The organism is Paraburkholderia sp. CNPSo 3076 (genome assembly GCF_026343935.1).
GTDB classification, from domain to species: Bacteria; Pseudomonadota; Gammaproteobacteria; order Burkholderiales; family Burkholderiaceae; genus Paraburkholderia; species Paraburkholderia nodosa.
Map to the genome: position 1 here is coordinate 56,155 of NZ_JAPMAL010000012.1, position 113,041 is coordinate 169,195.

Sequence of the window (113,041 nt, forward strand, 5' to 3'; positions counted from 1 at the left end):
ACCAGCAGCACGACGGCATCGACCGGATTGCCTCGTATGGATTCCTCAACATCCATCGAAGCGAGGTTGCGTGTGAACATGGCCGTGGGCCGCAGGTTCGACTCGCCGTTCGAAAACACGGGAAACTCGACAGGAAATCCGCCGGCTTCGTAGATGCCTCGCTTGACGTGCTCGGCGAGCTTGCGAAAATGCGCATTACAGGGCGTGAGTTCCGACCACGTATTGCAGATGCCGATAATCGGCTTGCCGGCGAATTCGTGATCCGGTATTCCTTGATTCTTCATCCAGCTCCGGTACATGAAGCCGTTTTTGTCCGTGGTGCCGAACCACGCGGCCGAGCGAAGCTTGGGCTTACGGGTGTTCATGGCTTTGCCCACTTAGTGAGAAAGTCCTATAAATAGCATGACTATATGGACCGCGATTATCGGGAAAACGCTAATCGAAACCGTTCCGGCCGTTGCATATAGTTTGTCTATTGTGGTCAGCAGGGGCGGCCAACGGTATACCGAGAGGATATAACCGGAGGCCAGGGATGGCGCGATACTTCTCGTGATACTGTCCGGCCGTGATGGACGCGGGTGTAGCGCCATGAATTAAAGAAATACAACGCGCAGAGCTACATCGGAGACACGCATGAAACTGGCAACACGCATGGTAAGCGGGTTGGTCGCTGCGGCGGCCGCTTTCTCGTTGGCGGCGGGCGTCGCGCACGCCGAAGACAAGCAGATTACGCTAGGTTTTGCGCAGGTCGGTGCGGAAAGCGCCTGGCGCACGGCGAACACGGTGTCGGTCAAACAGGCCGCGAAAGACGCCGGCATCAACCTCAAGTTCTCGGACGCCCAGCAGAAGCAGGAAAACCAGATCAAGGCGATCCGCTCGTATATCGCCCAGAAGGTGGACGTGATCGCGTTCTCCCCCGTGGTGGAATCGGGGTGGGAGCCGGTGCTGCAGGAAGCGAAGCGCGCCAAGATTCCCGTGATCCTCACGGACCGCAACATCGACGTGAAGGACCAGTCGCTCTACGTGACGATGATCGGTTCGGACTTCATGGAAGAAGGCCGCCGCGCGGGCAAGTGGCTTGAAGATCACTACAAGGACAACCCCGGCCCGATCAATATCGTCGAGCTGCAGGGCACCGTGGGTTCCGCGCCGGCCAACGACCGTCACTCGGGCCTCATGGAAGTGATCAAGAACGATCCGAAGTTCAAGATCATCGCGTCGCAAAGCGGCGACTTCACGCTGGCCGGCGGCAAGCAGGTCATGGAAGCGTTCGCGAAGACGTATGGAAACAAGATCAACGTGGTCTACGCGCATAACGACGACATGGCGCTCGGCGCGATCCAGGCGATGGAAGAAGCCGGCATGAAGCCGGGCAAGGACATCAGCGTCGTCTCGTTCGACGCCACCAAGGGCGGCTTCCAGGCGATGATCGCCGGCAAGATGAATGTCGACGTGGAGTGCAGCCCGCTGCTCGGGCCGCAGCTCATGAGCGCCGTGAAGGACGTCGTGGCGGGCAAGCAGTTGCCCAAGCGCATCGTGACGAACGAAACGGTGTTCCCGGAGGACGTGGCGGCGCAGGTGCTCCCGTCGCGCAAGTACTAAACTTCGCTGCAAGCGGCGCGGTGTACTTCGTATCCCTTAGCAATCTTTAAGGACTTACGGAGCACGTCGCGCGCTCTGGCCTCTTTCACGGTTGCCCATGAGCGTTTCCCCGATACTCGAAACCGTCGGTCTTACCCGAACCTTCCCCGGCGTGCGTGCGCTCGACCGGGTCGATTTTCGTCTGTACCCCGGCGAAATCCATACGCTGATGGGGCAGAACGGCGCCGGCAAGTCCACGCTCATCAACGTGCTGACCGGCGTGCACCAGCCCGAGGCGGGCGAGATACGCCTCGCGGGCGAGGCGGTGCACTTCCCGACGCCGCAGATGGCGGAGGCCGCCGGCATCCAGACGCTCTACCAGGAAGTCAATCTCTGCCCGAACCTCTCGGTTGCGGAGAACATTTTCGCGGGCCGCCAGCCGCGCAAGCGCCGCCTCGGCCTGATCGACTGGAAAACGATTCATCGCCGCGCGGAAGCAGCGCTCGCGGAACTGAATCTTTCGCTCGACGTCACACAGTCGCTCGACACCTACCCCATCGCCATGCAGCAGATGGTGGCGATTGCGCGCGCGGTGTCCGTGGATGCGCGCATTCTCATTCTCGACGAACCGACTTCCAGCCTCGACGAAGGCGAAGTCGCGCGCCTGTTCGAGGTGCTGCGCAAGCTGAAAGCGTCGGGCATCGCGATCCTGTTCGTCACGCATTTTCTCGAGCAGACCTATGCGATCTCCGATCGCATCACGGTGATGCGCAACGGTGAGCGTGAAGGCGAATATCTCGCCGCCGATCTGCCGGTGCAAACGCTGATCGCGAAGATGGTAGGCCTGCAGAACGCCGGCGAGCGGCTCACGCAGGCCGAAGCCGCGCACGGCGAAACGGCGGCAACGAACGCCGAACCCTATCTTGCAGCGCAAGGCGTGGCGCGCCGCGGCGTGCTCAATCCGCTCGATCTGGAAGTGCAGCCGGGCCAGATCCTGGGCCTGGCTGGCCTGCTCGGCTCGGGCCGCACGGAAACCGCACGGCTGCTCTTCGGCGCAGACAAAGCCGATGCGGGCACAGTGCACATCAACGGCAAAGCGGTAAAGCTTTCCTCGCCGCGCGACGCCGTGCGTCACGGCATGGCCTATTGTCCCGAAGACCGCAAGAAAGAAGGCATTGTCGCCGATCTGTCGATACGCGAAAACATCGTGCTCGCGCTGCAGGCGCAACTGGGCTGGTGGCGCATGATCCGGCGCTCGCGCCAGCGCGAACTGGCCAACGAATATATCGACCAGCTCGGCATCAAGGCGCGCGACGCCGAGCAGCCTATTGGGCTGCTTTCGGGCGGCAATCAGCAGAAGGTGCTGCTCGCGCGCTGGCTCGCGACGAATCCGCGTTTGCTGATACTCGACGAACCCACGCGCGGCATCGACGTGGCCGCCAAGTTCGAAATCATGGACCGCGTGCGCGCGCTCTGCGCAAAGGGCCTCGGCATTCTCTTCATTTCGTCGGAGATCAGCGAGGTGGTGCGTGTGAGCGACCGCATCGCCGTGCTGCGCGACCGGCGCAAGGTGGCCGAGCTTTCGGGCGCGGCGCGCTCGGAGCACGAAGTCTACGACCTCATTGCCGGAGACCGTCGATGACGCGCCCCGCCCTCCCCGCCTGGCTTTCGCTCGTCATCCGGCATCCGCTGGTGTGGCCCGCGGTGACGCTCATCGCGCTGTTCGTCGTCGACGTCGTGCATCGCGGCAATTTCCTCTCGATCACGATGCTGGGGGGCCACCTGTTCGGCGCGCCCATCGACATCCTCATGCGCGCCGCGCCGCTCGTCGTGGTGTCGCTCGGCATGACGCTCGTGATCGCCACGCGCGGCATCGACATTTCCGTGGGCGCCGTCGTGGCAATCGCTGGCGCGGCGGCCGCCACGGTGCTCGCCGCCGATCCTTCGCGCGTGGGCCTGGCGTTCGGCGCGGCGCTCGCGGTGGGCCTGCTCGCCGGCATCTGGAACGGGCTGCTCGTCGCGTTCGTCGGCATGCAGCCGATCATCGCCACGCTTATCCTGATGGTGGCGGGCCGCGGCGTGGCGCAGTTGCTCACTGGCGGCCAGATCATCCCCATCGGCGCGCCCGGTTATCTCTTCGCGGGCGGCGGCTATTTCGCGCTCATCCCGTGCGCCGTGTGGGTCGCGATTGCCGTGACCGTGCTCACCACCCTCATCGTCAACCGCACGGCGCTCGGGCTCTTCATTCGCTCGATCGGCGTGAATCCGGTGGCCGCGCGGCTTGCGGGCCTGTCGTCGCGGGCCGTGGTGTTCGGCGCGTACGCGTTCTGCGGCGTGACCGCCGCGATTGCCGGCATTCTCATCAGCTCGAACGTGCGCAGCGCGGACGGCAACAACGCGGGCCTGCTGCTCGAACTCGACGCCATTCTCGCCGTGACGCTCGGCGGCACGTCGCTGCTGGGCGGGCGCTTCAGTCTCGCGGGCACGGTGCTCGGCGCGCTCATCATCCAGACGCTCACCTACACCACCTATTCGATCGGCGTGCCGCCCGAGGCCACGCTCGTCGTGAAGGCGGTAGTCGTGCTGCTCGTGTGCCTGATCCAGTCGCCCGCGGCGCGCACCTTCGCTTTTCAACAACTCAAACGCATCGCTCTCGCGCGCCGCGCGCGCGCCTGAGTCGCCATGCACCCATTCGGGGGAAGCCGAGCATGAACCGCCCTGCCCTGTCCTTTTCGAACTCGCTCGCAGCGTGCCGGCGCGGCGCCACCCGCTTCGTCGATCCGCGCGTGCTGCCCATTGTCGTGACCGTCGTGCTGTTTGCCGTGCTGTTCGGCTTCGGCTCGGTCATGTATACCGGGTTCTTCTCGCTTCAGGTGGCCTTCGGGCTGTTGGTCGATAACGCGTTCCTGCTGATCGTCGCCATCGGCATGACGTTCGTGATCATCTCGGGCGGCATCGATCTTTCGGTGGGCGCCGTGGTCGCGCTCACCACGATTCTCTGCGCTGTGGGCACCGAAAAGCTGCACTGGCCCGTGCTCGTGGTCGTCCCGCTCGTGTTGCTCTGCGGCGCGCTCTATGGCGCGGCAATGGGCGCGCTGATCCACTTCTTCCGGCTGCAGCCCTTCATCATCACGCTTGCGGGCATGTTCCTCGCGCGCGGCACCTGCTTTCTCATCACCACCGAATCCATCCAGATCAACGACCCCGGTTTTCACGCGCTCTCCGAATTCAACATTCCGGTGGGCAGCGGCTCGCTCACCACGGGTTCGCTCACGGCCATCGCCATGCTCGCCGCGGGCATCGTCATCGCGCACTTCACGCGCTTTGGGCGCAACGTCTACGCGATCGGAGGCAACGAGCGCTCCGCGCTGCTCATGGGCCTGCCGGTGGCGCGCACCAAGATCGGCGTGTACGCGCTCTCGGGCTTTTGCTCGGCGCTCGGCGGCGTGGTGTTTACGCTCTACGTGCTCTCGGGCTACGGGCTGCAGGCGCAAGGCATGGAACTCGACGCCATCGCCGCGACCGTGATCGGCGGCACGCTGCTCACGGGCGGCGTGGGCTATGTGATCGGCTCGGTGTTCGGCGTCGGCATTCTGGGCACGATCCAGACGCTCATTACCTTCGACGGCACGCTGAGTTCATGGTGGACGCGCATCGTGATCGGCGCGCTGCTCTGCGCGTTCTGCCTCATGCAGCGCGCGACCGAGCGCCACGCCGCGCGCCGCAAGTCCACCGGCACGGGACGCGGCGCCCCGCGCACCAGGCGGCCGCAAGCCGCCGTGCCGATGGATCAGGCCAAGCTCGCCAGCCCGCCGCCGCACATGCAGGAGGCGAAAGGCGGTGCGTAAACCGCTTGTTATGGACGATCGTCGCCATGGCAGGGCCTATGGAGTAGTTACGGGTATACATGGATTAGGAGGCCTCATCACGCTGCACTAAGATTTTTGCGGTACCGTCGGCGCCTGGCGAACCCACGTTCGCTGCGGATGTCTCGCGCGTTCCCCCGGTACTGGCCAGTATCTGCACGCTTTTCGACGAAAAGTCGACTACATCGACCACGATGACAAGACCGGAGGAAAACATGGCGCAAGATCGGGATGACGCAAAAGACGGTAAGAGCTTGATCGACACGGGCCGGCGCGGCCTGATGCAGGGTGCGGGCTTAAGTGCGGCGCTTTCGCTGCTCGGTGCGGTGGGCGGCGGCGGATTCATTTCCACGGCACAGGCCGCCGAATCGGGATTCCCTTCGCACAAGAAGTGGAAGATCGTGTTCGTGAATCACGTCACCACGAATCCGTTCTTCGTGCCGACGCAATACGGCATTCAGGACGCATGTTCGCTGCTCAACATGGACTACCAGTGGACCGGTTCGGCCACGTCCGACGCGGGCGAAATGGTGCGCGCCGTGAATTCGGCCATCGCCGCGAAGGCCGACGCGATCGCGGTGCCGATCGTCGACCCCACCGCCTTCGACAAGCCCATTCAAGCGGCGCTCGACGCGGGCATTCCGGTATTCGCCTATAACGCCGATGCGCCGCGCGGCAAGAAGAACCCGCGCCTCGCCTATATCGGCCAGGACCTGTATCTCTCGGGCTATCAGATGGGCGAGCGTATCGTGAGCCTGATCGACAGCGGCATGGTCGCGCTCTTCATCGCCACGCCGGGCCAGCTCAATATCCAGCCGCGTCTGGACGGCGCGAGCGACGCCATCAAGAAGTCGGGCAAGAAAATCGACATCCAGACCGTGGCAACGGGCGCGACCGTCAACGAAGAGCTTTCGAAGATCAAGTCGTTCTATCTGGGCCACCAGGACGTGAAGGGCATGTTCGCGGTGGACGCGGGCAGCACCCAGGGCGTGGCGCAGGTGATGAAAGAGTCGAACCTGCCTTCGAAGGGTGTGCACGGCGGCGGCTTCGACCTGTTGCCCACCACGGTCCAGCTCATTCACGAAGGCTTCCTCGACTTCACGATCGACCAGCAGCCGTACGTGCAGGGCTTCTATACGGTGATGCAGGCGTTCGTGACCCTCGCCTCGGGCGGACTGGTCGGCCCGGCCGATACCAACACGGGCCTGAAGTTCGTGACGAAGGACACCGTCGAGCCGTACCTGAACACCTCGACGCGTTACGAAGGCAAGACCACCAAGCCGCAAATCGTTCCGATGAACGGCGCAATCAAGTCGTGATGAACTACGAGTGATGAACTCTGTGAACGAAACTGGCAAGGCTGAAGTCACCGCGCGGGCTGCTGCCCGCCCGCGCGGGCAATGGCTCTCCGCGTGGGCGCCCGAGTTGCGCATTCTGCTCGTGGCGGTGATCCTCGCGGCGTACTTCGAATTTTCCAACCGGGATTTCCTGCTCACCAACGCGAGTCTCGTCAACCTCTCGCAGTTCATCGCGCCGGTGGCGATCATTGCGTTCGGCGAAATCATGCTGATGATCGGCGGCGACATCGATCTTTCGGCAGGCATGGTGTTCGCCTTCGCGCCGTTCATGATGGTGTTCGCCAACGACGCGGGCGCGCCCATGTGGCTCGCCGTAATCGCGGGGCTCCTGGCCGCGGGCATCGTCGGCTTCGTGAACGGGGCCGTGACCGTGTGGCTGCGCCTGCCCTCGTTCGTCACGACGCTCGGCACGCTCTTCCTCATCAACGGCATCACGCTCACGATCTCGCGCGGCACGCCGGTGCAGGCGCCGGGCTCGCCCGAATTCGCGGCCTTCATGGGCGCGTGGGGCTATAGCGAGATCCTCTGGACTATCGTGATCGCGTTCGCGATGCACGTGCTGTTGCGGCATACGCGCTGGGGCCTGCATACGCAGGCGGCGGGTGCGAATCCGCTCGGTGCGAGCGAGGCCGGTATTCATGTCAACCGGCTGCGCCTCGGCAACTTCATCATTGCCGCCGTGCTCGCGGGCTTCACCGGCATTCTGGAAGGCTTTCGCATCACCTCGATCGACCCGCAGGCGGGCGGCAACCAGATCATGTTCCTCGCCGTGGCTTCGGCCGTGATCGGCGGCACGCCGCTCACGGGCGGCTCGGGCACGATCGTGGGCGGCCTGATCGGCGCGGCGGTGCTCGGCATTCTCAACGACGGCTTCACGCTCATCGGTATCAACGCGTTCACCTTCAACATCATCCTCGGCGCCGCAATTCTCGCCGCCATGGTCTTCAACATCCACGTTGGGCGCCTGCGCCGCAAAGGGAGCCGATGATGGACGAATCGCAAGCTTCCCCCGGCGGCGCGAGCACCACGGCCAACGCCCCGCTCGCGGTGCGGGGCGACAACATCGTCAAGCGCTTCGGTGCGGTCACGGCGCTCGACGGCGTTTCGCTCACGCTCGGCCGCGGCGAAATCCTCGGCATTCTCGGCGACAACGGCGCGGGCAAGTCCACGCTCGTCAAAATCCTCACGGGTTTTCACCAGCAAACGAGCGGCACGCTGCAGATCGACGGCAGCGAAACGCTGCTGCGCTCGGTGGACCATGCACGCTCGCTCGGCATCGAATGCGTTTATCAGGACCTCGCGCTTGCCAATTCGCTGAGCATTTACCACAATATGTTCCTGAACCGCGAGATTGTGCGGCGCGGGCCCTTCAGACTGCTCGATCACAAGCAGATGCGCCAGCGCGCGGCGCAACTGCTCGACGACATCGGCGTGCACGTGCCCTCGGTGGACCTGCCCGTGGAGCGGCTTTCGGGCGGTCAGCGCCAGGCGATCGCGGTGGCGCGCGCCGTGCATTCGAACGCAAAGATCCTGCTGCTCGACGAGCCGCTCGCCGCGATGGGCGCGCGCGAAGCGGGTCTGATCATCGATCTCATCATGCGTTTGAAGGAAAAAGGCGGGCTATCGATTATCATGATCATGCACAACTATGCGCAGACGCTCGATATTGCGGATCGCATCATGTTGATGCAGCGAGGCCGCGTGACATACGAGCAGCACAGCGCCAATACATCGGTGGCTGAACTGATGGATATCGTGCGGCGGGAATACCGGGCCATGCGCGCCACCAGCGCGTAGTGACCCAATAACAAAGGGGGACGCTCCGATCGGGTAGCCCCCGGCCGGACAATCATGGATTACCGCAATCTAGAGAAACGCAAGAGCATGCACGCGCGCATCGTGCAGGAGCTCGGCATGCAGATCGTGGGCGGCACGCTCCCCCCCGGGCAGCGCCTGCCCGCCGAACCCACACTGTGCGAGACCTACGGCGTGAGCCGCCCCGTGTTGCGCGAGGCCACGCGCGTGCTGGTCGCCAAGGGCCTGGTGGTTTCGAAGCCGCGCGTGGGCAGTGTCGTGCGGCCGCGCGAAGAATGGCACATGCTCGACCCCGACGTGCTGTACTGGACCGTCAACAGCATTCCCGAAGGCGAGTTCTTCCGCTCGCTCATGACCGTGCGGCAGATCATCGAACCCGCCGCCGCGGCGCTCGCCGCGATTTCAGCAAACGACGAAGACCGCGCCCGCATTACCGCAGCCTACGCCCGCATGGAGCAGGCGCAAACCGCTGCCGACCTGCTCGAGCCCGACCTGGAATTCCACCGCGCGATCATGGCGGCCACGCATAACAACATGCTGGCGTACATTGGCAACATGCTCTCGCTCGCGCTTTCCGAGTCGATCAAGCTCACGAGCCGCCATCCCAACACGCATGCGCTTTCGCTGCCGCGCCACAAGGCGATTCTCACGGCGATCGAGCACGGCGACGCGCTCGCGGCGCGGCAAGCGAGCGTCGTGCAGCTCGACAATGCGCGCGCCGACGCCAAGTCGATTCTGGGCGGGGCGGGGCTGGAAACTTGAGGCCCGCCGACTACTGAAGCGCCGCCGCGCCAGCGACGCATTGCGGCGCAGCGACGCGCCCTTCCCTCACACTGCGCGCTTGCTGCGGCGGTACTGGTCGAACAGCACCGCGAGCAGCAGAATGCCGCCGCGAATCAGGTACTGATAGAACGTCGGTACGTTCATGAGGCTCATGGCGTCTTGCACCGAGCCCATGATGAGCACGCCCACGAGCACGCCCGAGATCGTCGCCACGCCGCCCGTGAGCGACACGCCGCCCAGCACGCAAGCCGAGATCACGCCGAGTTCGAGACCCACCGAAGTCTTCGGGTCGCCGAGACTCATGCGCGAGGCCAGCATCACGCCCGCAAAGCCCGTAATGAGCCCTTGCAGCACGAACACCGTGATCTTGATGCGTGTGACCGGGAGGCCTGCCAGGCGCGCCGCTTCGCTATTGCCGCCCACCGCGAGCACGTTCTTGCCGAACACGGTTTTCTTGAGCAGGAAGCCAAACACCACGAAGCCGATGATGTTGCTCCAGATCGGGAACGAAATGCCGAGGAACGAGCCGCCGCCCAGATCGAAGAAGCGCTCTTCGGAGATCATCACGGCGTCGCCATTCGACGTGAGGAACGCGAGGCCGCGCACCGCTTCCATCATCGCGAGCGTGGCGATCAGCGAATTGATCTTGAAGCGCGCAATCAGCACGCCATTGACGAGCCCCACCGCGCCGCCCGCGAGCACGCCCGCCGCAATGCCCAGCAGCACGCTATGCGACTGCGTGATGACCGTGGAGGCCACGACGCCCGCGAACGCCACGATCGAGGCGACCGAAAGATCGACCTCGCCGAGCGCGAGCACGAACATCATCGTGACGGCGATCGAGCCGATCAGCGTGACGGAGAGCAGCAGGCCCTGAATGTTGCGGGTCGTGAGAAAGTCGGGCACCGTTGCGGATAGCACCGCGAACAGCACCACGAACACCACCGCGATGCCCGATTTGTTGATCATGTCCCAGGCCCGCGCGCGCTGGGGGGTAATCGGCGCGGCGGCTTCGTTGACGGTAGGCGTGCCCTGTGGCTGCATGGCTTCACTCATTTCTGGTTCATCGTTTCGGATCGGTCGCGAGCGTCGCTTGAAGACGTTTCAGACGCGACCGGCAAGGCAAAAAAACAGGTTTTAGCGCGGCAGCGCCATCTTGATCAGTTCGTCCGGCGAGGCTTCGGCCTTCGGCAGGCTGCCCGCAAGCCGGCCTTCGCGCATGACGATGATGCGGTCCGATACGCCGATCACTTCGGCCAGATCGCTCGACACCATGATCACGGTCTTGCCCGCTTCCGCGAGCTCGTACAGCAGGTTGTAGATCTCGGCGCGCGCGCCCACGTCGATGCCGCGCGTGGGCTCGTCCATCAGGAACACCTCGATGCGTTCGGCGAGCCAGCGCGACAGAATCACCTTCTGCTGGTTGCCGCCCGACAGCGTGCCGATTGCCGTGTCGCCGTTGCGCGTCTTGATCGCGAGTTTCTTGATGTAGTCCTGCGCGAGGTCGCGCTCGCGCCGCGCGTCGAGCAGGAAACGCGCGGGGCTGAAGTGGCGGCGCGCGCTGATGTTGAGGTTGTCGGCCACCGAGGCGATCGCGACGATGCCTTCCTGCTTGCGGTCCTCGGGGCATAGCGCGAGGCCCGCGCGCACGGCGTCGCGGGGGCTTGCGAAATTGACGCGCTTGCCGTCGAGTTCGACGTGGCCCGCGCTGGCGCGCGTCGCGCCGTAAATCAGCTTCATGAGTTCCGAACGCCCCGCGCCCACGAGCCCGAAGAAGCCGACGATCTCGCCGCGCCGCGCCGCGAACGACACCGGCTCGGCCAGCCCAGGACCTAGCAGGCCCTTCGCTTCGAGCAGCACGTCTCCCGCTTCGCGCGCGCGATAGCCGTACACGTCCTCGATCGAGCGGCCCACCATCGCCGCAATCAGGCGATTGCGGTCGAGATCGGCCACCGAATCGAACGTTTCGATGCGCTTGCCGTCGCGGAACACCGTCACCCGGTCGCAAAGCTCATAGACTTCGTCCATGCGGTGCGTGACGTAGATGATCGCGCGGCCATCCGCGCGCAGCGCGTTGATGATGCGAAAGAGGTTCTCCGTCTCGCGCGCCGAGAGCGAGCTGGTCGGTTCGTCGAAGGCGATCACGCGCGCGTCGCGCATAAGTGCCTTGCCGATTTCGATCATCTGGCGCTGGCCGATGGAGAGATTCTTCACCGGCGTGCGCGGATCGATGCGCTCGCCAAGGCGCTTCAATTCATCCATCGCGCGCTTGACGAGCGTGCCTTCGTCGAGCACGCCGAGGCGGTTGGGCAACTGCCCGAGCATCAGGTTTTCCGCCACCGTCAGCTCGGGCACGAGATGCAGTTCCTGATAGATGATCGCGATACCCGCTTCGAGCGCCGCCTTCGTGGTCGTGAAGCGGTGCTCCACGCCACCCAGCTTGAGCGTGCCTTCCTGCGGCTGGTTCACACCCGAGAGCACCTTGAGCAGCGTGGATTTACCCGCGCCGTTCTCGCCCATCAAGCCGTGCACTTCGCCGGCACGCACTTCCAGCGCCACGCGATCGAGCGCGCGCACGCCCGGGAAGCTCACGGTAATGCCGTCGAGCTCCAGATACGCGCGATTCCCCTGTTGAGCGCTCTTCACCGCGTTCGCTTGCGCGTTCGCGTCAGTCATGGTTTCAGTCATTGCATCCCTGCCCTTTACTTCGCCTCAGTCGTCTACGCGGTCCTTAGATACCCAGCTCGCTGCGCACGGCCGTCCAGTTGTCGCGCGTCATCAGCTTGCCGGTGGTCTGCGTGTCGGCGGCCGGTTGCTTGCCGTCTCGGATCCACTCGACGAGGTTCTCGGCGCTTTCCTTGCCGTGGTTCGTCGAGCTCACGGCGATCGTGCCGTAGAAGCCCGTAGGCTGCTTCTTCTGGAACTCGGCGAACGCTTCGCCTGCGCCGTTGATGCCCACGCCGATCACGTCAGCCGAAGGGATGTGCAGCTGTTCGGTCGCGCGCACGGCGCCCAGCACGCTTTCTTCGTTGAGCGCGAACACCACCCACTTCTTGATGTTCGGATGCTGGGCGAGCACGGGCGATGCCGCATTGAAGCCGCCTTCGTCGTCGGTGGTCTTTTGCGGGGCGTCGAAGATGTTTTCCTTCTTGAAGCCGCCAGCCAGCAGCGATTGCGTCGCGCCGTCCGTGCGCAGCTTCGCCGTGGGCAGTTCATAGTCGGTGATACGCAGTGCGCCCACTTCTTCCGGCTTCCAGCCGCGGCGCTTCATTTCGTCGGTGATCGCCTGACCGACCTGATTGCCGATCTTGAGCGCCGACATGCCAAGATGCGGCACGCTGGCGATCGGCTTGCCCGACGAGTCGACGAGCTGGTCGTCCACCGTCACGAACTTCATGTTGTAGCGCTTGGCGCGCGCCTGGATCGCCGGTCCGAGACGCACGTCGGGCGCGCAGATCACGAAGCCCTGTGCGCCTTGCGCGCCGAGGTTGTCGATGGCGGCGAGCACCTTCTCGCCGTCCGGCGTGCCGATGTTCACCACCGAGAAGTTCTCCTTCTGGCCGAGCGCCGTGGCGGCCTTCTGCTCGTTGATGAACCATGCCTGTTCCGGCATCTTCACGAGGAAGCCGATCTTCACGGGCGAGTCGGCGTGCGCCGCCACGTTCATGCCGAGCGGGGCAATGCACATCGCCGCGAATGCGGCACGAAGGGTCAAACGGCGGATCTTGCTGGTCATGCTCCTGTCTCCTCAGGTGGTTTGCTGCGTGTGTAATGCTTGAAAGAAGCGTCTTTAGTGGCCGAAGGCCTCGACTTCGACGTGCCTGCCGAGCAGGAAAGCGTCCGCCACGAGGCGCAGCGGGCGCACGTCCACGTCGTCGGTACCGTGGGCGATCAACCAGTGAAAACGCTCATAGAGCGCCGAATATTCCCGTTCCGCGTCGAGCGCGACCGGCTCGCCCGCAATCGCGAGGCGCTTGCCGCCTTCCGCGATCGAGAGCAGGCCGTCCGTGGTTTCCACATCGATTTCCCATTGCTCGACCGGACCGTGGCGCCAGTCGAACTCGGCGCGCACGGGCACGCCATCGGTGTCGATGCAGTCGAGTTCCGCCGCGATCGGCGTTGCGCAGTCGCCTGGCACATGCAGCGTCGCGCCCTGCAGCAGCACTTCGCGCGGCAGGATGCGCGTGACGATGGAAAGCGCGTTGATGCCCGGATCGAACACGCCGAGGCCGCCCGGCTCCCAGATCCACTGCTGACCCGGATGCCAGCGGCGCACGTCTTCCTTCCAGCGCACGTGCACGGCGCGAATGGTGCGCTCGGCGAGCCACGCGCGCGCGGGCTCGACGGCGCTCGCGCAGCGCGAATGCCACGTGGTGAACAGCGTGCGCCCGCGCTTTTGCGCAAGTTCACGCAGCGCCTCGACTTCGCTCACGCTAGCGCCAGGCGGCTTTTCGAGCATGACGTGCTTGCCCGCTTCGAGCGCGGCGCGCGCCTGCGCGTAGCGCACCTGCGGCGGCGCGCACAGCGAGACGGCGTCGAGATCGGACTCGGCGGCCAGCAGCGCACCGATGTCCTTGTAGTTGCGCACGCTCTCCACTTGTGCGTTGCGGCTCGCGCTCGCGACGAGTTCGAAGCCCGGATTGCCCGCGATCGCGGGCAGATGCTGGTCGCGCGCAATCTTGCCGACGCCGACGATACCCAACGTATAGGACGCTTTCATGACGTATCTCCGCCCCTTCTTTTCAGGGAGATTTTTTATTCTGGACGACGAATGATTTATTTACCCCAGCGCAGCACGAGCGGATCGAGGCGGCGCGCAATGTCGATCAGCTCGGCGCGCGTCGCTGGATTCATCGCGGGCAGCGGGTGGCGCGGCAGCTCGCACTCGATCACACCGCCTTCCTTCATCAGCGACTTGCAGGCGAGCAGACCCGCCTGGCGATTTTCGTGATTGATGAGCGGCAGCCACTTCTGGTAAAGCGCGAATGCGTCGTCGGCGCGGCCTTCGCGGTGGGCTTCGATAATCGGACGAATACCGTCCGGGAAGCCGCCGCCCGTCATCGAGCCGGTCGCGCCGGCGTTCAGGTCCGCGAGCAAGGTGATCGCTTCTTCGCCGTCCCACGGGCCTTCGACTGCCTCGCCTGCCAGCTTGATCAGCTCGCGCAGCTTGTTCGCCGCGCCCGGCGTTTCGATCTTGAAGTACGAGACCTGCTCGATCTCGCGGGCCATGCGCGCGAGGAATGCGGCGGAGAGCGCCGTTCCGCTCGCGGGCGCGTCCTGAATCATGACCGGAATGTCGATCGCGTCGGACACGCGCGCGTAGAAGTCGTAAATCTGCTGCTCGGGCACGCGGAAGGTCGCACCGTGATACGGCGGCATGAGCATCACCATCGCCGCGCCCTGCTCCTGCGCCCGCTTGCTGCGCGCGGCGGCAACCGGCGTGCCGTAGTGCGTGGTCGTCACGATCACGGGTACGCGGCCCGCCACGTGCTCGAGCACGGTGCGCGTGATGAGTTCGCGCTCGTCGTCGGAGAGCGAGAACTGCTCCGAGAAGTTCGCGAGAATGCACAGGCCGTCCGAGCCCGCGTCGATCATGAAATCGACGGCGCGCTTCTGGCTTGCCAGATCCAGTTCGCCCGTTTCGGTGAACGTGGTCGGCACGACGGGGAAAATGCCCCGATAGCGGGGCGTACGGCTCGTAGTCATGTCTTCAGTCCTGCTTGAGAAAAGGTGTCAGGCCGCGCCTTCACGATTCGCTCGCCAGCTCTCCCGTGCCGCGCCCAGGCGTGCGCAGCACCGCGCGCACGGCGAACGTCACGAGCACCGCGAACACCAGCGTGGCCGCGAGAAAGTAAAGCCCGGCCGCCAGGCTGCCCGTCGCGTCCTTGATGAGCCCGATGCCATAGGGGCCGAGATAGCCGCCGAGATTCGCGAGCGAGTTGATCGTCGCGATCCCCACGGCCGCGCTCGCGCCGGTGAGGAACTCGCCGGGCAGCGCCCAGACCACGGCCTGAATCGAGTAGATCGAAAAAGCGGTCAGGCAGATGAACAGCAGTTGCAGCGCCGGCGCGTGAAACCACGCGCTCGCGGCCATCGTCAGCGCCGCGACGGCCGAGACCACGACGATGTGACCATAGCGTTCGCGATGCTTGTCCGAATGGCGCGGCACGAGCAGCAAGCCCACTACCGCGAACAGATACGGCACCGCGGAAAGCAGGCCCGCCGTGGAATCGCTCACGCCGAACGCCTTGATAATGGTAGGCAACCAGAGCGACAAACCATAGATGCACAGCGGAAACGGCAGGAACAGCAGCGCAAGCAGCAGCACGCGGCGATCCTTGAGCGCGCTAAACGGGTTGCGATGCGTGTCGAGCTGGTAGGCGCGCTGGTCGGCGGCGAGTTCGCGCGCGATCCAGCGGCGCTCGGTGTCGTCGAGCCAGCGCGCGTGCGCGGGCGATTCGGGCAACAGACGCAGCGTGGGAATGCACAGCAGCACGGCGGGCAGGCCGCTCACGACGAAGAGCGTCTGCCAGTTCGACATGCCGAAAAAGCCGTGCGTTTCGAGCAGCGCGCCCGCGATCGGGCCCGTGACAATGCCAGCGATGGGTTGCGCGAGCACGAGCAGGCCGATCACGCGCGCGCGGTGGCGCATGGGAAACCACTGCGTGAGGAAATACAGAATGCCCGGATAGAGGCCGGCTTCCGCCGCGCCCAGCAGGAAGCGCAGCGCGTAGAAGCTCTTTGGGCCGCTTACGAGCGCCATCAGCATCGTGATCACGCCCCACGTGAAGAGGATGCGCGCGAACCACACGCGCGCGCCGAAGCGCGCGAGCGCGAGATTGCTCGGCACTTCGCAGAGGAAATAACCGATGAAGAAGAGGCCGGCGCCCAGGCCGTAGGCGGCGTCGGAAAGGCCTACGGCCGCGTTCATGTGCAGCTTCGCGAAACCGACCACGGTGCGATCGACGTAAGCCACCACATAGATCAGCGCGAGAAGAGGCAGCAGCCGGCGCGCGATATGGCCGACGATGTGCTGTTCCTCGCTGCTGGCGCTTGCCAATGCAGCGGGGCTTTCGTGTTGCAGCACCTGCGGGTTCGTCATCGTGTCTCCAGGCTAATTTCTTCTCTTAAGCGGTGCGGCCTTCGTGTTTGCCGCGCTCAGGGCGCCGGCGCGCCCTGACTCATTGCAGCCAACGCTCAGTGCGAATGCCGCGGCACCGCCGCCCCGCGCCTGCCCACCAGGAAGTCGAGGTCACAACCCTCGTCGGCCTGCAGCACGTGATCGACATAAAGGCGCGCATAACCGCCCTTGCCCAGCTGCTCCGCCACGCCGGGCGCGGCCGCCGGATCGACATCGCTCAAACGCCGCGCGAGTTCCTCGTCGCTGATGTCCAGATGCAGGCGACCCGATTCGCAGTCCAGCTCGATCCAGTCGCCGTTGCGCACCGCCGCCAGCGGCCCGCCCGCCGCCGCTTCGGGCGCCACGTGCAGGACCACCGTGCCGTAGGCCGTGCCGCTCATGCGCGCATCGGAAATGCGCACCATGTCCTTCACGCCCTGGCGCAGCAGCTTGGGCGGCAGGCCCATGTTGCCGACCTCGGCCATGCCGGGGTAGCCGCGCGGGCCGCAGTTCTTCATCACGAGGATGGAGTCCTTGTCGACGTCGAGCGACTCGTCGCCGATCGTCGCCTTGTAGTGGTCGAAGTTTTCGAACACCACGGCGCGGCCACGATGCTTGAGCAGCTCGGGCGTCGCCGCCGAAGGCTTGAGCACGGCGCCGCGCGGCGCGAGATTGCCGCGCAGGATACAGATACCGCCGTCTGCGATCAATGGATTGTCGAGCGGGCGGATCACTTCATCGTTGTAGTTGGGCGCTTCGCGCACGTTGTCCCAGATGGACTTGCCGTTGACCGTGAGCGCGCCCGGATGCGGCAGGAGGTTCGCTTCGCCGAGCCGGCGCAGCACCGCCGGCAGACCGCCCGCGTAATAGAACTCTTCCATCAGGAAGCGGCCCGAAGGCTGCAGATCGACGATGGTCGGCGTGTTGCGACCAATGCGCTGCCAGTCTTCCAGTTCGAGATCCACGCCAATGCGGCCGGCAATCGCCTTCAGGTGAATCACGGCGTTGGTCGAGCCGCCGATGGCTGCGTTGGTGCGAATGGCGTTCTCGAACGCTTCACGCGTGAGGACCTTCGAGAGCTTCAGGTCTTCTAGCGCCATCTGCACGATGCGGATGCCCGACATGTGCGCGAGCACGTAGCGGCGCGAATCGACGGCGGGAATCGCGGCGTTGTGCGGCAGCGAAACGCCGAGCGATTCGGCCATGCAGGCCATCGTCGAGGCGGTGCCCATGGTGTTGCAGGTGCCCGCCGAGCGCGACATGCCCGCTTCGGCCGAAAGGAACTGGTGCAGATTGATCTCGCCTGCCTTCAGCTCCTCGTGCAGCCTCCAGACCACGGTGCCCGAGCCGATGTCACGGCCTTCGTGCTTGCCATTGAGCATCGGACCGCCGGTCACGACGATGGCGGGCACGTCCACGCTCGCCGCGCCCATCAGCAGCGCGGGCGTGGTCTTGTCGCAGCCGCACAGCAGCACGACAGCGTCGATGGGGTTGCCGCGAATCGCCTCTTCCACGTCCATGGACGCGAGATTGCGCGTGAGCATGGCCGAGGGGCGCAGGTTCGATTCGCCGTTCGAGAACACCGGGAATTCGACCGGGAAGCCGCCCGCTTCATAAATGCCGCGCTTCACGTGCTCCGCGAGCTTGCGGAAATGCGCATTGCAGGGCGTGAGTTCCGACCAGGTGTTGCAGATGCCGATGATCGGGCGACCATCGAATTCGTGATCGGGAATGCCTTGATTCTTCATCCAGCTTCGGTACATGAAGCCGTTCTTGTCCGTGGTGCCGAACCACTGTTGGGAGCGCAGTTTGGGTTTGGTATCCGACATCGTGTTCGTCTTGTGGAGCGGGTAGTTCGCCGAGTGCTTCGAGCGATGGATTCGGCACAGTCTAGGGAGAAGTCTGATAACCTTCTAATGAAATAATGGACGCTTCCGATATCGAAATCGGCATTAGTATAAACACCTAAAACTATTTGGGAAATCAGGCGGAGACATGCTGGATACAAGCCCCTGGTACGTGCGCACGCGGCTGAAAACGCGGCAACTGCTCCTCGTCGTGGCGCTGGCGGAGGAAGGTAATATTCACCGCGCGGCGGCGGCGCTGAACATGACGCAGCCCGCCGCCTCGAAGCTCCTGCGGGAGCTCGAAGACATGCTCGGCGCGGTGCTGTTCGAGCGCATGCCGCGTGGTATGCGGCCCACGCTGTACGGCGACGCGCTGATCCGCCACGCGCGCGCCGTGCTCGGCAGCCTCGACCAGGCGCAGGAGGAACTGAACGCGCTCAAGGCCGGGCGCCTCGGCCACGTGGCGGTGGGCGCGATCACCTCGCCGGGCGTGCGCGTACTGCCGGCGGCCGTTGCGGCGGTCAAGCGCACGCACGCGAACCTGCGCGTCTCCGTGGAGATCGACGCCAGCAACGTGCTGCTCGAGCACCTGGCGCAAGACAAGCTCGACGTGGTGCTGGGCCGCCTTTCCGCCGAGCACGACAAGCTCCAGTTGCGTTACGAACCGCTCGCGGGCGAGCCCGTGTGCGCCGTGGTCCGGCCGGGGCATCCCATGCTTGGGGCACTGCAGGACAAGGCCCAGGCGATCGCGCTCGCCGACATCGCGCGCGCCACCTGGGTCGTGCCGCCGGTCGGCAGCGTGCTGCGCCACCGCTTCGAGCTGATGTTCCAGCGCGCGAGCCTCGCGCCCCCTTCGAACGTGGTCGAGACACCCGCGCTGCTGTTCATCACGCGCGTGCTGGAGCAAAGCGACATGATCGCCGTGCTCACCGAGGACGTGGCGCGCTACTACGCGGCGCACGGCATGGTCGCGATCCTGCCTGTGCCGATGGATTGCCAGATGGACGACTTCGGCATCATCACCCGCGCGGACGGCCTCCTCACACCTGCGGCGAGCGTGATGATCGAGGCGTTGCGGCAGGTGAGCGCCGACATTTACGGAACGCACGGCCGCGAGCAAGGCGCGCGATAATCGTGCGACGAAACCCGCGCGAGAGGACCGAACCATGCCCGCCAGCCATCCCGCCGCTCCCGACAGCACGGCCATTCGCGTCGCGCTGTGGCGCGCGCTGCACGTCCAGGTCGACGATGCGCCCCACGTGCTCGAAGACGAAACCGGCATGCAGATCGCCGCGCCGGAGTCGAACTGGCGGGAGCGGCCCGATATGCACCCTGCAGGCACGCGCGGCTATCGTGCGTCGATCGTCGGGCGCGCGCGCTTTGTCGAGGACCTCGTGGCCGAGCAGACCGCGAAAGGGCTCGCGCGGCAGTACGCGATTCTCGGCGCGGGACTCGACACGTTCGCCCAGCGCCACCCCGAAATCGCCTCGCGCCTGCACGTGTACGAGGTGGACAAGCCGGGCACGCAGGCCTGGAAGCGTCAGCGGCTCATGGAGCTGGGCTATCGCGAGCAGGCGTGGCTGCGCTTCGTGCCGGTGGATTTCGAAGCCGGGGAGACGTGGTGGGAACGGCTCGCCGCGGCTGGGTTCGACGGCGCGAGTCCCGCGGTAATCGCCTCGACGGGCGTCTCCATGTATCTCACGCGCGAAGCGAACCTTGCGACGCTGCGGCAGATCGCGCAGCTCGCACCGGGCTCGATGCTCGTCATGACCTTCCTCTTGCCGCTCGAACTCATCGACGAGCCCGAGCGCTCGCAGCATGCCGCCGTGTATGAACGCGCGAAGGCGGCGGGCACGCCGTTCGTGAGCTTTTTTGCGCCGGACGAGATGCTTGCGCTCGCAAGCGAAGCAGGGTTGCGCGAGGCGCGCCATGTTTCGACCGCCGATCTCACTGCGCGTTACTTCGCAGGACGAAGCGATGGGCTAAGGCCGGCTAGCGGGGAGTCGATTCTTGTGGCGACAGTTTGAGGCGGGGTTGTCGTGGTCTGTTTGCGGAAAGCTGTTTTCTTGCGCACTCGGCCGCGAGCGCGCGGCCGGTGAATCGGTCAGCGAGCTGGGCGCGCGGTGCGATGACTTGCGGGTCGTCGTTTGGTGAAAGCTGAACGCCCGGTGCGGTGTCGACACGTCGCCCCATTGGATTCGACGGAGCATGATTCGACGCCCCCTCAGCCGGCGTGCCTGCCGTATAGCTGAACCTGTTCAACTGCTCATCAGTCTGGCCGAACTTACCTCGCCGTCACCTTCAATGTCCGCCCCGGCCGGAGCGTCAGGTCGCGGCTCCAGAGCGTCGCGGCCTTGAGCGCATCGCCGCCTGCTAGTAACTGCGCGTAGGTCGCCGTCGTAAAGGGCTTGTCGTCCTTGAGCTGGTAGATGCGCAGCACGACCGGCAGCGAAGCGCCTCGCACGTCCTGGTTCAGCGCGCCGCGCGCCGTGATGACAAGATTCATCTGCTCGACTTTCGTCTCGAATGCCGCGCGCGCAGCATGCACGGTCCCGTCCCTGACCGACTGCCACATGCCGCACGCAGAAACCGTCAGCGCGAGACCCACGCCGAGCGCACCGCACATGATTCCAGTATGGATTCCAGCACGCATCAGAATGGTGCCCCCTTAAAGTCGGTGCGTGGATACACCGTCTGCTTGCCGTCGATGGTCAGTACCACTTGCATGGAACATTGCGCGCTCGCGTAACGTCCCAGGAAGTGATTCAGCACGTCGCCGAACAGGACCGCGTCGCCCAGCCCGTCGAAGCCGCCCGCGTCAAGGTCAACGTGGATGCGCACGATCCGCAGTACGTAACCATGCTGCAGGATTTCCTGGTCCTCCGAGAAATGCACGGTCCGGATCGCGTCGATGCGCCGCGGTACCGCATCGTCCGGCGTCCAGTCGTAGAGTTCGAGGATCTCGCGCAGTACCGGCGCGCCTTCCATCAGCATACGGTTGAATTCATTCGCGCCGTTTGCCGCGTAATGACCCAGCACACGCCAGTCGTAGCCCGGGAAGTAGCGCGGCGGATACTGCGGCAGGCTCGGTGCGGCCACATTGCGCACCGACGCGATGCCGGTAAAACCCGTGACGGTCTCCGTGATCGTTGCCTCCGCAAGCGCCATGCGCGGCAGGCGTCCGTTGTTCGCGAGCGCACGCACCGTGACATGGCGGTCGGGCCGTGGACGCGCGTCATCGTCCGGTGCGTGGCGGTACGTCCCGGCCCAGAGCTGCCCTGAGAGGGTCACCCACAGCTCCTGCCCCACCACGCCGTAGCGCGTTGAGGTACGGAAGTACCGTTCCGGCTTCTCGTAGTGCAGCATCCAGCCGCGATGCCTGAAGCTCCTGAACGGCCTGTAAGCGTACCGTGCGCTGCCCTCCGGGTCGGAGGCGGTCACCTCAACCAGGTCGTAGGGCTCGACATACCTCTCCACGGCGGGCTGCACACGTATACGGTGTTCCTTGTCGTGCCAGTCGGCGGGTTGCAGCGGCAGGGCGTCGACCTCGAACAGGTTGATGACGGGCGTACAGAAAAGCCGGAAGCTCTCGCGCCCCACCGCCTGATCGCCCGGCATACGTCCGTCGAGTTCGATCTCGAAGGTCATGCGCGTTTCGCCCGTCGGTACCATCGTGCTATCGAAGCCGCACAGATCGACGAAGTGGAATTTCTGCGGGAATACGAAATACTCCAGCAGTGTCTGTTCGCGGTCCAGCGCCTCGTTACGTGCGACGTCCTGGACCGGCCATACCCGCGTTAACGGGCCGAAACCCGCAGGCGTGAAATTTACGCCGTCGAGCGGTACCAGCGCGCCGTCGCGCACCGAGGGCAGGCGCAGGCCAATGGCGGCGATCTGGCGCGTCAGCGCCGCGTACAGCGCGGCGGCGGCGGGCCGGTCGCCGTGCAGGTACAGGCGGATGCGCGACAGGTCAGTATGCTCGCGCTGGTCGCCCAACCATAGGCCGAACGTCAGGCGGATGACCGTCCGCCCGTCTGGGCGTACCGCGACGACCGAATCCTCGACCGAGCGCGGCAGCAGATCGACGGCCTGCGTCGTACGGAACGGGCACTGCACCCCGTCGGGGCCGACAGGCGCCGAGCGCACCACGGCCCCGGCGGGAATCTGCGCCACCTTCGCGCCCCGGTTCAGGGGCGCGCACTCGATAATCGACAGCGACGGAATCGCCCGCGCCATATGCTCGAAAATATTGTCGAGCAACGGATCGGTCAACTCCTGCATGCCGTCGTCGAGCTTCATGCGCAGCAGCGCGATCATGAACGCAAAGCCCTCGTTGACCGCGCGGACCTGGTCGTTCTCCTGGCCATACTGCATGCCCAGGCGCCGTGCGGCCTCGGGCTGGGCGCGTGCAAACTCGCGACCGGTTTCGCGCAGGTAGCGCATCTCGGCATCGAAATATCTCAGGAACGGGTTTGCGCCTTCCTGTTGTGTGGATTTCCACGGTGCCGTCATGGCTGCGACTCCGGGGGTAAGGGCGGCAATGAGGGCAATCCGGAGATCGCACCGGCGCGGCCCGTCACGAAGATGCGCCCCGGCATGCGCAAGCCTCGCAGTTTCAGCAGATCGAGCGGTCCGGCTCCCGCCTGCGCGCGCAGTACATAGCGCAGCGGCGCCAACTTGCCGTCCGTACCGTCGCCGGACGTCGCGGAAGCAGCCTTCGCGGCATCGCCACCCGTTCCGGCATTCCAGGCGAGTTCGTAGCGGGTATCGTCGAGCGGCTTGACCTGCGCCTTTTCGAGCATTCGCAGAAAGGCCCAGTCGCCTGTCCCGTCGAAGGCGATCCGCATGCCTGCGTTGAGCGTTTGCCAGATCAGGGACGCATGGCCGCTCAGGCCGTTACCCGGCCATGCGAGCGGCGTCCATGTCTCGCGCTGGTTGAAGTAGACGATCTGCTGACCGTCAACCGTCAACTCCGTACGCGTAACGTCCGGCGTCGGCTGCGGCATGATCTCGAAGTGATAACCCGCCTCGCCCCGTGCATAGAGACGCGCACCGAGCGGCCCCATCAGCCGGAGCATGGCGAGGAACTTCGGATCGAACTGTAGCGACTGCGGTGCAAGCTCGTTCGGTACCCACTGGTCGCCCTGGCGCTTTAGCACGCCGGACAGCTCGACCTCGATAAAGCGGTTGATCAGCCCGGTATCGGGCCGCACGTAACGGCCAAACTCGGCAAAGGACGCGTCGGCGCTCGTCGGCGCGAACGGATAGCGTGAAGCAAACGACGCATCGAAGGGGGCCGTTACGGCTGCGCGCCATGCGTCGTTCAGGCTCGCGGCGGCGGGCTGGAGTACCGCCTGCCATGCCGCGTCGAGCGGCTGCACGAACATCGTCTGGCCGAAGCCCGCCCACTGTGCGCCCAGGCTCGCGGCGGTCAGCGCCGCGTCGTCGCGCGCCTGCGACAGATCCGACAGCTTGCCCTGGAAGACTGCCTGCGCGAGCGAGCGCGCCATGGCCTGCGCATCGGGACTCGCCTGGATCTGCTGGAGCTTGAGCCGCACGGTCGTATCGGCGGTCAGCACCCGGGAGAGGCTGACGCCGTTGAACGCGGCGGCATTGGCGCCCGGAGCGTTCCCCGCATTGCCGCTGGCCGCAGCCGGACTCGTGTCCCCCATCAGCGCAAGCAGCGGGCCAAACGAACGGTCAAGCGGATTCAGAACGGGAGCCTGGGTCTGGTCGCTATCGCTCCCACTGAGCAACCCCTGCGCCTTACGTACGAGCGTATCGGTCAGTGCCTGCGAAGGGCGGCCCGCCTCACCCTGGTACTGTACCGATTTCATGACCGCGAGCAGCGGCGAGGTCTGCGCATCGGTCAGACGCGTGAGCTGGTCGATCACCCCCGAGAAGCTGGTCGCCGCGAGCCACTGGAAGCTGTTGAGCATGGTCGCCCAGGCTGCCGTGTAGTCTGCGAAATACCGGTCGCGCAGGCGCTTTCTCAGCGCGTCGGCGCTCGTCCTTGCTTCGACTGCGGCCTGCGCCGCATTCACCGCCCCCTCGACGGCGGTCGCGCTGATCCGGGCGGTGGGCTGGTCGCCGGTCAATACCCAGTCCCCCTCGACGTGCTGGTCCTTCGCGGCGTCGTCGATGGTTTTCTCGATAACGCCCTCCCAGGCCGCACGCGTATAGATACCCGGTACGGTCTGCGTCGTCGTGAACAGACCGTGCGAATCCGTACCCGCGAGGAGCGTCGCGAGCGAAATATCCGCGTACTTGCCGCGCGCCTCGTCAATAACGCGCTGATAGAGTACGTCGTCGCTCGCGGCGAGGCCGATCTGGTTAACCAGCGTCGAGCGCATCTGCGTGACGAGCGGTATCGACGGATTGATCCGCCAGCCGGGATGCGCCTTCAGCTGATTGGACCAGAAGCCTGCGAGCTGCTGCGAGACGTCGAGCCACTCGCCCGCGCGCACGTCGGTGGGCGCGGGCCACACGTCGAGCAGTTGTTTCTTGAGGAACGAGGCGTCGGTACGCGCCGGAGTCGCGAGCATCAGGTACGCCTTCAGACGGTTGTAGGCGAGTTGCTGCGCATCGTGACTCTGCTGTTCGTCGGCGCGGACCTGCGAGAATGCACCGAGCTGCGCTTCGAGCGCCTGCGCGACCGGCCGGCGCAGGTTGCGGATAGCCACGGCCTCATAGGGCCGCCAGAGCGCGTCGAGCATCTCCCCGTTGTGCGAGAGACCCGCGCGCAGATACCACGGTACGCCATGGTCGCGGCGGTATTCGAGCGTTTCAATCTGCTGCTGGAGCGCGAGCTGCGCTCGCATCGCCTGCGGCGAACCTGGCGCGGCCTCCAGGGCAGCCGACGCAGTCGTTTCGGCATCCTTGACGATAGCGTGGTTACCGAGGCCCGAGACGACCAGCGCGACCGTCCACAGGACGGCCCCAATGAGCAGAAGCACCGCGAGCGCGTCGGGCCAGTAAAAGCCGGCACGCCTGCCCCGATAATAGGGCGACCCGCCAGCGATCTCTTTCCAGACCGGGAGCAGCGCGGCAGGCTGCTCGCGCGTAACCGATACGGTCTGCGGCGCTTCGGCAGGCTGACCCGGCGTAGCGTTTGTGCTTGCGTCTACGACCGGTACCGGTACGACGGTCGGCCCCGGAAAGACCGGCGCGAACATGACACCCGCGAGCGGTGCGCGCAGCCAGTTCGATGCGGCGAGCGCGCCCAGGCTCGTAGCAATCCGCGCGGCATGGTCGCCGACATACTTCGAGACCTCCATCAGCCAGGTCGCCTTCTCCTGGGTATAAAGGTGTACGCCCGAGTCTGCTGTCCTTCGCTCGACCTCGTTGAGTAGCTCCGGCAGTCTGGCGGCGGCTTCCTGCGGCTGCCTGCGCGACTCACTGGGCATGAAGGTGCCGACCGCTTCGAACCGTTCGGACGGACGACCCTCAGTCTCTACCGGGTGAAGGAACGTAACAGGTGCGGCCCAGCGAAGCGCAGTCGCGGTCATCGAGAGCGCTCGGGGCAGCTCCGTACCGGTCTCGTCGGCGCGCGCGACGTGAACCAGACCATCGACCGGACGACGGCTACGCAATTTGCGGATCTGGCCGAGCCACTTCTGGGCCTCAATGCCGTCTGGCGCGGCGTGAACGAGGACGGTTTCGCCGACGTGCATGACGCCCGCCTGCTTGAGTCCGGGCGCAACCTGATCGACCCGCTCGTCGTTGCCGTCGATCATCAGCCAGCGCAGACGGTTACGCCAGAACCAGCCATGCGCGACGCGTAGTTCCTCGGCCATGCGTTCGAGCCTCGCGTCGCGCTTGAGCGGCTTCGCCGCCTTCGTACGGTCTCCGGTCTCACGGCGAAAGAGTCGCGCCGCGAAGCCGTAAGCGCCGGTCGCAAACAGGACGAGGTGAACGACGACAACGACCGCGAAGGTTGACAGGATGACGATGATCGCCTTCAGGTGAGACTCACCCGGCGAGACGCCGACCATGTCGCCACGTAGCGATACGATGCCGATTACAAGCAGAGCGACGACCAGCGCCGCGACGGGTATTCCCCAGATCGCCATACGGCTTGACGGCGCGGATTCCTCCTTCGCGGTAGTTAGCTCAAGCGAGCGCAGGGAAAGCCTGGGGTCGTTCATCGGTATTCCGGTTGTTATCGTTTGTTGCGGGCGTTACGTGCAGGACTGCGGACTGTAAGCCGTCAATGATGAGCTGCGGGCCGTCTGCCGCGCCTGATTCGATCGCCGCTATGATGGACAGCCAGCCGTTAGCGTCGCCGAGGTCGCCAGCGATGCGGTCGGGGCGTCGTTGCGCCTCATCTTTTGAAATGGAATCCATATTGGCTGCGCGTAACGCCTTGTCGCTTCCGTCGACAGGACGCGTTATCCACGCTCGAACGATTGAGGCGAAGTCAGCCTTGCCCCATACCGCAGCGTTGGCGAAGCCGTATTCGACCTCGCCAGCGAGCCCGGTGACGGGCCTGTGCAGTAGCGCGGCGACCTTGACCGTATCCGGCAGCCGGAAGTATCCCGCCGTCATGAGTACGGCGACGCACCCCTCGGTGCTGCCTTCGGGCGGTCCCGCCTCGTGCCATGCGGTCGCGACGACGAGCAGCGGACGCGCATCCTTTGCGTCGAGCCACGCATCGGCAACCATCAGGCCGTCCGTAGCCGCTACCGCCTGAACCACTAACGGCGGCAGGCCCGCGATCCGCAGGGCGTCGGTGACCATCGCCACGTCTGCCTGGTCCCGGCCAGGCTCGCTTAGTACGCGAACCTGCGGCCACCACTGCCGCTCGTAGCACGTCAGGGCGCGCAGGGTCGCCTCCAATGGCTCAAGCGCCTTCGCGATCTTGAGGGTCAGCAGCGATACCCGCTTCGTTGCCCGTTCTTCGTCGCCACTTGCTTCACCGACATCTAGACTGACCGTAGGGGGTTCGTCGACCATCCAGTCCGCTTCATTAAAACGGGAGTGCAAGACGAGTTCCGAGCCGGTACGCGGTAACTGCGCGGTAACCGCGCGTTTCCCGGTCGCAATCGCGCCCGCCAGCTCCCGTTCGGTTTGCTCACCCAGCGGCAGACAGTAGCCCACATCAAGCACCTGGAGGGGTTTTTGCGCGGTGCGGAGCCGCTCCGCGAGCCACCGGGCCCGATGATGGTTGCGCCAGTACGCCCGGTACCAGAGGCCCTCGTATCCTGCGCGCTCGATGGCAAACAGGATCAGGAATGTACCGTTAGGAGCACAAACAAAGCAGAACCAGAACCATCCCCCGCTTGCGGGCTGTCCCTTCGGCCAAAGCAGCATTGCGATGGCAACGCCAAAGACGTTGCAGGCAAGCCACATGCAGAACCACCACGGCCAGAACCGGGGGCGGCGCGGATAGGCACTGGGGCGTCCGGCTAATGACAGGTCGACCGGCATTACTCGATATTGACGTTCTGGAGCGACGAGATCAGGCGGCAACCACACGCGCAACGGTAGTGATGGAAGGCAACCCATTTGCCGTCGCGGTCGGGGAACTTCGCGTAACCCTCGTCGATGACGGTCGGGCCGTGCTCGTCGCAAATGGCCTCGTCGCCCTTTCGGGCAAGCGGGCGCCCCATGAAGTTGAACCATTCGGAGCCGCCAGTGACTTCGCCACCGTTTTCGAGTTTGTCGCCTTTGCGGATAGGAGATTTCATCGTTTTGCCATACCTCAACTTTTCATTTCGATTTAGGAGCGACAGGATATCTCTTTGCGAGTGCCTTTCGAATCGATTCAGCGTCTTTATACTGTGCATGTGTAGAGTGTCCATCGCGAAAACCACATTCACATTGATCTTCAAAGGGTGCGCTGGCATCACTCTGCAACCCCGTGAAAACAGCTCCTTTTTGAGCGCTTCCCCTTAGCTTGTAGATGTAACCATCGTAATATTCACCGCCGTAGTCGTAATGATTAAGTGGCGCTCTCACCAGAATGACAATTTCCTTACTTTTCCGATCATGATCCGCATTCGCAAAAAAGACACTAGCGATTTCCGGAATACCATCATCTTTCACGTAGCGATCAAATAGCTCATCATGCCAAAGATGGTTTCCGTCAGCGAACAGTAAATGTGCATCCAACATGTAGGGCCTATTGTCTTTGGTGTAGCCCGGCTCATCGGAAGTGTTTACGACAAAGTAGATGTATACCCCTTGCATCGCGGGACCTGCGTCAATGATCGGCGGCTGCAATTTGTGACTCCCGTCAGTGCGAGCAAGCACCGCCGCCTGAACTGCAGCAGGAACGTCTATTGCCTGAGCCCATTGCACAAAGGATAGAAAAAACAATATCAGCGAAAATCGCAATGTGAAATTCCGTCGATTACCCATAATAACCAAGCCCCCCGCTAAATTCGAATGAAAATATGCCCGATTCCCGAGTAAGAGGACTGAAAATCATCTGCAGATGCTTCGCTTTTTTGACGGAGGGACAAATCACCCCCCTCCTTTTGAAGTTCCAATGTGCTACCCACCTGCATATCTGGCGCATCGCCAAGAATGGAATAGGCGTAGCGAAAGAACTGCTGTCGCGCTGGCAACCCGCCTGCGCCGCCGACCAAAGCAAAACAATTCCGGACATCGGTATCGCTTGCACCGTGGTCCGCTTTTACATCAATCCGAGTCTTAACCCAGAAGTAGCCAGCGGAATCCGCAGCCGTTTCCGCATCAGATTGCAATAGCGTAGGATTGGGATCAGTCGTGAAATCTTTGGCGCGGTATTTCCCATATTCGCTGTAACCTTTTCGCCATGTGAGGTGAATCAACCCGCGACCGCAGAAACGGGGGCCGTCACCTAGCTGTACATTTTCACCAGCGACAGCCTTCTTGTGAACCTCCCCAGGGCGCTGTGCTATGTACGTTGCACGATCGCGGTTTTTCAAGAAGCCAAGATTCTTAAGCCAATTGTACTTATTGTCGAAATCATAGGCAGCATCACTGGCGGTGTAACTCTCATACATCTTCCGGAAGTACTCCGCATTTCCAATTTCTCTCGTTGAGCATAGAGCTCCGGTCTCCTTGAAAATCTGCCCCAGAAAGTGGGCCTTCCGGAGGCCACTGCCAAATCCATATTTAAGAAACATATAGTTGAGTGCCTTCCACATGCCGCTCGGCGATTCCCCCCTAGCATCATTGTTTCCCTCAGTAAATCGCTTCTTGCTCTCCGCCCACGAGATGTGGCCGCCGGCATCAGGTATCGAATTACGAGGCAGCAAATGCGTCTGCTCACGTAAGCTCAACCACACGCACCTCCTGAAATGCCGGATAAACGCGAGCGGATGGAAGAACCACAGCTTCTGCCCGGCGGGCAGCCCCGTCGTGTCCCAAAACTGGATTTCCTTGAGGTACTTGAGGAATTTGTTATAGCCGTCGTCGTTGCCGTGATAGAAGCCGCCTTCGTCGAGCAACTTCGCGTAACGCGTCTCGTTGTTCGTACTGTCCCATTCGCTCGGGGCATTGCAGATAAACCCGCGCAACGCCTGGCGTACCTGATCGTTGCTCCGCACGTAGCTGGAAAGTTCGTCCGCCTTCTGTACCTCCGTCGTTTCAAGAACTACCGTCTGCTCATGTTTGCTGGCCGCCGCATCCCTGACGATTTTCTTGAGCGCGTCGATATCGCATAGCCCGTCGCCGCCAAATGGCGTAGCACCATCGCTGAGCTTCTGCCAGCCCATGAATGGAGGGAAATCGGCGTCGGATAGTTTCTTGATCGCCGCGTTGTTAATATTGATGTACCCCTGCTGCCCGGCAGCATAGGTCACTTTCACCCATGTCGCGCAATCACTCCCTGACAGCGTCACGGGCGTCGAGAGGATGCGCCCGAAACGCAGCATTTCGTACCCGTCGCTTGGACAGTTGCTATAGAGAGCCGTCGCGCGCTGGTGGAGATCGTATTCGTATTCGGCCTCGGCTACTGGCTGAGCAGTTAGCAGCGTACGCGAGCCGTCCCCCGCGACGCTCCAGACGTTGGTGTACTTCCCACCCTTGCTAAAGTAGGTCTCGACGACGAGCGGCAATGCGTTTGTACCGGTCCGGCCCGATTCGAACTTGATGCCATGCAGTTTGTTGTGTGCGTCGGTCCCCGGCGGCAGGGCGTAGAACTGCTGTCCGCCGGGAATCGTGTACCAGGTATGCCCCCAGCAATCCGAAGTTGTCGGCGTGTCCGGCGCGGCCTTGCCGAGCGCCGTATGGCTGAAGTACGTATCGAAATCCCCCGGCATCATGAAGATCTCGAAGTGCATATACACCGCACCTTCATACCGCCCGACGAAACCGATAACGTCCTTACGCCGTACCTTGTTACCACTACCAGCCGCCGCAGGCGTTACCTGTCCCTTAGTATCCGGCCCGGAGGGTTTGCGCAGGAACCCGGGCAGCCGAGTTCCGTCGTGCCCGAACGACTGGTACTCGGCGAGCGGTAGCAAGTGCATGTAGAGCGAATAGAACGTCAGCGTGCGACCGTCGCCCGTTTCTGTCGAGTGCTTCAGCAGGACGAAGCCTGCATTGCTGTTGCCCTCGTCCATCGCATGCTGGCAGACCCGGTAGGCGACGACCTCGCCGTCGGCGATTGCATAGACAGGGCCATGCGTATCGGGCGCGAGATGGACGCCGCAATGCCGGCGCCGGTCAAACGCAATCGGGTAAATGCCGTGCGCGAGTTCGAACTTGTCGACGGCGTCCATCATGGGGTCCGGCTTCGATCCGTCGCTAGACGTAAGGCCGGATTCAGGTAGAAACGGAGGGCTGATAATCATGGCGAGTCAGTTCGTGTGGGAATACCGCTCATTGAGCTTCAAGTCGCTTTTCGGCAGCACGGGCAGTACCGCGGGTACGTTGTCGGGGCCGACGAACGTGAACGAGCCTGCCTTGATGGTGAACGCGCCGGGGCAGAGGAAGGTCATGTTGCCGCCCTCGATGACGAGCGAGGCTCCGCCGCTGTTGAGCGTGATTTTCGACTTCGCCGAGATCTGGACGTCCGCACTCTCGCTCGCGATGCGGAGCTGCTTCTGCGCAAACAGGTCCATGCCGTCGGTTAGCGCCGAGGCCGTCAATTTGCCCTTTGCCGCGACCAGGTTGATACCGAGCTTGTGCGCGCATAGCGAGATCAACTCGCCCGCAGCCATGCGCAGACGTTTCGCGATGCTGACGTCCATGTCCCGGGCAGTCGCAATCAGGTTCTCGCCCGCCGAGTGCTGTACCGACATCGGTGTCACGAACGCCATGCCGCCGGGGGCGCTTGCGAGCAGGCCCGCGTCGCGAAGCTGGTTCAGGCCGTCCTGGAGCGCCGCCTGCGTCGCCCGGTCGGCAGGATCGGCACCAGCCTGTGTCGCCGCCGCCGCGAGGTCCGTTACGCGCTGTAGCGCTGCCTTGAGTTGCGCGACGGCGGCAGGCATCGCCAGATGCGGCGTATCGGGCCCAGCCGCCGCGTCCGCCGAGAAGAACAGCCCCTTCGCCGCGCGCATGGTGCCCCACGACTTCGAGGTAATTTCGTACCCCTCACCGCGAGGGAGCTTTTTACTGTTGAGCAGGTAGCCCTGATTGATCGCAGTCTGGCTGTAGACCGTCGCGATACGCGCGCTTTCCTTGCCCTTCAGGTCGTTGAAAACGATCTCGGCCCCGAGGAGCGGCGAGCGCCAGATTGCATAGCTAAATAGCGCATCGGTGCTTCGGACTACGTCAGGGTGCGAAAAATCGTGAAGGGCTCCGGTTATATGGAGACGATCTATATCGCCGTGGGCTCCGAAGAGCAAAACCTCAGTGTCTGGAAGCAGAGGCGAGTGAAAGCCGCCCTGATAGGACGACGAAGGACGCACCAGACGCAGGTTCAGCAGTTTGTTGTTGGCATTGGCCGAACCTTGCAGGAATTTCGGCAAAACCGGATAACGCCCGTACTCGTCAACGTACGCGTAGGGGGCAGAGTCGAGGGTTCCGACAACGCCAACCACAGGACCGGACAAAAATCTCCAATCCCGCTCGTAAGCGAAACGAGGGCGATAGGTCAGGTGCGCCGGCATTGCCTAGAACCGCGTATAGGCGGGCTTGGTGCGGCTGCCCTTCATCCTGAACGAAGTCACCACGAAGCCGTATTCGGCGCTCGGCATCTTCGTATTGGTCAGCTTGATCACGACGCCCGGTGCAATGCCCTTCGCGTCGCTCGCGCCAGCGAGCGTCACCTGACGCGCGACTTGCTCGTCGCGTCGCGTCTGCGCGAGCGTCTCGCCCTGCTGCTGCGTCAGATGAAACTCCGCGCTGCGACTGATCTGCCCGAACACCGAGCGGTCGTCCGCCTCGTCGGAGACGTTCGCCGTCGCCCGCAGCGGGTCCTCCGGCGTCCGGTAGTTGCGCTCCCATAGCTCAATCGTCGCGGGCACCAGGGCACGCTGCTCATGAACCTCCTGCGCCGCTTCGTGCGAATTGCTGTGCAGGCCCGAACTGGCCAGCAGCGGCAGGTTGACCGAGCGGATATAGGCGCGCGGATTGTTGGCGAACACGAGGATATCGAGCAGGCCGTTCTCGCCGCGCTCCTGCCGGTAGAACCAGAAAATCCCCTCGCGCTTCGCGTGACGTGCGATGAAATCCCAGACGGACTCCTCGTACATGACGATCTGCTGCATCTTTTCCTGCGGCCCTTCGAGCTGGAACTCGACGTCGAAAGCGTCGAAGTTTTTCCCGTCGACCAGCTTCTTTCGGACCATCTCCTCGAACGTGACATCGTCGAGCACATCCGAGTGGACCATGCGCTTGCCGAGCGCGGCAAAGCGCGGCTCGATGCGTACCTTGTACGCTGCCTCGTCGCGACTCGTACGGACGCGCTTCCAGCGCGTCGCTATCCCGTTGAAGGTGGCCGCTGCACGGTCGACGGGCGTCGTCCAGCTCGCCGAGGGCACCGCGGCGCGTTCGTCGACGTGCAGGCCCGCGCGCCGCCCGACATAGTCCTTGCCGTCGATATCGAGACGGGGCGACGTGACCGTAACGTCGACGACGTAGTCCTTGCAGAATCCGCCGCGCACCTTGAAGTCGAGCACATCGAGATCGAGTGCCTCCTTGCCGATCCACAGCCTGAGATGCTGGCTCAGACGTACGCTCGGATGACGTAGCGCATCGGTAAAGCTCTTGGTCACAGCATTCATTCGCACATCCCATTCCGGTTGAAAGGCACGAGGTGAGATCGTTGCTTTCGCAGCCATCGGCTCCGGAATTTAGGAGTTGCAGCAAAAAAACGTCAATCGAATCGAGCACAAGTGTCTGGATTTATCAAAGTACTTTGTCGACAAATGACAAGTCAGATTTATTCGATTTTTCGAGATGGAATTATATGGTATTTGGGTTCACGCTTTGCCGCACCGGGCGAGTAACCCGGCGGCGGCGGTGTTAACATGCGCTGGAAAAGTGCCCCGTCCGTTGCCGGCGCAGCGAGCGTTTCAATAAGCCATTTCCGGTCATGCTCGTAGAGCCACGATGTGATGCGATTCGCTCTGCGCCACCCGTCGAGCGTCACGCTAAAGATACGCAGAGGCCCTGAACCCTGCAGCGTTGGCCGCTTGGCCGTGGTCTGCGCACATGGATCTCAAGTCTTCGACAGATCTCGGCGAACGACTTCACGAAGCCGCCTTATGTGCGGTTCAAGTAGTCAGCCGTCGATACGCGCTCAAATGACGAACCAGGCCCTGCGGGTCGCCACGTCTTTCGAGCAGCATTGCCAGGTTGTGGTGTGCGTCCGCGTACATCGGGTCGAGTTCGAGGCAGCGCATATAGCTTCGCTCAGCATCTTCGAAGCGGCCCAGCTCCTCGAACGCAATCGCGCGATTGAAGTGCAGCACGGCATCATCGGGGAAGTGTGCTAACGCTTCGTCCGACAGTTGAAGCGCATCCTCGCAACGCGCTTCGAGTTCACATAGCAGCGCGCCCAAATCAACGTAGGCAGCATAAAAAGGTTGTGGCGATAGCGCGATGGCCTTCCTGTACGCCCGTTCAGCACCTTTCACATCGGATGCTCTTAACTGCTCGCCGAGGTCGTACCACTCCTGCGCCTGATGCGCGAGATTCTTCTGCGCGGGAGCCGAGTCGAGAAAAACGACATCGCCCTTGATTTGCGCAACTTCGAAATCCAGCAGGAACTGACCGGTGGCGGCATCCCATTGCGAAGGGCCGGTTCGCACGGCCACGTCGTTGCCGACTGCCGATACGCGAATCCCTGTAAGCGGCAGCTCATCGGGCAACTCGTCTCTAAGCCGCGTGAGCGCCATGATGATCTTGCGCGGCGCAATGCGCGCATCGCGTAGCTGCAATGCCGTACGCAGCAGCACGACGTCCTGGAACGTGAAGCGGTATGCGTTTCGCGGTCCCCGTGACGGCTTCACGAATCCTGCAGCAACGAGACCCGATACCACCCTCCGGGAAACGCCCAGCGTGGCCTGCAATTCGCGCATCGAAATCTCGCGCGCGTCGACTTGCGGCGTCACTTGCGTGCCCGGACCTTTGCAGGTGCTTCAGCGGGCGCCTTGGCGGCACGCGCCGGCGGCTTGCGCGTCTTGGGCGCGACAGGAAGCTCGGTAACGGGCTCCGCGCTCTTGCTACGTTTCGGCGCCGGAGCGGCTTTCGCTTTCGCGCCACCTTTCAAACTCGCGCGCAAGGCATCCATCAGGTCGATAACCTGTCCGCCGCCGGCCAGCTCTTCGTGAGCCTCGTGAACGACGACCTGCTTGCCAGCGATCTTTTCGTCGATGGCTGCAAGGATGCGCTTCTTCTCTTCGTCTTCGTACGCAGTCGGGTCGTAATTGTCTTCAGCACCCTGCTCGATAATCTGCAGCGCGAGTTTCATCTCAGTATCGGATACGTCGACACGTTCGACATGCAGGTCAGCCAGCGAGCGAACCTCGTCGGCGTACAGCAATTGCTGAAAGACGAGTCCATCTTCTTCCGGGCGCACCTGCACGATCCGCGTCCGTCCTTTTGACGCCCATTTCGCCAGGGCGCAGCGGCCGCTCTGCGCGAGCGCCTGCTGCAACAGGCTGTACGGCTTGCCGCCTCGCTTGTCAGGGGCAATGTAATAGGCCTTGTCGTAGAAGACCGGGTTAATCGCCTCTCCCGGGATGAAGGCCATGATTTCGACGACATGGCTCGCAGCGTCTTCCAGCGCCTTTAGCTCGTCGGTGGTGAAGACCACGAAGCGGTCCTTTTCGAATTCGTAGCCCTTGTTCATGCTCGAGCGCTCTACAACATCGCCCGTCTTCTCGGAGACGTATTGCTGCTTCACGCGCGAGCCGTCGGGCGACAGCATGTGAAATCGGACGTCAGACGAACTCTCGGTGGCGGTATAAAGCTTCACCGGTATCGAAACGAGCCCGAAGGACAGCGTCAGGGAAGCGATTGAGCGGGCGGGCATGGACTTCTCCTCGCGGATTTGCACGTTCGGCACGTCGCCTACGCAAAGCGCGTGCCGCCGCCGACCAGCGGTGGTTTCATTTTAGGAGCTTTATCGCGGATGCCAACGATTGCGCCCCCGACCAGTAATCTGCCCACGGGTCCTGCTGCTGGAAGCTGAGATACTCGCGGGCCGTTTGTACCGTCCACTGCGCCCCGCTCTTGAGGTCATTCAACTGCGCCCAGGAGACCGGCATCGAGACGCCCATTCCGGGCCGCGCCCGCGCGGACAATGCCGCGGCGGTGGTCTGCGCCTTGCCGTTGCGCAGGTAGTCGACATAGACTTTTCCGACCCGGTTCGAAGCCCCGGAGGTCGCCGAAAAGCGCTCGGGAATCGTCTTCGCCAGATGCCGCACGAATGCCTGGGAGAACGACTTGACCGGATCGTAGTCCAGCCGCGGGGCAAGCGGCACGACGATGTGCAAGCCCTTTCCGCCGCTCGTCTTTAGCCAGGCTTGCAGACCCAGTTCCGACAACAACGTCTGAACCAGGAGCGCCGCTTCCTGAACGCGCCCCCATTTCACGCCCTCGCCTGGGTCCAGGTCGAAGATGACCCTGTCGGGCTTGTCGAGTCGTCGAACCGTCGAATTCCAGGTGTGAAATTCGACGGTGTTCATCTGTGCCGCCGACAGCAGCGCGTCGACCGTGTCGACGGTCAGCAGGGGCGGATGATTCGGCCAGAGACTGCGGTCGTGAGCCGTCAATCCGGGCATGCCTGTTCTCTCGGCATGCTTCTGAAAGAACAGTTCTTCAGCAATGCCTGCGGGCGCCCGGACCATCGTAATGGGCCGGGCCTTCAGGTGAGGCAGCATCCGCTCCGCAATACTCGCGTAGTAGCGGACCAGGTCCGCCTTCGTCATACCGGTCGATGGGTCGACGACGCGTTCCGGATGCGTGATTTTCAGCTTCGGTTGCGACTCCGGCGCCTGCGTCTTTCCACCCTCCCGGACGACGCCGGTCGGCGGCTTGTCGATGCGCAGGCCTCTGAACGAGGCCTGCCGGATGACGCCATCGGCAGTCCAGTCCGCGAATTCGACCTCTGCGACGAGTGCAGGGCGAACCCATCGTTCGCTGCCGGCCGAGCGCCTGGACCAGCGGCGGCGCCTGGCGACGTCGACATCAAATGGTGCCGCATCGACCTCGAGCGGCGTCAGCCGCGCCCACAGGTCCCGTGCGGTCCTGGCGTCCCAGCCGGTGCCGACGCTTCCTGCGTCGTGTAGCTTACCCTCTGCGTAATAACCAAGCAGCAGGCTGCCGACCTCCCCGTCTTTGCCGCCTCGGCCCGTGAAGCCGCAAATGACCAGCTCCTGCCGGAGTCGGGACTTCGCCTTGAGCCACGTCTGGGTCCGCCCCGATTCATAAGGCGCGTCGCGGCGTTTGAGCATGAGGCCTTCCAGGCCCAGGCCAGAGGCGGCCTCGAACAGTTGGGCAGGAGGCACCTCAAAGTCCTGACTGAACCGGATGTGCTCACCGGCATTTACAAGAAGCTGCGCGAGCAGCATGCGCCTCGACCACAGCGGCACCTTCCTGAGGTCTTGCCCGTTGAGATACACCAGGTCGAACAGGAAGTAGACGATGTCCTGATTCGCGTTGCCGTCTATCGCATCTTGCAGCGCAGCGAAACTGGGAAGGCCATTTTTGAGGACGGTGATTTCGCCATCCAGCCACGCACTGTTGAGCGCAAGCGCTTCGACCTCTGCTGCAAGCGCGGGAAAACTGGCTGTCCAGTCATGACCGCCTCGTGTGATGAGTCGCACTCGTCCTTTGGCGACGCGGGACAGCATGCGATAGCCGTCGAGCTTGGCTTCGGTTATCCAGTCGCCACTTGCAGGAAGTGAAGGCGCCAGGGTCGCGAGTTGGGGCTCGAGTCTGGCAGGCAACGGAGCAGCCACCGCAGCGGAAAGGTCTATTTCAGACGCGGCGCCATGTACAGGGATCGTCTGCCGTGGCTCGCGTTCCTCGATGAGCCCGAGCGGCTTCGCGGTAACGCTGTCGGGAAGCGCCTTGATGACATCGTATTCGGCAAGCGGCTGCGCCCAGGCATCGCGCTTCTTGAACAACATCCATTGGTCTTGCCTGTCGCCGGGCTTCGATATGCGAACCAGCTCCCAGAGCCCGGCAAGCTTTTCGCCGTGGAGACGGAAAACCAGCTTGCCCGCAGTCATTCCCTCCCGCGGATCACCGACGGGTTCCCAGGTGCCACGGTCCCAGGCAATCACGTCGCCGGCGCCGTATTGTTTTGCCGGAATCGTTCCTTCAAAGCCCGCGTAGTCGACCGGATGGTCCTCCACGTGAATGGCCATCCGCTTTTCCTTCGGGTCGTAGCACGGGCCTTTGGGTACGGCCCAGGACAGAAGCACCCCGTCGAGTTCGAGCCGGAAGTCGTAGTGCAGTCGGCTCGCCCAGTGCTTCTGCACAACGAAGCCCAGATGTCCATTTTCAACGGGCGGGCTGGCAGCCGACGGCGCCGGTTCAGGCGTGACCCGGAAGTCCCGCTTTTTTCCATAGCGGGAAAGCGGCAGTGATGACGGATTGCGGTCGCGGGTTGAGGCCATGACGATAGTCTAGGAAGAACTATCGCCTGATGCGTCGCAAATGGAACGTGTGGGCGCGGCCTCGCGGATCACGTCGAGGCCGATCAGCACAAAATCGGTCGCGACACTCATCATCACGTTGGTGTGATAGATGGGCGTGCCGTCGCTGCCCGCCGTGTCGAAGCACATCGGCTCGAAATTGAAGTGCGTGCAGAAGCGTTCGAGCGCGACCGGATCGGCGCGGCGCGAGCCAGTTGTTCGGGTATACCGAATCCGGCGTGCTGCGCTCGCCGAAGTCGTCGAAGACGTGCACGTGCACACCGGCGTCGCGCAACCGTTGCGCCGCTTCAGTGACTTCGTCGCGTGCCGCTTCGGCGAGGGCTTCTGCGGCCAAGTCGCCGCATGCTGGCAGCGCGCGCTGGAACGCGTTGTCGGCCGCGGTTTCCGGATTGGGGTGAAAGCGGTGCAGCCGGAACATCACGACAGCGCACGGCGCCTGAATCGAAAGAAGGCTCATAGGGAGTAACGAAATTCGGGCAACGATTACCGGGCGATGCGGGGCGGTCAACTCACCAGCGCCGTCACTTCAGCCACACTTGCGGCGGGCAACGACGGGACGTGTTCGGCGATCAGCGCAAACAGGTTCTTGGGGTCGGCCACAGCTTCGAATCGGCGACGGGCATCAATTCGATCACGCCATCCCGGGAATGGCAGGCGACGCGCGGCGATTTATCGAATTCGCTCCATCGGCGGTAGTCGTGTTCGAGCGCATCGACGAGTTCGCTGAGGCAGCGAGGCACGCCCATCCGTGCGATGAGTTTGCTGGTGGCAGGAACGTCGAGAAAGCGGGTCATGAAATGTCTCCTGGGTTGGCTGTGCCGTGCACGGCGTTCGTGCGGCACGCAATGAGGAGATTATTTCGATGAAGCATCGCCAACTGACAGATGGCAATGCTGGCAAAAGGCGCAGGAAACTGGTCACTTTGCCAGCCCGCGCTGCCATCTTGCGCAGGTTGATCCCGGCGCGGCCGTTCAGGCCTTGTGCGTCGAAAGCAGAATACTGGTTTCGGTATTGGCGATGCCGTCGAGCAGGAGGATCGAAGCCAGTACCCGGTCGAAGCTTTCCAGAGAATCAGCCTGCAATTGCGCCACCAGGTCCCAACGCCCGTTCGTGCTATGGATGGTCGCCACGTTTGGATAGCCGCGCAGCGCCTTCACGACATCCGCCGCACGGTTGCCCTCGACGGCGATCGGCATGAGCGCTCGAATGCGGTGCTTCTCCGCCGAGTTTCAGGCGCAGCGTATAGCCGACGATTACGCCGTTTTCCTCGAGCCGCGTAATGCGGTTCTGGACGGTCGCCCGCGCCACGCGCAACTGCTTCGCCAGTGTGACGACCGAAGTGCGGGCATTGTCGCGCAGCAGCGCGATGAGCTGTCGGTCGATGTCGTCGAGGCTGATCATATTGATGTTACTGGCTGAAACCTGAGAGCCGCGAATATGCCGTGAGGCGAGCAGCGGCGCCACGCGAACTGGTCAGACTGCTCGCTGCGCGTGGCAAATTGCCAGGATTATGGGCGATTCGACCCGTTTGCCACGTCTATGCCGACAGCCTGGCGGGACTCAGTGCTGGCGCTCGCGAAGCAGCCAGACCCAGAACAAAACCGGCGCCCCAAAATACAAAGCGGGAGCCGGCATTTCGCCGCTCCCGCCAGATCACTTCGTTGTGCTCACAAGCACCGCGCAGGAAGCCGCGGCAAAGCTCAGCTCATGTGCAGACCGCCATTGAGCGAGAAGTCCGCGCCGGTCGAGAAGCCCGCTTCGTCGGACGCGAGCCATGCCACGATCGAGGCGATCTCCATCGGTTCGCCGAGGCGCCGCACCGGAATGCTGTCGATGATCTTCGAGAGCACTTCGGGCTTCACCGCCTTCACCATGTCCGTGCCGATATAGCCGGGCGAAACGGTGTTGACGGTCACGCCCTTGGTCGCCACTTCCTGCGCCAGCGCCATGGTGAAGCCGTGAATGCCGGCCTTGGCCGTGGAGTAATTCGTCTGACCGAACTGGCCTTTCTGCCCGTTCACCGACGAAATGTTGATCACCCGCCCAAAGCCCCGCTCGATCATGCCGTCGATCACCTGCTTGGTCACGTTGAAGAGGCTCGTGAGGTTGGTGTCGATCACCGCGATCCAGTCTTCGTGCGTCATCTTGCGGAAGACGACGTCGCGCGTGATGCCGGCGTTGTTGACCAGGATGTCGATTTCGCCGACGTCCTTCTTCACCTTCTCGAACGCGACAGCCGTGGAGTCCCAGTCGGCCACGTTGCCTTCAGACGCGACGAACTCGTAGCCAAGCGCCTTCTGCTCGTCGAGCCAGCGTGTTTTGCGCTGCGAGTTCGGGCCGCAGCCCGCGACCACCGTGTAGCCATCCTTGTGCAGACGCTGGCAGATGGCCGTTCCGATGCCGCCCATGCCGCCGGTCACGTAGGCGATACGCTTTGCCATAGATCCTCCTTTTGCTTTAGGGGGTAGGTGAGTTGGGAAAGACTCTGGAGGATGGAGTCAGTTTGACGAGCGCCACCAAGCCGGGCGATGGGGAAATACCCGTACAGGAAAACGCCTGCCGCAATCCTTCCGTAAGACAGCGTGTGCCGGCCTTCGCTCGATGCCGCCGGAAAACCGGTTCAGCGTAGCAGCGTCCTTTGGGGGACACAAGACGATCACGCCCTCGGGCGTGCGCAAAAGCACACAATTACCTGGCATGCCTCAATAAATGCATGCGTGGAAAATGTGTTTCGCATAAAGACACGGCCCGGCTCCATTCGAGACCGGGCCGCACGCAGGCTCACTGCGTAAGAATCAAACAAGCATCAAAGGCCGGCGGCGAGGCGCTCGTTGCCATACCCCTCGGGCAAACCCGTCACGTATTCCAGCCGCCCCACTGCTTCGAGCAGCGAGCGGCCGGCAATCGTGAGCGACAGTCGGCGGTGGCCTTCCGTCCATTGCTCGAGCGCAACCAGCTGACGCTCGAGCAGCGTGTCCAGTTCCTGACGGTTCATGTCGATCTGGTCCGGCGAATGGCGGACCAGCATCAGCGTGGCGAATTCTTTCGGGCTCAGCAACGTTGTCTCCCAGTAACTTTCATGCCGCAACCAGGGGCACAGGGCCGCATATATTCGAGCCTCAATGTGACACGGGCATGACTGTCACAATTTCGCTCCCGCACTATATTGACCCTGCATATCCGGCGTTGCTGCCCTCTTTTCTGTCGGCGGCGTCTGTGCCGGTACGAGCGCCACGCCGCATTCCTCCACGAGGTTGCGCAGCGTGGTCGGGAAGAGCGTGCCGGGATCGTCGGCAATGCCCGCGCCGTCGTCGCGCAGCGCCGCGCCGATGCCCACCACGATGGTCGCGTCGGGGGCGCGCTCGCGCAGGCGGCGCACGAGATTGCGCAGGTACGGCGCCGACTCGGGCGCATCGAGCGACACCACGCAGATGGCCGGAGAGCGCTCGTCGATCATGGCCCCGCGCGTGGCGCGCACTTCGTCGTAGGTGGTGGCCGTGCAGGGAATATTGCGCCGCATGAGCAACTGGCCGACGATCGCCACCGCCACGTCGTCGAACGCGCCGCGGCCGGGCACGCACAGCACCTCGCCCGCGTCCGGCGAGAGCGTGAACTCGATCACCCTCGCGCCTTCGTCCGCGCCTTCAACGGACTTCTTGGCGCTCTCCCCCTCGGGTGCGGCGTGACGCGAATCGTCCACGGATTCGAGGTCCTCGACGATATCGAGCAGCGCCTGGTTGATGCGTGCGACCTGCTCGGCGGGCAGCACGCCGCGCAAGGCGTCGTTGCGCGCGAAGCGCAGGCCTTCGAACGCCACCTGCTCGTAATAGTCGATGAGCGGCATGCCGGTGAGCAGCCGGTCCGCCTGCAGCAGTGCCTCGTGGGGATCGTCGGCGAGCAGGCGCTGGTAGCACATTTGCCCGGGCGTGAGTGCGGGCTGGTCACCAAGCAGGATCGTGAGGAAGTTCAGTCGGTCCACGTAGCGGCCCAGCGTGACGATGCACAACGTGAGCGGGGTGGAAAGCACGAGCCCCACGGGCCCCCACAGCCAGCTCCAGAAGATCGCCGCCACCACCACCGCAAGCGGCGAGAGACCCGAGCGCTTGCCATAGAGCATCGGCTCGGCGAACTGCCCCGCCACCACGTCCACGACGATGAAGAAGATCAGCGTCGTCACGCCCATGGTCCATTGCGGCTGCGTGGCCGCGGCGACGATCGTCGCCATGATCGCAGCGATCCAGATACCGATGTACGGCACGAAGCGCATGAGCGCCGCCACCGCGCCGAACAGCAGCGCGCCCGGTACGCCGATGCCGGCCAGCCCCAGCGCGATCACCCCGCCCACCGTGACGTTCACGCCGACCTGCGCGACGAAGTAGCGCGAGAGCCGCTGTGAGGCGTCGTTGATGGCGGTCGTGGTGCGGTGCAGGTCGTCGGAGCCGAACACGCTGATGAGCCGGTCGCGCAGGTCCTCGCGCTGGAACAGGATGAAGATCGTCACCACGAGCACGATGAAGGTCGTTTCGAGCGGTGCGATAGCCGGGGCGAGCGCCTTTTGCGCGAGCGTAAGCGGCGTGGGCGCGGGCGTATGGACCTCCACGGGCATCGGCTGCTGCGGCTGGTTGCGCGCCGCACGCCCGCGCGGCTGCGGCGGCGCGGGCGGCGGCGTGGGCGTCACGCGCTGCAGCGCGGTGGCGGCCCGCGACATCAGCGAATCGGCGCGGCCCACGGTTTTTTCCTGCACCGTTTTCACTTTCTGCTCGATCTCTTCCTGGTACTGCGGCAGGGAGGCGGAAAGCTGGTACACCTGTGCGGCGATCAGCGCGCCCACGCCGGCAAGCGCGAGCACGGTGGAGAGCACCGCAACGAGAATGGCGAGGAACTGCGGCACATGAAAGCGCCGCAGCGTGGTCACGAGCGGCGCCAGCAGAAAGCTCAGCAGCACCGAGAGCGTAATGGGAATCAGCACCGCGCGCCCGAAGTACAGGCCGCACACCACGACCACGCCGGTAATGACGGAGGCGAGGCTATGCAGCGTCGGCGGGCTTGGCGGAAACACCCGGTTGCGGCGGCCCTGCGGCGGCAGCGGGAAATTCATGTCGGATCGGATCGGCAAAAAAAGAAACATCGGGGCCGCGCCGGCTCGGGCAGGCGCACGGCCCATCTATACGCACGAGGCGCGCCTCGAAATGGTACAGCGCCTCCACACGTGAGGCGCAGCCGTCCAGATTTTCGCAGGTCGCGAGAGGCAGACGCAAAAACCACGCGTCACTGCGTCTGCGTCTTGCCCGTGACGAGCTCCTGGTTGCGCGCGGTGAGGAACTGGATGAGCCCGTCCACGCCGCCCTGCTGGATCTTCTCGTTGAACTGCTGGCGATAGGTCTGGATCAGCCATGCGCCGAGCACGTTCAGGTCGTACAGGCGCCAGCCCTGCGGCGTCTTGTACAGCCGGTAATCGATTTCAACCGGATTGCTGCTGGTCTGCGCGAGCGTGCGCACGACGACGTCGGTATCGCCCGGCGAGCTGCGCATGGGCGGGTACTCGATCTTCTGGTCAGGCTTCAGTTGCGCGATGGCGCCCGAGTAGAGATGGATCAGCAGCAGCTGGAACTGCTGCTCGATCTGCGCTTGCTGCCCGGGCGTCGTGGTGCGCCAGTGCGGCCCCATGGCGAGGCGCGTGGTGCGGCGAAAATCGACGTAGGGAAGAATGTCGCGGTTGACGATATCCTGGATGCGCGCGATATCGTCGGGCGCGATGGCCTTCGTGCGGACTTCGTCGAGGATCTGCTGCGTGGCGGTCTTGATGAGCGCCTGGGGGTCCGACTGGTCCACCGGGACCGATTGAGCAAACGCCGCCGTAGCGGGCAGGAACGACAGACACCACGCAAGCAGCGCGGTCATGCGGAATAACCTGGTCATCGATATCTCTGGGCAATGGCGGGAGCGGCGAGCGGGCGCGAAATCGATGAGCTGCATGCATCGCGCGAGCGCACGCCAGCGTTCAGTCTAGCGGGTCGGGCGCACACAGGTCGGATCGTTGTGCCGCTCGTGCGTTGATGCCTTCACGCGCGCGGCGTGCGCGCCCGCGCATCGGACTCCGCGAGGAATGCCTCGAGCCCGAAAAGCCAGGCAACACAGAACGAGAGACGCGAGAGCATGGCCGGCATCGGGTCGCCTTCGCTGTCGTCGGCGCCTTCCTCCGACGCGCTCTCGCCAGAAGCGAGCGCGCCTGACAGTGGCACGGACGTCGTCGATAACGACGATTGCTGGCGGGAAATGGCGTCGGGCTCCATGGCTGCGGTGCTCCTCGGTGCGGACCGGATTGTGATTGGCGCTACTGTGAAGCAAGACACATACCAAGCGATGACATCGCGGAGAGCCCCGCTCGCAGCAACGCTCGAGCATCTGCACGCAATCTCCGCCCTGTAAAAACTACAAGCGCGTCATGGCAAAGTGGAGCGTCCCGCGCGCACCCGGCCCAGCAGTGGTTGCGCGGGCAAGCAGGCACGAAAAACGCATGCAGCCGGACGCCCGCCCGTTCGCTCGACTTGCCTGCCCGCGTAATCGGTTCAATTACCGTTCGATTGGGATCGAATCGATACGATGATGTAAGGTTCAGCGGTTCGTCTCGATGACGAGGCGCGCCCCATCGCTCAGGAGATCGCATGAACACACCGGAACAGGTTCGCATTGCGGACATCCTCGGCCAGCATCGCGACACGCTGCTTGCCGAATGGCTGCGCTTGCATCTGCCGATCGCGCTGCGCCGCGGCCTCGCGATGGAAGGGGAAATTCGCGAGCAGTTCTCCGGGTTCCTCAATGTCTTTCTCGACACGCTGCCGAATACCGAAACCTTCGATTCGGGCCGCCCGGAGTGGGAGCCGGTACGCGCGTTCCTGTCGGAAATGTCGGTGCACCGCGCGCGTCAGGGCTACACGCCGGTCGAGACGGCCACCTTCGTGTTCTCGTTCAAGGAACCGCTCTACGCGCGGCTGCGGCAGGCGTACGCGAGCAACGCCGCCGAGCTTGCCCAGGTGAGCTGGCAGGTCAACCTGCTGCTCGACGGTTTCGGCATCTACACCACCGACATTTTCCAGAAGAGCCGCGAAGCGATCATCGCGCGCCAGCAGGAAGAGCTGCTGGAGCTTTCCACGCCGGTCGTGCAGCTTTGGGAAGGCATCCTTGCGCTGCCGCTCATCGGCACGCTCGACTCCGCCCGCACTCAGGTCGTCATGGAGAGCCTGCTGCAGAAGATCGTCGACACGGGCGCGGGCCTCGCGATCATCGACATCACGGGCGTGCCCACCGTCGACACGCTCGTCGCGCAGCATCTGCTCAAGACCGTGGCCGCCGCGCGCCTGATGGGCGCGGACTGCATCATCAGCGGCATCCGCCCGCAGATCGCGCAGACCATCGTGCACCTGGGCGTCGATCTCACCAACGTCACGACCAAGTCCACGCTCGCCGACGCCTTCGTCATCGCGCTGCAGCGCATTGGCGCGACCATCATCTCGCCGAAGGCCACGGCCTGAGAGCCACTGAGCAACCTCGACGCACGGGAACGGCACACGATGGAACGCATTCCGATTCTGCGCCTCGGCGACTGCCTGATCGTCACGATCCAGGTGGACATGCACGACCGCCTCGCGATCACACTGCAGGACGACCTCACCGAGCGCATCGTGAAGGAGTCGGCCAAAGGCGTGCTGATCGACATCTCGACCCTCGACGTGGTCGACTCGTTCATCGGCCGCATGATCAGCAACACGGCCGCCATGGCGATGGTGCTCGACGCGCAGACCGTGGTGGTCGGCATGCAGCCGTCCGTGGCGATCACGCTGGTCGAGCTCGGCCTCACGCTTTCGGGCGTGCGCACCGCGCTGAACGTCGAAAAAGGCATGGCGCTGCTCAAGCAGCGCCAACTCCGTTAAGTCCCATTATTCCGTTAGCTAGCACGTCTCTTGCGTTCGGCCATGAATAGCAACGACACGACCGGAAGGCTTGCGGCCCAGGTGAGCCTGCGTTCGGACGAGGAAATCGTCCGGATGCGACAGATCGTGCGCGACGCCGCCATCGCGCAGGGATTCTCGCTCATCGAGCAGACCAAGTTCGTGACGGCGGCGAGCGAACTCGCACGCAACACGCTGCAGCATGGCGGCGGCGGCGATGCGCGCCTCGACGTGCTGGAAAGAGGCGTGCGCGTGGGCCTGCGGCTCTCGTTCGTCGATCAGGGTCCGGGGATTGCTGACATCGAGCGCGCGCTGCAGGACGGCTTCACGAGCGGCAATGGCCTGGGCTTGGGCCTTGGCGGCTCGCGGCGCCTGTGCGACGAATTCACGATCGAATCGACTCCGGGTGCCGGCACGACGGTCACCATCACGAAATGGAAAATACGCTAGACGGCGCGGCCGGTTCCGCCGGCGGCAGCCACCGATCCTTCGAGATAGGCGACGCCAGCGGCGTCGCCTATGCACGGCGCGGCGCCGCCGAAGCCGCGCGCATTGCCGCGCTCAGCGAGACCGATGCCGGACGCCTCGCGATCGTGCTCACGGAAGCGGCCACCAACATCCTCAAGCATGCCGGCCACGGCGAGTTGCTCGTGGGCGCGCTGGAGGGCGCGGTGGAGCTGATCGCGCTCGACAGCGGCCCCGGTATGACCGACGTGGGCATCGCGCTAGCCGACGGCCACTCCACCACCGGCACGCCCGGCACCGGGCTCGGCGCGATCCGGCGGCTCTCGAACCAGTTCGCCATTTACTCGCAGCCGGGCGCGGGCACCGTGCTGCGCGTGCTCGTGCAGAAAAGCGGCGGCAACGCCGCGCGCGCGGCATTCACCAGACCCGAGATCGGCGGGGTCTGCGTGCCTCACCCCGGCGAGGAAGTCTGCGGCGACGGCTGGCAGGCGCAGGTCGACCAGAGCGGCCTCACGCTCGCACTCGCCGACGGCCTCGGCCACGGCGCCGAAGCGCACGTGGCCGCGGTGGCCGCGCTCGACGTGCTGCGCCGCCGCGCCGGCCTCGCGCCCGCCGCGCTCATGGAACTCTCGCACGCGGCCCTGCGCCACACGCGCGGCGCGGCGCTCGCGCTCGTGCGCATCGATCTCGCGCGCGGCGCGCTCGCGTTCTGCGGCACGGGCAACATCTCGGCTGTCGCGTATGGCGCGGGCCGCCCCGCGCAACGCCGGCCGCCGGACAGCCGCACGCTCGATAGCCGCAGCTCAGCCGGCCGCGCGCACTGGCCCGCCAGTGCAGGCGCACCTTCCGCGCGCGAGTGCTACCAGCTCGTCTCGCGCAACGGCATCGTGGGCCACACGATGCGCGGCATCCAGGAGTTCGAGCTGACGTGGGGCGAGAACGCGCTCCTCGTCCTGCATTCGGACGGCATCGGCACCCGCTGGGACCTCGCCGCCTGGCCCGGACTCGCCAACCAGCCCGCTGTCGTGATCGCGGCCGTCCTCTACCGAGACTTCGCGCGCCGACGCGACGACGCCACCGTCGTCGTCGTGCGCGCCCGCCCCGGAGTACAGTTGAACCATGAATAAGCCCCTGCTGCGCATCCGGCTGGAAACCGCCCAGGACGTCGTCGCCGCGCGCCGCCGCGCGCGCGAGCTGGCCGCCGGGCTCGGCTTCTCGCCGCTCGACCAGACGCGCATTGCGAGCGCCGTCTCCGAAATCGCCCGCAACGCGTTCGAATATGCGGGCGGCGGCGAGGTCGCCTTCGCGCTGGAAGGCGAGCGGCCACGCGAAGCGCTCGCCGTGCAAGTGCGCGACCAGGGCCCCGGCGTGCGCGATCTCGAAGCCGTGCTCGACGGTACTTATCGCTCGCCCGGCGGCATGGGTCTCGGCATCACGGGCAGCCGCCGCCTCATGGACCGCTTCGAAATTCACTCGTCGGCTCGCGGCACGACCGTCACCATGGCGCGCGACTTGCCGCACGAGCGCAGCGAGGCGAGCGGCCTGGAACTCGAGCACATCGTGCGCGAACTGGCCGCACGCAGTCCGCAGGAAGGCGCGCATGGCGACTCGCTCGAAGAGCTGCAGCAGCAGAACCGCGAACTCGTCACCGCGCTCGACGAACTGCGCGAACGCCAGGAAGAACTCTCGCGCCTCACGCAGGAACTGGAGGCGACCAACCGCGGCGTGGTGGCGCTCTACGCCGAACTCGACGAGCGCGCCGAAGAACTGCGCCGCGCCGACATGATGAAGACGCGCTTTCTCTCGAACATGAGCCACGAACTGCGCACGCCGCTCAGTTCGATCCGCGCGCTCGCCAACCTGCTGCTCAACCGCCTCGACGGCGACCTGAGCGTGGAGCAGGAGCGCCAGGTCAAGCTGATTCTTTCGTCAGCGGAAAGCCTGGGCGAGACCGTCAACGACCTGCTCGACCTCGCGAAGATCGAAGCCGGCAAAACCGAGGTCGTGCCCGCGTGGTTCGCGGCCGCCGACCTCTTCGCGGCGCTGCGCACGATGCTCGCGCCGCTGCTCGATACGCCGGACGTCACGCTCGAATTCGGCTCCACGGCAGGCCTGCCGCAGCTTTACACCGACGAGCCCAAACTCACGCAGATCCTGCGCAATTTCGTTTCGAATGCGCTCAAGTACACCGAGCGCGGGCAGATTCGCGTGGGCGCCCAGTGCATGCCCGGCGACGGCGACGAGGCACGCATCACCTTCTTCGTCGCGGACACGGGCATCGGAATTGCTCCCGAACACCACCAGATCATTTTCGAGGAGTTCAGCCAGGTGCAGAACCGCCTGCAGCAGCGCGTGAAGGGAACGGGTCTTGGCCTGCCGCTGTGCCGCAAGCTCGCGGCGCTGCTGGGCGGAGAAGTGGGCGTGGAAAGCGAGCCCGGCGTGGGCTCGACGTTCCGTCTGAACGTGCCGGTGCGCCTCGCGACGTCCATCGAAGACGAACCCGAGACCTCGGGGAACGCGGCGCCATGAACGCGCACACCACGCTCATCCTCAACGTCGACGACAACGAAGGCGCGCGTTACGTGAAGTCGCGCGTGCTGCGCCACGCCGGCTACCCCGTGATCGAAGCCGCGACGGGCCAGGCCGCCCTCGAAGCCGTGCGCGCGCAGGCGCCTGCGATCGTGCTGCTCGACGTGAAGCTGCCCGACATCAGCGGTATCGAGGTGTGCCGCCTCATCAAGGCGGACCCGGAGACGAACTCCACGCTCGTGCTGCAAACCTCCGCCGCCGCGGTGCAAACGCGCGACAAGATTCTCGCGCTTGACGGCGGCGCCGACAGCTACCTCACCGAGCCCGTCGAGCCCGCCGAGCTGGTGGCGAACGTGCGCGCGCTCCTGCGCCTCTACGCTGCCGAAAAGGCGCTGCGCGACGCCGACCGCCGCAAGGACCGCTTTCTCGCGACGCTCGCGCACGAACTGCGCAATCCGCTCGCGCCGATTCGCAACGCCATCGAACTGCTCGATCCGCGCCACGGCGCGAACGACGCCATGCGCGCCGACGCGCGGCAAATCGCGAGCCGCCAGGTCGAGCATCTCGGCCGCCTCGTCGACGACCTGCTCGACGTCTCGCGCATCTCGCACGGCAAGATCGCGCTGCAGATGGGCACGCTCGACCTGCGCGAGATCGTCCAGATCGCCGTGGAAACGAGCCGGCCCTTCCTCGACGCGAAATCGCAAACGCTCACAGTCGAGATCGACTGCGAGCCGTGCCATGTGACCGGCGACGCGATACGCGTGGCGCAGATCATCAGCAACCTGCTCTCCAACGCCGCGAAGTACACGGCCGCGGGCGGCCAGATCGCATTGCGGCTTGAAGCGGACGTCTACGAGATCCTGATTCGCGTGCGCGACAATGGCATCGGCATCGCCCCCGACGAGCTGCCCTATGTGTTCGAGCTTTTCATGCAGTCGCGCGAAGCCGTGAAGCGCGCCGACGGCGGCCTCGGCATCGGCCTCGCTCTCGTGCGCGAACTCGCGGAACTGCATGGCGGCTCGGTGAGCGCGCATTCGGACGGGCTTGGGCACGGCTCGGAGTTCGTCGTGCGTCTGCCGCTCGCGCGGGCGCCGCCGTGCGAAGCGCCGCACGACGACAAGCAAGGCGCCGGGGAACAGACCGCGCCGCCGCGCCGCCGCGTGCTGATCGCCGACGACAACGTCGATTCCGCGTCCTCGCTGCTCATGCTGCTGGAACTCGAAGGGCACGAGGTGCGCGTGGCGCACGACGGCCAGAGCGCGCTCGCGCTCGCGCAGAGCTTCCTGCCCCACGTGGCGATTCTCGACATCGGCTTGCCCGGCATGGATGGTCACGCGCTGGCGAAAGCGCTGCGCGCCGAACCGGCCACCGCGCACGTGCAATTGATCGCGCTCACGGGCTACGGCCAGGAGAGCGACCGCCAGGCGGCGAGCGAGGCTGGCTTCGACCGGCATCTGGTCAAGCCCGCGCCGTTCGACGAGATCCTGCGGGAAATCGAAAGCGCACCGCCGGATTGAGTGACGCGGTGCGGTCCGCCTGCCGACCGTTCGCGCCACCCGATCCCCGTTCGCGCCCGTTTCCCCACGCTTCGTCGCATCCCGCTCGCACGCCCCGCCCCCACTCACCACACTGCAGACATCGCCCCCGCTCGACTCGCGAAGGAGAGCCAGCATGTCCGCCATCATTGCCGCGCACATCGTCGCCGCAACGCTTTCTGTCATACTCGGAACCGCCGTCATGCTGGCCGAAAAGGGCAGCGCGCGGCACAAGTGGCTCGGCCGTCTCTGGGCGCTGACGATGTTCGCCGCCGCGCTCAGTTCGTTCGACATCCGCGAGCTGCATCCGGGGCATCTGTCCTGGGTGCACGGCCTGTCGCTGCTGACGTTCGCGAGCGTCGGGCGCGCCATCTGGGCGATCCGCCACGGCAACGTCCGCGGCCATCGCCTTGCCATGCGCGGTTCGTTCTTCGGTCTCATCGCTGCGGGTCTCGCCGCCGTTGCGACGCCGCACCGGTTGCTCAACCTCATCGTCACGAGCTGGATCGCATGATTCCTGGCACGCACGTCGAGTTTCCGAACGCCGCCGCACGCCTCCCCGCGCCGGCGGCCAATGTCCTGCTCGCCGGGTTCGCGCGCGAGGGCGTGATCGTCGTGATCGGCAACGCGCTGATTGCGGTCGCGCTCACCGCCGCGGGCGTGCACGAGCGATTCATCGACAACCTCGTCTTCAGCCAGGCGATCGGGCTTTCGATCATGCTGCTGCTCGACGTCGGCCGCTTTTTCCTGCAACGCCACAATGCGCTCACGGGCCCGCGGCTCGCCCTCGCGATGGTGCTCGCCATCGTGCTCGGCGCGTCGCTCGGGCGCGGCATCGCGAGCGTGGTGCTCGGGATCGGCTTGCACAACGCGTTCGCGACAAAGGACCTCGCGCTCACCGGCTGGATCGCGCTGACCGCCACGCTGCTCGTCACCTGGTACGGCTGGTCGCGCACGCGCATTGCCGAGCTGAGCGAGCAGGTCGCGCACACGGCATGGCAAAAGGAAGCCGCCGAGCGCACGGCGCTCAGCGCGCGCCTGCAGGCGCTGCAGGCGCAGATCGAGCCGCACTTTCTCTTCAACACGCTGGCGACGCTCGACAGCCTGATCGCGTCCGACCCGCCGCGTGCGCGCGACCTGCTCGCGAGCCTCAACCGCTTCCTGCGCGCGACGCTGGAGGCCTCGCGCGCGCAAAGCGAAACGCTCGCGGTGCAGTTCAAGGTGCTCGAATCGATGCTCGCCGTGCACGCCATGCGCATCGGCCCGCGCCTCGCCTACGCGCTCGACCTGCCGCGCGATTGCGCAGAACTTCCGGTGCCGCCCATGCTGTTGCAGCCGCTCGTGGAGAACGCGCTCAAGCATGGCATTCAGGGTGCGCTCGAGGGCGGCAGAATCGACGTCCTCGCACGCCGCGACGGTGAGCATGTCGAGCTGAGCGTGACCGATACGGGCCCCGGCTTCGGCGCGACGCCGGGCACCCAGGGCGCGGGCGTCGGGCTCGTGAACGTGCGCGAGCGGCTTGCGGCGCTCTATGGCGAGCAAGCGTCGCTCACGCTGATCGAGAACGTTCCGCATGGCCTCGTTGCGCGGGTCCGCCTGCCGCTGCGCGATTCCGTTGGCGCAAGCGTGCAGGAGTCCAGATCATGAAACGCCACACGCCCGCCGATACCGCACAGCAAAGCGACGCCGCGCACCGGTCGCCCGACGCCCCGACCGCGCTGATCGCCGAGGATGAGCCGCTGATCGCCGCCGCCCTGGAGCGCGAACTCGCCACCGTGTGGCCGGAACTGCGCATCGTGGCGACGGCCGGCAACGGCCACGACGCCATCGAGCGCATCGGCGCGCTCGCGCCCGACATCGCGTTCCTCGACATCGCCATGCCGGGCGCGACCGGCCTCGATGTCGCGCGCTCGTGCGCGAATCTCGCCGCGCCGCCGCAGATCGTGTTCGTGACCGCCTACGACGCCTACGCGCTCGAAGCCTTCGAGGCCGCGGCCATCGACTATCTGCTCAAGCCCGTGGAGACAGCGCGGCTTGCGCGCACGGTGGAGCGCCTGCGCGCCCGGCTCGCTCGATCGTCAGCGAACGACGCCGAGGCGCCGCAGATGCAGGCCGATCTGCAACGCGTGCTGCGCCAGCTGGTAACGATCACCGAGGACGTCCGCGAAGCGCGTGCCGGTGCGCGAGCGGGCAATGCCGAGAGCGCACCGCGCGGGACGCCGCTGCGTTATCTGCGCGCCTCCAGCGGCAATGACATCCGCATGGTGCCGGTGGAAGATGTTTTGTACTTCGAAGCAGCCGACAAATATGTCGTGGTCACGACACGCAGCGGCGAACTGCTGATCCGCACGAGCCTGCGGGAGTTATGCGCGCAACTGGACCCGGCGCGCTTCTGGCAGGTTCACCGCGGCACGGTGGTCAACGTGGACCAGGTGGAATGCGCCTCGGTCAGCGCGATCGGGAAGATGACGTTGAGGCTGCGCGGCCATGCGGGCGCCCTCGACGTGAGCCGCCAATACGCCCACCTGTTCAAGCAGATGTGACGCGCGCCGCGACAACGGCAAACGCCTTCAACGCGGCTCGCGTTTCAAATACCGCTGGGGCGGCTCGCCCATCGTCTTGCGGAACATCGAGATGAACGCACTCGAATTCGCATAGCCGAGTTCGGCCGCGATCTCCGCCACGCGCACGCCCTGGGCGAGCTTCGACACGGCCTCGACGATGCGCAGCTGCTGGCGCCAGTGGCCGAACGTCAACCCGGTCTCATCCTTGAAGCGCCTCGCGAGCGTGCGCTCGCTCGCCCCCACGCGCTCGCCCCAGATCGCGAGCGAGTCGCCGTTGGCCGGCGCCGCCAGCAGGAAATCGCAAATCTGCCGCAAACGCCGGTCGAGCGGCAGCGGCAATCCGCCGCCCGAGGCCTCGCGCGAAGCGCGCATTTCACTGAGCAACAGCGGCGTAATGAGCGCATGGCGGCTCTCCGGGTCGCGCTCGCGGTCTTCGACCAGCGCCGCCACCAGTTCGCGCAACAGCGGCGAAACCCGCACCGTGTGGCATGCGGATTCCGGCCACGGCGACGCCTCCGGCTCGAACGACACGCTATGCATGCACACCGCGCTCGTCGCGATCCACTCGTGGCCCACGCGCGGCGCGATCCACAGTCCGCGCTGCGGCCCGAGCGTCCACATGCCGATGGGCGTCGTCACGCGCAGCACCCCGCTCATCGTGAAGACGAACCGCCCCTCATCGTGCAAATGCCACGTTTCCCTATGGGTGGCGTCGCATTCATAGCTTGTCGCCATGATTGGCCGTTCGCGCTTGCGGTGCGTGATTTCGGGCCGTTGCCGCCAGATCTGATCCACGATCGGAAATTCCTTCGCTTATTTTCCAGAAAAATAGCTGTTTTGTGCAATTTATGCCCGGCACGTCGCGCGCCGGGTCGCCGTGTCTCTTATTTTGCATCGAATGGCGATTCATTGCTAATGCGAACGATAATGATTCTCTATATTAGGAATGGATATTCCAGAGAGCCGATTTGGCGACCTAGACGGCCCCTCCCTCCTGCGCCGCGGCACTGCCGCCGAGATACGTGGCGCGCACGCGGTTGTCGTCGGCCAGTTCGTGGGCCGAACCCGCGAGCGCCACACGGCCGCCTTCCAGCACATAGGCCCGGTTCGCGATCCGCAGCGCCTGGCGTGCGTTCTGCTCCACGAGCAGCACCGCCGTGCCCGCGTGGCTGATGCGCGCAATCACTTCGAAGATCGCGCGCACGAGCTTGGGCGCGAGCCCCATGGAAGGCTCGTCGAGCAGCACGAGCTTTGGCTTGAGCATGAGCGCACGCGCAATCGCGAGCATTTGCTGCTCGCCGCCGCTCAGCGTGCCGGCGAGTTGATCCTTGCGCTCGCGTAGCCGGCTAAACGTTTCGTATGCCTTATCAATGCCCTGGTCGAGCGCGCCGGCGTCGCGCCGCAAGAGGTAGCCGCCCAGGCGCAAGTTTTCCTCGACCGTCAACCCGCCGAAAATGCGCCGCCCTTCCGGCACGTGCCCAATCCCAAGCGCGACGATGCGATGCGACGGCAGCCCGGCGAGCGCCTGCCCCTCGAACGCAATGCTGCCGCCGCGCGGACGCAGCAGTCCAGAGATGGTGCGCAGCGTCGTGGTCTTGCCCGCGCCGTTGGCCCCGAGCAGCGCGACGATCTCGCCCGGCCCGACGTCGAGCGAAACGCCGTGCAGCGCTTCGATGTTGCCGTAATTCACGCGCAGGTCGCGAACGTCGAGGAGTTTGCCGGTCGTGTCTAACTCCATAGCGACTTCTCCCCGTCCGTGGCGTCGGGTCCGTCGTCTTCCTCGGCCGTGCCCAGGTAGGCGTCGATCACCACCGGGTCGTTCTGGATCTGCGCGGGCGTGCCCTCAGCAATGATCTCGCCATGATCCATCACGATGATGCGGTCGGACACGCCCATTACGAGCGCCATGTCGTGCTCGATCAGCAGCACCGTCACGCCCAGGTCGCGGATGCGGCGGATCTGCGCCATCAACGCGTGCTTTTCGGTTGGGTTCATGCCGGCGGCGGGCTCGTCGAGCAACAAGAGGCGTGGCTGGCTAGCCAGCGCGCGGGCGATTTCCAGCCTGCGCTGATCGCCATACGGCAGGTCCGAGGCATATTCGCTCGCGCGCGCGCCGAGCCCCACGAGATCGAGCCAGCGCTGCCCGAGCGCGCCATGCTCGGCGGCTTCGGCGCGCGCGGCGCGCGTGCCCACCAGTTCCGCCACGAGGGCCGTGTGCAGGCGATGATCCATGCCGATCAGCACGTTCTCGAAGGCGCTCATATGGTTGAACAGGCGGATGCCCTGAAACGTGCGCGCAATGCCGCGATGCACGTTGCGATGGGGCGCACCGCCGCCAAGCGGCTCGCCGCGCCAGACGAGGCGGCCGCCGCTCGGGCGGATCACGCCCGTCAGGCAGTTGAACACCGTGGTCTTGCCCGCGCCGTTCGGGCCGATCAACGCGAGAATCTCGCCGCTGCGCACCTGGAAGGTAATGCCACCGATCGCGCGCACGCCGCCAAAGCGGCGCTCGAGGCCATGCACCTCGAGCAGGGTTTCGCGCGCGGCGGCGGCTTCGAGGCCGCCGCTATCGGCGAGAGAAACGGCCGCCCCGGTTTCCTTGCCCGCCGCTTCCGCCGCTTCCGCTTCGTGCGCTACCGTCTCTTCTTCGGGCCGCGGCGCGGCACGCCTCACGCGCGCGGGCCACAGGCCTTGCGGGCGCAACAACATGAGCACGACGAGCGCCACGGCAAAGCCGAAAATACGCCACAGGTTCAGGAAGCGCAGCATTTCCGGCAGCCCCGCGACGATCAGCGCGCCGAGTATCACGCCGGGGATGCTGCCGCGTCCGCCCATCACGACGACGATAAGGATCGTCACCGACTGCAGATACGTGAACGCCGTGGGGTCGATCGTGCCGAAGCGTGCGGCGAACAGACTGCCCGCGAGGCCGCCGATCAGCGCGCCGATCACGTACGCGAGCATCTTCACGCGCAAGGTCGCGACACCCACCGCCTCGGCGGCGGCTTCGTCCTCGCGGATGCTGGTCCACGCACGCCCGAGCCGCGAGCGTCCGAGCCGCACCGCGAACACCAGCACGGCGATGAAGAACGCCATGCCCAGCACGTACACCGAGCGCGGCGAGCTGAACTCGAAGCCGAACAGGTTCGGCGGTTCGATGCCGTAGATGCCGTTCGGCCCACCGGTAATGTCGAGATTGGTGGCGACGATGCGCGTGATCTCGCCGAAGCCGAGCGTGACGATGGCGAGATAGTCGCTGCGCAGGCGCAGCGTGGGATAGCCGATCACGACTCCGGAAGCGCCCGCGAACACCAGGCTGAACGGCAGCGTCGCCCAGAACGAGAAATGCAGCAGCGTCTCGAGCAGCGCCGTGGTATAGGCGCCGATGGCGAAAAAGGCCGCGTAGCCGAGATCGAGCAACCCGGCATAGCCCACGACGATGTTCAACCCGAGGCCCAGAATCGCGTAGGTGATGATAGTGAGCCCGACGTCGACGATATAGCCGCTCGCAAACTTGGGCAGCGCGATCGCCAACGCGATCAGCACGCCGGAAACGACCCATGAGGTGTCCGTGGCCCGCGCGCGCATATCTCACATCCTCTCGACCACGCGTTCGCCGAACAGCCCGGTAGGCTTCACCACGAGCACGGCGATCAGCACACCGAACACGAACACGTCGGTCCACTGCGAAGACACATACCCCGCGCCGAACGCCTCCAGCAAGCCGATCAGGAAGCCGCCCACCATCGCCCCCGGAATATTGCCGATACCGCCGAGCACGGCCGCCGTGAACGCGCGCAGCCCGAGCACGAAACCCATGAAGAAGTTGATCTGCGTGTAGAAGAGCCCTTCCATCACGCCCGCGACCGCGGCGAGCACCGAGCCGATGAAGAACGTGAGCTGGATGAGCCGCTCGACGTCGATGCCCATGAGCCGCGCCGCATCCTGGTCGATGGCGAGCGCGCGCATGGCCGTGCCGACAAACGTATGGTGTACGAACAAATACAGCGCGATCATCAGCGCGAAGCTGGCCGCGATTATGCCGATCTGCGCAAACGTGATGTGCACTTGCGCGATGTCGAAGCCGGTATGCGTGAGCAGGTGCGGATACGTGCGAAAGCCCGCGCCGTAAGCGATCAGCACGCCATTCTCCAGCAGCAGTGAAACGGCTAGCGCCGTAATGAGAATGGACAGGCGCGGCGCGCGCAGCAACGGCTGATAGGCCACGCGCGCGATCGCCACGCCGAGCACGCCGGTCGCGAGCAGGGCCGCCGCGAAGGCCACGAACAGCGCGAGCACGAGCGGCAGGCGAGCGGCCGCGAGCGCGGAGAGCGCGGTCCAGCCCACGAACGCGCCCACCATGAAGAGATCCCCGTGTGCGAAGTTGATGAGCCGGATGATGCCGTAGACCATCGTGTAGCCGAGGGCGACGAGCGCGTAGAACGAGCCGATCGTCAGCCCCTCGATGACGAACTGGAAAAAGGTGCTCATGAGCGGCCCGGCGCGCTTACTTCATTGCCACCCACTTGCCGTTTGCATCCTGGCGTTGGTAGGGCTCGAACTGATCGTTATGCACGACGACCGTGATGTACACGGCGCGGCTGCGGTCGCCCTTCGGATTGAAGCCGATCGTCCCCGTGGCGCCCTGGTAGTTCGTGATCTTGTGCAGCGCGGTGCTGATGTCGGCGGGCTTTGCCGACTTGCCGTCGGCGATGGCCTTGGCGGTCACGCCCACCGCGTCGTACTCGTACACCGAGTACGGCCCCGGCCCCTGGCCATAGGACTTGTTGTACTGATCCAGGTAGTCGTGCGCGCCAGGCAGGAACTGCGCGAGCGGCGCAGTCGTGATGATCATGCCGTCGGCGGCCGGCCCTGCCGTCTTCATGAGCGTGGGGTCATTGGTGCCGTCGCCGCCCATGAAGGTCATCTTCAGACCCACCTGGCGCGCTTCCTTCACGAGCAGGCCCGCTTCGGAGAAATAACCCGTGTAATAGATCACGTCCGGCTTGAGCGAGGAAACCTTGGTGAGCGTAGGCGAATAATCCATCTGGCCCGGCGTGATCGAGTCGGCGTAGACGACATCCACGCCCATCTTCTTGAGCGATTCCACGGTGTTCTGCGCGAGACCCTTGGCATAGGTCGTGTTGTCGTCGATCACCGCCGCGCGCTTCACGTGCAGCGAATTCTTCATGAAGCTGGCCGCGAAAGGCCCTTGCTCGTCGTCACGGCCAATCGTGCGAAACACGTTGTCGTAGCCCATTTCCGTGAGCTTCGGATTGGTCGAGGCATCGAGCACGTAGGGAATGCCGGCGCGGTGGAAGGCGGTCAACTCGGGTAAAGCCGCGCTCGAGCAGTAGCCGCCCGCCACGGCAACCACGCCCGCGTCCACGAGTTTCTGCGCGGCCTGAACCGCCGTTTGTGCGTCGCACGCGTCGTCCTCGGGCACGAGTTCGATCTGCTTGCCGAGCACGCCGCCCGCCGCGTTGATCTTGGCGGCCGCGAGCTTTGCGCCGTTCAGGATATCGGTACCCGCAGCGGCGCTGCTGCCCGAAAGCGGCACCGGCACACCGATCTTGATGGTCTGCGCTTGTGCGAGTCCAGGCGCCAGCGCGGCAAGCGTAAAGAGAGTGAGCGCGAGGGTTGCGTGCAGCGCGCCATTGTTCTGAGGATTCATATGAGCGGCTCCTGAGCGTGGACCCGACCGGGCGATGCCGCAACGCAGGCGAGCCCGCGCGGTCAGTTAGCGAAACGAAATAATTCGTCCGGTGCGATGCCCTGCAGGTCTTGCTCGCTCATGGCGCGCAGCTTGCATGGGTACCGGCGCATAACGACTTATCCATGATAGATGCATGCCACCATTTAGCTGCCATAGGGTATGCGCGTATACAAATTGCGTGCGCTCGCGGCAGCGTGAAGGTACTTTGTATACACGCAGGGAGGGGCGCGAATGAAGACCATCGTACTGGGCGGCGGCATAGCGGGCGTCACGAGCGCGTATTACCTCGCGCGCGACGGCCGCGACGTCACCGTTATCGAGCGACGTGCAGGCGTTGCGCTCGAAACCAGTTTCGCCAACGCGGGGCTCGTCGCGCCGGGCCACTCGTACACGTGGGCCTCGCCCCGTGCGCCGAAAATTCTGCTCAAATCGCTGTTCGTCGAGGGCCAGGCGCTGCGCCTGCGCCTGAAAGCCGATCCGCACATGTGGGCATGGTGCGCGCAATTCCTGCTCAACTGCACCGAGGCGCGCTCGCGTGAAAACACCTCGCGCAAGGTGAGGCTGTGCCGCTATTCGCAGCATCAACTGCAGGAGGTCACGGCGCGCGAGCAGCTCGAATACGACCTCATCAGCCGCGGCCTGCTCTATCTCTATCGCGACGCCGCCTCGTTCGAGCGCGGCCGCGCCCACATGTCGATCCTCGTGGAAAACGGACTGCCGCTCGAAACGCTCGACGCCGCCGCGGTCGCGGCACGCGAGCCCGCGCTCGCCCACGCGCGCGAGCGCATTGCGGGCGCGATCTACTGCCCTAGCGACGCAAGCGGCGACGCCCACCGCTTCACTCGTGGGCTCAAGGAAGTTTGCGAACGTATGGGCGTGCGCTTCGTGTTCGACGCCCCCATCGAGGCCATCGAAGCCGCCGGCGACCGCATTGTCGGCGTGCGCACGAGCGCGGGCGTGATCCAGGGCGACGACTACGTGCTCGCACTCGGCTCCTGGTCGCCGATCCTCGCGCGGCCACTCGGCTATCGCATCGCGGTCTATCCTGTGAAGGGCTATTCGGCCACGTTCCCCTGCGGGCCCGGGCATCGCCCGCCCGAGATGGGCGGGGTAGACGAGAATCACCTCGTGGCATGGGCGCGTTTTGGCGCGCGCCTGCGCTTCACGGCCACCGCGGATTTCGCGGGCTACGACACGCGCCACACGCCCGCCGATTTCACTTCCATGATGCAGGCGGCGCGCGAACTCTTTCCCGAGGGCGCCGACTACACGCAGCCCGCGTACTGGGCCGGGCTGCGCCCGATGACTCCGGAAGGCACACCGCTGATCGGCCGCACGCGCCATCGCAACTTCTTTCTGAACACGGGTCACGGGCACATGGGCTGGACCATGTCGTGCGGCACCGCAAAACTGCTCGCCGACATCATGGCCGGGCGCGAGCCTGAACTCGACATGACGGGATTGACGCTGAGATGAACGCTACCGCACCGCCGCAAAGTCACGAGGATGCCTACACAAAGCTCGATTTCGCGCTCGACGGCGGCATTGCCCGCCGCGCCGCGATCGGCCTCGTCGTGCTGGCCACCGATCATACGATCGAATACGAATGGCGCGACCTGTTGCGCCAGCCAGGCGTGGCGTTCTACGAGAGCCGCCTCGAGAATTCGCCGGACATCACGCCGCCCCGCCTCGCGGACATCGAGGCGCGCATCGCGCCCGCGGTGAGCCTCATGCTGCCTGGCGAGCGCCTCGACGTGGTGGCGTTCGGCTGCACGTCGGCTTCGATGGTGATAGGCGAGGAAAAGGTCGCGGCGCGCATCCGCGAGGCCCGGCCGGACATTGCCTGCACCACGCCGATCACGGCCGCGCTCGCCGCGCTAAAGGCGCTCGAGGTCCGCCGCGTGGCGCTGCTGACGCCCTACGTGCGCACCATCAACGACTTCATGCGCGATTACATCGAGGCGCGCGGCGTGGCTGTCACGCGCATGGCTTCGTTCGAGCACGCGGACGATAACGAGGTGGCCCGCATCGATGCGAATTCGATTCGCAGTGCGATAGACACGCTGGCGCGCCACGACGACGCCGACGCGGTGTTCGTGTCGTGCACCAGCCTGCGCGTGGCCGCGCTCGTGCCTCAGATCGAAGCGCAAACCGGCAAGCCCGTGCTGTCGAGCAACTACGCGATGGCGTGGCATGCACTGCGGCTCGCGGGGGTGCACGATAGCGAGCCGCAGCTGGGGCGCTTGTTCGCGCGCCAGTGAGCCTCAGTGAGCCTCAGCGGGCTTTAATGCCCAACGCGATGATCGATCAACTCCTTCACGACCCGCGGGTCGCCATCAACAAGAGAAGAACAACGCGCCGGCACCTGATGCACCGGCGCGAACATCAGCTGATGAAATCAGGCGTATATGGGCCTTCCCGCCAGCGCGCTGCGAATCGCACCCGCGAGGTCCCCGGCGGCGAATTTCGCCACATAGCCGCTCGCGCCGGCATTCTTCACGTGCGCTTCATTCGCGGTGCCCGTGAGCGATGAGTGAATCACCACGGGAATATCCACGGTGCGCGGGTCCGCCTTGATCTTGCGTGTCAGCGTGAAGCCGTCCATCTCCGGCATTTCGAGGTCGGTCAGCACGAGCGCAATGCGATCCTTCGCGCGCACGCCGTCGCGTTCCGCGCTCGTCGCAATCGCGTCGAGCTGCTTCCATGCTTCGAGGCCCGTCTTCGCCATCGTGTATTCCACGCCGAGTGCCTTGAGGCTCTGGCCGATCAGCTCGCGCGCGAAACCCGAGTCGTCGGCGGCCAGCACCTTCGCGCCCGGCGGAATCATCGCGGGCTCGCCCACGTCCTCCGCCACAACCGCGCCGTGCTGCGCCGGGAACACGTCGCGCAGCACCTGCTCCACGTCCACCACCTGCACGAGCTTTTTGCTCTCGGGGTCGTTTTCGAGCCGCGCGATGCTCGTCACGCGGTTGCCCATCGTGACGTCGGCGGTCAACACCTGGCTCCATTCGAGCCGCACGATCTCGTCCACGCTTTCGAGTGCGAAACCCTGGGTGGAGCGCGCGAATTCGGTCACGAGCAGGATATTCAGGCCCGTGGCCGGCTCGCAGCCCATGAGCCGCGGCAGATCGATCACGGGCATCACCTGGCCGCGGATGTTCGCCGCGCCCAGCACGTAGGGGGACGACGCCGCGATCGGCGTGATCGCCGGCATGCTCAGGATTTCCCGTACCTTGAAAACGTTGATGCCGAAGGCTTCGCCAACCTCGCTGCCCGGCGCCGCGCCGAGTCTGAAAAGCAGCAGCTCGAACTGGTTCGTGCTCGTCAGGCGGGTTCGTTCGTCGATTGCGAAGCCGCTGTCCATGATTCTCTCGTGTCCTTTTCCTCTGGCGTGATGCGTGCGGCATCCGCTTCCTGCCCTCGTCTACGGCCTGGCGCGGAAAATCTTGAGCCCACTGCTTTGAGCCCGCTGCTCCCGCACGACCGTGCCGGATCAGGACGCGTTCACACGTCTTCGCGCACGCGGCCAGCGGCGTGCTCGCGCAGCTGCGCCGCGCAGGCCTGGGCGCTCACCGGCCTGCCGAACAGGTAGCCCTGCTGGCGCTCGCAGCGCAGCGAGCGCAGGAACGACGCCTGCTCGGGCGTTTCCACGCCTTCGGCGGTCACGCGCATGCCGAGCGAATGCGCCATCGCCACGACGGCCTGGGTGATCGCCACGGAGTCGCGGTTGTCGGGCAGGCCCGCCACGAACGTGCGATCGACCTTCAAGTGGTGCAGCGGAAAACGCTTCAGATACGAAAGCGACGAATAGCCGGTGCCGAAGTCGTCCACCGAAATGCGCACGCCAATGGCGTTCAGCGCGTGCAGGAGGGGCAGCACGCTCTGGCTGTCGCTCATGAGAATGCCTTCGGTGATCTCCACTTCGAGCGCATCGGGCGCGAGGCCCGTGCGCGCGAGGCAGCCCTCCACCTGTTCGACCAGGCCGTCCGCGATCTGGCGCGGCGAGAAGTTGACCGCCATGACGAAGTCGGGCGCGAAGAGGCGCCGCCACTGCGCGGCCTGGCGGCACGCGTGCTCGAGCATCCACTGGCCGATCGGGATGATCATGCCGGTGTCCTCGGCCACGGGGATGAACTCCACCGGCGAGACCTGGCCCAGCTCCTCGCTCTCCCAGCGCAGCAGCGCCTCCGCGCCGATCATGCGGCCGCTTTCGCCATCCACGATCGGCTGATAGACGAGGCGCAGCTCGCCCGAGGCGAGCGCGCGGCGCAGCCCCCGCTCGATCTGGAAGCGGCGCTGCAGGCGCTGGCGCAGCTCGGTCGTGAAGAACTGGAACTGGTTGGTGCCGCGCTGCTTGGCCGCGTACATGGCCGAGTCGGCGTTGCGCATGAGCGCGGCGGCGCTGCGGCCATCGTCGGGATACAGGCTGATGCCGATCGAAGCGCCCAGGTAGTACTCGTTGCCCGCCACCGCGAACGGCGCGGCAATCGCGCCGAGGACGCGCTGCGCGAGCGCGACGAGCTCGTCCATGTCGTCATAGCAGCACACCGCGATCACGAATTCGTCGCCGCCCACGCGCGCAAGCGTGTCAGCCTCGCTCACGCAGCCGGTGAGGCGGCGCCCCACGTCGCGCAGCAGCGAGTCGCCCGCTTCGTGGCCGCCCGTGTCGTTGACCTTCTTGAAGCCGTCGAGATCGACGAAGAGGAGCGCGGGCTTCGCCGAACACGTCGCGCGCTCCAGCAGCGCATGCATGCGCTCGGCAAGAAAGGTGCGGTTGTACAGGCCGGTGAGCGCGTCGCGCGTGGCGAGGTAGCGCAATTGCTGCTGCGCCTCGCGCACGGGCCCGATGTCCGTGAACGAGACCACCACGGAGACCGGCTCGCTTTCGCCGGGCCGGAAGATCGGCAGCACGTTCTCGCTCACCCAGACGATCTCGCCATCCGCGAGTTCGAGGCCGACCGTCTCCCCGAGCACCGGCTCGCCCGTTTCGAGCGCCTTCATGCTCGGGCGCTTCGAGGCGGGCAGGGGCTTGCCGCTTTCGTCGAGCACGCGCGGAATCACCTTCATGATGCTCAGGCCGATGGCGTCCTCGGGCAGGCGCAGGAGGCGCCGCGCGCTGCGGTTGCAGGCGAGCACGGTGTCGTCGCGCGCCTGCATTACGATGCCTTCGTTGAGATGGTCCACCACGAGGCGATGGTGCTCCTCGCTGAGTGCGAGACGCTCGGCAATGGTCTGCTGGTTGAGCATGGCCGCGACGCTGCGGGCGATGTCGCACAGCAGCGCCTCCTCGGCCGCGCTGGGCCGCCAGGGCCGGCTCTGGTACACGGCGAGCGCGCCCAGCACGCCGCCGTGGTCGTCGTCGAGCCGCGTGGTCCAGACCGCGCGCAGGCCGCTGTCGAGCGCGATGCGGCGGTACTCGCCCCACTCGTGCGCGAGTTCGTAGTCCTCCACGCACACCGTGCGCCGCTCGGCGATCGCGGTGCCGGAGGGGCTCGTGCCGGAACCGACCGGCGTGCCGTCGAACGCGGCGTAATACTGCGCCGGCAAGTTCGGCGCACTGCCGATGCGCAAGCGCTGGCCGTCGGCATCGAGTTGCAGGACCGCGCAGTTCGCGCCCGCGCCCAGCAGCCGGCCGGCGCGGCAGCAGACCTCCGCCAGCAGTTCCGGCAGCGGCATGCTGCGCGACACCAGCCGCAATACGCTGCGCTCCTGTGCGAGCGCTTCATCGGCGCCGTTTGTTGCCCCGTCCGATTCTTTCGACACCTCCGACTGACCGCCCCGTGATCCCGCTGCGCCGAACGCTCCCGCCGCTTGGGAATAGACCATACCTTCTTCCCCTCTTGTTGCCGCGGCGCGTGCAGTGCACGCAGCGCCTGCGGCCGGCTTGATCTCAAGTGTGGTGCGCGGCAAACCGTCCGCCGTCAGGCGAGCGACTACGCCGCCCCTGCGTTAACGGCAAGGGCGGCGCGATTCTTGAAGCCTTGGGAGGGAAAGGCGCGGGGCCGGCGGCGAGCCGGATAACAGAGCGCGGACGGGAAGGCGCGCCGGTTGGGCGGGTATGCGCGGCGCGTTGGGGGTCGCGAGGGTAAACACTGAGGGAGTTCGGCTCGTCCTGGCCAACTGCGCGCCGCACTTGGCTCGATCCACGAGCTTGCCCAAGAGCCGCAGGTGTAAGCGCGCCCGTTTCGATCGGCGCGGGAACGTGCAACAACGCGGACGCACTTCCCGTACAACCGCATTTCTCCGGCCGCGATGCGCTGCTACAAACGCCGCGTATTTCGAAAGCGCTTTCGATCGAATCAACGACGCGCATCATCAGGGCGCGCTATTCGACCGATTTTCAGTTTGTATTCTGGAATACGTGTCGCGCGCAGCATTGGAACACGATCCGAATAGGTCTGTTCGGCATTTCCCGTGTTAGCGTCGTATCGGTAAATAATGTATCGCTCGGGCGACTCGTTGCGACCGGTGTTCGGCAACAGGACGGATAACCCCTTAGCGTCGAAATAGACGCTTGCCGGGCGGGTTCGCTCTGCGAAGTCGATACGTTCCCATCGCTTCGCCCTGGCGTTGTAGCGAACGGCGACACCCTGTATGAAGTTCGAAGTGAATTCGCCAGATAAGACGAATGCACGCTCCCTCTCTCCTACGCAAACTGCTTGTATTTCGTCGCCCCGCGATTGACCCTCATCCCCTGGATAAAGCCTCACGGGCGAGGCTCCGTCTTTGCTGAGATAGTAAACCGCGGTGCCTTCTATGGGATGGTCGCGAAGCAACGTGAGCGTATGACTTCCGTCGCTTCCAAGTGTGCAACGCGCGACCGGCTCCATACCAATAGCGGATTGCGAAGCGGAGAAAACGCCAATGCACACGACCGGTATAAATACGGTTTTCTTCATTTCACCATATCGCGCAGTGGTTGCATTGAATCAGGGTCAGCGCTCAGCTGGTCCGCACACGCTTTGATCTTTTGATAGTAAATTCCGTTAGATAGACCGCGATAGAGTTTGTAAGCGCCATCGACCGAACGCGCCTTGTCTATCCAGTATTGCATGTACTCGGTTCCCAGCCCAATGTTCGTTGCATCATCGGTAAGCCGAGAGGAGGCATGCGCCGCCGCAGCTTCGGAGAACAATTGGTGTGTCTGCGCATCGCTCGGCATATGGCCCAAGCTTTTCTGCGCGCGATATTTGTAGACCTGTTGAACAGCGCCTTTTGTCATTTGCATTAGTCCTCTTGCGGTGCTGCCGCTTGGGGCTGCAGTAGAATCGAAACGCGATTCCATATAGATTTGGCAGATGACCAGATTCTCATCGAGCGTTGATCTGTTGTTAGTCTGTACAAGTTTCCGAATTTCGCGCAAGCGCGCCGAATCGTCAACCATTACCGTTACGGGCGTCGTGTTGGACTTCGGCGTAAATCTTGCCGTGTGCCTCTTGATTACCTTTTTTGCGGCGCTCATAGGAATTTGTCCCACTCTGGATTGATCGGGGTGTACTCTTCAAGAACGTGCAGGGTTGCCGACGTATCCCGATCGTTCGACACGCGCAGCGTATGGCCACGCGCATCCGTTATGCCTTCGTGTTCGTCGCCGTCCGATGTGACGATCCGATACGGAACCCCCTTTAGAGGCTTTCCGGTTCGTTCGTCAGTCAAACGGAAGTGCTGGTCGAAGGCATCGACTGGCGCGCTCGATGTCGTGGTTTTCGTGCGTTGGCCCATTAGCGCAGCTGCTTCCTCTGACGTGAAACTCATCGTCATGTTGCGCTCGGCGCGGAACACGGGCGGCGGACTACAACCGCAAAGGTTGACATCGCCGCTCAACGCCCATTGACTGCCGTTTGGCCCGGTGCCGGGCCAGCGCGGACCGCGCGGAGCAATGTGGCCTTCCTGCTCGAAAACGGGACAATATGTCCGCATGCCGATTGTTGAAATCTGTACGCACGGCGGCGGATTGGAACAGCTAATTGAATCCAGCCCTTCCGCAACGAACGCGCCGTTATCGGCCTTGTCTCCAATCCCTAGAAATGAGCGCTCCATACAGCCTCGCCTAACGAACTGAGTGAAAACGACCGGCGCCGCGATGCGACCGGCGAGCTAAACGGGCGAACATGCATGCCCGCTCAAGCTAGGTTCGGGCCGGAGCCACTAGCGGGATATGGGATTCATCCGAAAAAGTACTTTCATGGGGACGCAACGATTCACTACGCATCGCCGCGCAACATTGATTTGACGTTCGCCAAATCGTGACCAATAAGGCAACCAAATTGGAATGCCTAAATTTGCCCAGATCATTTGAGAAGCCATCTAACTTGTGGTCGTTGAATAAGACAGCTCAGCAAGTCCGACCGGGCGTAAGGTGTGCTCAATCGCGAAGGAACGGGCCACAAGCACCAAAAAGAAAAAGCCGCCCATCAATGAGCGGCCTTCCTGTTCACAAACGCTACGGGGGCCTTCGATCCCCCATGCACTCGCGAGTGACACCGTACAAGAAACGATGCCGTCGGATTGCATTGCACGAATACGGACGCCGACCAACGCAGGCGCCCGGCAAGGGTAAGGCTTACGCCTGGCTCTTATCGCTGCTTTCGCCGCTACCGTCCTTGTGGAACACGCGCTTGGTCGCGCGCTTGGTGGCCTCGTAGCCTTCGCGCGACGCATGCGCGATGCCGTGGCCCACTGTCTTCGCCGCGTGCGCGGTAGCGTGGCCGAAGTCGCGCGCGGCGTGGCCGGTTTTCGTGGCCGCTTCCTTCGAGTCGTGCTTGATGTTCTCCTTCACTTCGTGAAGGTCGGCGTGCGCCATCGTGCTGGCCATGCCCAGCACGAGCGCGCCAAGTATGAACCGTTTGGATTTCATCATCAGGCTCCCTTTTCTATTGTGATCGAATGACTGCGGACGCGTCGAGCATGACTGCCGCGCGTCCCGTGAGCAGCACGCGGCCCTCGCCGCGCACCGTAAAACCATAGAGTATCGTGTTGCCGCTGCCGCTCACGCGCTCCGCTTCGATCGCGAGCGGCGCGGCGAGCGTGTCGAGGCGCTCGATATGCGCCACGACGCTGCGCAAGCTCGCAAGAAAACCCACGCGCGGGCGGCCCGCCGCTGCGCCATCCAGCGCGCCGAGCAACGCGCCATGCACCGCCATCGCCTGCGCCGCGTACTCCACGCCACACACCGCCGCAAGGCGGCCGCGCGAGCGCAGCGGGTTGTGCGGATCGCGATGGCTGGTCGCCACGCAGCGGATACGCGTTTCGTCCCACACCTGTACCGCGTCGAGCAGGCACATCGCGCCGCTGTGCGGGATGCGCGCCGCGATCCATGCGCGGTCGAGCGGCGCGCTCGGCGCGGCGTTCGCGATCACGTCCGCAAGCGTAGCCGGGAGGGTGGCTTGCGTCGTCATGCGCCCTCCCCAGACGCGTCCAGGGGCGTGACGTCGATTTGCACGCGCAACTCGGGCATGTAGTCGATCACCACGCTCGCAGGCTGGCCGGATTCGTCCACGCACGCGAGCGCTTCGAGCAGCGGCAGCACGCGCGCGGCGGGATTATTGGTGCGCAGCGCTTCGAGTTCGGGCGAAGCGAGCTGCGTCGCGAGCGCTTCGGTGAGCGTCACGTCGAGGCGCGCGAGCGTCGACGCGCTCGCCTGCGGCGCGAGCACGAGCGCGACGCCGAATGCATCGGCCACGGGACGCAGCGCGTGCAGCGGCTCGGGATAGTCGGCGTCGTAGGCGATCAGCAAGGTGGGCACGCCATCCACGGCCACCTGGCACGCGCTCTCGAGCAGCCCCGCTGCGAAGCTGCCGTCGTGCGCGCACAGCACGTTCGACGTGGCGCGATCGCGCGTCGCGATGCTCCAGTAGCCCGCGGGCGCGTTGTGCACCGAGTTGTGAAAACGCGTGGGCGAAAGCAGGCGGTCGTCGCCGGCAAGCGCATCGCAGATTATGTGGCAGTTCTGACCATCGCCACCCGAGGCCGCGAACACGGCGGCAAGCGTCGTCGCGTCGCGGCCGCTCGCCGCGACGGCTTCGTGGCCCACGGCGAGCGCGGTCTTGACGACCGCCCCGGTGCGGCGGCGCTCGGCCGCCGGCAGCCCCTCCGGCGGCGGCAGCACCGTGCGTGCGCTCGCGTAGGGCGTGCGCGCGGCGAGCACGTCGGCCGTCTGCGGCCAGTTGGCGAGACCCGGACCGATCACGCCGACGCTTTCGATGAATGCGGAAAGTTTCATGGCGGTCATCCGTGATGTGCGCGGTCCGCGCGGCCGAACAGGAGGCTGCAATTCGTCCCGCCAAAACCGAATGAATTGCTGAGCGCGGCGCCCACTTGCGCCTCGCGGCTCTCCAGCACGTAGTCGAGGCCGAGCGCGGCGTCGGGCTGCGTGGTGTTGACGCCGGCGGGTACGAATCGATGGCGCAGCGCGAGCGCCGCGATCACGGCTTCTAGCGCGCCGGCCGCGCCGAGCGTATGTCCTGTCGCGCCCTTGGTCGAGCTGCACGGCGTGCGCTCGAACAACGCATTGATCGCGCGGCTTTCGGCGACGTCGTTGCTCGGCGTTGCCGTGCCATGCAGGTTGATGTAGCCGATTTCGCTGGCGGCCACGCCCGCGGCGGCAAGCGCCTGCGCCATCGCGGCGCGCGCGCCCAGCCCTTCGGGATGCGGCGACGACATGTGATGCGCGTCGCTCGATTCGCCCACGCCGAGCAGCAGGATGGCGTCGTCGTCCAGCGTGTCGGGCGTGCGCTCGAGGAAGGCGAACGCAGCGGCCTCGCCGATCGAAATGCCGTTGCGGTTCACGTCGAACGGGCGGCACGGATCGCGCGACAGCAGTTCGAGCGAGTTGAAACCGTACAGCGTCGTCAGGCACAGCGAATCGACGCCGCCCACCACGGCCGCATCGATCAGCCCCGCTTCGATCATGCGGCGCGCGGAGCCAAACACCTTCGCGCCCGAAGAACAGGCGGAAGAAATCGACGTGGCCGGCCCGCGCAGGCCGAAGTATGCGCGCACGAACGAGGCCAGCGCGAACGGGTTGTGCGTCTGCGCATAATGAAAGCCCGGCTTGAGCGCGCCGCTTTCCAGGTCGCGCTGCCGGTAGGCGTTCTCGGTTTCGAGAATGCCCGAGGTGCTGGTGCCGACGAACACACCCACGCGCTCGGCGCCATAGCGCGCGACGGCGGCCTCAATGTGTTCGGCGAAACCGTCCTGCGTGAAGCCGATCTGCGCGAGACGGTGGTTGCGGCACGCGTAGTCCTCCAGATCGGGGCGCAGCGTCTCGCTTTCGAGGCCCGCCACCTCGCCTATCCACGTATCGAGGTCCGCGCGCGCGAAGTCGCAGCGCGCGAGCCCACCGCGCTTGCCGCGCAGCGCGTCGAGCGTCGCGTCGAGCCCGCGCCCCAGGCAGCTGGTAGCGGTGAAATGCGAAAGGATCAGTGGTTTCACGTCAGTCGTTCCGTTGGCGCAGCGGTGGAATCAGGGTTGACCGGCTTCGCCGTCGAGGCACGCGCGCAGTGTGGTCCACTGCAGCTGGCGTTCGGCGGTGGCGCGCAGGAGCAGCGGCAGCACGTCGAGCACGAGCGGCTTGCCGCGCGCGTCGCGCGCCGCGTGGCCGTCGTGCACGAGCAGGATATCGCGCGCAGCGAGGCCATCGAGCAAGCGGTGCGTGACCGTGCCGGCCTCTTTCGCGCAGGTGTCGAAGCCGCGCCGCGTCCAGCTCGCGAGGTGCAGGCCGAGGCCGCACAGCACCGGCTCGAGGAACGGATTGCGCAGGCCCGCCGGTGCGCGGAAAAAGCGCGGCGGCGTACCCGCGATTTCGGTGAGCGTGCGCTGCGCCGCCGCGATCTCGCGCTTCATCACGAGCGGCCCCGAAAGCGAAAACGTATGCCGATGGCGCTGGCTATGGTTCTCCACGGCGTGGCCGCGCGCCACGATCGCTTCGACCAGATGCGGGTAGCGTTGCGCCAGCTCGCCAATACAGAAGAACGTTGCGCGCACATCGAAATGGTCAAGCAGGTCGAGCACGTGCGGCGTCACTTCGGGGTCCGGACCATCGTCGATGGTGAGCGCGATGCGCTGCCCCGCGTGTTCGGGCAGGCGCGTCCAGTTCGGGCCGAGCAGCGCGCTGCGCGGCCACAGCCCCGCGGCGGTCAGTGCGAGATGCGAGGCCACCACGCTGCCCGCGGCCCACGGCCACGCGTGCGGCTGCGCGACCAGGGCGGCGGCGGCGCCCGCATGCAGCGCCGCCGCGCCGCCAATGAAGGGCGACGGCTTCCAGCGGCGCGCCGTGGCGGACGCGGGCGTCACACGCGTAGCGGGCAACGAAGCCGAGTTCATGCGCGGCCTCCGTGCGGGTGGGTCATCTGTGCGCGTTCGGTGCGCGGGCGCGCAGGCCGCTGCTGCTCAGGGGTATCGGCAGCCACGTGCACCTCAGCGCTGCTGCGCACGAGCGGCGGCGCGAGAATCGCCGCGAACACGAGCGCGAGCATCGCGCCCGGCCCGACCGTCAGCCCGAACGTTTCGAGCAGCGGCACATGAGACAGCGAGAGCAGACCGAAGCCCGCCACCGTCGCGAGATTGGCGACGAGCAGCGAGACGAGCGTGCGCGGCGTGATGCCCGCTTCGCCGTCGCGCTTGCAGAAGAACAGCGCATAGTTCGAGCCCACCGCGACGATGAGCAGCATGCCGACCAGATGCAGAATGGTGAGCGATACGCCCGCCAGCGCGAATCCCGCCGCCACGACCAGCACCGCCGCGACGAGCGGCGCGAGCGCACGCGCCGCGCGCGAGACCGAGCGCAGTGCGAACACCAGCAGCGCGACGATGACGACGAAACCCGCGAGCGAGAGGCGAATATCTTCGTGCACATAGTCCACGTACATGCGGTCGGCTTCGGCCTTCATGTCGACGAAGAGTGCGCCCGGCACGTCCGCACGGGCGACGGCGTCGCTCACGGAACTGGCGTCGAGGCTCGGCGTATTCACGGCCTGCGCGGCCTGCGCGCTTTGTGAATGGCGCGGCGCGCGCAAGGCGAGCATCGCGTTCCATTGACCGTCGCGCTGGGTCAGGAGCGCATCGACGGCGAGCGCCATCGACGTGCCCTTGAGGTCCGCGCGCGTGATGAGCGGCGCGTTGCGCGCCGCCTCGACGTCGGCGAGGAACGGCGTGAAGGCGTCGGGCCTCACGTCCACCGGCTGGTTCCTGATCGCCGCCTGCAGGCGCGCCGCGAGCACGTCCTTGCCGGGCAGGCTCGCGAGACGCGCACGCTGGGTGGCGTCGCTCGGCAGGTAGCGCGCAGGGCTCTCAAAGCCGCCCAGCACGCCACGGTCGACCAGCGGCTGCAACTGCGCGCCGACCTTCTCCGCGCCTTCGAGCGCGGCCTGCTCGCTCGCGGCCGGAATCACCACGAGATAGCGCACGTCGGGCGCGCCCACGTCCGCGCGCAGGCGCGTGTCGAGCGCCTGGCTCGCGGCGGGCACGGGGCTCAAGGAGGAAAGCTCGTGGCTCCAGAGGTCGTCGCGATGCAGCCAGAGCGACGCCAGCGCGGCGAGCACGAGCGCCGCGAGCGGCCAGCGCAGGCGCGGCGCGGCGTGAGCCAGGCGCGCGAGCGCCGCGCCGATGCGCGACACATCGCGGATCGCGACTGCGCCGCCACACAGCTGCGGCAGCACGAAGCGCGTGACGAGCGCGGCGCTTACGAGGCCCGCAATCGAATAGAGCCCGAGTTGCACGAGGCCGGGGAAGCCCGAGAACAGCATCGTCGCGAAGCCGCACACCGAGGTGAGCACACCAAGGCGAATGGTCGGCCAGTAAGCGGCAAGCCATGCACGCATCGTCTCGGGGCCCTGCGGTGCACCGCGCGGGCCGCCTTGCGACGACTGCACGAACAGATAGATCGAGTAGTCCACCGCCTCGCCCATCAGCGTCGTGCCGAAGCCGAGCGTCAAGCCATGCACCGTGCCGAACACGAGCGAAACCGTGGCAATGCCCACCGCCACGCCTGAGAACACCGGCAAGAGCCCGAGCCCCAGCGTGCGCGGCGAACGGTATAGCGTGAGCAGCAGCGCGACGATCAGCACGAGGCTCAGGGTGGAGAGGCGTTCCACGTCGTGGCGAATGGCGTCGCGCGTGGCGACCCCGAACACGCCCGGCCCCGTCAGCGATACCTGGTAGGCCGAAGCATTGGGCAAGGTGCGCGTGGCGGCGGCAAAGGCGGCGCGCACGGCGTCGATGGCGTGGGACTGGGCGTCCGTGTCGGAGCCGGCGGCCGCCGTTTGCGCCACCAGCACGGCGCGCCGGCCGTCGCGCGAGGCCCATACGCCGCCGCGGCTCGCAGGCTGCGCCGCGCTGTCGAGCTGGCCGACCATCGCCGCCACTTCGCCAGTCGGGTCGCGCGGCAGCAGGTCCTTGGCAACCAGCCCCGCCGACGAAGTCAGCAGATCGAGGCTCTCGCCCAGCGCCTCATGCAGCCCCTGATCCGTGAAGTGTTGCGGCGTGACCGCGGGGCTCAGCACATAGCGGTGCGCGAACATGAACTGCTCGTCGCGCACGTCGTTCTGGCCCGAGCCGTTGTGAATCGCCACGAATTGCGGGTCGGCGCGCAAGCTCGCCGCCACGCGGCGCGAAAGCTCCGCGCGCGTGCTTTCGTAGCCGCCGTCGATGCCGATGAGAATGAGCCGGGAAGCCAGACCGTCGCGCAGTTGATCGACGAGCACTTGCTGCGTGGGACTCGGCGAGCGCGGCAGAAACGCCGAGAGATCGGCGGTGAAGTTCGCGCGGCCGATCGCCACTGCGCACGCGACGAGGCACAGCAGCCACACCGCAACGGCGCGCCGCTGCACGAGCGCGAAGCCGCGCGCAAGGACCGGATGGGCGCGCGGGTCCATCAGTTCGCGTCCGCGGTAAGGGCGTGCAGGCGCATCACCGAATGATCGCCGTCTGCCTGCTGGATCGCGACGCTGCGCATCGCGTCGCGCGTGCCGTCTATCGTGATCGTGCTCACCACCTTGCGCATGCGCGAGTCGAGCGGCGTGAGCGTGAGCGTCCAGTCGTCGCCCTCACCCGTGAGCGCGACCTTGTACACCTGCTCCAGCGCGAAGCGGTTGCCCGCGAGCGTCGCACGGATGCTCTCGATGAACGCGCCCAGCTCCGGATAGCGCGCGAGCGCCAGCGTGTATTTGTGGTTCTCGCGCTGCACCGTCAACATGTCGCCATCCACCACGAGGTGCTCGGGCTTCGGGTTCTGCGTGATCTTTTCCAGATGATCGGGCGCGACGAACACGAGTTCGCCCGACGACTCCACGGGCTGGGTGGCGATCGAGAGGTACTTCGTCTCGGTGAAGCTCGCGTGGCCGGACTTGTGCTGCGCGAGCGTGGACATCAGGCGGTCGAGCGTCCAGGCGGGCTGCGCCGTCTCGGCAGCCTGTGCCGGCACGACGGGCGCGGCCGCCGTCATGATGGAAGCGGCGATGAAAGCGGCGCTCGCCAGCGCACGCAGGCAGCGCGCGCGCAAGGTTGCGGAACGGCGGTTCGCGCTCATGCGTCGGTCACCTCGCGCACGGGAAGCTCGGCATGGGGGCGCGTCTCGCGGCGGCGCAGCGGGGCCGGCGCCGGCGCACGGGGCGCAACGCTTGCCGGTGCCGGCGCGGGTGCCGGCGCGGGTGCCGGTGCGCCAGCCTTCGCGCCCTGCATGCCGCCCTGCCAGAAGTCGTAGTAGTTGAACCAGTTGTACGGCGCCATACGGCAATAGCGGTCGAGCAGCGTGACGTAGCGCACGAGCGCCGCGTCGATGGCGCGCTGGCGCGACTCGCGCGGCACGTCGGTGAAGTCCGCCAGCGTTTCGAAGTGCACGTCGTAGCGGTTGCCGCCGCGATACAGGCCCGTCATGAAGAGCACTGGGCGCTTGAGCATCGCCGCCATGTAGAGCGGCCCGAGCGGGAACGCCGCCGGCTCGCCGAGAAACGCCATGCGCCGCATGGTGGCGGTGTCGCCGGCGAGCAGCGTGCGGTCCGCGAGCATGCCCACCATGCAGTTCTGGTCAAGACGCTCGTGCACCTTCAGCATCGAGCCGACCTGGCCGAGCCCGATCACTTCGGGCTTCGCCGCGGGATTCACGGCGGCGAGCGTCGCGTTGATCTTCTGCGCATTCTCTTCGTACATCGTCACGACCACGCGCAGGTCGGGCCGCGTGCGGCCGAGCGCGCGCACGATCTCGAAGCTGCCGAGATGCGCGCCCATCAGGAACACGCCGCGCCCCTTGGCGAGTGTTTCGTCCACGAGCGTATGGCCGTGCGGGCGGACATCGAACATGTCGAAGCGCGCGTTGGCCAGATAGATGCGGTCGTGGATCGTCGAGGCGAACGTGAACACGTGGCGGTAGACGTCGCGCCAGTGCGCCGGGCGGCCCAGCACGCGGCGCAGGTAGTCGCGCGAGGACGCGCACGCGCGCGGCGAAAACAGCACGAAATACAGCGCGATCAAATGCAGCAGCGCGCGGCCCGCGCGGCGGCCGAGGCGCAGCGAGAGCCACGTCATAACGCGCAGGAGCAGCGTGTTGCTGCGCTCCTGCTGGTTTGCCCAGTCGGTGCGCTTCGTCATGGCTGCGCTCCGGTTTGCGCGCTCGCGCGCGTGATCGGCTCGGCGCCGGGTGCGTCGGCGAGTGCGTCGCTGATGACGCCGCTCGCGACATCGCGCACGCCCGCACGCAGCGTGAAGCGGATCGCGCCGCTCGCCGCCGCGTCCCAGGCGAGGTCGAGCGTTTCGCCGGGCGCGGCCGGGCTCAGGAATTTCGCGGTGCTGAGCTTGAACGTGGTGAACGGCCGGTTCAGCGCGTCGCCGATCGCGTCGATGGCGTGATCGAGCAGCACGACGCCGGGCACGATCGGGTGACCCGGGAAGTGGCCAGGCAGCGCGGGATGATCGGCGGGAATCGTGAACGAAAGCGTGAGCGCCGGTTTGGCCAAACCTTCGCCCCCGTCCTTCGCGGCGGGCGCGAGGCCGCCACGCATCTGCCGCGCGACGAACGCCGCGAGCAGGTCGTGCGGCAGCTTGCCGGTGTCGTTGCGCGGCAGGGCATCGACAAACAGCAGCGGACGCGGCAGAAACGCGCGATCGATGCGCTCGCGCAGCGCGCGCTGCAGGCCGGCGAGCGCAAGCGTCGGCGCGACCACGAGCGCGACGAGGCGCTGCACGACGTCGTGGCCCGTGTGCGCGTCGTGCTCGAGGTGGTCAGGCATGAAGAACACGCCGTCCACCACGCCCGGAATCGCGTTGAGCTGATGGTTGAGGTAGGCGAGCGAGGTCCGTTTGCCTGCGATGTTGATGAGGTCAGCCTTACGCCCGTGCAACAGGAAACGCTGCGCATCGAGCAGTTCGATGGCGTCGCCCATCGGCACCGGCGCTTCCACGTGGCCGCCCGAGACCCACATCGTCGGGCCTTCATCGTCCGGAGCCGCGCTTTCGCGCGCTTCGAAGCGAACCTTCGGAAACAGTTGCCACGTCGCCCCCTTCGCGGTGCGGCGCGTGGCAATCTGGCCGGTTTCGGTGCTGCCGTAGATTTCGACCAGCGGCGCCTTCAGGCGCGCTTCCGCTTCGAGCGCGAGCTTTTCCGAGAGCGGCGCGGTGGCGGAGAGCACCAGCTCGGCCTGCGGCAGCGCGTGATCGGTGGCGAGCAGCGCACGCAGATGGATCGGCGAGGTCACGAGCACGCGCGGGTGCGGCACCGCTTCGAGTTCATCGCGGATATCGACGGGATAGAACGGCAGCCGGTTGCTGAACGCGAAGCCGCCGATCAGCGGGAGCAGCACGGTCACTTCGAAGCCGTACATGTGCTGCGGCGGCACCGTGCCGACGATCGTGCAGTCGTGCGCGCCCACCAGGCCGTGCCGCTCGGCCGCCGCGCGCACGCCCGCCACCAGCACGCCCCACGTTTTGCCATGCGGCACCGGCGCGCCGGTGGACCCCGACGTGAACACGTAGGCCATGACGCGCGAGGCGTCGATCTGCGGGACGACGAACGGCGCGTCCCCGTCGGCTTCCTGCTGGGCTTCGGGCCAGGCGAAACGCGGCAGGTCGATCGCGCAATCGGGCGCGTCGTGCAGGCAGAACGTGTCGGGGGCGAACGAGGCGAGCTGGCGCACCGTCTCCGGCGTCTGCGTGGAGGGCAGCAGGCTGATGCGGCCGGAGACGAGCGCCGCGCACAGGCCGACGGTAAAGCGGTAGCGGTCGCGGCAGACGTTGAACACGTGGCCGCCCGCCGGCAGCGCCGCGGCCACACGCGTGACATCGGCGAGGAACGCGCGCACCGTGACGGGCGCGCCGTCGCGCCAGGCAATGACCTGGTCGGGCGACGTATGAAAAACGAGCGGATGAGTCTGCATAACTTCAGTCAATACGGATTCCTGCGTTGTTCCCTGCTTTGATTCAGGCTGGCGAGCGGCATCCATGATCAGGATTGCTCCGCGTGCGCCTGGGTCGTCTGCCGGTATGCGCGGATCGCGTCGAGCATGCCGGCATTCGGCTCGCCAGGCTGCACGAAACGCCTGCATGCGTGCTCGGCGACGAACATCACCGCCACGAGCGGCAAGGCCAGATAGTTGGCGAACGTCGACCACGCGACGATCGGTGCAATCGCGAACATCAGCGTCGAAACCCCGGCAATCGCGACGAAAAAGAGCGTCCACGCGAGCGTGATCTGGCGCGTATAGCGCGCGACGGCCGGCGTCAGCGTGCCGCCGTGGATCATCGACGCGAACTGCGTGCAAAGCGGCACGCGCCCCGCCGCGAGCGTGCGCCCGAACAGCAGCGCCATCGCGAGGTTGAAGCTGACATGCTCCAGATACAGTCCCCATTCAAAGTGCAAAGCAAGCGGCGTGCGCATAAACCATAGCGCGAGCACCACGAGCGTCCAGAGCGGCAGCAGCCACGCCCGGCGCGGCGAGCGCGCGACGGCGGCCAGCGCGATCGCGAGCGGGGGCACGAGCGCCATGGCAAGGCCGAAGCCGTGCGCGCCCGGCGTCGCCACCGCGTAGTGCGCCCCGACTTGCCAGGCGGCCACCGCCGCCACGCCAAGCGCCGCGCGCGCCGCCGCAGCCACGGCGCTCATCGCCCGCCTCCGCGCACGCGCGCGCCAGCCTGCCGTGCGCACGGCGCCGGCGGGCGTATGGCCCCGGTGCGCCCCAGGGCGGTCTGACTGAGCGAAGAAGGCATCTGGCAAATATCGCAAATGAAGTCGTAAGTGAATCGTAGGGTGTGGCAAGTGCCACGAAACATCATAAGAAATGCAAGTATCGGACCGGTTTCTTGCACGCCTGTTCGGGCACGCACATTTTAAGATTGGCGGGACCCGATCACCTGTCCTGCCAGACGCCGGTTTGTAACTGAATGTTCGGAATCGCGCCGGGCGGGGCTTTTGTCCGATCCAGACAGGCCCGAAGCCGTGCAAGCGTCTCGCGCGTTCCGATCCCAAAAATGCGCGCCGCCTGGCACCGACCCTCTGTAACCCTTTCGCCTGGGAGCACGGTATACGCACCGATACCCTTCACTTAGAATCCTGGTAACTTTTACATCAAACGAACCCTAAAAACGGGTGGCCGGCGCTTTTGGCCCGCACGCCCGGAGAGCCCACGCATGATGAACGCACTGGAACAAGAGCTCGCCACGCAGATCGTGAAAGAGCTGAATCTCGAAGATGTCTCCCTCGACGAAGTGAGCGCCGACACCCCGCTCTACGGCGAAGGCTTCGGGCTCGACTCGATCGACATTCTGGAAATTGCGCTGCTGATCTCGAAGAAGTACGGCTTCGAACTGCGCTCGGACAATCCGGAAAACGAAAAGATCTTCGCGACGCTCGGTACGCTTGCCGCCTATGTCGCGGCGCACCGCGTGCGCTGACGTGCGCGGCGCGCGGTGCCATGACTGCCGGCGCTGGCCAGCACCCGGCCAGGATTGAGGGAGGAAACCCCATGCGTGCACTCGTGACAGGCGGCAGCGGCGCACTCGGGCAGGCCATCAGCGTTGCGCTCGCGCAGGCGGGCCACGAGGTCTGGGTGCACGCGAACCGGCGGCTGGCCGAAGCCGAGGCCATCGCGCAGCGCATCGTCGCGGCGGGCGGCAGCGCGCACGCCATTGCCTTCGACGTGACCGACGCCGACGCGGCCGAAGCCGCGCTCGCACGGCTCGTGGAAGACGCGCCCGTGCAGATCCTGGTGAACAACGCGGGCATTCACGACGACGCGCCGCTAGTCGGCATGCGGCGGGAGCAATGGCGCCGCGTGATCGACGTCTCGCTCAACGGCTTTTTCAACGTGACGCAGCCGCTTCTCATGCCGATGATCCGCACACGCCGCGGACGCATCGTCAACATCGCCTCGCTCGCGGGTGTAATGGGCAATCGCGGCCAGGCGAACTACGCGGCGGCGAAGGCCGGCCTGATCGGCGCGACGAAATCGCTCTCGCTGGAGCTGGCTTCGCGCGGCATTACCGTGAACGCCGTGGCGCCCGGCATTATCGCCACGCCGATGGCGGAGCACGCGTTTCCCGTCGAGCGCATCAAGCAGCTCGTGCCCGCGCAGCGCGCCGGCCAGCCCGCGGAAGTCGCGGCCATGGTGGCGTACCTGGTGTCCGACGCGGCCGCCTACGTGACAGGGCAAGTGCTCTCGATCAACGGCGGCCTGGCCTGAACACGCGGCGCGTTTTCCGCTGCTGCATCTTCTGAGGAAATACGAGTGTCTGTGCAACCCTTCGACGCAAAGCGGCAGTCGCGCTCCGCGCCCGGCACAAGCACGGGCGCGAGCGCCGAAGCATCCGGATACGAAGTCCCCGCGCACAATGCGCCGGACGCCCGCCCCGGCGGTTATGCGCGCGCAGCGGCGCGACCTAGAATTTTTTCAGGGTCTCACGCTGTAGAGGCGCCCGCTGCCATGTCCACGCCTTCGTCCACGCATCTCGTCCTGATCCCGAGCTACAACCCGGGCGCCAAGCTCGACGAGACCGTGCGCGGCGCACGCGAGCAATGGAACCCCGTGTGGGTCGTGGTGGACGGCAGCACGGACGGCAGCGCCGCGCGCCTGCAGGCCATGGCCAACGAGGACCCCGGCCTGCACGTCATCGTGCTGCCCGACAACCGGGGCAAGGGCGGCGCGGTGCTCGCGGGGCTCGAAGCCGCCGCGGCGCGCGGATTCACGCACGTGCTGACGATGGACTCCGACGGCCAGCACCCCGCCGCGCTGATTCCCGAATTCATGGCCGCCTCGCAGGCCGCGCCCGAAGCCATGGTGCTGGGCCTGCCGAAGTTCGACGCGAGCGCGCCGCAACTGCGCGTGCAGGGACGACGCCTCTCGAACCTCTTTGCCGACTTCGAGACGCTGTGGGCCGGCATCGGCGATTCGCTTTACGGCTTTCGCGTGTATCCGATCGCGCCGCTCAAGGCGATCATGCACCGCCAGACGTGGATGCGCCGCTTCGACTTCGATCCCGAGGCGGCCGTGCGCCTGTGCTGGGCCGGCGTGCGGCCGATCCAGATCGAAGCACCGGTGCGCTACTTCGGCGCCGATGAAGGCGGCGTTTCGCATTTCAATTACGTGCGCGACAACCTGCTGCTCGCGGGCATGCATCTTCGACTCGTGAGCGGGTTGGCGCTGCGCCTGCCGCGCTTGATCGGCAGGCGCCTGCTGCCCTGATCCTTGTTGGCGGGTTACGCCGTGGCGCGCTGCGTGGCGCTCGTGCGGTAGTCGGCCAGCAAGCGCTCCTGCTTTTTCCCGGCCGCAGCGAGATTGCGCGCCTTGACGTGGCCGAAGCCGCGAATCTCGTCGGGCAGCGCCGCCAGCTGCAGCGCGGCGGGCAGGCGCTGCGCGTCGAGGCTCGCGCAGAATTCGTCCACGAGCGCCACGTATTGCGCAATCGAGCGGCGTTCGTCGCGACGCTCTTCGGTCTTGCCGAACACGTCGAACGCCGTGCCGCGCAGCCCCTTCATGCGGGCCAGCGTGCGCAACACCGGCAGCACCCACGGACCGAAACGGCGCTTCACGAGATGACCGTGCTCGTCGCGCTTCGCGAACAGCGGCGGCGCGAGCCAGAAGTTCAGCTTGTAGTCGCGTCCCGGCTCGCCTTCGAACTGCTCGCGCAGCTTCTGCAGATACGCAGGATCGGCATACAGACGCGCAACCTCGTATTCGTCCTTGTAGGCCATGAGCTTCGCGAGATTCACGGCCACGGCGCGCGTGAGCGGCAGCTTCACGTCGCCGCCGAGCGCCGTCTCCTTCACGCGAATGCGCTCGACGACGTGGCGATATTGCTCCGCATAGGCGGCGTTCTGATACGTGGTGAGCAACGCTTCGCGCGCGGCAATCAGCTTGTCGAGCGATTCGGGCATGCGCAGAACGATGGCTTGCGCTTCTGCCGGTGTTTTGGTGAGCGCGCGCACGACCGCCTCACCATGATGCGCGACGTAGCGCCCCCAGTTGAACGCCTGCTGGTTCTTCTCCACGGCCACGGCGTTGAGTTCGATCGCGCGACGCAGATGCGCGAGTTCGAGCGGCAGCCAGCCCTTTTGCCACGCATAGCCCAGCAGCAGCGGGTTGCTGTAGATCGTGTCGCCGAGCAAGGCCAGCGCGAGCGCATTGGCGTCCACGAACGAACAGCCCTCGCCGATGCTCGCGCGCAGTTCAGCCTCGGTTTGTGCGCCCGGGAACGTCCACTTGGGATTCTTGACGAATTCCGCAGTCGGCGTCGCGCCGCTGTTGATCGCCGCGACCGTCACGCCATGCTGGGTGCGCGAAAGCACGTCGCCAGAAGCTGAGACGATCGCGTCGCAGCCGATCACGAGGCGCGCCTCGCCCGTGGCGATGCGCGTGGCGTGCAAGGCGGCGGGCGTCGCCGCCACCTGCACGTGGCTCAGCACGGCGCCGCCCTTTTGCGCGAGCCCGGCCATGTCGAGTACGGTCACGCCCTTGCCCGCAAGATGCGCGGCCATGCCGATCAGGCCGCCGATCGTCACGACACCCGTGCCGCCCACGCCCGTCACGAGAATGCCGTAAGGCTTCGCCAGTTGCGGGAGCACCGGCATGGGCAACGCGTCGAAATCGATCGATGCGGCGCTGGACACGTTCGCCGCGCGCGGCTTGCGCAACTGCGCGCCCTCGGCCGTCACGAAGCTCGGGCAAAAGCCCTTCACGCACGAAAAGTCCTTGTTGCACGACGACTGGTTGATCTTGCGCTTCGTGCCGAGCGGCGTATCGAGCGGCTCGACGGAAAGGCAGTTCGACTGCACCGAGCAGTCGCCGCAGCCCTCGCACACGGCGTCGTTGATGAACGCGCGGCGCGCCGGGTCGGGATAGGCGCCGCGCTTGCGGCGGCGGCGCTTTTCGGTGGCGCAGGTCTGGTCGTAGATCAGCACGGTGGTGCCGGCGATTTCGCGCAACGTGCGCTGCACGCTATCGAGCTGGTCGCGATGGTGAACGTCCACGCCAGGCGGTAATACGATCTTCGCGTCGTATTTTTGCGGCTCGTCCGTGACGATGACGATGCGCTTCGCCCCTTCGGCATGCACCTGATGCGCGATCTGCGGCACGGTGAGCACGCCGTCCACGGGCTGGCCGCCCGTCATCGCCACCGCGTCGTTGTAGAGAATCTTGTAGGTGATGTTGGCGTTCGATGCGATGGCCGCGCGAATCGCCAGCAGTCCTGAGTGAAAGTAGGTGCCGTCGCCGAGGTTCACGAACACGTGCTGGTCGCCCGAGAAGTGCATCTGGCCGAGCCACGCCACGCCCTCGCCGCCCATCTGGCTGAACGTTTCGGTCTTGCGGTCCATCCACATCGACATGTAGTGGCAGCCAATGCCCGCCAGTGCACGCGAGCCTTCAGGCACGTTCGTCGAGGTATTGTGCGGACAGCCCGAGCAGAACCATGGCTTGCGCTCCACCGTCACGCGCGGCTTCGCTGCCTCGCGCTCCTTCGCCTCGATGATCGCCACGCGCGCGAGCATGCGCGCGCGGACTTCCTCGGGCACGTCGGCGCGCGCGAGACGCCGCGCAATCGCCTTGGCGATCAGCGCGGGCGAGAGTTCGTAGTGCGCGGGCAGCAGCCAGTTGCCGCGCGGCACCGACCATTCGCCGCCTTCGTTGTCGCGCTCGTCGAATTTGCCGTAGATCTTGGGGCGCACGTCTTCGCGCCAGTTGTATAGCTCTTCCTTGAGCGCGTATTCGAGAATCTGGCGCTTTTCCTCCACCACGAGAATTTCTTCGAGCCCGGTGGCGAAGCCACGCGCGTCCTGCGCGTCAAGCGGCCACACACAGCCCACCTTGAGCACGCGCACGCCGATCTGCGCGCAGGTTTCGTCGTCGAGGCCGAGGTCGGTGAGCGCCTGGCGCACGTCGAGATACGCCTTGCCGGCGGTCATGATGCCAAAGCGTGCGCGCGGCGAATCGATCACCACGCGGTTCAGCCGGTTCGCGCGCACATAGGCGAGCGCGGCATACCACTTCTCGTCGAGCAGGCGCGCTTCCTGAGCGAGCGGCGTGTCGGGCCAGCGGATATTGAGGCCGCCTTCGGGCATGGTGTAGTCGGCGGGCGTGACGATTTCCACGCGGTCCGGGTCGAGATCGATCGACGCGGTCGATTCGATCACGTCGGTCACGCACTTCATGGCGACCCACAAGCCCGAGTAGCGGCTCATGGCCCAGCCGTGCAAACCGTAGTCGAGATACTCCTGCACGTTCGCGGGATAGAGCACGGGAATGCCCGCCGCAATGAGCGCGTGCTCGGACTGGTGCGCGACCGAGGACGACTTCGCCGCGTGGTCGTCGCCCGCGAGCACGAGCACGCCGCCGCGCGCGTCGCTGCCCGCGGAGTTGGCGTGCTTGAACACGTCGCCGGTGCGGTCGACGCCGGGGCCCTTGCCGTACCACATGCCGAACACGCCGTCGCGCTGCGCGCCGGGCCAGAGATTGATCTGCTGCGTGCCCCACACGGCGGTGGCGGCGAGGTCCTCGTTCACGCCGGGCTGGAACACGACGTCGTGGGCCTGGAGATGCTTTTTCGCCTTCCAGAGCGACTGGTCGAGCGCGCCGAGCGGCGAGCCGCGATAGCCGGAGACGAAGCCCGCGGTATTCAGGCCGGCCTTGCGGTCGCGCGCCTTTTGCAGCATGGGCAGGCGCACCAGCGCCTGGGTGCCGCTGATGTACACGCGGCCTTTTTCCAGCGTGTATTTATCGTCGAGCGAAACGGATGCGGCTAGCGATGCGGCGTCTACGGCGGCACGGTCTGGGGCGTTCATGGCGGGGCTGTCTCCGGAATCGGTACTTCATCGGTACGTTTTCCGGGGGAGTATAGGAAGCCGATATGCCATCGTAAAATCACAAATTGGCAACGCTGGTATGCGAAAAACGGATGGCTGAACGCGATGGAGGTCGCGCATCGAGGGGCGCTTGCTCAAGCGCCTCGGGCATTTGCCGTTAACACACGGGACCAGCAACCCCTCATTCCGGAGTCCCGCTTGCACGCGAAACCACGCGCTCTGCCATCTGCATCTGTCTTGTTCGGAACCCTGGCCGCAACCGTGCTGATCAGCGGCTGCGTCTCAAGCCCCCGCGTCGCCACCGCACCCGCACGCCCGACGACCGTGGTCGTCGCTCCCTCGCCGCCGCCCCCGCCTGTCGTCGTCGCGCAACCCGTCTATGTGCCGCAGCCTTACGACGCTTATGTTTCGGTCGTGCTCGACCGCGACGTGGTCTACGCCGGCGGCAGCACGTATATCTGGATCGCGGGACCGGACGGCCACCGCCAGCGCCGCTACTATGGCCGCGGTGACCTGCGCGGCGAAGTCCTGCATCGCCGCGCGGAACTGCGCGTGGTGATGGCGCACAACGAAGGCCATCTGCCGATGCAGCACGCGCGCATGCCCGAGCCCCAGCGCGTGCGCGTGACGATGCAGCCGCACGGCGCGCCGCCCCATGGCTACCGGCTGCAGCCGGGCGGGCATCCGCCGGCGCACACCGCCCAACATCGCCCGCCGCCCGCGCCGAACCGCAACGCGAACGCCAGCGCCAGCGCCAGCGCCAATGCGAATGCGAATACGAATACGAATGCTGGCCATCATCGCCACCCCGATGGGCATCCCAACGGCGCACCTGCGCCGCGTTTCGCGGGCCAGCCGCCGCATGCCGGTTAATCCCGGCTAAGACCGGCTGAAGTTCAAACCGTCGGTCAGCGTTCGCTGGCCGGCCTCAAAGGCGTTGCCGCCCCCGCCGGCGGCGCTTCCTCCCTTGCCTCACCTGCCGCCCTCCGCTGCGCGGCTATGGTTGTGTCCCCAAAAAATCCCGCCTGACGCGCATCCTCGGTGCAACACCGCCGCGACTAAGTGTCGCGATATATATCACATCGCGATATAATCTCTTGTCTTTGGGCGGCGCCGAGCCGTCTGCGCTCCCCATCCGTTTCAAATCCGTTCCGAATCGTGTCACGCTTCAAGGTCCTTCGCTGGCTCACCCGCTTCACCCCCTCCAGGGTCACCATCACATGGCGCGAGCGCCTGCGCTCGGGCGGCGGCGCGCTGGTCGGCATCGCTCTGACGGGCGCGCTCACGCACCGGCTGCCTGGCGGCGATCCGGCCATCCCGTACCTGATCGCCCCCATGGGCGCCTCCGCCGTACTGCTGTTCGGCGTGCCCGCCAGCCCGCTCGCGCAGCCCTGGTCGATCATCGCCGGCAACCTCGTTTCCGCCACCGTGGGCGTGACCGCCGCGATGTGGATCCATGACCCCGTGCCGGCCGCCGCCGTGGCCATTGCCGTTGCGATCATCGCGATGTTTACGCTGCGCTGCGTGCATCCGCCTTCGGGCGCGGTCGCGCTGACCGCGGTGCTGGGCGGCCCGGCCGTGCATGCGCTCAGCTATGAATTCGTGTTCGTGCCCGTCGCGCTCCAGTCGTTCCTGCTGCTCGGCGGCGCGCTCGTCTATCACGCCGCCACGGGGCATCGCTACCCGCACGCCGCGCGGCGGCCGCGGGTAGCAGGTCCGGCCCCCGCGCAAGCCGGCTTCACGCGCGCCGACCTCGAAGCCGTGCTGCGCGAGCGCGACGAAATGCTCGACATCGACACCGACGACCTCGAAGCCGTGCTCCAGGACGCCGAAATCCGCGCGTACGCGCGCAGCTTCGGCGAACTGACGTGCGCCGATGTCATGTCGGCCAATGTGGTGAGCATCACGCCCGCGACGACCGTGGGCGAAGCGCGCTCGCTGCTCAAGCGCCACGACGTGAAGGCGCTGCCCGTGGTGGACGCGCATCATCAGGTGAAGGGCATCGTCACGCGCGCCGACCTCGCCGCCGACGGACGCGAACGGCATCCGCTGCGTCTCATGCTTTATGCGATCGCGCGCCTGTTCCGGCCGCACGCCGAGTCCGGCCAGAACGTCGGCACGCTGATGACCACGCATGTGCTGACCGTCGCGAACACGACGCCGATCGTCGAACTCGTGCGTATTTTTGCGGGCCGCGGGCACCATCATGTGCCGGTGGTCGATCACGAACGCAGGCTCGCGGGCATCATCACGCAGGCCGACTTGATCTCGGGGCTCTATCACCAGGCGAAGACGCCGCAGCAGGCGCCGGCCTGAGCCGGTTAGCGGCCGGACTTGTGGCCGGCTTCGCGGCCATACACCTGGCCGCGATGCTGATGTGGCGGGCGTTTTCGGGAAGAAATGTCACATCGTGATATATTTGGAGACTAAACCGTTCCAGGGACTCCCGATGAAAAAAAGCGTGCGCGACCTCGACAAGGTCGACTTTGAACAGCTGTCCGAATTTCGCTACCAGATGCGCCGCTTCGAGCGCTTTTCGGAGCAGGCCGCGCAGGCCGAGGGCATCACGCCGCTGCAATACCTGCTGCTGCTGCATGTGAAGGGCTACCCCGGCCGCACGTGGGCGACCATCGGCGAGCTGGCCGAGCGTTTGCAGGCGCAGCATCACGGCGTGGTGGCGCTCGTCTCGCGCTGCGAGGCGATCGAACTCGTCGAGCGCCGCGTGAGCGAGCGTGACCGCCGCCAGGTGGAAGTGCATCTGCTCTCCGCCGGCGAAAAGCTGCTCGCGCGCCTGGCCGAACTGCATCGCGCCGAGTTGAGATCGCTCGACGGCGCATTCACCATTCCGCATATCGATCTTTAAAGTCCATGCATTCCGACGATTCCCACAAGCGCGACTTTTCGGCGAACGCACGCCTGCCCGGCATCAGCGTGCTGGCCGCCGTGATCGGCGCACTGGCCACGCTCGCGGCGTTCGTGCTGCTGAGCCTGATCCACTGGTTCACGAACCTGTTCTTCTTCGGCCAGTTCTCGTTCGCCGACCGCTCGCCGGCGCTCAACACGCTGGGACCATGGGTCATCGTCGTGCCTGTGATCGGCGGGCTGATCGTCGGGATGATGGCGCGCTTCGGTTCCGAGAAAATTCGCGGCCACGGCATTCCCGAAGCCATCGAAGCCATTCTGTTTGGCAAGAGCAAGATGTCGCCGAAGGTGGCCGTGCTCAAGCCGATTTCGTCGGGCATCGTGATCGGCAGCGGCGGCCCGTTCGGCGCGGAAGGTCCGATCATCATGACGGGCGGCGCGCTCGGCTCGCTGCTCGCGCAGTGCGTGCGCGTGACCTCCGCAGAGCGCAAGACGCTGCTCGTGGCGGGCGCGGCCGCGGGTATGACCGCCGTGTTCGGCACGCCGGTCGCAGCCGTGCTGCTCGCCGTGGAACTGCTGCTGTTCGAATGGCGCCCGCGCAGCTTCCTGCCCGTGGCGCTGGCGTGCGCGGTGGCCGGCTTCGCACGCTCCGTGTTCTTCGGCACGGCGCCGCTCTTCCCCATGCAGACCCTGCCGCCGCACGCGGTGGCGCTGTTTTCGTGCATCATCGCCGGGCTGCTGGCGGGCGCGCTCGCGTCGGGGCTGTCGGCGGCGCTCTACAAGGTCGAGGACCTGTTCGGCCATCTGCCGCTGCACTGGTCGTGGTGGCCGGCCATCGGCGGGCTCGTGGTGGGCATCGGCGGCTTCATCGAGCCGCGCGCGCTCGGCGTGGGCTACGACGTGATTGGCGATCTGCTGCATCAGCACATCATTCTTCAGGTCGCCATTGCGATTCTGGTGGTGAAAGCCGTGATCTGGGTCGTGGCGCTCGGCTCCGGCACCTCCGGCGGCGTGCTCGCGCCGCTGCTCATGCTCGGCGCGGGGCTCGGCTCGGTGCTCAGCCACGTGCTGCCCGGCACCGACCCGGCGCTGTGGCCGCTCGTGTGCATGGCGGCGACGCTCGGCGCCACGCTCGGCGCGCCGCTCACGGCCATCGTGTTCGCATTCGGCCTCACCCACGACACCAATGCGCTGCTGCCGCTGCTCACGGCCACGCTGGTCGCGCACGGCTTCGCGACGGTCGTCATGAAGCGCTCGATCATGACCGAGAAGATCGCGCGCCGCGGTTATCACATCTATCGCGAGTACGGCGTCGATCCGCTCGAACGCCATTACGTTGATGAAGTGATGACCCGCACCGTCGATACGATCGACGCGAACGTCACCGTGCGCGAAGCCCTCGACCGCTATTTCGGTTCGACGCAGCAGCGCCGCGCCTTCCCGGTGCTGCGCGACGGCGCCGTGCTCGGCGTGGTGGATCGCGCGATGCTCGACGCCGTGCGCGCGAGCGCCGCGATCGAGGAACTCGACACGCCGCTCGGCTCGTTGCTCGCGCAACGTTCCCCCGACATGGCGCTGCCCGCGGAGACCTGCCGCCAGGTTGCCACGCGCCTCGCGATTCATGGGCTCGAACGCCTGCCCGTGGTGGCCGACCGCGAATCGCGGCAGCTCGTGGGCATCGTCTCGCGCAGCGACCTCGTCAAGCTCTCGCTCTCGCACTTCGAGGAAGAGCACAAGAAGGAGCGCTTCCGCCGCATTCCCATGGGCAACAGCAAGCGGCGCTTTCCGCCGGTGCGCAAGGCTGGGTGAGGCAGACGCGCGCGCGTCTACTGATGCAGCACCAACCCCTTCACGGCCTTGTCCACCGCGTTTTTCGGACCGTATAGCGCGATTCCCACCAGATCGGGATTCTCCGGGTCCTCGGCGCGAAAGACCTCGCGGTTCGCCGCGTCGTGGCCCGTCGAAAACATGGCGTGCACATACGGCACGATCGTGAGTTCGCGCGACACGCCGCGCCGCAGCGCCGCCTGCAGCCCCCCCACGTCCGCACCATAGATCATCATCGGCTGGCCCAGCATCCTGCCGTAACGTTGCCCGCGCGCGTCTTCGTAGGGCTCGCCAAGCGCTTCGGGCACTGCCGCCGCAATGCCCGTGGCGAGAAACGCGGTCACATTGAGCTTCTGCCAGACCGCGAGGTTTTCCCGCACGACCAGCGCGACTTTCGTATCGAACATGCTGCCTCCTTTTTCGAGGCAGTCATGATCCGCGAGACGCGGCGGCGAGTCTGGAACGTTTGTGCACGGCGGCGGCGCCCGCAAAGCGCGCGTCTCAGTGCAGATGCCGCAGCTTGTCCGGATTGCGCATCACGTAGATGGCCGTGACCTTGCCGCCTTCGATCTCGAGCGCGGTGGTCTGCAACTCGCCATCGGCCTCGCGCGTGACAAAGCCGGGCAGTCCGTTGATGAAACCCGCGCGCACGAACGTCGAGCCATTCTTGCGAAACAGGTCGGCTAGCTGCGCGTGCAGCTTCATCACACTCTCGAAGCCGAACACCGGGTGGCCGAGCGCCGGGCGCTTGCCGCCGCCGTCCGCATGCAGGCTCACGTCGTCGGCGAGCATGGCGCCCAGCGCGCTCATGTCGCCGCTGCGCGACGCCGCGAAGAACGCCTGCGCCAGTTCGAGCCCGCGCGCTTTCTCCACATGAAAACGCGGGCGCGCTTCTCTCACGTGAGCGCGGGCGCGCGCCGCGAGCTGGCGGCATGCGGCGCTCTCGCGCCCGATCGTGGCCGCGACTTCGTCGAACTCGAGCCCGAACACGTCGTGCAGCAGGAACGCCGCGCGCTCCAGCGGCGAAAGGCGCTCGAGCGCGAGCATGAGCGGCAGCGTGACGTCCTCCTGCTCGTCCTCTTCGACGACCGGGTCGGGCAGCCACGGACCGACATACGTTTCGCGCTGATGCCGCGCCGACTTGAGCTGGTCAAGACACATGCGCATCACCATGCGGCGCAGGAAGGCCTCGGGCACGCGCACCTCGTCGCGCTCCACGTCCGCCCAGCGGATGAACGCATCCTGCACGATGTCCTCGGCGTCGGCGACCGAGCCGAGCATGCGGTACGCCACGCGGATCAGCTTGCGCCGCAGCGGATCGAAACTCGCTACGGCGTCCCTCAGGCCCGGGTCCGTCATGCGGCGACCATCTTTTTGGCCATGGCCTTCGCCGCCGCCGGATCGACCCACAGGCCGAAGCCGACCGCAAGGCGGTTCCAGCCGTTGATCACATTGATCATCAGCGTGAGCTTCACCTGCTCCTCCTCGGTAAAGTGGCCGGCGAGCGCCGCGCGCGCCTCTTCCAGCGCATGACCTTCGCAAAGGCGCGTGAGGGCCTCGGTCCAGCCGAGCGCCGCGCGTTCGCGGTCGGTGTAGCACGGCGCATCTTTCCACGCGGATAGCAGGTAGAGACGCTGTTCGGTCTCGCCTTCCTCGCGTGCGTGGGCGGTATGCATGTTAAGACAATTCGCGCAGCCGTTGATTTGCGACGCGCGCACCTCCACCAGCGCAATGAGGCTCGGCTCGAGGCTCCCGGACACGGCGAGCGAAGTGCCCATCCAGGACTTCATCACGGTCGGGGCGGCGGCGAACAGGTCGAGCTTGGCAGTCATGGTTTCATCTCCTTTCGGTTGGGTTGCCATGACATGACGAGACAGCCTGGGCCGCGTGTGACATTGGGGCGAAAAAAGTTTCGGCGCGGCAATTGTGCCGCCTCGACCGGGAGCGCGGCCGGAGGCGGCGAATCACGCTGCATCACTCTTTGCCGGACTGCGCCGCGGCTTGCTCGATGACCCTGGCCACTTCCGCCGGATGCGACATGTAGACCACATGGCTCGAGTTGATCTCGACCGTCTTGCTGCCCGCACGCTGGGTCATGAAGCGTTCCAGATCGGGATTGATCGCGCGGTCCGCCGTCGCCACGACGGCCCAGCTCGGCTTCGTTCTCCAGGCGGCGTGCGCGATCGGAACGCCGAACGATTGTGCGGCGGGCGTCACCTGCGAGATGGCCATGAAGCGGGCCTCGGTGGCGGGCAGGTCGGCGGCGAAATCCGCGTGGAAATTCGCCGGGTCGATATACAGGTGGCCGTCGGCAGTGGCCTTGATCGCCTGGGTGGCCGGCGGCGTCTTCTTCGTCAGTTCGAGCGGCGATTCTCCCGTATCCGGCTGGAACGCGGCCACGTAGACGAGACCTGCGACCTTGTCGTCGTTGCCGGCCTCGGTCACGACCGCGCCGCCGTAGCTATGGCCGACGAGGATGCTCGGGCCGTCCTGGGCATCGACGACACGGGTCGTCGCCTTCACGTCGTCGTCGAACGACGTTTCCGGCTCCTGCACCACGGAGACCTTGTAGCCGTCGCGCGTGAGGATCTTCGACACGGCCTGCCAGCCCGAGCCGTCGGCGAAGTAGCCGTGCACGAGCACGATGTTCCTGACCGGCGCGGCCGTGGCGGCCTGCGCGCCGAGCGCGGCGGCGGAAAGGGCAACAGCGGCGGCGATGCGGGTTACGTATGAGGAAATCTTCATTTTGATGCTCCGGGGAGTGAAGTGATTTGAGAACTCGACAGGGCATTGCCTGTTCGATGTAGCCATCCTACTAGTAGGATGGCAGAAAGGCAAGAAAATTGTTGGAGTGGCTTGGGGTGGCAATTGGTCCCCGCTCCGCGTAAGCTATCGGTAATTCAACCGACTAGATGGTAGGTAAAATGACAGTAAGTGGAGAACTGACGGCCGACAGGATCATTGCGGCGGGACGGCAACTCATCATGCGGCGCGGCTACAACGGGTTTAGTTATGCCGACATCGCGGATGCGATCGACATTCGCAAGGCCAGCATTCACCACCATTTCCCCGCCAAGACAGATCTCGTCGTCGCCGTGCTGAACGAGTGGCAGGAAGCGCTCGACGCCGATGTGGCGGCGCTGGAGGCGAGCGGCGCTGACGCCATCGCACAGCTGCGCGCCTACATCGGCCATTGGGAGCGCTGCATTGCGGACGACACGGCTCCGTTCTGTGTCGCGGGCATGCTGGGCGCCGAGCTCCCTTCGCTGCCCGACGAAGTGGCTCAAGGGGTGAAGACGTTCTTCGATCACCTGACTTCGTGGCTTGAACGGGTGCTCGAAGCCGGCGTGAACGGCGATCTCCTCAAACTGGATTCGTCGGTTCACGCCGAAGCGGCCACGCTCGTCTCGCTGGTCTACGGCGCCATGCTCGCCGCGCGGGCGTATGCGAACGTCGAGCTGTTCAAGCAGGTAACCGAGGGCGCGGTCGAAAGACTGGTGAAGCCTCGCAAACGCACGCGTCAGGCGATCGAGTAGCCGCCGTCGGCGACCAGAGCGTGGCCCGAAACGTAGCTCGAGTCGTCGGACGCGAGGAACGCCACGATCGTCGCCATCTCCTGCGCCGAGCCCCAGCGGCCGGCCGGCGTGCCGGCGGCGAACTGCTGCTGCACTTCGGCCGATGGCCAGATGCCGCGATGATGGAACGGCGTCTCGATCAACCCCGGGCATAGTGCGTTCACGCGGACGCCTTTGCGGAACCATTCGATCGACGCCGTTTTGGTCATGCCGACTACCGCGTGCTTGCTGGCGATATACACCGACGCGTTCCCGAAGCCGATCAGCCCGCCCATTGAGGCGTTGTTGATGATGCTGCCCGAGCCTTGCTCGAGCATGACCCGCGCTTCGTATTTCATCGAGTTCAGCACGCCGCGCACGTTCAGCTCGAAGACCATGTCGAACCTTTCGGAGTCCTGTTCGATGAGCGGTGCAAATACGCCCTCGGTTCCCGCATTGTTGAAGGCGATGTCAAGGCGCCCATAGGTCTGCACCGTGCAGTCGACGAGGTGCTTGATGTCGGCTTCTTTCGAAACGTCCGCCACGAAGGCCGACGCTTCGCCACCCTCGGCCGAAATTTGCTGCACGAGCTGGTCGAGTTCGTCCTTGCGGCGAGCCGCCACGACGACCTTTACGCCGCGGCGGGCGAGTTCGACAGCCGAAGCGCGGCCGATACCTGAGCTTGCGCCGGTCACGAGCGCAATCTTGCCTTCGAGCTGCCGTTGTGTATTGGTCATGTTCATGATGTCGTCCTTTGTTCCAGTGGATATTGCGCAGGGTCTGGCGCGCTGTTCACGGCTACCTTGCCTCACGCCTGGAACGAAGTATGGACAGCCGGCGCTCGAATATGAATGGAATAATCGCGCATTCACAATTCCTCATTTGGGAATTTTCCACCACAATGGCTCATCACTCTCAGTGCAGGAACAATCATGCTCAATCGCCTTGATCTCCTGAGGATCTTCCTGGCCGCCTCGTCATGTACGAGCTTTCGCGAAGCCGCCGCGCGACTTGGCGTTTCGCCGCAAGTGGTCACGCGCGCGGTGCGTGAGCTGGAGGAGCAACTGAGAGAAACCCTGTTCCATCGGAATACGCGACGCGTGCAGATCACGACGTTCGGCCAGTCGTTCGCCGCCCATGCTCAGGCTGCGCTCACGGGCGTCGACAGTCTGTTCGGCCAGGCAAGCATGAGTGACGACGCAATGGGCGTTGTGCGCATTACCGCGCCGTCAGCCCTGGGTCGCTACTACGTGCAGCCGATCCTGATGGAATTGATGGCCCGTCATCCCGGTCTGATTGCCGACCTCAGACTCTCGGACGCCCCCTCGGCCGTCGTGGACGAGCAGATCGACGTAGGCGTGCGCGTGGGCGCAATTGGCGACAACCGGTTTGTCGCGCGTGCTATCGGTCCACTACCGGTATGGACAGTCGCCTCACCGGCATTGATCCAGAGAGTAGGAGAACCACGGAACCTGAAGGACCTCGAAGCGCTGCCTGTTACGTGCCTGATCGACTCCGCAAGCGGTCGTCCGTGGCCATGGATGTTCCGCGGAGAACGTCACTTCCAGCCTGCTGCGCCCGCATTCGTAACCAATGACACTTCTGTGGAAGTCGAAGCGGCGTGCGCGGGAATTGGCTTCAGCCAATGTACCGAATATCTGATTCGGCCTTACGTTCAGCGAGGTCAACTCGTCCGGCTTCTACCCCGCTTCGATCCCGAGCCCTGGAAGCTATACGTTTACCGTCCCCAACGCGGCCCGGTATCGAGGCGAATTCGTGTCGTATTCGACGAGCTGGTCGCCAGACTTGCCGTGGCAACGTTGCGTGAGTAGCTGGCGCGCGCCCTGAAGAACGAACGTCAGCTCAACACGAAAGCGAATACTGAAACCAGGCTAGACACGCGTCGCCAGGAGTCTGATCCCGGCGATCCCGAATACGACGGCCAGGCATCCTTCCAGCGCGCGACGGGTCCGCACGTACATCCTGCGAGCCGAATCCGTCGAAAAGAGGACGGCATAACCGCCGAACACCAGGCATCCGATGGCCGCACAGCCGGCGATTACCGCACTATGGGCAGATCCCGTGCCGTTCGACGACAGGGCGACGATGGAAACCCACACGAGGATCGCTTTTGGATTGGTGAGATGGAGCATCGCGCCGCGGAGGTAGATACTCGTCGATGTCGGTGCTCGCTCCACCTGCAGTACGGAGGCGGCGGCTGTCGAAAGCGCGTTGCGTCCGGATTTGAAGGCGAGCCACAAGAGATACAGACCACCAAAGATCTTGATTGCGATGATGAACTGGGACCAGGCGATCAGGGCAGCCGACACGCCTAGCGTGGCCACCGTCGCCCAAAACATCGATCCCGAGATGACACCGAGTGCGAACATCATCGCCGCTTTACGGCCGTGACTGGCCGCGATGGACAAGATTGCAAGGTTGCTCGGCCCGGGACTCGCGGTGCCGACGAAATACGCTGCATAGGCAAGCAGCAGGTTGGTCGAGAAGAAGGCGTTTCCAGTCATGATAGGAAGAGGCCGAATAGATCGTTAGTCAAAGAACGAAGCGCTTGCCCACCGCCGACGATACGACTCGATCCTTGGACCGTGTCGCCAGTGCGCCGATTGCCCGCCAGCCGGTGCAATGCGCGGGGGCGATCAGTGCAAGGTTGAACGGTTCCAGCGCTTCGACAGTGTCCGGAATCATGCTTTCCGTTGCACCTGACAAATGGAAGCCGCCCAGCACCCCGTAGATCGGCACGTCGGGGAAGCGATTGCCCGCATGAGTCAATACGTTGATGAGACCTGCGTGTGAACAGGCTGTAAACACGAATAAACCCTTGTTAGCGATATGCACGGCAACATATCGTTCATCCACGAGCGTTTCGTCCAATTCCCATTCACCATCAGGGCCAAGCCTGTGCTGGCCGGGCATGCCGCGCTCGAAGCTTGTCACGCGCGGAATTTCCCCGCTGACGTAGAACGACTTCGAGAGAACCGACTGTTCAACTCTCGTAATAACGAGTTCTGCACCGTACCGGCAAGCACCTGCTGGCCTGGAATGTCCTCCATCGGCATCATGCGGCCCTGTGGATTCCTGACCGCTCGCGATGCGAACATCTCTGGATGCTCGATTGACTCAATCATCTCTTCACTCCTTAGTACTGGTCAGTCCCGCAGCAAACCTTCCGCCAGCAGTGCTGCCCTGACGTGCGGGCGACCCACCGCACGTTGCTGAAACGCGGTGATCGCGGGCAGCCGCGATAAATCCATGCCAACGTGCCTTGCCCAGTTTGTCACGGTGAAAAGATAGGCGTCGGCTACCGAGAACTGCGCTCCCAGCAACCATGGCTGGTGCGTCAGGGATCGCTCCACCAAAGGATAGGATTTGAAGAGCACTTCCCGCTTTTCGCTGCGGATCAGGCCGGGCGTCGCGGGATTGAAGAGCGGGGCGTAACTCGTGTGCAAATCAGAATTAATGAAGCCAGCGTTTCCCTTTGGATTGATGGTGAGAAAGTCGATTCCGCCTTGTGTGCGCTTCGACCCCATGTCCACCTTTTCGAGTTCAATCGCGATATCCGCTTCGCGTGCAACGATATGCGACGCAAGCGAGCATGCTCCCGGCGAGTAATAAAGCTTCATGTTCGATCCCGACAACGAGTTTATTCATCAACCAACGGCGCTGCAGCCCGGCACGCTCCAGCGCTTGCTACTGGGGGGAAGGCGGATTCAAGAGCTTGCTCAACGGCTTCAGCGGGCCTATTGGGAGGAGCGAGAATGTCATCAAGTGCGCTTTCCCCAAGGGCAGCGCCTCGAGCATTTCATGCGCTTGATTGACGTCCGTCACGTTCAGGATGAACACCACCCCAGTCCGGTCTTGCAGTGAATACCACTGGTCAATCTTGCCCTCGAGGTAGAACTGCGCCGTCTCGCGCACTTCGGTCGGAAGAATGCGTTGGACAACTTGCATGTCCGTGCCCGGCGGAAAAGTGCCAATCGCCAGAATCTTCGTGGTTGGCGTGGCAGGCATAGGCGTGGTTTGCGACATGGAAACTCCAGCAAAAGCGACCAGCACAGCGGCTATGGTCAAATTAAGGAGAAGGCATTTCATTCAGCGTCCCGTTACCGTGGTGTCAGCCGCTGATGCTCCGGCCCAATGGCTGGTGCCAAGGTATCATCGCTATTCGCAAGCGGCTATTCATCACATTGTTGACGGGCCATGAAGCAGAACTTCACAGTCAGGCAGGGCGCGCTGGACGGCGTGGAGGTGTTCCTGCGCGTTGCCCAGCATCGCAGTTTTCGCAAGGCGGCCGCGGAGCTCGGTGTGACGCCCTCGGCTATCAGTCAGACGGTGCGTGTACTCGAAGCGCGCATTGGCGCGGCGCTCTTCATCCGCAACTCGCGAAGTGTCGGCTTGACCGAAGCCGGCGAAAAGTTTTTCGCGCGCGCCAAGCCCGCCTTCGAGGAACTGGTCGCCGCCAGTGAGGTGGCGCGCGGACTCGGCCAGCGACCGGCTGGATTGCTGCGTCTCTCGGCGCCGCGCGCGGTGATCCCCACTCTGCTGGAACTGGTCACATCGTTCTGCCGGGCTTATCCCGAGGTCGAGGTGGAGCTTGCTGCGAGCAAGGAGGTGACCGACCTTGCTGCCGAAGGATTCGACGCCGCCGTCCGGCAGGGGCATCTCGTTGCTCCCGATATGGTCGCGGTGCCAATGACGCCGACATTCCGTCTCATCGTCGTCGGCAGCCCTGTCTACTTCGCCGGGTTCAGTCCACCCACCCACCCGAACGACCTGCGCCAGCATGCCTGCTTGCGATGGCGGCGGTCCAACGGCGCGCTCGCCCTATGGTCGTTCGACGACGACAACCAGCCGATCGAGATCGCCGTATCCGGCCCCCTCATTGCCAGTGACTTTCCCACCGTCCTTGGCGCTGCGTTAGAAGGCCTGGGCCTGGCCCAGGTACCCGAGCCTCTGGCCGCTGGCGGATTGAGATCGGGAGAACTGATCGAGGTGCTAGAGGCCTACGCGCCGGTGAGGCCGGGGATGTTTCTCTGCTATCCGGGCCGCCGGCAGGTCATGCCGAAACTGCGCGCATTCATCGATCATATGAAGAGCCGCACGGCGGCCGATGGAAAGGTCCGCGTACAAGCTGACGCGAAACGCGCGGGGACGCGAAACGAAGGCTGATTGCGTAAGGCATTCACTAGTGCCCAACGCTAACAAACATCTCCCACGCCGCGCAGCGCGATGCGCCTGCAGCATCGTCCTACAATGACGCAGTAGCCACACGTCGCCACGACATCATCGGCGGAAACCTCACTTTCCCAGGAGCAGACGATGCCAAAGATGCACGTAGTGCAGGTAGCAAACCCGGGCGCCCCTCTCGAACTGGTCGAGCGCGATATTCCCGAGCCGCCCGAGGGACACGTCCTCGTCAAGGTGCAGGCCTGCGGGATCTGCCATAGCGATTCGCTCACGAAGGAAGGCCAGTGGCCCGGCCTGGAGTTTCCTCGCGTGCCCGGCCACGAGATCGCAGGCGTGATCGAAAAGCTCGGTGCGCGCGTCGACGAATGGAAGGTCGGGCAGCGCGTCGGCGTGGGCTGGCACGGCGGCCACTGCGGCCATTGCGAACACTGCCGCCACGGCGACTTCGTGCTCTGCAAGAACGGCCAGATTCCCGGCATCAGCTACGACGGCGGCTACGCCGACTACATGGTGGCGCCGCAGGAAGCGCTCGCACGCATGCCCGACGACCTCTCCGACGTCGACGCCGCGCCGCTCCTGTGCGCCGGCATCACCACCTTCAACGCGCTGCGCCACAGCGGCGCACGCGCGGGCGATGTCGTGGCGATTCTCGGCATTGGCGGTCTCGGCCATCTCGGCGTGCAGTACGCCCGCAAAATGGGCTTCGTCACCGTGGCCATCGCGCGCGGGCAGGACAAGGCGCCGCTCGCGAAGCAGCTCGGCGCGCATCACTATATCGACAGTTCCTCGCAGGACGTCGCGCAAGCCCTGCTCGCGCTGGGCGGCGCGCGCGTGATCCTCGCCACGGCCACGAGCGGCAAGGCCATGAGCGCTGCGCTGGGCGGGCTCGGCCTGAACGGCAAGCTGATCATGATCGGCGTGTCGCAGGAGCCCGTGGAAGTGCCGATCACGCAGTTCATCATGGGTCGCCACTCGGTGCAGGGCTGGCCCTCGGGCACCGCCGCCGATTCTCAGGATACCCTGGCATTCAGCGCACTCTCGGGCGTGAAGCCGATGATCGAGGAATATCCGCTGTCGCGCGCGGCGGAAGCCTATGAGCGGATGATGAGCGGCAAGGCGCGCTTTCGCGTGGTGCTCAAGCCCGGCGCCTGAGTGGCATCGAGGCGAAGGGCGGTGCTGCGAGGCCGGCACCGCATCGACTTTGCACTACCGTCCCGCTTGAGGCCCGGCTTCGTCCTTCGCGAGGCCGGCTTCGTCGACATAGCGATCGACAGCGCTGCTTACGGTAGGATCGAAGCAGTCCGGGCCGATGTCATCGAGCAAATCGAAGCGCTTGAGCTTGTCGCGCACCGGGTCCTTCATCTCCGCGAAATGCAGCGCGATGCCGCGCTCGCGCAACGCATGGGTCAGTTCGCGCAGCATGTCGGCGGACGTGACGTCCACACTCGTCACGGGCTCCGCCGCCACCACGACCCGCCGCACCGGCGTGGGCGACGCTTCCACCGCTTCCATCAGGCGCTGCTGGAACAACTCGGCATTCGCGAAGAACAACGGCGCGTCCCAGCGAAACAGCACGAGTCCCGGCATACGCACCGCTTCGGGATAGCGCTCGATGTCGTGATAGCCGCGCACCCCCTCCACGCGGCCGAGCACCGCGAAATGCGGCCGCCAGCCGTCCCAGAGGAATTCGATCACGGCGATCAGGACGGCGAGGCCAATGCCGGGAATCGCCCCGAAAACCGCGACTGCCACGAAGCAACCGATCGATAGCCAGAACTCCCACTGCTGAATCCGGTAGATGCGTTTGAGATCCGCGATTTCGAACAGTCCGAGCGCGGCGGCGATCACCACGGCGGCGAGCGCGCTATTGGGCAAATAGCGCAACAGATTGGGCGCGACCATGAGCAGCGCCGCCACGGCGAGCGCACCCACTACGCCGGTTAGCTGCGTGCGGGCGCCCGCGGCTTCGGCAACCGGTGTGCGCGAGGCGCTGCTGCTGATCGGGAAGCCCTGGAACAAGCCGGCCGCGAAGTTCGCTACGCCAAGGCCCACCATCTCCTGGTTCGGGTCGACGCGCGCATGAAAGCGCGCCGCATAGGTGCGCGAGAGCACGCTCGTATCGGCGAAGGCGATCAACGCGACGGCCGCGCCGCCCAGGACGATCTTGACCAGGTCCGCGTTGGCGACCCACGGCAGCGAGAGTCCAGGCAAGCCCTGGGGAATCGTGCCCAGCACTTTCACGCCCATGGCGTCGAGATGGAAGAGACTGACCGAGAGCGTGGCCACGATCACAGCGATCAGGATGCCGGGCACCTTGTCGAAGCGCTTGAGCACGAGGATCAGCACGAGGCTTCCCGCGCCCACGGCAAAGCTGTACCAGTTCGCCTCGCCGCGCGCGAGCGCCTGGGCGAGGCTGAGCAGGTCTCTCATCGGGCCCTGCTCGTCGATGGAGACGGCGAAGAGCTTCGGCAACTGGCTGATGAGCACGGCGAGCGCAATGCCGTTCATGTAGCCGTATCGAATGGGCTTGGACAGCAGTTCCGTGATGAAGCCGAGGCGCAACAGCCCCATGACGACGCAGACGAGCCCGGAAACGATCGCCATCATGCTCGCCACGCCAATGGCGCGTGCGGGGTCGCCCCCTGCGACCTGCACCACCACGGCGAGTATGGGCGCGGCAAGGGCGGAGTCGGGGCCGAGCACGAGAATGCGGCTGGGCCCGAAAATGGCATAGGCCAGCAGCGGAATGATCGTGGCATAGAGACCGTAGACACCGGGCACACCGGACGCCGCCGCGTAGGCAATGCCGACCGGCACGAGCATGGTGGTCAGCACCAGTCCTGCAGCGAGATCGCTGAGCAACCAGGTGCGTTGATAAGTCTTGAACAACGTGACGCCGGGCAACCAGCGCAGCCAGGGCTGACTTGCGGTTGCACTGGCGGGCTGTGCGTGGGGGGAGGCAGGTCTTTCCATTTCCATTGGCCGGTTACTTGTCGTGAGAATGCTGGCGCTGGGAATCGTGGAGCCGACGGCGTGCGCTAAAAAGCATAGTTGAAATAGGCGTGTCACAAAAGCCGCGCTCCGCTGTCTTGACTTCGGGATCATGGGCGCGGATTCAGGCCGTCCTGCCGCACTTTTTCGGGCATCGCCCGCCACCGCTGCGCCAACCGGGTGCGCCGCATCGACCCCCGCACTGCTGCGGTGCACAACTCGTTGCGCGCCGCGTTTCCGCACGGCGCGTCCAAAACCCCATCCGGCACGGCTTTGCGGCCAAGGGACAGACTGGCACGCACCTTGCTGAATCCTCATGCGCGCCCAGCGATGGCGCGCAATGCACCGATTAACCGTCGAGGACGTCATGCCGACGACCACCGAATCCCCATGCTGCGCGTACTGCTCGTAACCGACACTGACAAGCCTATCGGCGACCTGCGCGACGCGCTCGCCAAGCTCGGCTACGACATGCTCGCCGAGCCCGCGACGCCGCAGGCGCTGCATCGCGTCGTCGAGCGTGAACGGCCCGACGTCATCATCATCGATACCGAGTCGCCCTCGCGCGACACGCTCGAACAGCTCGCGGTGATGAACGCCACCGCGCCGCGCCCGGTGCTGATGTTCAGCCACGACGCCAACCAGCAACTGATCCGCTCGGCCGTGAACGCGGGTGTGACCGCCTATCTCGTGGAAGGGCTCGCGAGCGAGCGCCTCGCGCCGATCCTCGAAGTCGCGCTCGCGCGCTTCGCACAGGAAGCCCAGTTGCGCGAGCGTCTCACGCAGGCCGAAAACGAACTGGCCGAGCGCAAGCTGATCGACCGCGCGAAGCGCATCCTGATGGAGCAACAGAAGCTGACCGAGCCCGCCGCCTACGCGGCGCTGCGCAAGCGCGCGATGAACCAGAGCGTGAAGCTCGCCGAAGTCGCCCGCCAGATCGTCGCGCTTGCGCAAGCCCAGCAACGACCCGATTGAGCAGGAACGAAGCGCCGCCCATGAACGCCACCCCCCCCCTCGCCGCGCCCGAGAAGACCCATCTGAAGATCGGCTTCGTGCCGCTCGCCGACGCCGCGCCGCTCGTCGCCGCGAAGCTGCTGGAGTTCGGCCACGCGCACGGTCTCACGCTCGAACTCTCGCGCCAGCCCTCGTGGGCCGCGCTGCGCGACAAGCTGCTGTCCGGCGAACTCGACGCCGCGCATTCGCTTTACGGGCTCGTGTATGGCGTGCAGCTCGGCCTGGGCGGCCCGCAGACCGACATGGCCGTGCTGATGGTGCTCAACCGCAACGGCCAGGCAATATCGCTCTCGAACCGTCTCGCGAATGCGCTCGCCGAACACGGCTCGCTGCCGCGCGCGCTCGCGACGCTGGCGCGCAAGCCCGTGTTCGCGCAGACCTTCCCCACCGGCACACACGCGATGTGGCTGTACTACTGGCTCGCTTCGCAGGGTGTGCATCCGCTGCGCGACATCGAGAGCGTGGTGATACCGCCGCCGCAGATGGTGGCCGCGCTCGCCGAAGATCGCCTCGACGGCCTGTGCGTGGGCGAGCCGTGGCCAGGGCTTGCGCAGCAGCGCGGCGTGGGACGCACGATCATCGCGAGCGGGGCGATCTGGCCGGATCATCCCGAGAAGGTGCTCGCCTGCCGGCGCGATTTTGTGGAACACAATCCGAACACGGCGCGCGCGCTCGTGCAGACGATGCTCGAAGCGTGCCGTTGGCTGGACGGCGAAGGCAATCGGCGCGAGATTGCGCAGTGGCTCGCGCGCCCGGAGATGCTGGGTGTAGACGCCGCGCTGATCGCCGCGCGGCTCGAAGCGGACGCGGCATCACGCACGCCGGGCATGAAGTTCTTCGAGGAAGGCCGCGTCAACTATCCGCACGAATCCGAAGGCGTGTGGTTTCTGACCCAGTTCGAACGATGGGGCATGCTTGCGCGCCGAAGCGACTACGGCGAGATCGCGCGCGGCTTGAACCAGACGGCGCTGTACGGGCAAGCGGCGGCGGCGATGGGAATCGCGCTGCCGGCCGGGACGGCCACCGCGCCGTTCGTCGATGGACGCGTTTGGGATGGAGAAGACGCGGTGGGGTATGTGGAGGGGTTCGGCATCAAGGCGTAAGCGCGGCTGGCCGCGCTCAGCCTGTCACTTCACGACGACCTGCGTATGCCCCACGACAGGCGGCTTCTCGAAGTACGGACCGACGAGGCGGCGCCATTCCTGAAAGTCATCCGACTCGCGAAAGTGCACCATGTGATCCTCGACGGTATCCCACTGCACGACGAGCACATACTGGTTCGGCTCTTCCACGCCGCGCTGCAGTTCCACGCTGCGGCAGCCGCGCGCGCGGTGAAAGAGCGGCAGCGCCTGCGCCACGTTTGCCTCGAATTCGGCGTTCTTGCCTGCGCTCACCGTGATGTGCGCCATCTCGTAGACCATCCTGTTCTCCTTGTGATTCGCGTTGGTTTGCGTTGATCCGCTACTGCAGTCAGTGTGTGTTCAGGCGGTCGATCACTTCGTCCGCAATCGCGAGCGAAGCCGTCAGCCCCGGCGACTCGATGCCGTAGAGGTTCACGAGCCCGCTCACGCCGTGCTCGCGCGCGTCCTGGATCACGAAGTCGCCGCCATGCTTGGCCGCGGCCAGCTTCGGGCGAATGCCAGCATAACCCGGTTGCAGCGCGTCGTCAGGCAACGCGGGCCAGTAGGTGCGAATCGCCTCGTAGAATTTCGCCGCGCGGCCCGGGTCCACGGTGTAGTCGATCGTGTCGATCCACTCCACGTCGGGACCGAAGCGTGCCTGGCGACCAAGGTCGATCGTCAGGTGCACGCCCAGCCCCCCTTCCTCCGGCACCGGATAGATGAGCCGTGAAAACGGCGCCGCGCCGGCAAGCGAGTAGTAATTGCCCTTCGCGTAGCGCCCCGGCGCGATCGATTGCGCCGGCACGCCTTCGATGCAAGCCGCGATCGGCTGCGCGTAAAGGCCCGCGCTGTTCACCACGCGCGTGGCGAGCAATTCCATCGGCTCGTCGCCGCCTACCTTCAGGAGCGTCGGCTGGCCCGGCCGCACGAGGCCGCCCGTGACCGGCGAGCAAAACGCGAGCATGCCGCCCGCCGCTTCGAAGTCGCCCTGCAGCGCGAGCATCAATCCGTGGCTGTCGACGATGCCCGTGGAGGGCGATTCGAGCGCCGCCACGCACTCGAGCGCGGGTTCCCGTGCGCGCGCCTCGCCGCGGTCAAGCCAGCGCAGGTCGTCCACGCCGTTGGCGGCCGCCGCCGCGCGAATCGCACGCAGCGCGTCGAGTTGCCCTTCGTGCGTCGCGACGATGAACTTGCCGCAACGGCTGTACTCCACGCCCTTCTCTTCGCAATACGCGTAAAGCTTGTGCTTGCCTTGCACGCACAGCCGCGCCTTGAGCGAGCCTTGCGGGTAGTAAATGCCCGCGTGTATCACTTCGCTGTTGCGCGAGCTGGTGCCCGTGTCGATGGCGTTCTCGCCCTCGACGAGAACCGTTTCCCAGCCCTGCTGCGCGCACGCGCGCGCAACCGCGAGACCGACCACGCCCGCGCCGATCACGACGCAATCCACCGTATCCGTCATGAAACTTCCTTCCTCGTCACGCGAGTGCTGTTTCGACTGGCGCTATTTTGCCCAATTCGCTCGCCTTTCGTGAAAGGATGCGCACCATGAAAAAAACGCCGCCCGATAGGTCGATCGATCGGGCGGCGTCAAACAACTACCGGAGATGATGAAGCTAGCGGTGCATTAGAAGTGCGTATGCAGGCCCACGCGCGCAACCGCCTGGCTCTGTCCGCTCGAAGCGCCATCCGAGGAGTTCATGCCGTTGATCTGCGCAAGACCGCCCGAGCTGGCGCGCTGGTACACGCCCAGCACGTACACGCTGGTGCGCTTGGAAAGCGCGTAATCGACGATCGCCGCGACCTGGTGCGCGTGATTGTTGTCGACCACGTCGTTGCCCTTCATGTACATGTACGACGCGCCTGCGCTGAGTGCAGGCGTGAAGTTGTAATGCGCGCCCACCGAGCCCTGATACACCGAGCCGCCGTTGGCCGAGTTGTGCACGGTGGTGAAGAGCGCGTTCGTGATCCAGCCGCCAAAACGGTAGTGCGCGCCGATACCCCAGTTACGCACGCTCACGTCGCCTTCGCCCGTCACGACGGTCTTGAGGTTCGTATAAGCCGCGTTCACGCCGAACTCATGCGCCGAGTAGTTCAGCGCGAAGCTCGTGCCGTTGGCCGTGCCGATCGAGCCGGCCACGCCTCCGAAGCTGTACATCGCGCCCGCGCTGAAACCGCCGAACGTCGGCGACAGATACTTCACCGAATTATTGACGGTTTCGCCAGCCATCCGGTCCCAGTCGAACGACCCGGTCGGGTTGTCTGGCAGCGCGAGCTTCTGGAACGGACCCGCGCGGAAATCGTAGAAGTGGCCCGAGAGCTCCGCCGGATCGTTGCCCGCGAAATACAGCGAGTCCGTCATGAAGTCGTACTGGTTACCGAGCGTGAGCTTGCCCAGCTTGTCGTTGCTCAGACCCAGAATCGACGTACGGCTGAAGAGACTCTTGTTCGGCATGAAGGCGCCGTTGTCCACCTGGAACTGGTTGACGAGCTGGAAGAAGGCCTTCGTGCCGCCGCCCAGGTCTTCCGTGCCGGTCATGCCCCAGAGGTTCGGGCCGTTCACGCCGTCGTCCATCTTGACGTTGTGCTTGCCGCCCTGGTTGCTCACGTAGGTAATGCCCGTGTCCATCATGCCGTAGAGCGTCACGCTGCTTTGCGCGAACGCCGGTGCAGCACACGCCATCACACCGATGGCCCCCGTAATCGCCAATGCAATCTTTTTGTACTGCTTATGATCCTGCATTCTCCAAGTCTCCTGTTTTGAACAAACCTGTTTATTCGAGCATCGAAGGGTAGCGCTCTCGCCGCCCCGAGATCCGGCGAGCCGCACGAGAAGCGCGCGGCATGGGGGGCCGCGCGGGTCAAACGCGTTCGAGTGGGCGCAGCGCCCGCCCGTACGCAAAAGCGATTCAGGACATCAAAATCGGTCAGGCAAACGCTCAGACCGCGTCGGGCACCTTGCGCGTCTTCAGGAACGCTTCGAGGGTTTCGCCGCGCATGCTCGCGTACATGCCGAGATTCGTGATCTTCACCACGCGCGCGAACTTCTCGAGCACGAAGAAGCACACGCCGTATTGAATGAGGCCGAGCCAGTCCGTTGCGTCGACGAGCGCGCGCTCCTCGCTGGTGAGCGCGGCGGCGTCGTAGGCGGCCTTGCGGTCGCGCAGCCACAGTTCGCGCGCTTGCGGCAGGCGCATTTCCCAGAAGAAGCGATTCAGGCGCATGGCCTTCATGCTCTGGCGAATGTCGAAGGGGTACGTGCCCGTCAGTTCCTCGATGCCAACCAGTTGCGGATTCATTGCTGGCCCTCTTCCTCGTACACCGTGACCGCCATCGCCGTGCTGGTCGCGAGATAGTAATTGCGATGGACTTCGCGGATCTTGCCGCCCAGCGCCCCGCGCATGGCGAGCCACATGATCGTCTCCACGCTTTCCGCGCCGCCAAGGCGCACGTAGTCCACGTGCTTCATGCGTGCAAGGCGCTCCGGATCGTTGACGATCAGGTCGAGGAACTCCATGTCCCATTCGGTGTTGTTGTAGCCGCTGCGCTCGCCGTGCACCTGGTGCGATAGTCCGCCCGTGCCGACCACCACCACGTCGAGATCCTGCTCGAACGATTCGATCGCGCGGCGCAGCGCCTGGCCGATCCGGTAGCAGCGGTTGGCCGTGGGCAGCGGATACTGGAGCACGTTCACCTGGATCGGCACCAGCGCCGCGGGCCAGCCGCCTTCGTGCGGCAGCATGAGCGAAAGCGGCGAGTTGCAGCCGTGGTCGAGCGGCTTGTCCTGGAAGATCGTGAGATCGAACTCGTCGTGTACGAGTTGCTCGGCGATATGGATCGCGAGATCGGGGTGGCCCGCGATGTCCGGCAGCGCGCGCTTGCCCCCGCCTTCGTCGGCGAACTCGTGCCCGGCGGAAACGCCCAGCGCGAACGTCGGGTAGCAGTCGAAGAAGAAGCTGTTGGCGTGGTCGTTGTAGAACATCACGAGCGCGTCCGGCTTGCGCTCGGCGAGCCACTGCGCCACCGGTTCGTACCCCTGGAAGAGCGGCGCCCACGCGGGTTCGTTCTGCTTGCCCTTGTCGTATGCCATGCCGATTGTCGGCACGTGCGATGTGCCGATGCCGCCCACTATTCTTGCCATGATCTTGCCCTCTGCTGCTGTTCATGCGGCGCACTCGCGCCGCGCTGGACCGGATGCGTCGACAGACGCCTTCGATCCATCACTTGGGATACGAAATTACAAAAATGCCACCTGAACCGTAAGCAAGGGTTAACCACGAATTTTTCCATTTCCCTCATGAATTCAAGGCTTCTGCGCGCTTGCGCACACTCGGCCGATCGCGCAAACCCGCGCGGCGCAACGGTTTTTGGTATCCTGAAACACCATTGCGGGAACTGCGGCCGATCCGGCCCGGCAACCCCCTCATAAACGAAACAGATATCAAAAGAACGAACTCGCAAGGGCCACGCGCGCCATACGCCGCGCGCCTCGCCCGTGGCGATTCACGCATGACATGAACGGGACGACCCAGCAAACCATCGTGCAGGCGCTGCGCACGCGCATCCTCTCCGGCGAACTCGAGCCCGGCGAGCGGCTCGTCGAGGCGCAGCTCGCCGAGCGACTCGGCATTTCGCGCACGCCGCTGCGCTATGCGCTGAGTGTGCTCGCGACCGAAGGCCTCGTCGAGCGCTCGGGCGCGCGCGGCTACACCGTGCGGCGCTTTTCGGTGACCGACGTGCTCAACGCCATCGACGTGCGCGGCGTACTCGAAGGGCTCGCCGCACGCACGGTTGCCGAGCGCGGCGTGGACGCGGCGCTCGCGCGCGCGCTCGAAGACTGCCTGCGCGAAGGCGACGCGATTTTCGCGGCCGGCGTGCTCGACAGCGAAGCGGAAACGCGCTACGCCGCGATGAACGGCCGCTTCCACGCACTGATTGTGCAAGCGGCGCACAATCTTGCGGTGAGCGCCGCGCTCGGGCTCAACGACAAGATTCCATTCGTCTCGCCGGGCACGGTGGTGTTCGACAAAGCCGCGCAGCAGCGCCAGTTCATGATGCTGTCGTATGCGCACCGCCAGCATCACGCCATCGTCGGCGCGCTCGTGAACGGCGAAGGCGCGCGCGTCGAGGCGCTAATGAAAGAGCACACGCATATTTCGAAGGAGAGCCTCAATCTCTCGGTCGACCGGCTGCATCTGAGCGCGGCCGACAACGTCGCCGCCGCAGTTGGCACGATTGCCACGGTCGCCGCATGAGACACGGCGCGTATCCCACCCAAAACGACATGATCGAGCCGTGAGCCAGCCCGAACTTCTGAACCTCGCGCATCTGCGCGCTTTTCGCCTCGTTGCCGACACAGGCAGCGCCACGCGCGCCGCTTCGGCCCTGTATCGCGCGCAATCGGCCGTCACACGCTCGGTGCAGGAACTGGAGACGGCGCTGGGCGCGCCGCTCTTCGAGCGCAAGCCCTCGGGCATGCTGCCCACGGCCGTGGGCCGCGTGGTGCTCGAGCGCTGCGCGCGCATTTTCGGCGAACTGGAAGAACTCGCGCAGTGGTGCGCCGCGCGCCAGGCGCGCCGGCGCGCGTTGAGCGAAGGCACGCTGCCCGCGTATCTGCTCAACACGCGGCGGCTGCAGCTATTCGTTGCTCTCGCGCGGCACCGCCATATGCCGAGCACGGCCAATGCATTCGGCATCAGCCAGCCCGCCGTGAGCAGCGCCATGCGCGTGCTCGAAAGCGGCTCGGGTGTCACGCTCTTCCATCGCGGGCCGCGCGGCGTGCTGCTCACGGCCGAGGGCGAGACCTTCCTGCTGCACGTGCGGCGCGCGCTCAACGAACTGCGCCACGTGCCCGACGATATCGCGGCGCTGCACGGCAATATCCAGGGCGCGGTGACGGTGGGTGCGCTGCCTTTGGGCCGCACGCTGATCCTGCCGGCCGCCATCGCGCGCCTTTCCGCGCAGCATCCGGGCGTGCGCGTGGTGACCGACGAAAGCGCTTATGAACTGCTCGTGGCGGGCCTGCGCGCGGGCGATGTGGACTTCGTGCTCGGCGCGCTGCGGGAAAACGATGCGGCAAGCGGCCTGGGCAACGAACGATTGATGTCGGAGGACATGATCGTGCTCGCGCGGCGCGATCATCCGCTCGCGAAAAAGCACGGCCTCACACTGAACGATCTGCGTGATGCGCAGTGGATACTTTCGCGCACGCATTCGCCCTCGCGCGGGCTGCTCGAAGCGCAGTTCCGCCGCGTGAAGCTCAAGCCGCCCCTGCCCACCGTCGAAACCGCCGATCTCGCCGTGATTCGCGGGCTGCTGCTCGGCACGGACATGATCACGGCGCTCTCGGCGCAGCAGTTGCACTACGAAATCGAATCGGGGCAGTTGGTGATTCTCGACGTGCCGCTGCAGCACACGCGCCGCGATATCGGGCTTACGCTGCGCGCGCAGGGCTCGCCCTCGCCTGCGGCACGCGCGCTGATCGACGCGATCCGGCTCGCGGTGATGGATGTTGCGCGCGCAACGCGCGTGGTGGAGGGGCGGCGCGCGGGGTGAATCCGCAACCTGCATGAGACGATCATCAGCGACAATCGAAAGTCCGTAGTGCAAAGCGTTGCGGCCGTTCAGGCCAGACGCTTTTCAAACCAGTGATGGGCATACGGTTCGGCGTTGAATGCATCGACTTCGACGAATCCTGATTGCCTGTATAGCGATATCGCCTCACGCAGAGTTCGATTCGTCTCTAGACGGATAACGCGCGCTTTGGCCTGCCGGGCACGTTTCTCCGCCTCGGCAATCAACCGGCGGCCGACGCCCATGCCGCGCGCGGAAGGACTCACCCACATTCTCTTGAGTTCGGCCGGGGACTTCTTGTGAAACTTCAGCGCGACGCAGCCGATCGGGTCTCCATGGAGTCTCGCGACGATTAACGCACCTGCGGGCGCCGTCAGTTCGAGAGCATCTGCCGACAGGCTCATGGACGGGTCGAATCCTGCTTCAAAGCGCTGGTCGAGTTCGCCGAAATACTGTTCAAAACACCAGCGCGCGTCATCGCTATCAGGGTTCTCAAGCGCAAAATGCACAAGCGATGCCTGTAGCAAACGCTCGACCTCAGACATGGCTTCGATCAGTCGCCGACGCTGCTTGTCGCCGAGAGGTTCGAGCACGCGTAAAGCGACCGCGTCGGAGAGCCGTTCGAGTTCGGCCCTTTCGATGAGGCCCTCCTCAGTCAGGCAGGCCCGGCGAACCCGGCGGTCGTTCGAATCAGTGAGGACAGCGACAAGTTTTTGCCGCTCAAGCGACGCCAGGGTACGGCTGACATAACCCGAATCAAGACTTAGCCGCGCGCGAAGCGTACGAATATCCGCCCCTTCGACACCAATCTCCCACAGCAGGCGCGATTCACCCATCGGGCGGCCTCGTCCGAGGAAATGATCGTCGATAGCGCCGATGCTTTCAGCGACGATGCGGTTAAAGCGACGAATCTGGGGAATGGCTGACGAACTCATATCTCTGACTTTAGTCAGAGATATTGCATCCGTCAACCTCGAGCCGAGGAATGCGGTTCTTTCTCCGCGCGACCGGCCGTGAATGGAATGGAGGCGGTAGTATTGCCAGCGGATATTGAGTGGGGGGCAGCCGTGAATCAGGAAAACGCGTTAGATGGTGCGGTGGCAATCGCGCCGGCGCAAACCGCGCTTCTCGTCATGCACTATCAGACCGACATTCTCGGGCTCTTCCCCTCGGTCGCGCCGGCCTTGCTTGCCAATACGCGCAAGCTCTGCGACGCGGCGCGGACCAAAGGCGTCGGCGTTTATTTCGCCAACCTCCGCTTCAGTCCGGGCTATCCGGAAGTCAGCCCATTGAACAGGAATGGCCAGGGAATCAAGCAACTCGGTCTCTTCGTCGACGACCAGACCTCGCCGGAGCTGGGCCAGCGGGCTTGCGAACCGGTCATCGTTGCACACCGGGCCAGCGTGTTCTTCGGCACCGATTTGCAGGCGCGACTTCTCGCACAAGGTGTCGATTCGCTGATTATGGTCGGCATTGCATCGACCGGCGTTGTGCTGTCGTCGGTCGCGTATGCGAGCGACGCGGACTTCCGCCTGTACACGGTCAAGGACTGCTGCTACGACCCAGATCCGGTGGTACATGAACATCTGTTCTCCACCGCATTCGATTCGCGCACCACGGTACTCTCGCTCGCGGACGCCTTGCTGCTGCTCGCCTAGACGTTCGGCGTCCGCTCTCGAACCCATCTGGGCCAGTCGAGTGACCTCGATCGCACGGTTCACGCAACGGCGGAAAAGCGATCCGTTGACGTCATTCGAATCGCGTCGATACACGCATGCATTGCCCCACTCGTCGGCTCGACACGTGCAATGCCAGGGTTAACCTCGATAAATATATGCATAACGCACGCCGTAATACTGATTCTTACATCGAGACTGGCCCGTTGGAGATGAGAACGCTAACGTTTGCGCAAGGACTACGGGTAGCCGGGGACCACACAATCACTTTCCGGAGTCATTGCGCTCGCATCACGCTCGCAGCTTTTGTCGGCATCCTGGCGGGATGCGGAGACGCCGTTTCGGATTCGGACATCCAGTTCGTCACGGCCGCAATGCCAGCGCAGTTCGAGGCGTTCCGCATGTACGGCGCAGTCCCCTTTCGCGACGGCTCACCCGGTTTGTCCGCTCATGCCCCAGCCCGGCTCCAGCAGGGCTGCGAGGCGGTCGTTCGTTCGGCGAAGGGCAGTTTTCGCGAGTCGGTGGTCCTCGATAGCGAATCGGCCGAGTACTTCGAACTCGATGTTTCGCGTACGGCTGACGGATGGACTGTGACAACCGACAGCCTTGCCGCACCGAGCGGCAACTCCGTGGGGCTTCGCACCCAGTTCACGAACTGCCTGACTGCAATCAAGGACAAGCTGCGGGCCCAGCCGGACTCGATACAGTGAGCCGTGGTCCCGCATGGCGAACGGGTAGCGTCCGTCCACCAGCAACGCTATGCCCGCCATGAAAGCGCCATCGTCGGAAGCGAGATAGCGCGCGGCCGGTCAGTCGAACTTGACCAGATCCTGGAAAACCAGCTGGGCCCACGTGTTGCCGCGTGCCTGGATGAGGAGACCGCCCTCGCCGATCCTCCCGAGTTCGACCGGCGCGAACCCGAGCCGGTCGACGAGGGCCGACACCGAAGCGCTAGCTGCGTCGTCGTCGCTAGCGACGAACACGACCCGCCGGCCGCCATGCGGCGTCGTTGGCCCCTGCGCCAGCGTGGCTGCGGGCAGGTGGTTGAAGGCCTTCACCAGCTTGGCGCCCGCAAACGCCTTTGCGACGGCCGCGCTCGAAGGCAACCCGTCCAGCTCCTTCACAGGGACGCCGTACGCGTTCATGGCGTCGATCACGATCTTCCCCTGCCAGCTTTCGGCGGCCCGTGCGACGTCCTCGTGAGCCCCGAAGGGGACAGCCAGGATGACAACGTCAGCCTCGATCGCTTCCTCGATCTGCTGCGGAACCAGCGACGGCCCAATCTGCGCTGCGAGTGAGTCGACCGGCCGCCTGCCTGCCACGGCTACCTTGATGCCCTGATCGGCGAATGCCTGAGCGATGGCCGTGCCGATCTTGCCAAGCCCGATGATTGCGTAGCTCATTGAACTCTTCATTCGGCTTCCTGAATAACAGAACAATCACATTGACGGACTGCGTGCCTCGGCCTCAGACCTGGCCGATGCCGCCGTCATTCATCAAATCCGCGCCCGTCATATAGGAACTCTGTTCGGAGGCGAGAAAGAGTGCCGCGCTGGCCATCTCCTCGGCCCGGGCAAGTCGACCGAGCGGAACCATGCTTTGGTACATGCTCACCAGATCCTCGCGTGTCGCCGACTGGGCGTCGAGAATCGGCGTGTCGGTGACGCCAGGGCTGAGCATGTTGACGCGAATGCCGCGATCCTTGAATTCGGCGGCCCAGGTGCGCGCATAGGAACGCAACGCCGCCTTGGTCGCCGCGTAGG

At 65.1% G+C, this 113,041-nt stretch carries 101 protein-coding genes and 4 pseudogenes (2 of these 105 running past the window's edge); 38 read left to right on the plus strand and 67 right to left on the minus strand.

All coding sequences use genetic code 11. The annotated features are described in order from the left end of the window. Nucleotides 1–365, minus strand: partial view of an IlvD/Edd family dehydratase gene (locus M3A49_RS15435; RefSeq protein ID WP_266229406.1) — the start only. Its footprint begins 1,378 nt before the window's first position; only the first 365 of its 1,743 coding nucleotides appear in the window; its start codon is at nt 363–365; its stop codon lies beyond the left edge, outside the window. Between the two features lie 268 nt (nt 366–633). Between M3A49_RS15435 and M3A49_RS15440 the strand changes: the two genes are divergently transcribed. The 8 genes from M3A49_RS15440 (at nt 634) to M3A49_RS15475 (ending at nt 9,382) form a co-directional block, all read left to right on the plus strand. Further along, nucleotides 634–1,602: an ABC transporter substrate-binding protein gene (locus tag M3A49_RS15440; RefSeq protein WP_133179094.1), complete on the plus strand. Its 969-nt coding sequence runs from the start codon at nt 634–636 to the stop codon at nt 1,600–1,602. Nucleotides 1,603–1,699: 97 nt separating this feature from the next. Further along, nucleotides 1,700–3,223: a sugar ABC transporter ATP-binding protein gene (locus M3A49_RS15445; protein WP_266229407.1), complete on the plus strand. Its 1,524-nt coding sequence runs from the start codon at nt 1,700–1,702 to the stop codon at nt 3,221–3,223. Continuing rightward, nucleotides 3,220–4,257 (plus strand): ABC transporter permease, encoded by a 1,038-nt coding sequence (locus M3A49_RS15450; RefSeq protein WP_323183155.1) that lies wholly within the window; start codon nt 3,220–3,222, stop codon nt 4,255–4,257. Before M3A49_RS15445 ends, M3A49_RS15450 begins: the two co-directional genes overlap by 4 nt. 32 nt (nt 4,258–4,289) lie before the next feature. Continuing rightward, nucleotides 4,290–5,429, plus strand: coding sequence for a galactofuranose ABC transporter, permease protein YjfF (gene yjfF, locus M3A49_RS15455; RefSeq protein WP_266229408.1), 1,140 nt, complete (start codon nt 4,290–4,292; stop codon nt 5,427–5,429). A 233-nt stretch (nt 5,430–5,662) separates the two neighbouring features. Further along, nucleotides 5,663–6,766, plus strand: a complete 1,104-nt coding sequence (locus M3A49_RS15460; protein ID WP_254356625.1) for a sugar ABC transporter substrate-binding protein — start codon at nt 5,663–5,665, stop codon at nt 6,764–6,766. Between the two features lie 13 nt (nt 6,767–6,779). Further along, nucleotides 6,780–7,793, plus strand: a complete 1,014-nt coding sequence (locus M3A49_RS15465; RefSeq protein WP_254356624.1) for an ABC transporter permease — start codon at nt 6,780–6,782, stop codon at nt 7,791–7,793. After that, nucleotides 7,793–8,602 (plus strand): ATP-binding cassette domain-containing protein, encoded by an 810-nt coding sequence (locus M3A49_RS15470; protein ID WP_254356652.1) that lies wholly within the window; start codon nt 7,793–7,795, stop codon nt 8,600–8,602. The genes M3A49_RS15465 and M3A49_RS15470 overlap by 1 nt, the downstream gene beginning before the upstream one ends. A gap of 54 nt (nt 8,603–8,656) precedes the next feature. After that, a complete protein-coding gene (locus M3A49_RS15475) occupies nt 8,657–9,382 on the plus strand; it encodes a FadR/GntR family transcriptional regulator (protein WP_028202385.1) in 726 nt (241 codons plus the stop codon). A 66-nt stretch (nt 9,383–9,448) separates the two neighbouring features. On the opposite strand, the gene araH is transcribed toward M3A49_RS15475, so the two are convergent. The 7 genes from araH to M3A49_RS15510 form a co-directional block, all read right to left on the minus strand. Next, nucleotides 9,449–10,459 carry an L-arabinose ABC transporter permease AraH gene (araH, locus tag M3A49_RS15480; RefSeq protein ID WP_028202386.1) on the minus strand — a complete coding sequence of 337 codons (1,011 nt, stop codon included), beginning with the start codon at nt 10,457–10,459 and terminating at the stop codon, nt 9,449–9,451. A gap of 81 nt (nt 10,460–10,540) precedes the next feature. After that, complete coding sequence (araG, locus tag M3A49_RS15485) at nt 10,541–12,079, minus strand: L-arabinose ABC transporter ATP-binding protein AraG (RefSeq protein ID WP_266229409.1); 1,539 nt, start codon at nt 12,077–12,079, stop codon at nt 10,541–10,543. A gap of 55 nt (nt 12,080–12,134) precedes the next feature. Beyond that, complete coding sequence (locus tag M3A49_RS15490) at nt 12,135–13,139, minus strand: arabinose ABC transporter substrate-binding protein (RefSeq protein WP_069265832.1); 1,005 nt, start codon at nt 13,137–13,139, stop codon at nt 12,135–12,137. A 54-nt stretch (nt 13,140–13,193) separates the two neighbouring features. Next, nucleotides 13,194–14,123 (minus strand): Gfo/Idh/MocA family protein, encoded by a 930-nt coding sequence (locus M3A49_RS15495; protein ID WP_254356622.1) that lies wholly within the window; start codon nt 14,121–14,123, stop codon nt 13,194–13,196. A gap of 56 nt (nt 14,124–14,179) precedes the next feature. Then, the gene (locus M3A49_RS15500; RefSeq protein WP_266229410.1) at nt 14,180–15,109 is read right to left on the minus strand and encodes a dihydrodipicolinate synthase family protein; all 930 of its coding nucleotides are present in this window, start codon (nt 15,107–15,109) and stop codon (nt 14,180–14,182) included. 40 nt (nt 15,110–15,149) lie between these two features. After that, complete coding sequence (locus tag M3A49_RS15505) at nt 15,150–16,505, minus strand: MFS transporter (protein ID WP_266229412.1); 1,356 nt, start codon at nt 16,503–16,505, stop codon at nt 15,150–15,152. Nucleotides 16,506–16,600: 95 nt separating this feature from the next. Then, nucleotides 16,601–18,352, minus strand: a complete 1,752-nt coding sequence (locus tag M3A49_RS15510) for an IlvD/Edd family dehydratase (RefSeq protein WP_266229413.1) — start codon at nt 18,350–18,352, stop codon at nt 16,601–16,603. A 166-nt stretch (nt 18,353–18,518) separates the two neighbouring features. Here M3A49_RS15510 and M3A49_RS15515 point away from each other — a divergent pair, with 166 nt between their 5' ends. Further along, the gene (locus M3A49_RS15515) at nt 18,519–19,502 is read left to right on the plus strand and encodes a LysR substrate-binding domain-containing protein (protein WP_266229415.1); all 984 of its coding nucleotides are present in this window, start codon (nt 18,519–18,521) and stop codon (nt 19,500–19,502) included. 34 nt (nt 19,503–19,536) lie between these two features. Beyond that, nucleotides 19,537–20,397, plus strand: a complete 861-nt coding sequence (locus tag M3A49_RS15520; RefSeq protein ID WP_266229416.1) for a class I SAM-dependent methyltransferase — start codon at nt 19,537–19,539, stop codon at nt 20,395–20,397. A 257-nt stretch (nt 20,398–20,654) separates the two neighbouring features. On the opposite strand, the gene tssJ is transcribed toward M3A49_RS15520, so the two are convergent. From tssJ to M3A49_RS15620, 20 genes and pseudogenes are all read right to left on the minus strand, one after another. Then, complete coding sequence (gene tssJ / locus M3A49_RS15525; RefSeq protein ID WP_266229417.1) at nt 20,655–20,996, minus strand: type VI secretion system lipoprotein TssJ; 342 nt, start codon at nt 20,994–20,996, stop codon at nt 20,655–20,657. 26 nt (nt 20,997–21,022) lie between these two features. Then, complete coding sequence (tssF, locus tag M3A49_RS15530) at nt 21,023–22,882, minus strand: type VI secretion system baseplate subunit TssF (RefSeq protein WP_266229418.1); 1,860 nt, start codon at nt 22,880–22,882, stop codon at nt 21,023–21,025. Next, nucleotides 22,879–26,517, minus strand: a complete 3,639-nt coding sequence (locus tag M3A49_RS15535; RefSeq protein WP_266229419.1) for an ImcF-related family protein — start codon at nt 26,515–26,517, stop codon at nt 22,879–22,881. Before M3A49_RS15535 ends, tssF begins: the two co-directional genes overlap by 4 nt. Continuing rightward, nucleotides 26,483–27,799, minus strand: a complete 1,317-nt coding sequence (locus M3A49_RS15540) for a hypothetical protein (protein ID WP_266229421.1) — start codon at nt 27,797–27,799, stop codon at nt 26,483–26,485. Before M3A49_RS15540 ends, M3A49_RS15535 begins: the two co-directional genes overlap by 35 nt. Then, complete coding sequence (locus M3A49_RS15545) at nt 27,799–28,059, minus strand: PAAR domain-containing protein (protein WP_254344856.1); 261 nt, start codon at nt 28,057–28,059, stop codon at nt 27,799–27,801. The genes M3A49_RS15540 and M3A49_RS15545 overlap by 1 nt, the downstream gene beginning before the upstream one ends. Before the next feature lie 22 nt (nt 28,060–28,081). After that, nucleotides 28,082–28,708, minus strand: a complete 627-nt coding sequence (locus M3A49_RS15550; RefSeq protein WP_266229423.1) for a hypothetical protein — start codon at nt 28,706–28,708, stop codon at nt 28,082–28,084. Nucleotides 28,709–28,749: 41 nt separating this feature from the next. Then, nucleotides 28,750–31,086, minus strand: a complete 2,337-nt coding sequence (locus tag M3A49_RS15555; protein WP_266229424.1) for a hypothetical protein — start codon at nt 31,084–31,086, stop codon at nt 28,750–28,752. A gap of 75 nt (nt 31,087–31,161) precedes the next feature. Next, nucleotides 31,162–32,415: a type VI secretion system Vgr family protein gene (locus tag M3A49_RS15560; RefSeq protein ID WP_266229425.1), complete on the minus strand. Its 1,254-nt coding sequence runs from the start codon at nt 32,413–32,415 to the stop codon at nt 31,162–31,164. A gap of 3 nt (nt 32,416–32,418) precedes the next feature. After that, nucleotides 32,419–33,531: a phage late control D family protein gene (locus M3A49_RS15565; protein ID WP_266229426.1), complete on the minus strand. Its 1,113-nt coding sequence runs from the start codon at nt 33,529–33,531 to the stop codon at nt 32,419–32,421. A 492-nt stretch (nt 33,532–34,023) separates the two neighbouring features. Further along, entirely contained in the window at nt 34,024–34,830 is an 807-nt protein-coding gene (locus tag M3A49_RS15570; RefSeq protein WP_266229546.1) for a tetratricopeptide repeat protein, read from the minus strand. A 29-nt stretch (nt 34,831–34,859) separates the two neighbouring features. Further along, the gene (locus M3A49_RS15575) at nt 34,860–35,786 is read right to left on the minus strand and encodes a Ku protein (protein ID WP_266229428.1); all 927 of its coding nucleotides are present in this window, start codon (nt 35,784–35,786) and stop codon (nt 34,860–34,862) included. Between the two features lie 76 nt (nt 35,787–35,862). Then, nucleotides 35,863–38,379: a DNA ligase D gene (gene ligD, locus M3A49_RS15580; RefSeq protein WP_266229430.1), complete on the minus strand. Its 2,517-nt coding sequence runs from the start codon at nt 38,377–38,379 to the stop codon at nt 35,863–35,865. Nucleotides 38,380–38,439: 60 nt separating this feature from the next. Next, nucleotides 38,440–38,875: pseudogene (locus M3A49_RS15585) on the minus strand (arginine deiminase-related protein); the annotation flags it as partial. A gap of 139 nt (nt 38,876–39,014) precedes the next feature. After that, nucleotides 39,015–39,212 (minus strand): annotated as a pseudogene (locus M3A49_RS15590) (ornithine cyclodeaminase); the annotation flags it as partial. Nucleotides 39,213–39,389: 177 nt separating this feature from the next. Continuing rightward, nucleotides 39,390–39,819, minus strand: a pseudogene (locus M3A49_RS15595) (Lrp/AsnC family transcriptional regulator). 299 nt (nt 39,820–40,118) lie between these two features. Then, a complete protein-coding gene (locus M3A49_RS15600; protein WP_266229432.1) occupies nt 40,119–40,859 on the minus strand; it encodes a 3-ketoacyl-ACP reductase in 741 nt (246 codons plus the stop codon). A gap of 365 nt (nt 40,860–41,224) precedes the next feature. Continuing rightward, the gene (locus M3A49_RS15605) at nt 41,225–41,476 is read right to left on the minus strand and encodes a hypothetical protein (RefSeq protein ID WP_266229433.1); all 252 of its coding nucleotides are present in this window, start codon (nt 41,474–41,476) and stop codon (nt 41,225–41,227) included. A gap of 84 nt (nt 41,477–41,560) precedes the next feature. After that, on the minus strand, nt 41,561–43,516 hold the full coding sequence (locus M3A49_RS15610) for an AI-2E family transporter (protein WP_266229434.1): 1,956 nt from the start codon (nt 43,514–43,516) through the stop codon (nt 41,561–41,563). A gap of 170 nt (nt 43,517–43,686) precedes the next feature. Beyond that, nucleotides 43,687–44,337 (minus strand): MlaC/ttg2D family ABC transporter substrate-binding protein, encoded by a 651-nt coding sequence (locus M3A49_RS15615; protein ID WP_254356614.1) that lies wholly within the window; start codon nt 44,335–44,337, stop codon nt 43,687–43,689. A gap of 143 nt (nt 44,338–44,480) precedes the next feature. Continuing rightward, a complete protein-coding gene (locus M3A49_RS15620) occupies nt 44,481–44,711 on the minus strand; it encodes a hypothetical protein (protein WP_266229437.1) in 231 nt (76 codons plus the stop codon). A 372-nt stretch (nt 44,712–45,083) separates the two neighbouring features. Here M3A49_RS15620 and M3A49_RS15625 point away from each other — a divergent pair, with 372 nt between their 5' ends. The 9 genes from M3A49_RS15625 (at nt 45,084) to M3A49_RS15665 (ending at nt 53,442) form a co-directional block, all read left to right on the plus strand. Beyond that, nucleotides 45,084–45,950, plus strand: coding sequence for an STAS domain-containing protein (locus tag M3A49_RS15625; RefSeq protein ID WP_266229438.1), 867 nt, complete (start codon nt 45,084–45,086; stop codon nt 45,948–45,950). Nucleotides 45,951–45,989: 39 nt separating this feature from the next. Next, entirely contained in the window at nt 45,990–46,349 is a 360-nt protein-coding gene (locus M3A49_RS15630) for an STAS domain-containing protein (RefSeq protein ID WP_028202410.1), read from the plus strand. Nucleotides 46,350–46,391: 42 nt separating this feature from the next. Next, entirely contained in the window at nt 46,392–46,817 is a 426-nt protein-coding gene (locus M3A49_RS15635) for an anti-sigma regulatory factor (protein ID WP_266229440.1), read from the plus strand. Beyond that, the gene (locus M3A49_RS15640) at nt 46,802–47,959 is read left to right on the plus strand and encodes an ATP-binding protein (protein WP_266229442.1); all 1,158 of its coding nucleotides are present in this window, start codon (nt 46,802–46,804) and stop codon (nt 47,957–47,959) included. Before M3A49_RS15635 ends, M3A49_RS15640 begins: the two co-directional genes overlap by 16 nt. After that, entirely contained in the window at nt 47,952–49,361 is a 1,410-nt protein-coding gene (locus M3A49_RS15645; RefSeq protein ID WP_266229443.1) for a sensor histidine kinase, read from the plus strand. The genes M3A49_RS15640 and M3A49_RS15645 overlap by 8 nt, the downstream gene beginning before the upstream one ends. Continuing rightward, nucleotides 49,358–50,881, plus strand: a complete 1,524-nt coding sequence (locus M3A49_RS15650) for a response regulator (protein WP_266229444.1) — start codon at nt 49,358–49,360, stop codon at nt 50,879–50,881. The genes M3A49_RS15645 and M3A49_RS15650 overlap by 4 nt, the downstream gene beginning before the upstream one ends. 154 nt (nt 50,882–51,035) lie before the next feature. Beyond that, nucleotides 51,036–51,413: a DUF2306 domain-containing protein gene (locus M3A49_RS15655; RefSeq protein ID WP_254356608.1), complete on the plus strand. Its 378-nt coding sequence runs from the start codon at nt 51,036–51,038 to the stop codon at nt 51,411–51,413. Then, nucleotides 51,410–52,546, plus strand: coding sequence for a sensor histidine kinase (locus M3A49_RS15660; protein ID WP_266229445.1), 1,137 nt, complete (start codon nt 51,410–51,412; stop codon nt 52,544–52,546). The genes M3A49_RS15655 and M3A49_RS15660 overlap by 4 nt, the downstream gene beginning before the upstream one ends. Next, complete coding sequence (locus tag M3A49_RS15665; RefSeq protein ID WP_266229447.1) at nt 52,543–53,442, plus strand: LytR/AlgR family response regulator transcription factor; 900 nt, start codon at nt 52,543–52,545, stop codon at nt 53,440–53,442. The genes M3A49_RS15660 and M3A49_RS15665 overlap by 4 nt, the downstream gene beginning before the upstream one ends. 27 nt (nt 53,443–53,469) lie before the next feature. On the opposite strand, the gene M3A49_RS15670 is transcribed toward M3A49_RS15665, so the two are convergent. The 5 genes from M3A49_RS15670 to M3A49_RS15690 form a co-directional block, all read right to left on the minus strand. After that, nucleotides 53,470–54,258 carry an AraC family transcriptional regulator gene (locus M3A49_RS15670; protein WP_266229448.1) on the minus strand — a complete coding sequence of 263 codons (789 nt, stop codon included), beginning with the start codon at nt 54,256–54,258 and terminating at the stop codon, nt 53,470–53,472. A 181-nt stretch (nt 54,259–54,439) separates the two neighbouring features. Then, complete coding sequence (locus M3A49_RS15675) at nt 54,440–55,201, minus strand: ABC transporter ATP-binding protein (RefSeq protein WP_254356605.1); 762 nt, start codon at nt 55,199–55,201, stop codon at nt 54,440–54,442. Next, nucleotides 55,192–57,051, minus strand: a complete 1,860-nt coding sequence (locus M3A49_RS15680) for an ABC transporter permease subunit (protein ID WP_266229449.1) — start codon at nt 57,049–57,051, stop codon at nt 55,192–55,194. Before M3A49_RS15680 ends, M3A49_RS15675 begins: the two co-directional genes overlap by 10 nt. Nucleotides 57,052–57,054: 3 nt before the next feature. After that, on the minus strand, nt 57,055–57,954 hold the full coding sequence (locus M3A49_RS15685) for a branched-chain amino acid ABC transporter permease (RefSeq protein ID WP_266229450.1): 900 nt from the start codon (nt 57,952–57,954) through the stop codon (nt 57,055–57,057). A 16-nt stretch (nt 57,955–57,970) separates the two neighbouring features. Beyond that, nucleotides 57,971–59,137, minus strand: coding sequence for a branched-chain amino acid ABC transporter substrate-binding protein (locus M3A49_RS15690; protein ID WP_266229451.1), 1,167 nt, complete (start codon nt 59,135–59,137; stop codon nt 57,971–57,973). Between the two features lie 273 nt (nt 59,138–59,410). Here M3A49_RS15690 and M3A49_RS15695 point away from each other — a divergent pair, with 273 nt between their 5' ends. Both M3A49_RS15695 and M3A49_RS15700 read left to right on the plus strand, forming a co-directional pair. Beyond that, complete coding sequence (locus tag M3A49_RS15695; protein ID WP_266229452.1) at nt 59,411–60,655, plus strand: D-amino acid dehydrogenase; 1,245 nt, start codon at nt 59,411–59,413, stop codon at nt 60,653–60,655. Beyond that, the gene (locus M3A49_RS15700; protein WP_266229453.1) at nt 60,652–61,440 is read left to right on the plus strand and encodes an aspartate/glutamate racemase family protein; all 789 of its coding nucleotides are present in this window, start codon (nt 60,652–60,654) and stop codon (nt 61,438–61,440) included. Before M3A49_RS15695 ends, M3A49_RS15700 begins: the two co-directional genes overlap by 4 nt. 137 nt (nt 61,441–61,577) lie before the next feature. On the opposite strand, the gene M3A49_RS15705 is transcribed toward M3A49_RS15700, so the two are convergent. From M3A49_RS15705 to M3A49_RS15775, 15 genes and pseudogenes are all read right to left on the minus strand, one after another. Next, a complete protein-coding gene (locus M3A49_RS15705; protein ID WP_035512258.1) occupies nt 61,578–62,543 on the minus strand; it encodes a chemotaxis protein in 966 nt (321 codons plus the stop codon). A 140-nt stretch (nt 62,544–62,683) separates the two neighbouring features. Next, nucleotides 62,684–65,005 (minus strand): putative bifunctional diguanylate cyclase/phosphodiesterase, encoded by a 2,322-nt coding sequence (locus M3A49_RS15710; protein WP_266229454.1) that lies wholly within the window; start codon nt 65,003–65,005, stop codon nt 62,684–62,686. A 473-nt stretch (nt 65,006–65,478) separates the two neighbouring features. Then, nucleotides 65,479–66,078 carry a hypothetical protein gene (locus M3A49_RS15715; protein ID WP_266229455.1) on the minus strand — a complete coding sequence of 200 codons (600 nt, stop codon included), beginning with the start codon at nt 66,076–66,078 and terminating at the stop codon, nt 65,479–65,481. Continuing rightward, complete coding sequence (locus M3A49_RS15720) at nt 66,075–66,641, minus strand: transglycosylase SLT domain-containing protein (RefSeq protein WP_266229456.1); 567 nt, start codon at nt 66,639–66,641, stop codon at nt 66,075–66,077. The genes M3A49_RS15715 and M3A49_RS15720 overlap by 4 nt, the downstream gene beginning before the upstream one ends. Continuing rightward, nucleotides 66,638–67,219 (minus strand): hypothetical protein, encoded by a 582-nt coding sequence (locus tag M3A49_RS15725; RefSeq protein WP_266229458.1) that lies wholly within the window; start codon nt 67,217–67,219, stop codon nt 66,638–66,640. The genes M3A49_RS15720 and M3A49_RS15725 overlap by 4 nt, the downstream gene beginning before the upstream one ends. Nucleotides 67,220–67,742: 523 nt before the next feature. Further along, on the minus strand, nt 67,743–68,036 hold the full coding sequence (locus tag M3A49_RS15730; RefSeq protein ID WP_266229459.1) for a hypothetical protein: 294 nt from the start codon (nt 68,034–68,036) through the stop codon (nt 67,743–67,745). 16 nt (nt 68,037–68,052) lie between these two features. Beyond that, a complete protein-coding gene (locus M3A49_RS15735; protein WP_266229460.1) occupies nt 68,053–68,577 on the minus strand; it encodes a hotdog family protein in 525 nt (174 codons plus the stop codon). Further along, nucleotides 68,574–69,401 (minus strand): beta-ketoacyl synthase chain length factor, encoded by an 828-nt coding sequence (locus M3A49_RS15740; protein ID WP_266229461.1) that lies wholly within the window; start codon nt 69,399–69,401, stop codon nt 68,574–68,576. The genes M3A49_RS15735 and M3A49_RS15740 overlap by 4 nt, the downstream gene beginning before the upstream one ends. A gap of 5 nt (nt 69,402–69,406) precedes the next feature. Then, the gene (locus M3A49_RS15745) at nt 69,407–70,612 is read right to left on the minus strand and encodes a beta-ketoacyl-[acyl-carrier-protein] synthase family protein (protein WP_266229463.1); all 1,206 of its coding nucleotides are present in this window, start codon (nt 70,610–70,612) and stop codon (nt 69,407–69,409) included. Between the two features lie 30 nt (nt 70,613–70,642). Continuing rightward, the gene (locus M3A49_RS15750) at nt 70,643–71,503 is read right to left on the minus strand and encodes a polysaccharide deacetylase family protein (protein WP_266229465.1); all 861 of its coding nucleotides are present in this window, start codon (nt 71,501–71,503) and stop codon (nt 70,643–70,645) included. Continuing rightward, entirely contained in the window at nt 71,500–74,052 is a 2,553-nt protein-coding gene (locus M3A49_RS15755) for an MMPL family transporter (RefSeq protein ID WP_266229466.1), read from the minus strand. The genes M3A49_RS15750 and M3A49_RS15755 overlap by 4 nt, the downstream gene beginning before the upstream one ends. Beyond that, complete coding sequence (locus M3A49_RS15760) at nt 74,052–74,705, minus strand: outer membrane lipoprotein carrier protein LolA (RefSeq protein WP_416338962.1); 654 nt, start codon at nt 74,703–74,705, stop codon at nt 74,052–74,054. Before M3A49_RS15760 ends, M3A49_RS15755 begins: the two co-directional genes overlap by 1 nt. Before the next feature lie 137 nt (nt 74,706–74,842). After that, a pseudogene (locus M3A49_RS15765) lies at nt 74,843–75,763 on the minus strand (acyl-CoA synthetase); the annotation flags it as partial. Continuing rightward, entirely contained in the window at nt 75,760–77,544 is a 1,785-nt protein-coding gene (locus tag M3A49_RS15770) for an AMP-binding protein (protein ID WP_266229549.1), read from the minus strand. The pseudogene M3A49_RS15765 and the gene M3A49_RS15770, both read right to left, overlap by 4 nt. Before the next feature lie 68 nt (nt 77,545–77,612). Beyond that, nucleotides 77,613–78,269 carry a hypothetical protein gene (locus tag M3A49_RS15775; protein ID WP_266229467.1) on the minus strand — a complete coding sequence of 219 codons (657 nt, stop codon included), beginning with the start codon at nt 78,267–78,269 and terminating at the stop codon, nt 77,613–77,615. Nucleotides 78,270–78,796: 527 nt separating this feature from the next. On the opposite strand from M3A49_RS15775, the gene M3A49_RS15780 reads away from it, so the two are divergent. The 3 genes from M3A49_RS15780 to M3A49_RS15790 all read left to right on the plus strand — a co-directional run bounded on the left by M3A49_RS15780 (nt 78,797) and on the right by M3A49_RS15790 (nt 80,844). Continuing rightward, nucleotides 78,797–79,057 (plus strand): phosphopantetheine-binding protein, encoded by a 261-nt coding sequence (locus tag M3A49_RS15780; protein WP_028202434.1) that lies wholly within the window; start codon nt 78,797–78,799, stop codon nt 79,055–79,057. Nucleotides 79,058–79,128: 71 nt separating this feature from the next. Next, complete coding sequence (gene fabG, locus M3A49_RS15785) at nt 79,129–79,845, plus strand: 3-oxoacyl-ACP reductase FabG (protein ID WP_266229468.1); 717 nt, start codon at nt 79,129–79,131, stop codon at nt 79,843–79,845. 240 nt (nt 79,846–80,085) lie between these two features. Further along, complete coding sequence (locus M3A49_RS15790; RefSeq protein WP_266229469.1) at nt 80,086–80,844, plus strand: glycosyltransferase family 2 protein; 759 nt, start codon at nt 80,086–80,088, stop codon at nt 80,842–80,844. 14 nt (nt 80,845–80,858) lie between these two features. On the opposite strand, the gene M3A49_RS15795 is transcribed toward M3A49_RS15790, so the two are convergent. Further along, a complete protein-coding gene (locus M3A49_RS15795; RefSeq protein WP_266229470.1) occupies nt 80,859–84,437 on the minus strand; it encodes an indolepyruvate ferredoxin oxidoreductase family protein in 3,579 nt (1,192 codons plus the stop codon). A 258-nt stretch (nt 84,438–84,695) separates the two neighbouring features. Between M3A49_RS15795 and M3A49_RS15800 the strand changes: the two genes are divergently transcribed. The 4 genes from M3A49_RS15800 to M3A49_RS15815 all read left to right on the plus strand — a co-directional run bounded on the left by M3A49_RS15800 (nt 84,696) and on the right by M3A49_RS15815 (nt 89,129). Continuing rightward, nucleotides 84,696–85,331 (plus strand): hypothetical protein, encoded by a 636-nt coding sequence (locus tag M3A49_RS15800; RefSeq protein WP_266229471.1) that lies wholly within the window; start codon nt 84,696–84,698, stop codon nt 85,329–85,331. 285 nt (nt 85,332–85,616) lie between these two features. After that, complete coding sequence (locus tag M3A49_RS15805) at nt 85,617–86,774, plus strand: HPP family protein (protein ID WP_266229472.1); 1,158 nt, start codon at nt 85,617–85,619, stop codon at nt 86,772–86,774. A gap of 133 nt (nt 86,775–86,907) precedes the next feature. Then, the gene (locus M3A49_RS15810) at nt 86,908–87,321 is read left to right on the plus strand and encodes a MarR family winged helix-turn-helix transcriptional regulator (RefSeq protein WP_266229473.1); all 414 of its coding nucleotides are present in this window, start codon (nt 86,908–86,910) and stop codon (nt 87,319–87,321) included. Nucleotides 87,322–87,326: 5 nt separating this feature from the next. Then, nucleotides 87,327–89,129: a chloride channel protein gene (locus tag M3A49_RS15815; protein ID WP_266229475.1), complete on the plus strand. Its 1,803-nt coding sequence runs from the start codon at nt 87,327–87,329 to the stop codon at nt 89,127–89,129. Between the two features lie 17 nt (nt 89,130–89,146). On the opposite strand, the gene M3A49_RS15820 is transcribed toward M3A49_RS15815, so the two are convergent. From M3A49_RS15820 to M3A49_RS15835, 4 genes are all read right to left on the minus strand, one after another. Then, nucleotides 89,147–89,554: a DUF2000 domain-containing protein gene (locus tag M3A49_RS15820; protein ID WP_266229476.1), complete on the minus strand. Its 408-nt coding sequence runs from the start codon at nt 89,552–89,554 to the stop codon at nt 89,147–89,149. A gap of 94 nt (nt 89,555–89,648) precedes the next feature. Beyond that, nucleotides 89,649–90,506 carry a sigma-70 family RNA polymerase sigma factor gene (locus M3A49_RS15825; protein WP_266229477.1) on the minus strand — a complete coding sequence of 286 codons (858 nt, stop codon included), beginning with the start codon at nt 90,504–90,506 and terminating at the stop codon, nt 89,649–89,651. Beyond that, on the minus strand, nt 90,503–90,979 hold the full coding sequence (locus M3A49_RS15830; RefSeq protein WP_266229479.1) for a carboxymuconolactone decarboxylase family protein: 477 nt from the start codon (nt 90,977–90,979) through the stop codon (nt 90,503–90,505). Before M3A49_RS15830 ends, M3A49_RS15825 begins: the two co-directional genes overlap by 4 nt. A gap of 142 nt (nt 90,980–91,121) precedes the next feature. Next, nucleotides 91,122–91,892 carry an alpha/beta hydrolase gene (locus M3A49_RS15835; RefSeq protein WP_254356270.1) on the minus strand — a complete coding sequence of 257 codons (771 nt, stop codon included), beginning with the start codon at nt 91,890–91,892 and terminating at the stop codon, nt 91,122–91,124. A gap of 179 nt (nt 91,893–92,071) precedes the next feature. Here M3A49_RS15835 and M3A49_RS15840 point away from each other — a divergent pair, with 179 nt between their 5' ends. Further along, complete coding sequence (locus tag M3A49_RS15840; RefSeq protein ID WP_266229481.1) at nt 92,072–92,683, plus strand: TetR/AcrR family transcriptional regulator; 612 nt, start codon at nt 92,072–92,074, stop codon at nt 92,681–92,683. On the opposite strand, the gene M3A49_RS15845 is transcribed toward M3A49_RS15840, so the two are convergent. After that, nucleotides 92,668–93,444: an SDR family NAD(P)-dependent oxidoreductase gene (locus tag M3A49_RS15845; RefSeq protein ID WP_266229482.1), complete on the minus strand. Its 777-nt coding sequence runs from the start codon at nt 93,442–93,444 to the stop codon at nt 92,668–92,670. The genes M3A49_RS15840 and M3A49_RS15845 overlap by 16 nt on opposite strands. 189 nt (nt 93,445–93,633) lie before the next feature. Between M3A49_RS15845 and M3A49_RS15850 the strand changes: the two genes are divergently transcribed. Then, nucleotides 93,634–94,533 (plus strand): LysR family transcriptional regulator, encoded by a 900-nt coding sequence (locus M3A49_RS15850; protein ID WP_266229483.1) that lies wholly within the window; start codon nt 93,634–93,636, stop codon nt 94,531–94,533. Between the two features lie 60 nt (nt 94,534–94,593). Here M3A49_RS15850 and M3A49_RS15855 read toward each other — a convergent pair whose 3' ends face one another. The 4 genes from M3A49_RS15855 to M3A49_RS15870 form a co-directional block, all read right to left on the minus strand. Further along, nucleotides 94,594–95,226, minus strand: a complete 633-nt coding sequence (locus tag M3A49_RS15855; protein WP_266229484.1) for a LysE family translocator — start codon at nt 95,224–95,226, stop codon at nt 94,594–94,596. Nucleotides 95,227–95,254: 28 nt separating this feature from the next. Beyond that, the gene (locus M3A49_RS15860) at nt 95,255–95,656 is read right to left on the minus strand and encodes an MBL fold metallo-hydrolase (RefSeq protein WP_266229485.1); all 402 of its coding nucleotides are present in this window, start codon (nt 95,654–95,656) and stop codon (nt 95,255–95,257) included. A gap of 212 nt (nt 95,657–95,868) precedes the next feature. Beyond that, nucleotides 95,869–96,342 (minus strand): glutathione binding-like protein, encoded by a 474-nt coding sequence (locus tag M3A49_RS15865; RefSeq protein ID WP_266229487.1) that lies wholly within the window; start codon nt 96,340–96,342, stop codon nt 95,869–95,871. A gap of 67 nt (nt 96,343–96,409) precedes the next feature. Next, nucleotides 96,410–96,748: a muconolactone Delta-isomerase family protein gene (locus M3A49_RS15870; protein ID WP_266229488.1), complete on the minus strand. Its 339-nt coding sequence runs from the start codon at nt 96,746–96,748 to the stop codon at nt 96,410–96,412. Nucleotides 96,749–96,919: 171 nt separating this feature from the next. Here M3A49_RS15870 and M3A49_RS15875 point away from each other — a divergent pair, with 171 nt between their 5' ends. Together M3A49_RS15875 and M3A49_RS15880 are read left to right on the plus strand one after the other, a co-directional pair. After that, nucleotides 96,920–97,888 carry a LysR family transcriptional regulator gene (locus M3A49_RS15875; RefSeq protein ID WP_266229490.1) on the plus strand — a complete coding sequence of 323 codons (969 nt, stop codon included), beginning with the start codon at nt 96,920–96,922 and terminating at the stop codon, nt 97,886–97,888. A gap of 150 nt (nt 97,889–98,038) precedes the next feature. Then, entirely contained in the window at nt 98,039–99,058 is a 1,020-nt protein-coding gene (locus M3A49_RS15880) for an alcohol dehydrogenase (RefSeq protein WP_266229491.1), read from the plus strand. Between the two features lie 54 nt (nt 99,059–99,112). On the opposite strand, the gene M3A49_RS15885 is transcribed toward M3A49_RS15880, so the two are convergent. Continuing rightward, complete coding sequence (locus M3A49_RS15885) at nt 99,113–100,879, minus strand: SulP family inorganic anion transporter (protein WP_266229492.1); 1,767 nt, start codon at nt 100,877–100,879, stop codon at nt 99,113–99,115. A gap of 408 nt (nt 100,880–101,287) precedes the next feature. Between M3A49_RS15885 and M3A49_RS15890 the strand changes: the two genes are divergently transcribed. Both M3A49_RS15890 and M3A49_RS15895 read left to right on the plus strand, forming a co-directional pair. Then, nucleotides 101,288–101,872 carry an ANTAR domain-containing response regulator gene (locus M3A49_RS15890; protein WP_266229493.1) on the plus strand — a complete coding sequence of 195 codons (585 nt, stop codon included), beginning with the start codon at nt 101,288–101,290 and terminating at the stop codon, nt 101,870–101,872. Nucleotides 101,873–101,892: 20 nt separating this feature from the next. Continuing rightward, nucleotides 101,893–103,014 (plus strand): CmpA/NrtA family ABC transporter substrate-binding protein, encoded by a 1,122-nt coding sequence (locus M3A49_RS15895; RefSeq protein ID WP_266229494.1) that lies wholly within the window; start codon nt 101,893–101,895, stop codon nt 103,012–103,014. Nucleotides 103,015–103,038: 24 nt separating this feature from the next. On the opposite strand, the gene M3A49_RS15900 is transcribed toward M3A49_RS15895, so the two are convergent. The 5 genes from M3A49_RS15900 to M3A49_RS15920 form a co-directional block, all read right to left on the minus strand. Beyond that, entirely contained in the window at nt 103,039–103,332 is a 294-nt protein-coding gene (locus M3A49_RS15900; protein WP_028202455.1) for an antibiotic biosynthesis monooxygenase family protein, read from the minus strand. A 49-nt stretch (nt 103,333–103,381) separates the two neighbouring features. Beyond that, nucleotides 103,382–104,491, minus strand: a complete 1,110-nt coding sequence (locus M3A49_RS15905; RefSeq protein WP_266229496.1) for an NAD(P)/FAD-dependent oxidoreductase — start codon at nt 104,489–104,491, stop codon at nt 103,382–103,384. Between the two features lie 165 nt (nt 104,492–104,656). Next, nucleotides 104,657–105,772 (minus strand): porin, encoded by a 1,116-nt coding sequence (locus M3A49_RS15910; protein WP_416338963.1) that lies wholly within the window; start codon nt 105,770–105,772, stop codon nt 104,657–104,659. Nucleotides 105,773–105,968: 196 nt separating this feature from the next. Further along, nucleotides 105,969–106,328, minus strand: coding sequence for a protocatechuate 3,4-dioxygenase (locus M3A49_RS15915; protein ID WP_028202458.1), 360 nt, complete (start codon nt 106,326–106,328; stop codon nt 105,969–105,971). Then, on the minus strand, nt 106,325–107,170 hold the full coding sequence (locus tag M3A49_RS15920; protein ID WP_266229498.1) for a gallate dioxygenase: 846 nt from the start codon (nt 107,168–107,170) through the stop codon (nt 106,325–106,327). Before M3A49_RS15920 ends, M3A49_RS15915 begins: the two co-directional genes overlap by 4 nt. A gap of 373 nt (nt 107,171–107,543) precedes the next feature. Here M3A49_RS15920 and M3A49_RS15925 point away from each other — a divergent pair, with 373 nt between their 5' ends. After that, nucleotides 107,544–108,284 carry a GntR family transcriptional regulator gene (locus M3A49_RS15925; protein ID WP_254356281.1) on the plus strand — a complete coding sequence of 247 codons (741 nt, stop codon included), beginning with the start codon at nt 107,544–107,546 and terminating at the stop codon, nt 108,282–108,284. 40 nt (nt 108,285–108,324) lie between these two features. Beyond that, nucleotides 108,325–109,584: a LysR family transcriptional regulator gene (locus M3A49_RS15930; protein ID WP_254356282.1), complete on the plus strand. Its 1,260-nt coding sequence runs from the start codon at nt 108,325–108,327 to the stop codon at nt 109,582–109,584. Between the two features lie 68 nt (nt 109,585–109,652). Here the strand turns inward: M3A49_RS15930 and M3A49_RS15935 are convergent, their stop codons facing one another. Continuing rightward, nucleotides 109,653–110,537 carry a bifunctional helix-turn-helix transcriptional regulator/GNAT family N-acetyltransferase gene (locus M3A49_RS15935; protein WP_254356283.1) on the minus strand — a complete coding sequence of 295 codons (885 nt, stop codon included), beginning with the start codon at nt 110,535–110,537 and terminating at the stop codon, nt 109,653–109,655. A gap of 132 nt (nt 110,538–110,669) precedes the next feature. On the opposite strand from M3A49_RS15935, the gene M3A49_RS15940 reads away from it, so the two are divergent. After that, complete coding sequence (locus tag M3A49_RS15940) at nt 110,670–111,260, plus strand: isochorismatase family cysteine hydrolase (protein WP_266229500.1); 591 nt, start codon at nt 110,670–110,672, stop codon at nt 111,258–111,260. Between the two features lie 176 nt (nt 111,261–111,436). After that, complete coding sequence (locus M3A49_RS15945; RefSeq protein ID WP_266229501.1) at nt 111,437–111,988, plus strand: hypothetical protein; 552 nt, start codon at nt 111,437–111,439, stop codon at nt 111,986–111,988. A gap of 99 nt (nt 111,989–112,087) precedes the next feature. On the opposite strand, the gene M3A49_RS15950 is transcribed toward M3A49_RS15945, so the two are convergent. Both M3A49_RS15950 and M3A49_RS15955 read right to left on the minus strand, forming a co-directional pair. After that, nucleotides 112,088–112,681: an NADPH-dependent F420 reductase gene (locus tag M3A49_RS15950; protein WP_266229502.1), complete on the minus strand. Its 594-nt coding sequence runs from the start codon at nt 112,679–112,681 to the stop codon at nt 112,088–112,090. 64 nt (nt 112,682–112,745) lie between these two features. After that, a protein-coding gene (locus M3A49_RS15955; RefSeq protein WP_309249183.1) for an SDR family NAD(P)-dependent oxidoreductase crosses the window boundary here: on the minus strand, nt 112,746–113,041 show its final stretch. It continues 445 nt past the right edge of the window; 296 of the gene's 741 nt are visible here — the last part of the coding sequence; the start codon falls outside the window, past its right edge — the gene reads right to left on this strand; its stop codon occupies nt 112,746–112,748.

What these genes read in the sequence shown, in the direction of transcription:
- M3A49_RS15440 (WP_133179094.1), top strand. Translation starts at nt 634, where the DNA reads ATGAAACTGGCAACACGCATGGTAAGCGGGTTGGTCGCTGCGGCGGCC.
- M3A49_RS15445 (WP_266229407.1), top strand. Translation starts at nt 1,700, where the DNA reads ATGAGCGTTTCCCCGATACTCGAAACCGTCGGTCTTACCCGAACCTTC.
- M3A49_RS15450 (WP_323183155.1), top strand. Translation starts at nt 3,220, where the DNA reads ATGACGCGCCCCGCCCTCCCCGCCTGGCTTTCGCTCGTCATCCGGCAT.
- yjfF (WP_266229408.1), top strand. Translation starts at nt 4,290, where the DNA reads ATGAACCGCCCTGCCCTGTCCTTTTCGAACTCGCTCGCAGCGTGCCGG.
- M3A49_RS15460 (WP_254356625.1), top strand. Translation starts at nt 5,663, where the DNA reads ATGGCGCAAGATCGGGATGACGCAAAAGACGGTAAGAGCTTGATCGAC.
- M3A49_RS15465 (WP_254356624.1), top strand. Translation starts at nt 6,780, where the DNA reads ATGAACTCTGTGAACGAAACTGGCAAGGCTGAAGTCACCGCGCGGGCT.
- M3A49_RS15470 (WP_254356652.1), top strand. Translation starts at nt 7,793, where the DNA reads ATGGACGAATCGCAAGCTTCCCCCGGCGGCGCGAGCACCACGGCCAAC.
- M3A49_RS15475 (WP_028202385.1), top strand. Translation starts at nt 8,657, where the DNA reads ATGGATTACCGCAATCTAGAGAAACGCAAGAGCATGCACGCGCGCATC.
- araH (WP_028202386.1), bottom strand. Translation starts at nt 10,459, where the DNA reads ATGAGTGAAGCCATGCAGCCACAGGGCACGCCTACCGTCAACGAAGCC.
- araG (WP_266229409.1), bottom strand. Translation starts at nt 12,079, where the DNA reads ATGACTGACGCGAACGCGCAAGCGAACGCGGTGAAGAGCGCTCAACAG.
- M3A49_RS15490 (WP_069265832.1), bottom strand. Translation starts at nt 13,139, where the DNA reads ATGACCAGCAAGATCCGCCGTTTGACCCTTCGTGCCGCATTCGCGGCG.
- M3A49_RS15495 (WP_254356622.1), bottom strand. Translation starts at nt 14,123, where the DNA reads ATGAAAGCGTCCTATACGTTGGGTATCGTCGGCGTCGGCAAGATTGCG.
- M3A49_RS15500 (WP_266229410.1), bottom strand. Translation starts at nt 15,109, where the DNA reads ATGACTACGAGCCGTACGCCCCGCTATCGGGGCATTTTCCCCGTCGTG.
- M3A49_RS15505 (WP_266229412.1), bottom strand. Translation starts at nt 16,505, where the DNA reads ATGACGAACCCGCAGGTGCTGCAACACGAAAGCCCCGCTGCATTGGCA.
- M3A49_RS15510 (WP_266229413.1), bottom strand. Translation starts at nt 18,352, where the DNA reads ATGTCGGATACCAAACCCAAACTGCGCTCCCAACAGTGGTTCGGCACC.
- M3A49_RS15515 (WP_266229415.1), top strand. Translation starts at nt 18,519, where the DNA reads ATGCTGGATACAAGCCCCTGGTACGTGCGCACGCGGCTGAAAACGCGG.
- M3A49_RS15520 (WP_266229416.1), top strand. Translation starts at nt 19,537, where the DNA reads ATGCCCGCCAGCCATCCCGCCGCTCCCGACAGCACGGCCATTCGCGTC.
- tssJ (WP_266229417.1), bottom strand. Translation starts at nt 20,996, where the DNA reads ATGTGCGGTGCGCTCGGCGTGGGTCTCGCGCTGACGGTTTCTGCGTGC.
- tssF (WP_266229418.1), bottom strand. Translation starts at nt 22,882, where the DNA reads ATGACGGCACCGTGGAAATCCACACAACAGGAAGGCGCAAACCCGTTC.
- M3A49_RS15535 (WP_266229419.1), bottom strand. Translation starts at nt 26,517, where the DNA reads ATGAACGACCCCAGGCTTTCCCTGCGCTCGCTTGAGCTAACTACCGCG.
- M3A49_RS15540 (WP_266229421.1), bottom strand. Translation starts at nt 27,799, where the DNA reads ATGCCGGTCGACCTGTCATTAGCCGGACGCCCCAGTGCCTATCCGCGC.
- M3A49_RS15545 (WP_254344856.1), bottom strand. Translation starts at nt 28,059, where the DNA reads ATGAAATCTCCTATCCGCAAAGGCGACAAACTCGAAAACGGTGGCGAA.
- M3A49_RS15555 (WP_266229424.1), bottom strand. Translation starts at nt 31,086, where the DNA reads ATGATGGACGCCGTCGACAAGTTCGAACTCGCGCACGGCATTTACCCG.
- M3A49_RS15560 (WP_266229425.1), bottom strand. Translation starts at nt 32,415, where the DNA reads ATGCCGGCGCACCTGACCTATCGCCCTCGTTTCGCTTACGAGCGGGAT.
- M3A49_RS15565 (WP_266229426.1), bottom strand. Translation starts at nt 33,531, where the DNA reads ATGAATGCTGTGACCAAGAGCTTTACCGATGCGCTACGTCATCCGAGC.
- M3A49_RS15570 (WP_266229546.1), bottom strand. Translation starts at nt 34,830, where the DNA reads ATGCGCGAATTGCAGGCCACGCTGGGCGTTTCCCGGAGGGTGGTATCG.
- M3A49_RS15575 (WP_266229428.1), bottom strand. Translation starts at nt 35,786, where the DNA reads ATGCCCGCCCGCTCAATCGCTTCCCTGACGCTGTCCTTCGGGCTCGTT.
- ligD (WP_266229430.1), bottom strand. Translation starts at nt 38,379, where the DNA reads ATGGCCTCAACCCGCGACCGCAATCCGTCATCACTGCCGCTTTCCCGC.
- M3A49_RS15600 (WP_266229432.1), bottom strand. Translation starts at nt 40,859, where the DNA reads ATGGCAAAGCGTATCGCCTACGTGACCGGCGGCATGGGCGGCATCGGA.
- M3A49_RS15610 (WP_266229434.1), bottom strand. Translation starts at nt 43,516, where the DNA reads ATGAATTTCCCGCTGCCGCCGCAGGGCCGCCGCAACCGGGTGTTTCCG.
- M3A49_RS15615 (WP_254356614.1), bottom strand. Translation starts at nt 44,337, where the DNA reads ATGACCAGGTTATTCCGCATGACCGCGCTGCTTGCGTGGTGTCTGTCG.
- M3A49_RS15620 (WP_266229437.1), bottom strand. Translation starts at nt 44,711, where the DNA reads ATGGAGCCCGACGCCATTTCCCGCCAGCAATCGTCGTTATCGACGACG.
- M3A49_RS15625 (WP_266229438.1), top strand. Translation starts at nt 45,084, where the DNA reads ATGAACACACCGGAACAGGTTCGCATTGCGGACATCCTCGGCCAGCAT.
- M3A49_RS15630 (WP_028202410.1), top strand. Translation starts at nt 45,990, where the DNA reads ATGGAACGCATTCCGATTCTGCGCCTCGGCGACTGCCTGATCGTCACG.
- M3A49_RS15635 (WP_266229440.1), top strand. Translation starts at nt 46,392, where the DNA reads ATGAATAGCAACGACACGACCGGAAGGCTTGCGGCCCAGGTGAGCCTG.
- M3A49_RS15640 (WP_266229442.1), top strand. Translation starts at nt 46,802, where the DNA reads ATGGAAAATACGCTAGACGGCGCGGCCGGTTCCGCCGGCGGCAGCCAC.
- M3A49_RS15645 (WP_266229443.1), top strand. Translation starts at nt 47,952, where the DNA reads ATGAATAAGCCCCTGCTGCGCATCCGGCTGGAAACCGCCCAGGACGTC.
- M3A49_RS15650 (WP_266229444.1), top strand. Translation starts at nt 49,358, where the DNA reads ATGAACGCGCACACCACGCTCATCCTCAACGTCGACGACAACGAAGGC.
- M3A49_RS15655 (WP_254356608.1), top strand. Translation starts at nt 51,036, where the DNA reads ATGTCCGCCATCATTGCCGCGCACATCGTCGCCGCAACGCTTTCTGTC.
- M3A49_RS15660 (WP_266229445.1), top strand. Translation starts at nt 51,410, where the DNA reads ATGATTCCTGGCACGCACGTCGAGTTTCCGAACGCCGCCGCACGCCTC.
- M3A49_RS15665 (WP_266229447.1), top strand. Translation starts at nt 52,543, where the DNA reads ATGAAACGCCACACGCCCGCCGATACCGCACAGCAAAGCGACGCCGCG.
- M3A49_RS15675 (WP_254356605.1), bottom strand. Translation starts at nt 55,201, where the DNA reads ATGGAGTTAGACACGACCGGCAAACTCCTCGACGTTCGCGACCTGCGC.
- M3A49_RS15680 (WP_266229449.1), bottom strand. Translation starts at nt 57,051, where the DNA reads ATGCGCGCGCGGGCCACGGACACCTCATGGGTCGTTTCCGGCGTGCTG.
- M3A49_RS15685 (WP_266229450.1), bottom strand. Translation starts at nt 57,954, where the DNA reads ATGAGCACCTTTTTCCAGTTCGTCATCGAGGGGCTGACGATCGGCTCG.
- M3A49_RS15690 (WP_266229451.1), bottom strand. Translation starts at nt 59,137, where the DNA reads ATGAATCCTCAGAACAATGGCGCGCTGCACGCAACCCTCGCGCTCACT.
- M3A49_RS15695 (WP_266229452.1), top strand. Translation starts at nt 59,411, where the DNA reads ATGAAGACCATCGTACTGGGCGGCGGCATAGCGGGCGTCACGAGCGCG.
- M3A49_RS15700 (WP_266229453.1), top strand. Translation starts at nt 60,652, where the DNA reads ATGAACGCTACCGCACCGCCGCAAAGTCACGAGGATGCCTACACAAAG.
- M3A49_RS15705 (WP_035512258.1), bottom strand. Translation starts at nt 62,543, where the DNA reads ATGGACAGCGGCTTCGCAATCGACGAACGAACCCGCCTGACGAGCACG.
- M3A49_RS15710 (WP_266229454.1), bottom strand. Translation starts at nt 65,005, where the DNA reads ATGGTCTATTCCCAAGCGGCGGGAGCGTTCGGCGCAGCGGGATCACGG.
- M3A49_RS15715 (WP_266229455.1), bottom strand. Translation starts at nt 66,078, where the DNA reads ATGAAGAAAACCGTATTTATACCGGTCGTGTGCATTGGCGTTTTCTCC.
- M3A49_RS15720 (WP_266229456.1), bottom strand. Translation starts at nt 66,641, where the DNA reads ATGAGCGCCGCAAAAAAGGTAATCAAGAGGCACACGGCAAGATTTACG.
- M3A49_RS15725 (WP_266229458.1), bottom strand. Translation starts at nt 67,219, where the DNA reads ATGGAGCGCTCATTTCTAGGGATTGGAGACAAGGCCGATAACGGCGCG.
- M3A49_RS15730 (WP_266229459.1), bottom strand. Translation starts at nt 68,036, where the DNA reads ATGAAATCCAAACGGTTCATACTTGGCGCGCTCGTGCTGGGCATGGCC.
- M3A49_RS15735 (WP_266229460.1), bottom strand. Translation starts at nt 68,577, where the DNA reads ATGACGACGCAAGCCACCCTCCCGGCTACGCTTGCGGACGTGATCGCG.
- M3A49_RS15740 (WP_266229461.1), bottom strand. Translation starts at nt 69,401, where the DNA reads ATGAAACTTTCCGCATTCATCGAAAGCGTCGGCGTGATCGGTCCGGGT.
- M3A49_RS15750 (WP_266229465.1), bottom strand. Translation starts at nt 71,503, where the DNA reads ATGAACTCGGCTTCGTTGCCCGCTACGCGTGTGACGCCCGCGTCCGCC.
- M3A49_RS15755 (WP_266229466.1), bottom strand. Translation starts at nt 74,052, where the DNA reads ATGGACCCGCGCGCCCATCCGGTCCTTGCGCGCGGCTTCGCGCTCGTG.
- M3A49_RS15760 (WP_416338962.1), bottom strand. Translation starts at nt 74,705, where the DNA reads ATGAGCGCGAACCGCCGTTCCGCAACCTTGCGCGCGCGCTGCCTGCGT.
- M3A49_RS15770 (WP_266229549.1), bottom strand. Translation starts at nt 77,544, where the DNA reads ATGCAGACTCATCCGCTCGTTTTTCATACGTCGCCCGACCAGGTCATT.
- M3A49_RS15775 (WP_266229467.1), bottom strand. Translation starts at nt 78,269, where the DNA reads ATGAGCGCCGTGGCTGCGGCGGCGCGCGCGGCGCTTGGCGTGGCGGCG.
- M3A49_RS15780 (WP_028202434.1), top strand. Translation starts at nt 78,797, where the DNA reads ATGAACGCACTGGAACAAGAGCTCGCCACGCAGATCGTGAAAGAGCTG.
- fabG (WP_266229468.1), top strand. Translation starts at nt 79,129, where the DNA reads ATGCGTGCACTCGTGACAGGCGGCAGCGGCGCACTCGGGCAGGCCATC.
- M3A49_RS15790 (WP_266229469.1), top strand. Translation starts at nt 80,086, where the DNA reads ATGTCCACGCCTTCGTCCACGCATCTCGTCCTGATCCCGAGCTACAAC.
- M3A49_RS15795 (WP_266229470.1), bottom strand. Translation starts at nt 84,437, where the DNA reads ATGAACGCCCCAGACCGTGCCGCCGTAGACGCCGCATCGCTAGCCGCA.
- M3A49_RS15810 (WP_266229473.1), top strand. Translation starts at nt 86,908, where the DNA reads ATGAAAAAAAGCGTGCGCGACCTCGACAAGGTCGACTTTGAACAGCTG.
- M3A49_RS15815 (WP_266229475.1), top strand. Translation starts at nt 87,327, where the DNA reads ATGCATTCCGACGATTCCCACAAGCGCGACTTTTCGGCGAACGCACGC.
- M3A49_RS15820 (WP_266229476.1), bottom strand. Translation starts at nt 89,554, where the DNA reads ATGTTCGATACGAAAGTCGCGCTGGTCGTGCGGGAAAACCTCGCGGTC.
- M3A49_RS15825 (WP_266229477.1), bottom strand. Translation starts at nt 90,506, where the DNA reads ATGACGGACCCGGGCCTGAGGGACGCCGTAGCGAGTTTCGATCCGCTG.
- M3A49_RS15830 (WP_266229479.1), bottom strand. Translation starts at nt 90,979, where the DNA reads ATGACTGCCAAGCTCGACCTGTTCGCCGCCGCCCCGACCGTGATGAAG.
- M3A49_RS15835 (WP_254356270.1), bottom strand. Translation starts at nt 91,892, where the DNA reads ATGAAGATTTCCTCATACGTAACCCGCATCGCCGCCGCTGTTGCCCTT.
- M3A49_RS15840 (WP_266229481.1), top strand. Translation starts at nt 92,072, where the DNA reads ATGACAGTAAGTGGAGAACTGACGGCCGACAGGATCATTGCGGCGGGA.
- M3A49_RS15845 (WP_266229482.1), bottom strand. Translation starts at nt 93,444, where the DNA reads ATGAACATGACCAATACACAACGGCAGCTCGAAGGCAAGATTGCGCTC.
- M3A49_RS15850 (WP_266229483.1), top strand. Translation starts at nt 93,634, where the DNA reads ATGCTCAATCGCCTTGATCTCCTGAGGATCTTCCTGGCCGCCTCGTCA.
- M3A49_RS15855 (WP_266229484.1), bottom strand. Translation starts at nt 95,226, where the DNA reads ATGACTGGAAACGCCTTCTTCTCGACCAACCTGCTGCTTGCCTATGCA.
- M3A49_RS15865 (WP_266229487.1), bottom strand. Translation starts at nt 96,342, where the DNA reads ATGAAGCTTTATTACTCGCCGGGAGCATGCTCGCTTGCGTCGCATATC.
- M3A49_RS15870 (WP_266229488.1), bottom strand. Translation starts at nt 96,748, where the DNA reads ATGTCGCAAACCACGCCTATGCCTGCCACGCCAACCACGAAGATTCTG.
- M3A49_RS15875 (WP_266229490.1), top strand. Translation starts at nt 96,920, where the DNA reads ATGAAGCAGAACTTCACAGTCAGGCAGGGCGCGCTGGACGGCGTGGAG.
- M3A49_RS15880 (WP_266229491.1), top strand. Translation starts at nt 98,039, where the DNA reads ATGCCAAAGATGCACGTAGTGCAGGTAGCAAACCCGGGCGCCCCTCTC.
- M3A49_RS15885 (WP_266229492.1), bottom strand. Translation starts at nt 100,879, where the DNA reads ATGGAAAGACCTGCCTCCCCCCACGCACAGCCCGCCAGTGCAACCGCA.
- M3A49_RS15890 (WP_266229493.1), top strand. Translation starts at nt 101,288, where the DNA reads ATGCTGCGCGTACTGCTCGTAACCGACACTGACAAGCCTATCGGCGAC.
- M3A49_RS15895 (WP_266229494.1), top strand. Translation starts at nt 101,893, where the DNA reads ATGAACGCCACCCCCCCCCTCGCCGCGCCCGAGAAGACCCATCTGAAG.
- M3A49_RS15900 (WP_028202455.1), bottom strand. Translation starts at nt 103,332, where the DNA reads ATGGTCTACGAGATGGCGCACATCACGGTGAGCGCAGGCAAGAACGCC.
- M3A49_RS15905 (WP_266229496.1), bottom strand. Translation starts at nt 104,491, where the DNA reads ATGACGGATACGGTGGATTGCGTCGTGATCGGCGCGGGCGTGGTCGGT.
- M3A49_RS15910 (WP_416338963.1), bottom strand. Translation starts at nt 105,772, where the DNA reads ATGCAGGATCATAAGCAGTACAAAAAGATTGCATTGGCGATTACGGGG.
- M3A49_RS15915 (WP_028202458.1), bottom strand. Translation starts at nt 106,328, where the DNA reads ATGAATCCGCAACTGGTTGGCATCGAGGAACTGACGGGCACGTACCCC.
- M3A49_RS15920 (WP_266229498.1), bottom strand. Translation starts at nt 107,170, where the DNA reads ATGGCAAGAATAGTGGGCGGCATCGGCACATCGCACGTGCCGACAATC.
- M3A49_RS15925 (WP_254356281.1), top strand. Translation starts at nt 107,544, where the DNA reads ATGAACGGGACGACCCAGCAAACCATCGTGCAGGCGCTGCGCACGCGC.
- M3A49_RS15935 (WP_254356283.1), bottom strand. Translation starts at nt 110,537, where the DNA reads ATGAGTTCGTCAGCCATTCCCCAGATTCGTCGCTTTAACCGCATCGTC.
- M3A49_RS15945 (WP_266229501.1), top strand. Translation starts at nt 111,437, where the DNA reads ATGCATAACGCACGCCGTAATACTGATTCTTACATCGAGACTGGCCCG.
- M3A49_RS15950 (WP_266229502.1), bottom strand. Translation starts at nt 112,681, where the DNA reads ATGAGCTACGCAATCATCGGGCTTGGCAAGATCGGCACGGCCATCGCT.